This is a genomic window from Micromonospora sp. NPDC002575 (assembly GCF_042889525.1).
Taxonomy (GTDB): Bacteria; Actinomycetota; Actinomycetes; order Mycobacteriales; family Micromonosporaceae; genus Micromonospora; species Micromonospora carbonacea.
On sequence record NZ_JBIARA010000013.1, the window covers coordinates 115,344 to 230,686 of the forward strand.

Annotated in this window: 97 protein-coding genes, 1 pseudogene and 1 riboswitch (2 of these 99 cut by a window edge); of the genes and pseudogenes, 40 read left to right on the forward strand and 58 right to left on the reverse strand. The window is 74.5% G+C overall.

Translation table 11 applies throughout. The annotated features are described in order from the left end of the window. On the reverse strand, positions 1-2,633 hold the 5' portion of the coding sequence (gene cobN / locus ACFYWL_RS20195; RefSeq protein ID WP_386974823.1) for a cobaltochelatase subunit CobN. It extends 1,063 nt beyond the left edge of the window; the window shows 2,633 of its 3,696 coding nt (coding positions 1-2,633); its start codon is at positions 2,631-2,633; the stop codon falls past the left edge of the window. Between the two features lie 288 nt (positions 2,634-2,921). Beyond that, positions 2,922-3,051: riboswitch (cobalamin riboswitch) on the reverse strand. Between the two features lie 261 nt (positions 3,052-3,312). Here cobN and cpt point away from each other — a divergent pair. Then, a complete protein-coding gene (cpt, locus tag ACFYWL_RS20200; protein WP_386974825.1) occupies positions 3,313-3,846 on the forward strand; it encodes a chloramphenicol phosphotransferase CPT in 534 nt (177 codons plus the stop codon). Positions 3,847-3,884: 38 nt separating this feature from the next. Here the strand turns inward: cpt and ACFYWL_RS20205 are convergent, their stop codons facing one another. From ACFYWL_RS20205 to ACFYWL_RS20235, 7 genes are all read right to left on the reverse strand, one after another. Then, entirely contained in the window at positions 3,885-4,220 is a 336-nt protein-coding gene (locus ACFYWL_RS20205) for a hypothetical protein (protein ID WP_386974827.1), read from the reverse strand. Between the two features lie 202 nt (positions 4,221-4,422). Further along, positions 4,423-5,964: a ricin-type beta-trefoil lectin domain protein gene (locus ACFYWL_RS20210; protein ID WP_386974828.1), complete on the reverse strand. Its 1,542-nt coding sequence runs from the start codon at positions 5,962-5,964 to the stop codon at positions 4,423-4,425. A gap of 164 nt (positions 5,965-6,128) precedes the next feature. Further along, entirely contained in the window at positions 6,129-7,379 is a 1,251-nt protein-coding gene (locus tag ACFYWL_RS20215) for an MFS transporter (RefSeq protein ID WP_386974829.1), read from the reverse strand. A gap of 128 nt (positions 7,380-7,507) precedes the next feature. Next, positions 7,508-8,632 carry an aromatic acid exporter family protein gene (locus tag ACFYWL_RS20220; protein ID WP_386974830.1) on the reverse strand — a complete coding sequence of 375 codons (1,125 nt, stop codon included), beginning with the start codon at positions 8,630-8,632 and terminating at the stop codon, positions 7,508-7,510. 201 nt (positions 8,633-8,833) lie between these two features. Next, the gene (locus ACFYWL_RS20225) at positions 8,834-9,631 is read right to left on the reverse strand and encodes a sugar phosphate isomerase/epimerase family protein (RefSeq protein ID WP_386975022.1); all 798 of its coding nucleotides are present in this window, start codon (positions 9,629-9,631) and stop codon (positions 8,834-8,836) included. 158 nt (positions 9,632-9,789) lie between these two features. After that, a complete protein-coding gene (locus ACFYWL_RS20230) occupies positions 9,790-10,941 on the reverse strand; it encodes a DUF993 family protein (protein ID WP_386974832.1) in 1,152 nt (383 codons plus the stop codon). Further along, positions 10,938-12,089 carry a Gfo/Idh/MocA family protein gene (locus ACFYWL_RS20235; RefSeq protein ID WP_386974834.1) on the reverse strand — a complete coding sequence of 384 codons (1,152 nt, stop codon included), beginning with the start codon at positions 12,087-12,089 and terminating at the stop codon, positions 10,938-10,940. Before ACFYWL_RS20235 ends, ACFYWL_RS20230 begins: the two co-directional genes overlap by 4 nt. A 191-nt stretch (positions 12,090-12,280) precedes the next feature. Here ACFYWL_RS20235 and ACFYWL_RS20240 point away from each other — a divergent pair, with 191 nt between their 5' ends. Next, positions 12,281-13,297, forward strand: coding sequence for a LacI family DNA-binding transcriptional regulator (locus ACFYWL_RS20240; protein WP_386974836.1), 1,017 nt, complete (start codon positions 12,281-12,283; stop codon positions 13,295-13,297). A gap of 119 nt (positions 13,298-13,416) precedes the next feature. On the opposite strand, the gene ACFYWL_RS20245 is transcribed toward ACFYWL_RS20240, so the two are convergent. From ACFYWL_RS20245 to ACFYWL_RS20280, 8 genes are all read right to left on the reverse strand, one after another. Continuing rightward, a complete protein-coding gene (locus ACFYWL_RS20245) occupies positions 13,417-14,031 on the reverse strand; it encodes a bifunctional 4-hydroxy-2-oxoglutarate aldolase/2-dehydro-3-deoxy-phosphogluconate aldolase (protein ID WP_386974838.1) in 615 nt (204 codons plus the stop codon). Further along, the gene (locus ACFYWL_RS20250) at positions 14,028-15,203 is read right to left on the reverse strand and encodes a sugar kinase (protein ID WP_386974839.1); all 1,176 of its coding nucleotides are present in this window, start codon (positions 15,201-15,203) and stop codon (positions 14,028-14,030) included. Before ACFYWL_RS20250 ends, ACFYWL_RS20245 begins: the two co-directional genes overlap by 4 nt. Further along, positions 15,200-16,105: a PmoA family protein gene (locus ACFYWL_RS20255; protein WP_386974841.1), complete on the reverse strand. Its 906-nt coding sequence runs from the start codon at positions 16,103-16,105 to the stop codon at positions 15,200-15,202. The genes ACFYWL_RS20250 and ACFYWL_RS20255 overlap by 4 nt, the downstream gene beginning before the upstream one ends. Next, a complete protein-coding gene (locus ACFYWL_RS20260) occupies positions 16,102-16,719 on the reverse strand; it encodes a hypothetical protein (protein ID WP_386974843.1) in 618 nt (205 codons plus the stop codon). The genes ACFYWL_RS20255 and ACFYWL_RS20260 overlap by 4 nt, the downstream gene beginning before the upstream one ends. Continuing rightward, positions 16,716-17,477 carry a carbohydrate ABC transporter permease gene (locus tag ACFYWL_RS20265; RefSeq protein WP_386975024.1) on the reverse strand — a complete coding sequence of 254 codons (762 nt, stop codon included), beginning with the start codon at positions 17,475-17,477 and terminating at the stop codon, positions 16,716-16,718. Before ACFYWL_RS20265 ends, ACFYWL_RS20260 begins: the two co-directional genes overlap by 4 nt. Before the next feature lie 122 nt (positions 17,478-17,599). Beyond that, the gene (locus tag ACFYWL_RS20270; RefSeq protein ID WP_386974845.1) at positions 17,600-18,583 is read right to left on the reverse strand and encodes a carbohydrate ABC transporter permease; all 984 of its coding nucleotides are present in this window, start codon (positions 18,581-18,583) and stop codon (positions 17,600-17,602) included. 32 nt (positions 18,584-18,615) lie between these two features. Then, positions 18,616-19,953, reverse strand: a complete 1,338-nt coding sequence (locus ACFYWL_RS20275; RefSeq protein WP_386974847.1) for an ABC transporter substrate-binding protein — start codon at positions 19,951-19,953, stop codon at positions 18,616-18,618. A 19-nt stretch (positions 19,954-19,972) separates the two neighbouring features. Next, a complete protein-coding gene (locus ACFYWL_RS20280) occupies positions 19,973-21,097 on the reverse strand; it encodes a LacI family DNA-binding transcriptional regulator (protein ID WP_386974849.1) in 1,125 nt (374 codons plus the stop codon). 237 nt (positions 21,098-21,334) lie between these two features. Here ACFYWL_RS20280 and ACFYWL_RS20285 point away from each other — a divergent pair, with 237 nt between their 5' ends. From ACFYWL_RS20285 to ACFYWL_RS20315, 7 genes are all read left to right on the forward strand, one after another. Continuing rightward, positions 21,335-22,663 (forward strand): Gfo/Idh/MocA family protein, encoded by a 1,329-nt coding sequence (locus ACFYWL_RS20285; protein WP_386974851.1) that lies wholly within the window; start codon positions 21,335-21,337, stop codon positions 22,661-22,663. 88 nt (positions 22,664-22,751) lie between these two features. Further along, the gene (gene uxaC / locus ACFYWL_RS20290) at positions 22,752-24,182 is read left to right on the forward strand and encodes a glucuronate isomerase (protein WP_386974853.1); all 1,431 of its coding nucleotides are present in this window, start codon (positions 22,752-22,754) and stop codon (positions 24,180-24,182) included. Continuing rightward, entirely contained in the window at positions 24,179-25,483 is a 1,305-nt protein-coding gene (locus tag ACFYWL_RS20295) for an enolase C-terminal domain-like protein (RefSeq protein ID WP_386974855.1), read from the forward strand. Before uxaC ends, ACFYWL_RS20295 begins: the two co-directional genes overlap by 4 nt. After that, the gene (locus tag ACFYWL_RS20300; RefSeq protein ID WP_386974857.1) at positions 25,474-26,964 is read left to right on the forward strand and encodes a mannitol dehydrogenase family protein; all 1,491 of its coding nucleotides are present in this window, start codon (positions 25,474-25,476) and stop codon (positions 26,962-26,964) included. The genes ACFYWL_RS20295 and ACFYWL_RS20300 overlap by 10 nt, the downstream gene beginning before the upstream one ends. A gap of 30 nt (positions 26,965-26,994) precedes the next feature. Then, on the forward strand, positions 26,995-28,191 hold the full coding sequence (locus ACFYWL_RS20305) for a Gfo/Idh/MocA family protein (RefSeq protein WP_386974859.1): 1,197 nt from the start codon (positions 26,995-26,997) through the stop codon (positions 28,189-28,191). A 252-nt stretch (positions 28,192-28,443) separates the two neighbouring features. Then, positions 28,444-29,793, forward strand: a complete 1,350-nt coding sequence (locus tag ACFYWL_RS20310) for a polysaccharide lyase family 1 protein (RefSeq protein ID WP_386974861.1) — start codon at positions 28,444-28,446, stop codon at positions 29,791-29,793. A 472-nt stretch (positions 29,794-30,265) separates the two neighbouring features. Further along, positions 30,266-31,024 (forward strand): HD domain-containing protein, encoded by a 759-nt coding sequence (locus ACFYWL_RS20315; RefSeq protein WP_386975026.1) that lies wholly within the window; start codon positions 30,266-30,268, stop codon positions 31,022-31,024. A gap of 120 nt (positions 31,025-31,144) precedes the next feature. Here the strand turns inward: ACFYWL_RS20315 and ACFYWL_RS20320 are convergent, their stop codons facing one another. The 3 genes from ACFYWL_RS20320 to ACFYWL_RS20330 form a co-directional block, all read right to left on the reverse strand. After that, entirely contained in the window at positions 31,145-31,558 is a 414-nt protein-coding gene (locus ACFYWL_RS20320; RefSeq protein ID WP_386974863.1) for a barstar family protein, read from the reverse strand. A 56-nt stretch (positions 31,559-31,614) separates the two neighbouring features. After that, complete coding sequence (locus ACFYWL_RS20325; RefSeq protein WP_386975028.1) at positions 31,615-32,076, reverse strand: ribonuclease domain-containing protein; 462 nt, start codon at positions 32,074-32,076, stop codon at positions 31,615-31,617. Positions 32,077-32,286: 210 nt separating this feature from the next. Further along, the gene (locus ACFYWL_RS20330) at positions 32,287-33,510 is read right to left on the reverse strand and encodes a cellulose-binding domain-containing protein (RefSeq protein ID WP_386974865.1); all 1,224 of its coding nucleotides are present in this window, start codon (positions 33,508-33,510) and stop codon (positions 32,287-32,289) included. Between the two features lie 429 nt (positions 33,511-33,939). On the opposite strand from ACFYWL_RS20330, the gene ACFYWL_RS20335 reads away from it, so the two are divergent. Further along, positions 33,940-35,169, forward strand: a complete 1,230-nt coding sequence (locus tag ACFYWL_RS20335) for an MFS transporter (protein WP_386974867.1) — start codon at positions 33,940-33,942, stop codon at positions 35,167-35,169. A gap of 43 nt (positions 35,170-35,212) precedes the next feature. Continuing rightward, entirely contained in the window at positions 35,213-37,129 is a 1,917-nt protein-coding gene (locus tag ACFYWL_RS20340; protein ID WP_386974869.1) for a glycosyltransferase, read from the forward strand. A gap of 50 nt (positions 37,130-37,179) precedes the next feature. Here the strand turns inward: ACFYWL_RS20340 and ACFYWL_RS20345 are convergent, their stop codons facing one another. The 9 genes from ACFYWL_RS20345 to ACFYWL_RS20385 form a co-directional block, all read right to left on the reverse strand. Beyond that, entirely contained in the window at positions 37,180-38,154 is a 975-nt protein-coding gene (locus ACFYWL_RS20345) for an isopenicillin N synthase family dioxygenase (RefSeq protein WP_386974871.1), read from the reverse strand. Positions 38,155-38,168: 14 nt separating this feature from the next. Next, positions 38,169-39,437, reverse strand: coding sequence for a galactosyltransferase-related protein (locus tag ACFYWL_RS20350; protein ID WP_386974873.1), 1,269 nt, complete (start codon positions 39,435-39,437; stop codon positions 38,169-38,171). Between the two features lie 100 nt (positions 39,438-39,537). After that, on the reverse strand, positions 39,538-40,602 hold the full coding sequence (locus ACFYWL_RS20355; protein ID WP_386974875.1) for a VOC family protein: 1,065 nt from the start codon (positions 40,600-40,602) through the stop codon (positions 39,538-39,540). Further along, complete coding sequence (locus tag ACFYWL_RS20360) at positions 40,599-41,153, reverse strand: NUDIX domain-containing protein (protein WP_386974877.1); 555 nt, start codon at positions 41,151-41,153, stop codon at positions 40,599-40,601. Before ACFYWL_RS20360 ends, ACFYWL_RS20355 begins: the two co-directional genes overlap by 4 nt. After that, positions 41,150-42,046, reverse strand: coding sequence for an SDR family oxidoreductase (locus tag ACFYWL_RS20365; RefSeq protein ID WP_386974879.1), 897 nt, complete (start codon positions 42,044-42,046; stop codon positions 41,150-41,152). Before ACFYWL_RS20365 ends, ACFYWL_RS20360 begins: the two co-directional genes overlap by 4 nt. Then, complete coding sequence (locus ACFYWL_RS20370) at positions 42,024-43,091, reverse strand: ROK family protein (protein WP_386974880.1); 1,068 nt, start codon at positions 43,089-43,091, stop codon at positions 42,024-42,026. The genes ACFYWL_RS20365 and ACFYWL_RS20370 overlap by 23 nt, the downstream gene beginning before the upstream one ends. Next, positions 43,088-44,206: a sugar phosphate nucleotidyltransferase gene (locus ACFYWL_RS20375; RefSeq protein ID WP_386974882.1), complete on the reverse strand. Its 1,119-nt coding sequence runs from the start codon at positions 44,204-44,206 to the stop codon at positions 43,088-43,090. Before ACFYWL_RS20375 ends, ACFYWL_RS20370 begins: the two co-directional genes overlap by 4 nt. Then, positions 44,203-45,483, reverse strand: coding sequence for a sedoheptulose 7-phosphate cyclase (locus ACFYWL_RS20380; protein WP_386974884.1), 1,281 nt, complete (start codon positions 45,481-45,483; stop codon positions 44,203-44,205). Before ACFYWL_RS20380 ends, ACFYWL_RS20375 begins: the two co-directional genes overlap by 4 nt. A 62-nt stretch (positions 45,484-45,545) precedes the next feature. Next, on the reverse strand, positions 45,546-45,917 hold the full coding sequence (locus ACFYWL_RS20385; protein WP_386974886.1) for a hypothetical protein: 372 nt from the start codon (positions 45,915-45,917) through the stop codon (positions 45,546-45,548). A 389-nt stretch (positions 45,918-46,306) separates the two neighbouring features. Between ACFYWL_RS20385 and ACFYWL_RS20390 the strand changes: the two genes are divergently transcribed. Then, positions 46,307-47,740 carry a S8 family serine peptidase gene (locus ACFYWL_RS20390; RefSeq protein ID WP_386974888.1) on the forward strand — a complete coding sequence of 478 codons (1,434 nt, stop codon included), beginning with the start codon at positions 46,307-46,309 and terminating at the stop codon, positions 47,738-47,740. A 195-nt stretch (positions 47,741-47,935) separates the two neighbouring features. Further along, positions 47,936-50,662, forward strand: a complete 2,727-nt coding sequence (locus ACFYWL_RS20395; protein ID WP_386974890.1) for a hypothetical protein — start codon at positions 47,936-47,938, stop codon at positions 50,660-50,662. 128 nt (positions 50,663-50,790) lie between these two features. On the opposite strand, the gene ACFYWL_RS20400 is transcribed toward ACFYWL_RS20395, so the two are convergent. Next, positions 50,791-50,988, reverse strand: a complete 198-nt coding sequence (locus tag ACFYWL_RS20400) for a hypothetical protein (RefSeq protein WP_386974892.1) — start codon at positions 50,986-50,988, stop codon at positions 50,791-50,793. A gap of 532 nt (positions 50,989-51,520) precedes the next feature. Between ACFYWL_RS20400 and ACFYWL_RS20405 the strand changes: the two genes are divergently transcribed. Then, complete coding sequence (locus ACFYWL_RS20405) at positions 51,521-51,997, forward strand: hypothetical protein (RefSeq protein WP_386974894.1); 477 nt, start codon at positions 51,521-51,523, stop codon at positions 51,995-51,997. Here ACFYWL_RS20405 and ACFYWL_RS20410 read toward each other — a convergent pair. From ACFYWL_RS20410 to ACFYWL_RS20440, 7 genes are all read right to left on the reverse strand, one after another. Then, the gene (locus ACFYWL_RS20410; protein ID WP_386974896.1) at positions 51,945-52,904 is read right to left on the reverse strand and encodes a hypothetical protein; all 960 of its coding nucleotides are present in this window, start codon (positions 52,902-52,904) and stop codon (positions 51,945-51,947) included. The two genes, ACFYWL_RS20405 and ACFYWL_RS20410, sit on opposite strands and share 53 nt — an antisense overlap. Further along, entirely contained in the window at positions 52,901-53,521 is a 621-nt protein-coding gene (locus tag ACFYWL_RS20415; RefSeq protein ID WP_386974898.1) for a thymidylate synthase, read from the reverse strand. Before ACFYWL_RS20415 ends, ACFYWL_RS20410 begins: the two co-directional genes overlap by 4 nt. After that, the gene (locus tag ACFYWL_RS20420; protein ID WP_386974900.1) at positions 53,511-54,182 is read right to left on the reverse strand and encodes a hypothetical protein; all 672 of its coding nucleotides are present in this window, start codon (positions 54,180-54,182) and stop codon (positions 53,511-53,513) included. Before ACFYWL_RS20420 ends, ACFYWL_RS20415 begins: the two co-directional genes overlap by 11 nt. Further along, positions 54,179-54,589, reverse strand: a complete 411-nt coding sequence (locus ACFYWL_RS20425; protein ID WP_386974902.1) for a nucleoside 2-deoxyribosyltransferase — start codon at positions 54,587-54,589, stop codon at positions 54,179-54,181. Before ACFYWL_RS20425 ends, ACFYWL_RS20420 begins: the two co-directional genes overlap by 4 nt. Positions 54,590-54,624: 35 nt before the next feature. Continuing rightward, on the reverse strand, positions 54,625-55,518 hold the full coding sequence (locus tag ACFYWL_RS20430) for a hypothetical protein (protein WP_386974904.1): 894 nt from the start codon (positions 55,516-55,518) through the stop codon (positions 54,625-54,627). A gap of 340 nt (positions 55,519-55,858) precedes the next feature. Next, positions 55,859-56,092 (reverse strand): hypothetical protein, encoded by a 234-nt coding sequence (locus ACFYWL_RS20435; RefSeq protein ID WP_386975030.1) that lies wholly within the window; start codon positions 56,090-56,092, stop codon positions 55,859-55,861. Positions 56,093-56,239: 147 nt separating this feature from the next. Next, on the reverse strand, positions 56,240-56,479 hold the full coding sequence (locus tag ACFYWL_RS20440; RefSeq protein WP_386974906.1) for a winged helix-turn-helix domain-containing protein: 240 nt from the start codon (positions 56,477-56,479) through the stop codon (positions 56,240-56,242). 213 nt (positions 56,480-56,692) lie between these two features. On the opposite strand from ACFYWL_RS20440, the gene ACFYWL_RS20445 reads away from it, so the two are divergent. The 3 genes from ACFYWL_RS20445 to ACFYWL_RS20455 are packed head-to-tail and all read left to right on the forward strand — an operon-like array spanning position 56,693 to position 57,929. After that, positions 56,693-56,986, forward strand: a complete 294-nt coding sequence (locus tag ACFYWL_RS20445) for a cell division protein DivIVA (RefSeq protein ID WP_386974908.1) — start codon at positions 56,693-56,695, stop codon at positions 56,984-56,986. A gap of 2 nt (positions 56,987-56,988) precedes the next feature. Next, positions 56,989-57,306 carry a hypothetical protein gene (locus ACFYWL_RS20450; protein WP_386974910.1) on the forward strand — a complete coding sequence of 106 codons (318 nt, stop codon included), beginning with the start codon at positions 56,989-56,991 and terminating at the stop codon, positions 57,304-57,306. A gap of 59 nt (positions 57,307-57,365) precedes the next feature. Continuing rightward, entirely contained in the window at positions 57,366-57,929 is a 564-nt protein-coding gene (locus tag ACFYWL_RS20455) for a GNAT family N-acetyltransferase (protein ID WP_386974912.1), read from the forward strand. A gap of 6 nt (positions 57,930-57,935) precedes the next feature. Here the strand turns inward: ACFYWL_RS20455 and ACFYWL_RS20460 are convergent, their stop codons facing one another. Further along, complete coding sequence (locus tag ACFYWL_RS20460; RefSeq protein ID WP_386974914.1) at positions 57,936-60,641, reverse strand: hypothetical protein; 2,706 nt, start codon at positions 60,639-60,641, stop codon at positions 57,936-57,938. Positions 60,642-60,981: 340 nt separating this feature from the next. Then, on the reverse strand, positions 60,982-62,781 hold the full coding sequence (locus ACFYWL_RS20465) for an ABC transporter ATP-binding protein (RefSeq protein WP_386974916.1): 1,800 nt from the start codon (positions 62,779-62,781) through the stop codon (positions 60,982-60,984). 80 nt (positions 62,782-62,861) lie between these two features. Between ACFYWL_RS20465 and ACFYWL_RS20470 the strand changes: the two genes are divergently transcribed. After that, complete coding sequence (locus tag ACFYWL_RS20470; protein WP_386974918.1) at positions 62,862-63,329, forward strand: MarR family winged helix-turn-helix transcriptional regulator; 468 nt, start codon at positions 62,862-62,864, stop codon at positions 63,327-63,329. An 86-nt stretch (positions 63,330-63,415) separates the two neighbouring features. Here the strand turns inward: ACFYWL_RS20470 and ACFYWL_RS20475 are convergent, their stop codons facing one another. Together ACFYWL_RS20475 and ACFYWL_RS20480 are read right to left on the reverse strand one after the other, a co-directional pair. Further along, positions 63,416-64,210: a DUF559 domain-containing protein gene (locus tag ACFYWL_RS20475; protein WP_386974920.1), complete on the reverse strand. Its 795-nt coding sequence runs from the start codon at positions 64,208-64,210 to the stop codon at positions 63,416-63,418. A gap of 473 nt (positions 64,211-64,683) precedes the next feature. Beyond that, on the reverse strand, positions 64,684-65,082 hold the full coding sequence (locus tag ACFYWL_RS20480; RefSeq protein WP_386974922.1) for a YciI family protein: 399 nt from the start codon (positions 65,080-65,082) through the stop codon (positions 64,684-64,686). Positions 65,083-65,184: 102 nt separating this feature from the next. On the opposite strand from ACFYWL_RS20480, the gene ACFYWL_RS20485 reads away from it, so the two are divergent. From ACFYWL_RS20485 to ACFYWL_RS20515, 7 genes are all read left to right on the forward strand, one after another. After that, complete coding sequence (locus ACFYWL_RS20485) at positions 65,185-65,577, forward strand: ArsR/SmtB family transcription factor (RefSeq protein WP_386974924.1); 393 nt, start codon at positions 65,185-65,187, stop codon at positions 65,575-65,577. Continuing rightward, positions 65,574-66,221, forward strand: a complete 648-nt coding sequence (locus ACFYWL_RS20490) for an SRPBCC family protein (protein ID WP_386974926.1) — start codon at positions 65,574-65,576, stop codon at positions 66,219-66,221. Before ACFYWL_RS20485 ends, ACFYWL_RS20490 begins: the two co-directional genes overlap by 4 nt. 120 nt (positions 66,222-66,341) lie before the next feature. Continuing rightward, the gene (locus tag ACFYWL_RS20495) at positions 66,342-66,893 is read left to right on the forward strand and encodes an NADAR family protein (RefSeq protein WP_386974928.1); all 552 of its coding nucleotides are present in this window, start codon (positions 66,342-66,344) and stop codon (positions 66,891-66,893) included. 108 nt (positions 66,894-67,001) lie between these two features. Then, positions 67,002-67,517: an NUDIX domain-containing protein gene (locus ACFYWL_RS20500; protein ID WP_386974930.1), complete on the forward strand. Its 516-nt coding sequence runs from the start codon at positions 67,002-67,004 to the stop codon at positions 67,515-67,517. Positions 67,518-67,711: 194 nt separating this feature from the next. Further along, the gene (locus ACFYWL_RS20505; RefSeq protein WP_386974932.1) at positions 67,712-69,118 is read left to right on the forward strand and encodes a selenium-binding family protein; all 1,407 of its coding nucleotides are present in this window, start codon (positions 67,712-67,714) and stop codon (positions 69,116-69,118) included. Beyond that, positions 69,115-69,750: a hypothetical protein gene (locus ACFYWL_RS20510; RefSeq protein WP_386974933.1), complete on the forward strand. Its 636-nt coding sequence runs from the start codon at positions 69,115-69,117 to the stop codon at positions 69,748-69,750. Before ACFYWL_RS20505 ends, ACFYWL_RS20510 begins: the two co-directional genes overlap by 4 nt. A gap of 103 nt (positions 69,751-69,853) precedes the next feature. Beyond that, positions 69,854-71,191 (forward strand): sulfite oxidase, encoded by a 1,338-nt coding sequence (locus ACFYWL_RS20515; RefSeq protein WP_386974935.1) that lies wholly within the window; start codon positions 69,854-69,856, stop codon positions 71,189-71,191. A 180-nt stretch (positions 71,192-71,371) separates the two neighbouring features. Here the strand turns inward: ACFYWL_RS20515 and ACFYWL_RS20520 are convergent, their stop codons facing one another. Further along, on the reverse strand, positions 71,372-73,225 hold the full coding sequence (locus ACFYWL_RS20520) for an ABC transporter ATP-binding protein (protein WP_386975032.1): 1,854 nt from the start codon (positions 73,223-73,225) through the stop codon (positions 71,372-71,374). A gap of 482 nt (positions 73,226-73,707) precedes the next feature. Then, on the reverse strand, positions 73,708-75,450 hold the full coding sequence (locus ACFYWL_RS20525) for a M28 family metallopeptidase (protein WP_386974937.1): 1,743 nt from the start codon (positions 75,448-75,450) through the stop codon (positions 73,708-73,710). Positions 75,451-75,687: 237 nt separating this feature from the next. Between ACFYWL_RS20525 and ACFYWL_RS20530 the strand changes: the two genes are divergently transcribed. After that, on the forward strand, positions 75,688-76,248 hold the full coding sequence (locus ACFYWL_RS20530) for a hypothetical protein (protein WP_386974939.1): 561 nt from the start codon (positions 75,688-75,690) through the stop codon (positions 76,246-76,248). A 136-nt stretch (positions 76,249-76,384) separates the two neighbouring features. Here ACFYWL_RS20530 and ACFYWL_RS20535 read toward each other — a convergent pair whose 3' ends face one another. The 6 genes and pseudogenes from ACFYWL_RS20535 to ACFYWL_RS20560 all read right to left on the reverse strand — a co-directional run bounded on the left by ACFYWL_RS20535 (position 76,385) and on the right by ACFYWL_RS20560 (position 85,747). Continuing rightward, positions 76,385-78,043: an FAD-binding dehydrogenase gene (locus ACFYWL_RS20535; RefSeq protein WP_386974941.1), complete on the reverse strand. Its 1,659-nt coding sequence runs from the start codon at positions 78,041-78,043 to the stop codon at positions 76,385-76,387. Between the two features lie 459 nt (positions 78,044-78,502). Next, a pseudogene (locus tag ACFYWL_RS20540) lies at positions 78,503-81,301 on the reverse strand (hypothetical protein); the annotation flags it as partial. A gap of 38 nt (positions 81,302-81,339) precedes the next feature. After that, entirely contained in the window at positions 81,340-82,452 is a 1,113-nt protein-coding gene (locus ACFYWL_RS20545) for an AAA family ATPase (RefSeq protein ID WP_386974943.1), read from the reverse strand. 12 nt (positions 82,453-82,464) lie between these two features. Beyond that, the gene (locus ACFYWL_RS20550) at positions 82,465-83,835 is read right to left on the reverse strand and encodes a VWA domain-containing protein (RefSeq protein ID WP_386974945.1); all 1,371 of its coding nucleotides are present in this window, start codon (positions 83,833-83,835) and stop codon (positions 82,465-82,467) included. Then, on the reverse strand, positions 83,832-85,241 hold the full coding sequence (locus tag ACFYWL_RS20555) for a hypothetical protein (RefSeq protein ID WP_386974947.1): 1,410 nt from the start codon (positions 85,239-85,241) through the stop codon (positions 83,832-83,834). Before ACFYWL_RS20555 ends, ACFYWL_RS20550 begins: the two co-directional genes overlap by 4 nt. Beyond that, entirely contained in the window at positions 85,241-85,747 is a 507-nt protein-coding gene (locus ACFYWL_RS20560) for a hypothetical protein (protein WP_386974949.1), read from the reverse strand. The genes ACFYWL_RS20555 and ACFYWL_RS20560 overlap by 1 nt, the downstream gene beginning before the upstream one ends. Before the next feature lie 306 nt (positions 85,748-86,053). Between ACFYWL_RS20560 and pgi the strand changes: the two genes are divergently transcribed. The 6 genes from pgi (at position 86,054) to ACFYWL_RS20590 (ending at position 94,406) form a co-directional block, all read left to right on the forward strand. Then, positions 86,054-87,691 (forward strand): glucose-6-phosphate isomerase, encoded by a 1,638-nt coding sequence (gene pgi / locus ACFYWL_RS20565; RefSeq protein ID WP_386974951.1) that lies wholly within the window; start codon positions 86,054-86,056, stop codon positions 87,689-87,691. 219 nt (positions 87,692-87,910) lie between these two features. Continuing rightward, positions 87,911-90,553 (forward strand): class III lanthionine synthetase LanKC, encoded by a 2,643-nt coding sequence (lanKC, locus tag ACFYWL_RS20570; RefSeq protein ID WP_386974953.1) that lies wholly within the window; start codon positions 87,911-87,913, stop codon positions 90,551-90,553. 6 nt (positions 90,554-90,559) lie between these two features. Beyond that, complete coding sequence (locus ACFYWL_RS20575; RefSeq protein WP_074476205.1) at positions 90,560-90,679, forward strand: SapB/AmfS family lanthipeptide; 120 nt, start codon at positions 90,560-90,562, stop codon at positions 90,677-90,679. A gap of 39 nt (positions 90,680-90,718) precedes the next feature. Continuing rightward, positions 90,719-90,838: a SapB/AmfS family lanthipeptide gene (locus ACFYWL_RS20580; protein WP_386974955.1), complete on the forward strand. Its 120-nt coding sequence runs from the start codon at positions 90,719-90,721 to the stop codon at positions 90,836-90,838. 77 nt (positions 90,839-90,915) lie between these two features. Continuing rightward, positions 90,916-92,637: an ATP-binding cassette domain-containing protein gene (locus ACFYWL_RS20585; RefSeq protein WP_386974957.1), complete on the forward strand. Its 1,722-nt coding sequence runs from the start codon at positions 90,916-90,918 to the stop codon at positions 92,635-92,637. After that, positions 92,634-94,406: an ATP-binding cassette domain-containing protein gene (locus tag ACFYWL_RS20590; protein WP_386974959.1), complete on the forward strand. Its 1,773-nt coding sequence runs from the start codon at positions 92,634-92,636 to the stop codon at positions 94,404-94,406. The genes ACFYWL_RS20585 and ACFYWL_RS20590 overlap by 4 nt, the downstream gene beginning before the upstream one ends. A gap of 35 nt (positions 94,407-94,441) precedes the next feature. On the opposite strand, the gene ACFYWL_RS20595 is transcribed toward ACFYWL_RS20590, so the two are convergent. From ACFYWL_RS20595 to ACFYWL_RS20630, 8 genes are all read right to left on the reverse strand, one after another. Beyond that, a complete protein-coding gene (locus tag ACFYWL_RS20595; RefSeq protein WP_386974961.1) occupies positions 94,442-95,038 on the reverse strand; it encodes a response regulator transcription factor in 597 nt (198 codons plus the stop codon). Between the two features lie 124 nt (positions 95,039-95,162). After that, positions 95,163-95,768 (reverse strand): LuxR C-terminal-related transcriptional regulator, encoded by a 606-nt coding sequence (locus tag ACFYWL_RS20600; RefSeq protein ID WP_386974963.1) that lies wholly within the window; start codon positions 95,766-95,768, stop codon positions 95,163-95,165. A gap of 201 nt (positions 95,769-95,969) precedes the next feature. Further along, positions 95,970-97,010, reverse strand: a complete 1,041-nt coding sequence (locus ACFYWL_RS20605; RefSeq protein ID WP_386974965.1) for a hypothetical protein — start codon at positions 97,008-97,010, stop codon at positions 95,970-95,972. A 416-nt stretch (positions 97,011-97,426) separates the two neighbouring features. Beyond that, positions 97,427-97,867 carry a hypothetical protein gene (locus ACFYWL_RS20610; protein ID WP_386974967.1) on the reverse strand — a complete coding sequence of 147 codons (441 nt, stop codon included), beginning with the start codon at positions 97,865-97,867 and terminating at the stop codon, positions 97,427-97,429. A gap of 31 nt (positions 97,868-97,898) precedes the next feature. Next, a complete protein-coding gene (locus tag ACFYWL_RS20615) occupies positions 97,899-102,395 on the reverse strand; it encodes a HAMP domain-containing protein (RefSeq protein ID WP_386974969.1) in 4,497 nt (1,498 codons plus the stop codon). Positions 102,396-102,571: 176 nt separating this feature from the next. After that, a complete protein-coding gene (locus ACFYWL_RS20620) occupies positions 102,572-103,030 on the reverse strand; it encodes an ATP-binding protein (RefSeq protein ID WP_386974971.1) in 459 nt (152 codons plus the stop codon). A gap of 58 nt (positions 103,031-103,088) precedes the next feature. Then, positions 103,089-103,730: a DUF305 domain-containing protein gene (locus ACFYWL_RS20625; protein WP_386974976.1), complete on the reverse strand. Its 642-nt coding sequence runs from the start codon at positions 103,728-103,730 to the stop codon at positions 103,089-103,091. Further along, on the reverse strand, positions 103,715-104,461 hold the full coding sequence (locus tag ACFYWL_RS20630; protein WP_386974978.1) for a lytic polysaccharide monooxygenase: 747 nt from the start codon (positions 104,459-104,461) through the stop codon (positions 103,715-103,717). The genes ACFYWL_RS20625 and ACFYWL_RS20630 overlap by 16 nt, the downstream gene beginning before the upstream one ends. Positions 104,462-105,320: 859 nt before the next feature. On the opposite strand from ACFYWL_RS20630, the gene ACFYWL_RS20635 reads away from it, so the two are divergent. From ACFYWL_RS20635 to ACFYWL_RS20670, 8 genes are all read left to right on the forward strand, one after another. Next, positions 105,321-106,697 carry a DegT/DnrJ/EryC1/StrS family aminotransferase gene (locus tag ACFYWL_RS20635; protein ID WP_386974980.1) on the forward strand — a complete coding sequence of 459 codons (1,377 nt, stop codon included), beginning with the start codon at positions 105,321-105,323 and terminating at the stop codon, positions 106,695-106,697. After that, positions 106,694-107,911 carry an MFS transporter gene (locus tag ACFYWL_RS20640; protein WP_386974982.1) on the forward strand — a complete coding sequence of 406 codons (1,218 nt, stop codon included), beginning with the start codon at positions 106,694-106,696 and terminating at the stop codon, positions 107,909-107,911. Before ACFYWL_RS20635 ends, ACFYWL_RS20640 begins: the two co-directional genes overlap by 4 nt. Then, the gene (locus ACFYWL_RS20645) at positions 107,908-108,849 is read left to right on the forward strand and encodes a sulfotransferase (RefSeq protein ID WP_386974984.1); all 942 of its coding nucleotides are present in this window, start codon (positions 107,908-107,910) and stop codon (positions 108,847-108,849) included. The genes ACFYWL_RS20640 and ACFYWL_RS20645 overlap by 4 nt, the downstream gene beginning before the upstream one ends. Positions 108,850-108,854: 5 nt before the next feature. After that, positions 108,855-109,685 (forward strand): SDR family NAD(P)-dependent oxidoreductase, encoded by an 831-nt coding sequence (locus ACFYWL_RS20650; RefSeq protein ID WP_386974986.1) that lies wholly within the window; start codon positions 108,855-108,857, stop codon positions 109,683-109,685. Positions 109,686-109,742: 57 nt separating this feature from the next. Continuing rightward, the gene (locus ACFYWL_RS20655) at positions 109,743-110,588 is read left to right on the forward strand and encodes a class I SAM-dependent methyltransferase (RefSeq protein WP_386974988.1); all 846 of its coding nucleotides are present in this window, start codon (positions 109,743-109,745) and stop codon (positions 110,586-110,588) included. Between the two features lie 77 nt (positions 110,589-110,665). After that, positions 110,666-111,541, forward strand: coding sequence for a family 3 encapsulin nanocompartment shell protein (locus ACFYWL_RS20660; protein ID WP_386974990.1), 876 nt, complete (start codon positions 110,666-110,668; stop codon positions 111,539-111,541). Between the two features lie 10 nt (positions 111,542-111,551). After that, positions 111,552-112,862: an NAD(P)/FAD-dependent oxidoreductase gene (locus ACFYWL_RS20665; protein ID WP_386974992.1), complete on the forward strand. Its 1,311-nt coding sequence runs from the start codon at positions 111,552-111,554 to the stop codon at positions 112,860-112,862. A 35-nt stretch (positions 112,863-112,897) separates the two neighbouring features. Next, a complete protein-coding gene (locus ACFYWL_RS20670; protein WP_386974994.1) occupies positions 112,898-113,608 on the forward strand; it encodes an aspartate/glutamate racemase family protein in 711 nt (236 codons plus the stop codon). A 53-nt stretch (positions 113,609-113,661) separates the two neighbouring features. Here ACFYWL_RS20670 and ACFYWL_RS20675 read toward each other — a convergent pair whose 3' ends face one another. Both ACFYWL_RS20675 and ACFYWL_RS20680 read right to left on the reverse strand, forming a co-directional pair. Beyond that, positions 113,662-114,135, reverse strand: coding sequence for an LGFP repeat-containing protein (locus ACFYWL_RS20675; protein WP_386974996.1), 474 nt, complete (start codon positions 114,133-114,135; stop codon positions 113,662-113,664). A gap of 157 nt (positions 114,136-114,292) precedes the next feature. Then, positions 114,293-115,343 carry the 3' portion of a LuxR C-terminal-related transcriptional regulator gene (locus ACFYWL_RS20680; RefSeq protein ID WP_386974998.1) on the reverse strand. The gene runs 1,607 nt beyond the window's last position, so the window shows 1,051 of its 2,658 coding nt (coding positions 1,608-2,658); its start codon lies off the right edge, out of view; it ends in the stop codon at positions 114,293-114,295.

Here is a 115,343-nt window from a genome sequence, read left to right on the forward strand (position 1 = left end):
CGGGGATAGGCGCCGGTGTCGGCGAGGTGCCGGGCCAGCAGCGAGTCCGCGAGGGCCACCCCGACGTCCCAGGCGTTGCGGCTGGGGATGGCCTTCGGGTCGACGGAGTAGAAGTTGCGGCCGGTGGGCAGCACGTTGACCAGGCCCCGGGTGGGCGAGCCGGACGGGCCGGGCGGCACGAACCGCCCGTCGAGCGCGGCGAGCACCCGGTCGACCTCGTCGGTGGTGCGCGCCAGCCGGGGCGCCACCTCGCGGGCGGCGAAGCGCAGCACGTCGGCCGCGTCGGGCACGGGCCCGCCGGTGACCTCCGCGACGACGGCGTCGACGGTGGCGGCGACGGCGCTGTCGTCGCCCGCGTCGGCGGCCCAGCCGACGGTCTCCATGCCGACGACGAGGCGGCGGGCCAGCCCCTCGATCAGGTCGACGGCGTCGGCGGCGGTGCCGGCGGGGCCGTCCGCGACGGCGGTCAGCGCCGCCGGCACGGCGATGCGCCGTCCCGGCTCGGCGAGCAGGGCGGCCTCGTCGAGGCCGTACGCGGCGGCGAGCGCCTGCCGCAGGCCGGGCAGGGCACGCGCCCCGCCCCACACCTGGGGCGCGCGCAGCACGGCGAGGACCAGGTTGACCCGCGCCTCGCCGGTGGGCGCGCCGCCGAGGACGTGCAGGCCGTCGCGGATCTGCACGTCCTTGACCTCGCACAGGTACCCGTCGAGGTGCAGCACGAAGTCGTCGAAGTCGTCGGCGGCGGGCATGTCGGCGGTGTGCAGGTCGTGGTGCAGCTCGGCGGCGCGCACCAGGTCCCAGATCTGGGCCCGCACCGTCGGGACCTTCGCCGGGTCGAGGGCCTGCACGGTGGCGTACTCGTCGAGGAGCTGTTCGAGCTTCGCCAGGTCGCCGTACGTCTCGGCGCGGGCCATCGGCGGCACGAGGTGGTCGACGACGACGGCGTGGGCGCGACGCTTGGCCTGGGTGCCCTCGCCGGGATCGTTGACGATGAACGGGTACACCAGCGGCAGGTCGCCCAGGACGGCGTCGGGGGCGCAGTCGGCGGCCAGGCCGAGGCCCTTGCCGGGCAGCCATTCCAGGGTGCCGTGCTTGCCGAGGTGCACCACGGCGTCCGCGCCGAACCCGCCGTCGGCCTCGGGCGCGGCCAGCCAGCGGTACGCGGCGAGGTAGTGGTGGCTGGGCGGCAGGTCGGGGTCGTGGTAGATGGCGATCGGGTTCTCGCCGAACCCGCGCGGCGGCTGGATCGCCAGCAGCACGTTGCCCAGCCGCAGGCCGGCGAGCACGACGTGGCCGTCGTCGACGTACAGCTCGCCGGGCGGCTCGCCCCAGTGCTCGCGGATCCGTTCGCGCAGCGCGGCCGGGAGCGCGTCGAACCAGCGCCGGTAGCTCGCCTGCGGCACCCGGGCGTCGGCGGCGGCGAGCTGCGCGGGGGTGAGCCACTCCACGTCGTGGCCGCCGGCGGCGATCAGGGCGTGGATGAGCGCGTCCCCGTCGTCGGGCACGGGCCGGCCGCCGAGGTGGTAGCCGGCGTCGGCGAGCGCGGCGAGCAGCCGCACCGCCGAGGCCGGGGTGTCCAGGCCGACGGCGTTGCCGACCCGGGAGTGCTTCGTCGGATAGGAGCTGAGCACGATCGCCAGCCGCTTGTCGGCGTGGGGCACGTGCCGCAGCCGGGCCTGGCGCGCGGCGATCCCGGCGACCCGGGCGGCCCGCTCGGGGTCGGGCTCGTAGACCGACAGCCCGTCGGCGTCGATCCGCTTGAACGAGAACGGCACGGTGACGATCCGGCCGTCGAACTCGGGGATGGCCACCTGCATGGCGGCGTCCAGCGGGGACAGCCCGGCGTCGCTGCCGGCCCACTGCTCGCGGGTGCTGGTGAGGCAGAGCGCCTGCACGATCGGCACGTCGAGGGCGGCGAGCGCGCCGACGTCCCAGGCGTCGTCGTCGCCCCCGCCGGAGGCGTCGGCGGCCACCGTCCCGCCGGCGGCCAGCACGGTGACGACGAGGGCGTCGCAGCGGGCGAACAGCTCCAGCGGCCCGTCGCCGGGGGCGAGCCCGCGCAGCGAGCCGCAGAAGATCGGCAGGGGGTTCGCCCCGGCGGCGTCGACCGCGTCGGCGAGGGCGTCGACGAAGGCGGTGTTCCCGGCGAGGGCGTGCGCCCGGTAGAAGACGATCCCGACGGTCGGCCGCTCGGGCTTGTGCGGGCGCTCGCCGTGGACGCCGTGCCCGGGGGTGGGCGCGGGCGGGGCGAAGCCCTCGCCGGTGAGCAGCACCGTGTCGGAGAGGAACCGGGCCAGCTCGGCGAGGTTGCCCGGACCGCCCTCGACCAGGTACGCCAGCGCTTCGGTGGCCACCCCGGAGGCCACGGTGGACGCGGCCATCAGCTCGGCGTCGGGGACCGCCTCGCCGCCGAGGACGACCGTGGGCACCCCGGAGCCGAGCACGGCCGCGAGGCCGTCCGGCCACGCCTGCCGGCCGCCGAGCAGCCGTACGACGGCGAGGTCGACGCCGTCGAGCAGCGCCGGCACGGCGTCGGCGGCGACGCGGGCGGGGTTGGCCAGCCGGTAGCCGACGCCGCTGGCCCGGGCGGCGAGCAGGTCGGTGTCGGCGGTGGACAGCAGCAGGATGCGCACGGAAGGCTCCGGAGAGTGACGCACGGGGCGGCGGGTGGGCCGCCTGCGGGCAGGCATGGGCGCGGGTTCAGCGGGTGCGGCGGGCCTGCGGCCGGCTCACCGGCGGCGGCCGGAGCGCCGGGGACGCAGCATGACGCGGTACGCGGTGCGCGGGCTCAGGTGCGGCGACGGGGCGCGGGCAGGCTGTCGCGCGCCAGCAGGCGGCGACGATGGTCGTCGATGTGCGAGACGCCGTGCGTCATCGGGTCCTCCTCGGGTGTCCACGCCCTGGGGTCGCTCCGACGGCCGAAGTATCCTGGCTCCCGGATCGACGCTCACCCCCGGCCTTCCAACCGCAGACACACGGTCGTGACTCACGAGGGGGGATCGCTCCCCGGTGACAGTGGCGGGACCGCGCCGGAATCGCACCGGCTTCCTTCACTGCCGTCAGGCCGCGAATGCTGCCACACCCGACCGCCGCCGGTCAACGCCGGACCACCGGCCGCCCACAGCCCCGAACCACATCGATGAACGACAATTGCATCGGGAATCGGATGCGGTGAGGGCAAATGTCGTACGCCGATGGCTGGGGGTCGTTTCGCGCACCCTTTCCTGCCGGCCGGCCCTCGGGCTGGTTAGGCTGATTCCGATCATCTCCCGCTGGCGCGGGACGGGAATCGCGCGAAAGGCATCCGATCAGGTGGCGACGCAGGTCATCGTGCTCAACGGCGGCTCCAGTTCGGGCAAGTCCGCGATCGTCCGGTGCCTCCAGCGCATCCTGCCGCACCCGTGGATCAGTTTCGGCGTGGACGACCTGATCGACCGGCTGCCGCCGGCCATGCTGGGCTCCCCGTCCGGGCTGACGTTCGGCCAGCGGGGCGAGGTCGACGTCGGCGAGGACTTCCTCGCCGTGCAGCACGCCTGGCTGGTCGGCATCGCCGCGATGGCGGGCGCCGGGGCACGGATCATCCTGGACGAGGTCTTCCTCGGTGGCGGCGCCTCCCAGGAGCGCCTCGGCGGCTACCTGGCCGACGTCGAGGTGCTGTGGGCCGGGGTGCGGTGCCCCTCGGCGGTCGCGGCGGGCCGGGAGGTCGCCCGGGGCGACCGGGTGATCGGGATGGCGGCGGCACAGGCCGAGACCGTGCACGAGGGGGTCCGCTACGACGTCGAGGTCGACACCAGCCGCGCCGAGTCTCTCGACTGCGCGCGGGCCATCGCCTCGCGCGTGCGCTGAGCGACGCCGGGCGGCGGGCCGGTGCGCCGCCCGGCGGGTCAGCGCAACCGGCGCTCCGGGTGCGCCCGGTTCCAGGCCCGCATCCGCTCCGGGTATCCGGTGCGCGCGGCCTCGTACAACGGCACGGCGTGCCGCTGGGCGATCTTCGCGGCGACCCGCGGCGACCCGGTCCGCCGCCGGATCCACTCCCCGTCGTGGGCGATCGCCATCACCGTGGTGTCGGTCGCGGTGGTCTCCGGCTCCAGGTAGAACTCCACACCCCGGCGGCTGCGGACGAACGCCTCCAGGGCGGCCAGGTCGTCCGGCGTCGCCTCGCGGTCGAGCTTCGTCGGGGTCCCGTCGGCGGCAGGTCGGCGGCGGCTGAACCAGCCCATGCCCGGCTCCTCTCCTCGGCGTAGGTACCAGTGGAGCATCCCCGCCTGGCAGCCTGCTGGACGCGGCATGTGAGGAAGCTGACCATGGGCCGGCCGCAACGGCAGCTACGGCCACTCGCTGTTCGAGGTGGCCGTGCGCTGAGCCGCAGCGGCGGGCCCCGGGCCGGTCGGCGCGCCGGCCGACCGACCCGAAAAGCGTCGCTCAGCCGCGCCGCCACTTCTGGTTCGCACCGCCGGTGCACTCCCAGATGACCAGCCGCGCCCCGTCGGCGCTGTTCCAGCCCTGCACGTCGACACACTTGTTGGCCTGCGGATTGACCAGGTCACCGGCGCCGCTGAGGACGAACTGCTGGGCCGGGTTGCCGCTGCACCTGGCGAGCTGGACGACCGCCCCGTTCGCGGTGGAACCCCAGGCCACGTCCATGCACAACCCGAACGCCCGGATGGTGCCGTCACCGGCGAAGGTCCAGCGTTGCGCGTTGGTGCCGTTGCAGGTCCACAACTGCAGGTACTGCCCGTCGACGCCGTTGGAGCTGGGCACGTCGATGCACTTGCCGGCGTAGCCGATGAGCTGGCTGGCGCCGCCGCCGGTGGTGGTGGTGAGGGACAGCCCGTACGCGCCGAGGATCTCGTTGACCGGCTGGTAGACGGTGGTGCCGCCGGAGCTGCAGTCGCCACCGGCGCCGGAGGTGACGCCCTGCGCCTGGTTACCGGAGATGAACGAGCCGCCGGAGTCGCCGGGCTGCGCACACGCGCTGCTCGCGACCAGCCCGTACACCAGGGATCCGGAGTAGTTGACCGTGACGTCCCGGGCGGTGATCGTGCCGCACCGCCAGCCGGTCGTCCGGCCGGACCGGCAGACGGAGCTGCCCACCGCCGCCTCCGCCGAGCCGGCCACCGGGGTCGTCCCGCCGCCGTAGTTGTTCACCGTCGGCGTCGACACCCACGAGGAGTTGGTCTGCACCCAGGCGTAGTCGTTGCCCGGGAAGGAGGAGCCCCGGAAGGTGCCCTGGGCGACGCCGCTGCCACTGGTGCTGCTGCCCACCCCGCCGCAGTGTCCGGCGGTGACGAAGCCGCCGGCGACCGCGAACCCGACCGAGCACAGCACGCTGTTGTTGATGACGTACTGGTCGCCGCCGCGGATGTCGTAGACCGGGCGGTACGGCTGGGCGCCCGACACCAGGCGGACCGCGCCGTCGGCGAGGCCGGCGGCCCGGGCGAACTTCCGGGCCGATGCGGCGTCGGCGGCCCGGACCACCACGCTGTTGCTCGCCGGGTCCACGTACCAGGACTGCACGGTCGGGCCGGCGTGCGCGGCCCGGCGGTCGAGGGTCGCTTTGGTCCGACCCAGGTCGGCCAGGCTCCACCGGACCACCTGCGGGCGGGCCCCGGCGCTCCGGACCCGGTCGGCGCGGGCGGACGTGGTCACCCCCACCACGAGGCTGCTCCCGTCGGCGGCGATCCACGATCCGCCGTAGGCGGTGCCCAGCTCGGCGCGCAGCCGCCGCTCGATCGACGGCGCGCCCGCCTCGACGGCCGACCGGCGGCGGAGCTGATCCTCGGTCAGGCCGAGGTCGCGGCGCAGGGCGGCATGCTGGCCGGCGGAGATGGTGGATGACAAGGCGGTGTCGGTCGGCGGAGCGGCGGCGGTCGGCGGGGCGGCCGACGCGACGCCGCCGGGGGCGGTGGCGAGCGCGGCGACCATGGTTACGGCCCCGAGGACGGCGCCCAGCTGACGGAGCATTCTGCCCCCTTCATGACGGATCGGATCGCTGTGAGAGCGCTTTCAGGCAACAATCTTTACCAATAGACCGACGCCTGTCAATGCGACCACCGGGGCGAGCCGCCACGGTACGACCGCCACCGCGACCACGGGCCGTACGGCGGGCCGCGCGTGCAACAACGTGGCTAGGCCCGGCTCCGGGTGCCGGCCGGCGGCCGGAGCACCGGGACCAGGGCGAGGGCGGGCACCAACAGCAGCGGCACCAACAGCAGCGCCCGCAGCGTGCCCACCTGGTCGCCGAGCAGCCCGAGCAGCGGCGGGCCGCCGAGGAAGGCCGTGTATCCGATCACTCCGACGACGCTGACCCGGGCCGGCGCCCGGTCCTCCTCGTCGGCGGCGGCGCTGAGCCCCACCGGGAAGCCGAGCGACGCGCCCAGCCCCCACAGCGCGACGCCGACGATCGCCACCGGCCCGCCGCCGGCCAGCACCGCGAGACCGGCGCCCACGACGGCGAGCAGGATGGTGCCGAACAGCACCGGCACCCGGCCCCACCGGTCGATCGCCACCGTTCCGGCGGTGCGCCCGATGGTCATGCCGACCACGAACACCCCGAACACGGCGGCGCCGGCCGCCTCGCTGAGCCCGTACCCGTCGACGAAGGCCACGGCCAGCCAGTCGTTGGCGCTGCCCTCGCTGAACGCCATCACCAGCACCAGCAGGCCGATGAGCAACGTACGCGGCTCCCGCCAGGCGGCGAGCAGCGACGCGCGCCGGGCCGAGGCGGCGGTCCGCTCCCCGCCGGCCGGCGCGTCGCCGGCGGTGGGGAGGAACATGCGGGCCCCGAGCAGCGTGCCGACCATCACCACCACCGCGAGGACGCCCAGGTGCACGGCGATCGGCACCCCGACCCGCGCGGCCCCGGCCCCGATCCCCGCCCCGGCCACCGACCCGAGGCTCCAGGCCGCGTGGAACCGGGGCAGGATCGTACGCCCCAGCCGCCGCTCGACCGTCGTACCCTCGATGTTCATCGCCACGTCGCAGGTGCCGGTGCCGTAGCCGAAGGCGAACAGGCCGACGGCGGCCCCGGGCAGGAACCCGGCGGCCCCGGCGGACGTGCCGGCGACGGCCAACCCGCCCGAGACCAGCGCGGTGCCGAGGAGCACCGCGCGGGCCGTGCCGAGGCGCTGGGCCACCAGCCCGGCCATCGGCATGGCCAGCAGCGAGCCCACCGACATCGACAGCAGCAGCAGGCCGAGCCCCGAGGCGCTGAGGTCCAGCGCCTCCCGGGTGCCCGGCACCCGGACGAACCAGGTGGCGATCGCGAGCCCGTTCAGGGCGAACACGGCCGCCACGCCGTTGCGGGCGGACAGTGCCGCGCGTTGCGCGCCGGCCCGACCGGCATCCGGCTCGGCGGGCGGTGCGTCGGTGCTGCTCACGGCGAAGTCCTCTCGGCTCAGCGGGCGTCGACCGTTATTGGACACCCTGGCGCGACAGCACCGATCATGACCCCCGCCCCTTACCGTCATCCGGGCCGGCCCCGTCCCGGCAGGCACCGGGACCGGCCTCACACGGCCGGCAGGCCGAGGGCCTCGTCGACCCGGCCGAGCACGGCGGCGTCGTCGTCCACGCCGACCCCGCGCAGCAGGTCGATCGCGGTGGCCCGCACCTGCCCCACGATCATCGCCAGCGGCAGGGGCTGGCCGGAGGCGAAGAGCCGCCCGGCGACCCGGACGGCGTCCAGCGCGGCAACCTCGGCGCGGCCGGCGTGCTCGTCGGCAACCTCGGCACGGCCGTCGAGGTCGGCGGCGAACGCCTCCCCGGCCGCCTGCACGGCGTCGGCGAGGCAGCGGACCGCCCCGCCGAGGTCGGCCGGCACGGGGGTCGCCAGCCGGGTGAGGGTCACCCCGGCCCGGGCCAGCACCCGCACGTTGCGCACGGCGTAGTCGATCTGCCCGATGGACGCGTCGACGGTACGCAGCCGGCCCAGGTGCCGACGGCGGCGTACGTGCAGGGTCAGCGCCTCCCCGGCGGCGAGCACCGCGTCGCGCAGCCGCTCCACGGCCGCGTCCATGCCCCGCGCCCGGTCCAGGGCGGCCAGGGCGGCCTGCTCGTCGCGGCCGTCGAGGGCGTCCGCGACCTCGCGCAGCAGCCCGGCGAGGTCCTCGAAGGTCTGCCGGAACTCGGCGACCAGCGGGGCGAGCGGGCGGCGGGCGTCGACGAGCTGGCTGGCCACGAGGGCCACCGCCCCGCCGATCAGCGCGTCGACGAACCGGAACGGGATCAGCGACTCGGTCGGCGGGGCGACCACCACCAGGTAGAGGGCGGAGACGGCGGCCTGCACCACGGAGACGCCGCTCGCGCCGACCGCCACGGCCAGCACGATGGTGAGCAGGATGACCGTGAAGACCGTCCAGCTGTTGCGCGGGCCGAGTGCCTGCACCACGACGTCGGCGACGAGCACCCCGGCGGCGACGCCGAGCACCACCTCCACCGCCCGGCGCATCCGCTGGCCCCGGGCCTGCCCCAGGACGATGAGCGCGGCGGCCGGGGCGAAGAACGGCTGCGGGTGCCCGACGAGCCGGGTGGCCAGCACCCAGGCCACCGTGGCCGCGACCGTGCCCTCCGCCACCGGCAGCCAGCCCTGCCGGACCCGGCCGGCGGCCTCCCGGAACCAGCTCCACCGCACCATCGCCGCCTCCCTGCCCTCGCGCCACCGCCCATGGTGCTCCGGCCCCGCCGCACGCCGTGCCCCGCCCCCGCCACTTGCGCGATCTTGCACTTTGGGCCCGGGCAAAGGGGGTGAAGCGCCCTTCTGGGGGGCCGCAAGTGCAAGATCGGCGCGGGCTGGGGGCCGCGACGGCGGGCGCGGCCCCCAGGGCAGAGCCGGCGGTCAGGCCACGTGGGTGAGGTGGGCCGTGATCGCGGCGGCGAGGATCTCCGGGCCGGGGCGGGCCCAGAGGTCGGCGTGGAAGACCTCCACCTCGATCGCCCCCCGGTAGCCGGCCGCGTCGACCGCGTCGCGGAACCGGCGCATGTCGACGCAGCCCTCGCCGGGCAGCGCCCGGCCCAGCAGCACCCCCTCCGGCAGCGGGGTGACCCAGTCCGCCACCTGGAACGCGGCGATCCGGTCCCCCGCGCGGGCGATCTGCCGGAACACCGTGTCGTCCCACCACAGGTGGTACGTGTCGACCACCACCCCGACCGCGCCCGGGTCGTACCGCTCGGCGATGTCGAGCGCCTGGCCGAGGGTGGAGATCACGCAGCGGTCGGCGCAGAACATCGGGTGCAGCGGCTCGATGGCCAGCCGCACCCCGGCCGCCCCGGCATGCGGCACCAGCTCACCGATCGCGTCGGCGACGCGTTCGCGGGCGGCGTCGACGTCGCGGCTGCCGGCCGGCAGGCCACCGGAGACCAGCACCAGCTCGCGGGTGCCGAGGGCGGCGGCCTCCTCGATCGCCCGCAGGTTCTCGTCGCGCCAGCCGTCGGCGGTGAAGAACCCGCCCCGGCACAGCGAGGTGACGGTGAGGCCCGCCTCGCGGACCAGCCGGGCCGCCCGTTCGACGCCGTATTCGCGCACCGGCTCGCGCCAGAGCCCGACGCCGGGCACCCCGGCCGCCACGCAGCCGGCGACCAGCTCCTCCAGGTCCCAGCCGGTGGCGGTGGCCTGGTTGAACGAGAACCGGGCCAGCGGGCCGCCGAACCGGTCGCCCGCCGAGCCGCCGTCGGCGGTCGCGGCCGGCCCGCCGGCCGCGCGCGTCGCCGGCCCACCCGCACCGGCCGCCGCCCCGGCGGTCGTGCGCGCCGTCGGCTCGGCCACCGTGGCCGCTGCCGGCCCGTCCACGGCGGTCACTGGGGCACCCCGGCGACCGTGAAGTAGGCCCGGGCCCGCGCGGCGGCCAGCTCGGCGTCGGGCAGCAGCCCGGCCGCATCGGCCAGGACGAGCAGTCGGGCCAGGTGGGCCGGCGACCGGCCCGCCTGCTGGCCGCCGACCATGGTGAAGTGGTCCTGGTGGCCGGTCAGCCAGGCCAGGAACACGATGCCGGTCTTGTAGTGCCAGGTCGGTGCCGCGAACAGGTGCCGGGCCAGCGGCACGGTCGGGGCGAAGACCTCGTCGTACGCCGCGAGGTCGTGCGCGTCGAGGGCGGCCAGCGCGGCGGCGGCGGCCGGTGCGATGGCGGCGAACACCCCGAGCAGCGCGTCGGAGTGGCCGGCCTCGTCGCCCCGGATCAGCTCCGGGTAGTGGAAGTCGTCGCCGGTGTACAGGCGCACCCCGGCGGGCAGCCGGCGGCGCAGCGCGACCTCCCGGTCGGCGTCGAGCAGGGACACCTTGATCCCGTCGACCTTCCCGGCGTGCGCCTTGATCAGGTCGAGCACGGCGTCGGCGGCGAGGTCCAGGTCGGCCGAGCCCCAGTAGCCGGTCAACGCCGGGTCGAACATGTCGCCGAGCCAGTGCAGCACCACCGGCTGGTCGGCGGCGGCCAGCAGGTGGGCATACACCTCCTGGTAGTCCTCGGGGCCCCGGGCGGCGGCGGCGAGGTGCCGGCTGCACATGAGCACCGGCCGGGCCCCGGCGGACAGCACCTCGGCGAGCTGCTCGGCGTAGGCGTCGCGGATCTGCCCGATGCTGGCCGGGCCGGCCGGGAGCTGGTCGGTGGCGACGCCGGCCACGATCCGGCCGCCGGCCGCGCGGGCCTCGGCGGCGCTGCGCCGGATCAGCTCGCGGGTCGCCGGGTAGTCCAGGCCCATGCCGCGCTGCGCGGTGTCCATCGCCTCGGCGACCCCGAGTCCGTACGACCACAGGTGCCGCCGGAAGGCGAGGGTGCGGTCCCAGTCGACGGTGGCCGGGGCGCCGGGGACGTTCTCGGCGCGCGGGTCGGCCACCACGTGCGCGGCGGCGTACGCGACGCGGGAGGTCGCCGGGGCGGCGGGGCGGGGGAAGCCGCCGCTGCCGGTGAGCCGGTGGCGGGTGCCGTCGGGCAGGACGACGTCGCCGCTCATCGGCCCAGCTCCGGGATCTCGATGCGGCGGTGCTCGCGGGCGGAGCGCAGGCCCAGCTCGGCGAGCTGCACGCCGCGCGCGCCGGCCATGAAGTCCCACGGGAACGGCTCGCCGGCCACCACGTGCCGCAGGAACGCCTCCCACTGCACCTTGAAGCCGTTGTCGAACTCGCCGTTGTCCGGCACCTCGCTCCACTGGGACCGGAAGCTCTCGCCGGAGGGCAGGTCGGGGTTCCACACCGGCTTCGGGGTGACCGACCGGTGCTGGACGCGGCAGTGGCGCAGCCCGGCGACGGCGCTGCCCTCGGTGCCGTCGACCTGGAACTCGACCAGCTCGTCGCGGTGCACCCGGACGGCCCAGGAGGAGTTGAGCTGGGCGATGATCCCGCCGTCGAGCTCGAAGATGCCGTACGCGGCGTCGTCGGCGGTGGCCGGGTAGGCACGCCCGGCCTCGTCGACGCGGCGCGGGATGTGGGTGGCGTTGACGCAGGTGACGGCGCGGACCGGGGCGAACAGCTCCGCCAGCACGTAGTGCCAGTGCGGGAACATGTCCATCACGATGCCGCCGCCGTCCTCGGCACGGTAGTTCCAGGACGGGCGCTGGGCGGGCTGCCAGTCGCCCTCGAAGACCCAGTAGCCGAACTCGCCGCGCACGGAGAGGATGCGGCCGAAGAAGCCGCCGTCGATCAGGCGCTTGAGCTTGCGCAGGCCGGGCAGGAACAGCTTGTCCTGCACCACGCCGGTGCGGATGCCGGCGGCGTCGGCGGCCCGGGCCAGCTCGACGGCGGCGGCGCTGTCCTCGGCGAGGGGCTTCTCGGTGTAGATGTGCTTGCCGGCGTCGATGGCCTGGCGGACGGCCTTCTCCCGTTGCTGGGTGAGCTGGGCGTCGAAGTAGACGTCGACGTCGTCGCGGGCGAGCGCGGCGGTGAGGTCGGTCGTCCAGTCGGTGAGCCCGTGCCGCTCGGCGATGTCGCGCAGCCGGGTCTCGTTGCGCCCCACCAGGATCAGCTCGGGCCAGATGCGGGTGCCGTCGGCCAGCGGCACCCCGCCCTGCTCCCGGATGGCGAGCAGCGAACGGACGAGGTGCTGGCGGTAGCCCATCCGACCGGTGACGCCATTGACGATGACGCCTATCGACCTACGGCTCATGATTCTCTTCCCTCTCTTCGGGCGGCCGGCACCCGCCCGGCGGGCACACGTGACCGATACGCCAGGCAAGCGCTTTCCCGGGAGCGTAGGGGCCGCCGCCCCGCAGGGCAAGGGCTTTCCGGCGCGACTGCGGTAACCTGTCCGCGACCGCGCGGGGTCCGGCCGCGCGGGCGGACCACGAGGGGCGGCGGATGGCGACGCTGGCCGATGTCGCGCGGCGGGCGGGCGTCTCCCCCGCCACGGCGTCACGGGTGATCAACGGCAGCAGCAAGCCGGTCGCCGACGAGCTGCGCGAACGCGTGCTGCGCGCCGTCGCCGACCTGCGGTACGTGCCGAACGCGCACGCCCAGTTGCTGGCCCGGCCGCAGCGCAGCGTGGTCGGCGTCGTCGTGCACGACGTCTCCGACCCGTACTTCGCCGAGGTGACCCGGGGGCTGCAACGGGTCGCCACCGAACGGGGCCGCCTGCTGATCATCTGCAACAGCTACCGCGACCCCGTGCGCGAGCTGGAGTACGTGGAGCTGCTGCGCGGCCAGCAGGTCGCCGCGATCGTGCTGGCCGGGTCCGGCTACCATGACGCCGATTTCACCACGCGGCTCAACGAGAAGTTGTCCGCGTACGAGGCGACGGGCGGGCGGGTCGCGGTGATCGGCCGGCACGACCACTTCGGCGACGCGGTGATGCCGGCCAACACGACCGGCGGCGAGCTGATCGGCCGGGAGCTGCTGCGCCTCGGGCACCGGCGCGTCGGCGTGGTCGCCGGCCCCCGGGTGCTCACCACCATCACCGACCGGCTGACCGGGCTGCGGCAGGCGCTCGCCGAGCAGGGCGTCGAGCTGCCCGAGGAGCGCATCCGGTACGCCGACTTCGACCGCGACGGCGGGGCCCGGGCCACGGCCGAGCTGCTGGACGCCAGCCCCGCGCCCACCGCGATCGTGGCGCTGAACGACTCGATGGCCGTCGGCGCGCTCGCCCTGCTGCGGGCGCGCGGCGTGCGGGTGCCCGAGGACGTGTCCGTCCTCGGCTTCGACGACATGCCGATCGCCGCCGACGTCACCCCCGCCCTGACCACGGTGCGGCTCCCCCTGGTCGAGATGGGAGTGCGGGCGATGACCCTCGCCCTCGACCCGGCCAGCGGCAGTCCCCGCGTCGAGACGCTGCCGGCGGAGCTGGTGCGCCGGGGCAGCACCGGCCCGGCCCCCGCCTGACCCGCCCCGGGGGGCGGGTCAGGCGGGGGCGGGGCCCAGCCGCCATGTCGGCGACATCGCGCGATCAACTCGCCGGGATACCGCCATGTCGCCGACATGAAGTCGATCAACCGACGCCGTCACCCCGCCCGGTCGGCCCGGGCCAGCTCCGCGAGGCGGTCGATCTGGGCGGGGTCGGACAGGGCCGACCCGACCGCCACCACCTTGACGCCGGCCGCCAGGAAGTCGGCCGCGTTGCCGGCGTCGATGCCGCCGGTGGCCACGAAGCGCAGCTCGGGCAGCGGCCCGGCGACGGCCTTGAACCACTGCGGCCCGAGGCTGACCGCCGGGAACGCCTTCAGCCACGTCAACCCGTGGTCGCGGGCGCGTTGCGCCTCGGTCGGGGTGGCCACGCCGGGCAGGTGCGGAATCCCGTAGGTCAGGGCCACGTCGGCGACGGCGAGGTCGAGCCCGGGCGCGACGGTGAACGCCGCGCCGGCCGACGCGGACTGCCGGACCTGCGCCGGGGTGAACACGGTGCCCGCCCCGACGATCCGGTCCCGCTCGCGTCCCGCCTGGACGGCCGCGCGCAGCGCGGTCACCGCCTCGGGGGTGCGTACCGGCACCTCCACCACGTCGATGCCGAGGTCCCAGGCCCGGTTGGCGAGCCGGACCGTCTCCTGCGGCGGCAGGTCGCGGAGGATCACCATGACCCGCGCGCCAGCGAAGATCGGTGTGAAGTCGTGCGCCGTCACCGGCTGCCCCTTCCGTCTCCGGGGCCGGCCGCGCCGGTCCCCACGTGTGCGCTCCCGTCACCGGTGGCGGCCGTCCCGCCGCCGGCGACCGATCCGGCGGCCGATCCGGCGGCCAAGTCGCCGGCCAGGTCGTCGCCGCCGATCAGGCCGTCACCGCCGGCCAGGCCGTCGCCGCCGGCAAGGCCGTCGAGCAGGCCGGCCGCCACCGGGTCCAGCGCCGCCCACCGGTCGGCGGACAGGGCCACGACCCCGTCGAGGTCCCGCCGCCGGGGCGGGGGCGCGCAGTCGCCGGGCACCGCGAGGGCCCGGACCGCGACGACGTGGCCGCAGCGCAGGGCGGCGCCCTGGTCCAGCCCGCGCAGCACGGCGGAGAGGTATCCGGCGGCGAAGGCGTCCCCCGCGCCGACCGGCTCGACCACCGGCGCGCGCAGCGCCGGCACGAACACCGCCGGCCCGGTGCGCGGCAGCGCCGTCGCGCCGAGCGCACCGTCCTTGACGACCACCGTCGCGGGGCGGGGCAGCAGCCGGCGTACGGCCTGCGGGTCGGCGGTCCCCCACAGCCGCTCGGCCTCGTCCAGCCCGACGAGGACGATGTCGGCCCGGTCGGCGAGGTCGCGCAGCACGTCGGCGGCCCGGTCGGCGGGCCAGAGCCGGGGCCGGTGGTTGACGTCGAAGCTGACCAGCGCGTCGCCCAGCGGCCGGTCGTTGACCGCGTGCGCCACGAGCGCGCGGCAGGACTCCGACAGCACCGGCGTGATGCCGGACAGGTGCAGCAGCCGCGCGCCGGCCAGGCGCGGGTCGTCCAGCGCCTCTGGCCCGAGGCGAGAGGCGGCCGAGCCGGCCCGGTAGTAGTGGACGCCGGTGGCCTCCGGCCGGGGGTCCTTGAAGTAGACGCCGGTCGGCGCGTGCGGGTCGAGCGCCACCGAGGCGACGTCGACGCCCCCTCCGGCGACCTCGCGCAGCACCATCCGCCCGAACGGGTCGTCGCCGACCCGGCTGACCCAGGCCACCCGGTGGCCGAGCCCGGCCAGGCCGATGGCCAGGTTGGACTCCGCGCCGCCGACGCCGAGCCGGAGCCGGTCGGCGCGCTCCAGCGGCGCGGCGTCGGCCGGCGACATGACCACCATGGTCTCGCCGACGGCGACCACCTCGGGGCCGGGACCGCCGGTCATGCGCGTGCCGTCGCGGCGGCGGCCAGGGCGGCGGCCGTGTCGCGGTCGAGGACCCCGTCGGCCACGACGACGCCGTGCCGGCCGTGCCGGCTGCCGCCGGCGGGCACCACGGCCGGCGTCTCGAAGGCGAACGCCACGCAGACCCCCGGGTACATCGCCGTCCGCACGAACCACCGGTCGCCGGGCCCCAGGCCCGTGAAGACCAGGGTGTACGCGCCGCCGCCCGGCCCGGCGCCGGTCAGGGCGACCCACGGCTCGGCGCTGCCGTTGACGCGCTCCTCGCCGTCGGCGGAGGCGGTGAAGGCGTGCGGCGGCCCGGCGGCGACCGCCCGCCAGAAGAACCCGCCGTAGCCGGCGCCGCCGGGGCGGCCGTTGGTGGCGGGGCTGCCGAGGGGGACGTCCCGGTCGGCGGGGGCGGTCAGGGCGTAGCGCAGGTCCAGCCGCCAGGCGTCGGGGTGGCCGGGCACCGGCGCGGCGGCGATTCGACGGCGTTCGGTGAGCAGCACCGCGCCGGCCGGGTCGCGCCACTGGAGCCGGTGGGCCAGCACGTCGTCGGCGCGTTCGTCCCATCCGGTGTGGACGATCCGGCCGTGGTCGTCGCGCCAGGTGTAGCCGGCGTCGCGCACGTAGGTGCGCCCGCCCCAGAGGTTGGTGCCGGCGACGTCCTGCACGGCCAGGGACGCGCCGAGGTGCCAGACGTGGTCGGCGGGCAACTCGTCGGTCACCACCGTCCCGCCCAGCGTCCGCACCGGGTGCAGGTAGGGGCGGGGGCCGTGCCTGGCGTCGAGGTCGGGGGCGAGCACGTAGCGGGCCACCTCGACGCCGCCGACGCGCAGCCGGGGCTCGGCGGGGCCGCCGGGGCCCGCGTCGTCGGTGCGGGGGCGGGGGTGTCGGTCGGTCACGAGGGCTCCACGGCGACGGCGGGGCGGCGGGCGACCGCATGCAGGGCGGCCAGAGCGTATCCGGCGAGGATCGGCAGCGCGACCGGGATGACCAGCGCGGTCAGGACGCCGGCCAGACAGCACACGCCGCTGGCCGCCGCCCAGCCGCCCGGCCGGGCCAGGCACGACCGGGCGGCGGACCGGGCGGCGGCCCGCCAGCCCCGCCCGCCGGCCCGGCCGACCTCGACGACGACGAGGCCGGCGTAGCCGGCCAGGGCCGCGGTGACGACGCCGGTGACCAGCAGGGCGGGCGCCCCGCCGGGGACCCGGCCGGTGGCCAGCGCGGCCAGGTCCGCCCCGAGCAGGGCCGCGCCGGCCAGCGCGGCGAGGGTGACCGGCACGCCGGCCGGCAGCCCCCGCACGTACCGGCGCAGCGTGGTCCGCGCGTCCGGCCAGCCGCCGTCGGTGATCCGGTCGTGCACGGCGGCGCTGGCGGTGGCGAGCGCGGCGCCGGCGGTGACCACCGGCAGCGCGCCCACCACCAGCGCGAACCCGACCAGGGCCAGGTCGGCGGCGTCGCGGAGCACGTCCCGCCAGTCCCGGCGGGACGGCGTGTCCTGCGGCCCGGCGGTCATCCCTTGAGGCCGCTGGTGTTGATGCCCTCGACGAGCATCCGCTGGAAGGCCAGGAAGAACAGGAACACCGGCAGCAGGGACAGCACCGACATGGCGAACATCGGGCCGACCGCGCTCTGGCTGGTCGAGTCGATGAACAGGGTCAGCGCCACCGGCACCGTGTAGTCCTCCAGGCTGGACAGGAAGACCAGCTGCCGGAAGAAGTCGTTCCACGTCCAGATGAACGAGAAGATCGCGGTGGTGACCAGCGCGGGGCGGCTCAGCGGCAGGATGACGTGCCGGAAGATGCCGAACGCGCTGGCCCCGTCGATCTTCGCGGCCTCGTCCAGCTCGCGCGGGATGCCCCGCATGAACTGCACCATCAGGAAGACGAAGAACGCCTCGGTCGCCAGGAACTGCGGGATCAGCAGCGGCAGGTACGGCCACTCGCCGCCGACCAGCCCGAGGCTGCGGAACAGGATGTACTGCGGCACGATCAGCACGTGCCCCGGCAGGAGCAGGGTGCCGATCATGATCGCGAACCACATCCCGCGCAGCCGGAACCGCAGGCGGGCGAAGGCGTACGCGGCGAGCAGGCAGGAGACGGCGTTGCCGGCCACGGTCAGCAGGCTGACCATCGCGCTGTTGAGGAAGAACCGGCCGAAGCTGAGGTCGAAGTTGGTCCACCCGTCGACGTAGTTGCCGGGGGTGAACTCCCTCGGCAGCAGGCCGATGTTGCTGACGATCTCCTCCTGGCTCTTGACCGAGGTGCCGATCATCCAGAACAGCGGGTAGAGCACGACCGCCACGATCGCGATCAGGACGAGCAGGCGGGCGGCCTGCCCCCGGCCGGCGCGCGGGCGGCGCGGCCCGGTCACCGGCGGTTCTGCGGTAGCCGTCGTCACCGGTCCTCCCCGTCGGAGTAGTGCACCCAGAATCGTCCGGTGCCGAAGAAGACCGCCGTGATGACGCCGATGGCGATCAGGAAGACCCAGGCCATCGCCGAGGCGTAGCCCATCTCCAGGTCGGTGAAGCCCTTGATGTAGAGGTTCAGCGTGTACATGAGCGTGGAGTCGACCGGGCCGCCGGTGCCGTTGCTGAGCACGAAGGCCGCGGTGAAGCCCTGGAAACCGTTGATGGTCTCCAGCACCAGGTTGAAGAAGATGACCGGGGAGAGCATCGGCAGGGTGACCGCGCGGAACTGCCGCCACCTGCCGGCCCCGTCCACGGACGCGGCCTCGTACAGCTCGGTCGGCACCTGCTTGAGCCCGGCCAGGAAGATCACCATGGGCGCGCCGAACTGCCAGATGGCGAGCACCATCAGCGTCTCCAGCGCCCAGTCCGGGTCGTTGACCCAGGGCTTGCCCTCGATGCCGAACAGGGCCAGCATCGAGTTGAACGCGCCGTCGCGGTTGAACATGTTGACCCAGACGATGGCCAGCGCGACGCTGCCGCCGAGCAGCGACGGAAGATAGAACAGGCTGCGGAACAGCCCGACCCCGCGCCAGGCCCGGTTGAGCAGCAGCGCCACGCCGAGCGCGGCGGCCAGCTTCAGCGGCACCGCCACCAGGGCGAAGGTCAGGGTCACCCGCACCGCGTGCCAGTACGAGGGATCGCTGGTGAACATCCGCTCGTAGTTGGCGAAGCCCACCCACTCGACCTCCGACCAGGGGGTGAGGATGTCGTAGTTGGTGAAGCTGAGATAGAGGGACAAGAGCATGGGAATCGCCGTGATGGCCATCAGTCCGACGAGCCAGGGCGAGAGGAAGACGTACCCCGCGAGACCTTCGCTTTGCCGGATCCGCCCGGCCGCGCCGTGGGGGGCGCGGGCGCGGGCGGATCCGGGGCCGCGTCGGGTCGGTTCGGGCACTGTGGTCAGGGCCACGAGCCGGCTCCTTTCCGAGCGTGTGCGGCGGTTCAGGCGATGGCGGACTTGCAGGCGTCCATGAACAGGGCCGCCGCGGCGGCCGGGGCGAGCCGGCCGTACTGCGCCTCCTCCGCCGCCTTGATCAGCTCGGCGCGGACCTTGCTGTGGCCCTTGATCGGCACCTGCGGCGACTGGCCGAACTTCTGGGCCAGCTCGGTCTCCACCGCGATGGACTGCTTCATCGCGGGGTCGGTGGTGTCGTCGCTGACGACGCGGCGCAGGTCCAGGTTGGACGGCAGCCCCCGGTCGGTGCCGAGGATCTTGACGGCCTCCGGGTCGTTGGCCAGGAAGTCGAGCACGTCGACGGCGATGTCCTTGTGCTTGCTGCCCCGGAACACCGACCAGTACATGGAGGCGCGGGCCCACTGGGCGCTCGGGTCACCCGGGTAGGCGACGACGCCCAGCTCGTCCTTGGTGTTCTTCTTCAGCTCCGGCATCTGGTTGACCCACACCCAGGAGGTGCCGGCCTTGCCGGTGACCACGAGCTGCTTGGTGATGTCGGTGGCGTTGCCCTCGTGGATCACGTCCGGGGTCGGGGTCGCGCCCCGGTCGCGGGCGCCCTTCCACAGCTCGAACCACTGGGTGACGTCCTCGACGGTGAAGCCGAGCTGCGTGCCCTTGTACATGTCCTTGCCCTGCTGGCGCAGCCACACCCAGAACGCCTTGTAGTCGGCGCTGGGGTCCATGGTGCCGGGGATCTTGGTCTTCTTCGCCACCTGCTCGGCCCAGGCGATGTGCTGCTCCCAGGTCATGCCGGTGGTCGGCTCCGGGAGGCCGTTCTTGGCGAGCAGGGTCTTGTTGTAGACCAGGCCCTGGGTGTTCTCGCCCGCGGCCAGGCCGGCGAGCTTGCCGTCGACCACGCCGTACTGCCACAGGCTCTTGGGGAACTTCGACACGTCGAGCTTGCCCGAGTCGGCGTAGCTGGTCAGGTCGAGGGTGGTGTTGCGGGCCGCGTACTCGGCGAGGTAGTTGTCGTCGATCTGGAAGATGTCCGGCGGGTTGCCGCCGGCGGTGAGGGTGGCCAGCTTGTCGAAGTAGCCCTGGTTGGCCTGCCAGGTCTTCTCGAACGTGACGTTCGGGTTCTTCTTGGTGTAGAGGGCGAGGGCGTCGTCGGTCAGCTTGGCCCGGGCCTCGCCGCCCCACCAGAAGATGGAGAGCTTGACCTTGCCGTCGTCGCCGGCGGAGTCGTCGTCGCCGCAGGCGGCGGCGCCGAGGACCAGCGGCGTGGCCACGGCGAGGGCGACGAGCCCGCGCAGCAGCCTACGGCGGGGGGTACGGTGGGAACGCCCGGTGGGTGTGCCGGCGGTGGGGGGCGTGGCGGGGTGCATGTGCGCTCACTCCTTGGCGTTAGGAGGCGACAGCGCCACCGGTGGCCGCGCTCGGGCGGCCCGGGTCCGCAGGGCGATGCGGACCCGGGCCGACACGGACGGCATCGGGGCTACCGGTCCCTGGAGCGGGTCCGGTGGAGTCGCGGATGACCAACTCGGTCTGGAGCATTACCTGTGCGGTGGTGCGACGGGCGCCGACTGCCGTGCCCCTGCCGACGCCCCGCAGTCCCCGCGGCGCGTCGGTGTCCTGTTGCAGCAGCATGTCGACGGCCGTCCGGCCGGCGGCCCCGGCAGGCGTGGCCACCGTCGTCAACTTGGGCCGGGTGAGCCGGCTCAGGGCGATGTCGTCGATGCCGACGACGCTGACGTCCTGCGGCACCCGGACCCCGAGGGCGTCGAGGCCCTCGATCAGCCCGATCGCCATCAGGTCGTTGTAGGCGAGCACGGCGGTGACGCCGCTGCGCTGGACGTGTTCGGCCAGCGCGAGGCCGCCGTGCTCGGTGGGCGGGTTGGGGCCGAGGACGGTCAGCTCCGCGCCGCCGGCCCGGGCCGCGGCGGCGGCCGAGCGGCGGATCTCCCGGCTGGTCCAGGAGCCACGGGGCCCGCTGAGCAGGCCGATCGCGGTGTGGCCGAGGCCGACGAGGTGCTCGATCGCCGAGCGGGCGCCCTGCCCGACGTCCATCATCACGCAGGGCAGGCCGGCCACCTGGCGGTTTATCACCACCAGCGGGACCTCGCGGCTGAGCTGCTCGATGAGGCTGTTGCTCATCCGAGGGCTGCACAGCAGCACCCCGTCGACCTGCTTGGCCAGGGCGTGGACCAGTTCCTCCTCGGCCATCGGGTCCTCGTTGGTGTCCGCGACGAAGATGTGGTAGTCGCGGTGCCGGGCCTGCCCCTCCGCCGCCTTGATCAGTGGCGGGAAGAACGGGTTGGCGATGTCGGCGATGATCAGGCCGATGTTGTGGGTGCGGCCGGTGATCAGGGCCCGCGCGGCGCGGTTGGGCCGGTAGCCGAGGTCCTCGGCGCAGGCCAGCACCCGGACCCGGGTCTCCGGGTTCACCAGGTGCGGCGCGGAGAACGTGCGGGATACCGTCGAGATGTGCACGCCGGAGGCCCGTGCGACGTCCCTGATGGTGACTGGCACGGCGGCCCTTTCGTCCGGTGTGGCTGCGGTCACGTGGGTGCCGCCAATTAATGCAAACGGTTGCTCCACTGTCAACGCTCGAAGGTTACGACCAGGTTTCGAACGGCCACGCATCATGCGTTCGTATGCCTCCAAAGTGGGACAAGGGACGCGGATTTTGTTTCCGTCGTTGACTCGTCGCGATCGATCGTGGTTTCTTCACTGCAAACCTTTGCAGGCAGCCAGGAGGCCCACACGATGTCTTCGAGAACCGGTGGACGGACCCGGCACGCGGTGGTGGGCACGGGCGCCCGGGCCGAGATGTTCGTCCGGGCGCTGGTGCGCGAGCACGCCGACACCGCCGAGCTGGTCGCGTTCGCCGACGTCAACCAGGCCCGCATGGACGCGCACAACCGGTGGCTCGGCGAGCTGGGCCACGCGCCGGTGCCGACGTACCGCGCCGACGAGTTCGCCGCGATGCTGGCCAAGGAGCGGGTCGACACGGTGCTCGTCACCACCGTCGACGCCACCCACGACGAGTACATCGTGGCGGCCCTGCGCGCCGGCTGTGACGTGGTCTCGGAGAAGCCGATGACCGTCGACGCGCCGCGCTGCCGGCGCATCCTGGACGCGGTCGCCGAGACCGGCCGGCACGTCACCGTCGCCTTCAACTACCGCTACAACCCTTTGCACGAACAGCTGCGCCGGCTGCTCGCCGAGGGCGCGGTGGGCGAGATCGGGTCGGTGCACTTCGAGTGGCTGCTCGACGTGCGGCACGGCGCGGACTACTTCCGGCGCTGGCACCGCGACAAGGCCAACTCCGGCGGGCTGATGGTGCACAAGGCCAGCCACCACTTCGACCTGGTCAACTGGTGGCTCGACGCCACGCCGGTCGAGGTCTACGCCGCCGGCCGGCTGTTCTTCTACGGCGACGCCGGCCGCCGGCACGGCTACGCCCGCGACTACGCACGCGCACACGACGCCCCGGCCGCCGCCGACGACCCGTTCGCGCTGCGGATGGCCGAGCACCCCCGGCTGCGCGAGCTGTACCTCGACGCCGAGGCCGAGGACGGTTACCACCGGGACCAGAACGTCTTCGCCCCCGGCGTCACCATCGAGGACGACATGGCCGTGCTGGCCCGCTACTCCACGGGCGCGACGATGACCTACCACCTCACCGCGTACGCCCCCTGGGAGGGCTACCGGGTGATGGTCAACGGCAGCCGGGGCCGCCTCGAACTGGAGGTCGTGGAGAGCGAGTTCGTCAGCCCGCAGGCCGCCGGCGCGCTCAAGGGCGCGGCGCTGCACGGCACCGAGGCCGCCGCCGAGGGCGGGTCGGCCACGCTCACGCTGCGCCCCTACTGGCAGCCGCCGCGGCGCATCGAGGTCGAGGGGTACACCCGGCAGGGCCACGGCGGCGCGGACGCCCGGATGACGCGGGTGCTCTTCGGCGGCGCGACGGACCCGCTGCGCCGGGCGGCCACCGCCCGCGACGGCGCCCTCGCGCTGCTCACCGGCCTGGCCGCCAACCGGTCCTTCGAGACCGGCCAGGCCGTCCGGGTGGCCGACCTGCTCGCCCTGCCCTGACCGACCGCGCCCGGGGGCGCGCCGCCGACGCGGCCCGCCCCGCCGGTCCGCCTCCGCACCATCGACCGCATCCGAGGAGCCCCCCGACGTGCCGACCACCTCCCGACCCGACCTGCTCCTACCCGCCGACCCGGGCGTGCGCGCGCTGGCCCGGCAGCTGTACGCGCTGGCGGCGGAGCAACCGATCATCTCCCCGCACGGGCACGTCGACCCGGCCCTGCTGGCCGAGGACCAGCCCTTCCCGGACCCGTCCCGGCTGATCATCGTGCCCGACCACTACCTGACCCGGATGCTGCTCAGCCAGGGCGTGCCCCCGGCCGAGCTGGGCGTCCCGACGGTGGACGGCAGCCCGGTGGAGACCGACGGCAGGAAGATCTGGCGGCGCTTCGTCGACGGCTGGCACCTGTTCCGGGGCACCCCGTCGCGGCTGTGGCTGGAGCAGACCCTCACCGAGGTCTTCGGGGTGGACACGCCGCTGTCGCCCGCCACCGCCGACGCCGTGTACGACGAGGTCGCGGCCCGCCTCGCCGAGCCCGCGTTCCGGCCCCGGGCCCTGTTCGACCGGTTCGGCATCGAGGTGCTGGCCACCACCGAGTCGCCCCTGGACGACCTGGCCCAGCACGCGAAGCTCGCCGCCGACGGCTGGGGCGGCCCCGGCGGCAAGGTGGTCACCACCTTCCGCCCGGACAACGTCGTCGACATGGAGTTCGACAACTGGGCCGGCAACGTCGAACGGCTCGGCGAGGTCGCCGGGGAGGACACCGGCACGTACGCCGGCTTCCTGGCCGCCCTGCGGCGACGCCGGGAGGCGTTCATCGCCGCCGGCGCGACCTGCTCCGACCACGGCCACCCGACCGCGCAGACCCTGGCCCTGGACGCGCGGGAGGCCGCGGCGCTGTACGAGCGGGGCCGGCGCGGCGAGGCCGACGCCGCCGACGCGGAGGCGTTCCGGGCGCACATGCTGCTGGAGTTCGCCCGGATGTCGCTCGACGACGGCCTGGTGATGCAGCTGCACCCCGGCTCGGTGCGCAACCACAACCGCTGGCTGTACGCCCGGCACGGGCGCGACGTCGGCGGCGACATCCCGCAGGCCACCGAGTACCTGCACGCGCTCACCCCGCTGCTGGACGCCCACGGCAACGACCCCCGGCTGCGGGTGGTGGTCTACACCCTCGACGAGTACACCTTCACCCGGGAGCTGGCCCCCCTCGCCGGCGGCTACGCGGCCCTCTACCTCGGCGCGCCCTGGTGGTTCCTGGACTCCCCCGAGGTGCTGCGCCGGTTCCGGGAGGCCGTCACCGAGACGGCCGGCTTCTACAACACGGCCGGGTTCGTCGACGACACCCGGGCGTTCTGCTCCATCCCGGTACGCCACGACGTGGCCCGCCGCGTCGACGCCGGCTTCCTCGCCCGGCTGGTCGCCGAGCACCGGCTGACCGAGGACGAGGCCGCCGAGACGGTCGTCGACCTCGCCTACCGCCTGCCCAAGAGGGTCTACAAGATCGGGGAAAAGCTGTGAGTGTCAGGATCACCTCCATCGACGTGCACGACGTGCGCTTCCCGACCGCGGCGGCCGGTGACGGCTCGGACGCGATCAACAAGGGCGACTACTCGGCGACGTACGTCGAGCTGGGCACCGACGCCGGGGTGGTCGGCGCGGGCTTCACCTTCACCAACGGGCGGGGCAACGAGATCACCTGCGCCGCCGTGCGGGCCCTGGCCCACCACGTGCGGGGCCGCACGGTCGAGGAGATCGCCGCCGAGCCGGTGCGGTTCTGGCGCTCGCTCAGCGCCGACGTGCAGCTGCGCTGGCTCGGCCCGGAGAAGGGCGTCATCCACATGGCCACCGGCGCGCTGGTCAACGCCGTGTGGGACCTGCGGGCCAAGCTCGCCGGCAGGCCGATGTGGCGGTTCCTCGCCGAGCTGCCCACCGAGGACCTGGTGGCCAGCATCGACTTCCACCACATCACCGACGCCCTCACCCCCGACGAGGCGACCGCCATCCTCGACAAGGGATTGACCGGATGGGACGAACGGCTCGCGGTGCTCGAGCAGGGCGGCTTTCCCTCGTACACCACGTCGGTGGGGTGGCTGGGCTACCCCGACGAGAAGGTCCGGGCGCTGACCCGCGAGGCGTACGCGGCCGGCTGGCGGGCGATGAAGATGAAGGTGGGCGGGCCGCCGGCCGACGACCTGCGCCGGGCGCGGATCATCCGCGCCGAGATCGGGCCGGACGCGCTGCTGATGATGGACGCCAACCAGGTGTGGGACGTCGACGAGGCGATCAGCAACATGACGGCGCTGGCGGAGGTCGACCCGTACTGGATCGAGGAGCCGACGCACGCCGACGACATCCTCGGCCACGCCCGGATCGCCCGCGCGGTGACCGAGCTGACCGGCGGCCGGTGCCGGGTGGCCACCGGCGAGGTGGCCGCCAACCGGGTGATCTTCAAGCAGTTGCTCCAGGCCGAGGCGATCGGCGTCATGCAGATCGACGCCTGCCGCGTCGGCGGGGTCAACGAGGTGCTCGCGGAGATCGTCATGGCGGCGAAGTTCGGCGTGCCGATCTGCCCGCACGCCGGCGGCGTCGGCCTCTGCGAGTACGTCCAGCACCTGGCCATCTTCGACTTCCTGCGCGTCGGCGTCAGCCTCGACGGCCGGATGGTCGAGTACGTCGACCACCTGCACGAGCACTTCGTCGACCCGGTACGCACCCGGGGCGGGCGTTACCTGCTGCCCAGCGCGCCCGGCTACAGCGCCACCATGCGCCCCGAGTCGATCGCCGAGTTCCGCTTCCCGGACGGTCCGGCATGGCGGTGACCGTGGGCGCGTCCCGCCTCGGGCTGGCCGCGCTGCGCCGGCTGCCCGAGGCCAGCCGACCGGTGCTGCGCCCCGGCACCGTGCCGGCCGGCATCGTGCACCTGGGCCTCGGCGCGTTCCACCGCGCCCACCAGGCCGTCTACACCGAGGCGGCGGTCGGCGCGGCCGGCGGCGACTGGGGTATCGTCGGCGTCGCCCCGCGCAGCACCGGCCTCGTCGAGGCGCTCGCCGCGCAGGACAACCTGTTCAGCGTGACCACCCTGTCCGCCGAGGGCGGCAGCACCCGGGTGATCGGGGCCCTGGCCGGGGTCCGGCACGCGGCGAGCGACCCGAACGCGGTGGTCGCGCTGCTGGCCGACCCGGCGATCCGGGTGGTCACCCTGACCGTGACGGAGAAGGCGTACCAGCTCGACCCGGCGACCGGGCGGCTGCGCCCCGACCCGGCGCTCGCCGCCGACCTGGCCGGCGACGCGCCGCCGACGACGGTGCCCGGCCTGCTGGTGCGCGGGCTGGCCGCCCGGGCGGCGGCCGACGCCGGGCCGGTCGCGCTGGTCAGCTGCGACAACCTGCCCGCCAACGGGGCCCGGCTGCGCGGCCTGGTCGAGCAGGCGCTGGCGCGTTCCGGCGCGTCCGACCGGGTGCTGTCCTGGGTGGCCGAGCGGGTCACGTTCCCCGGGACGATGGTGGACCGGATCGTGCCGGCCAGCACGGCCGACACCCTCGCCGCGGCCCGCGACGCGCTGGGCTTCGCCGACCTGGCGGCCGTGGCCGCCGAGCCGTACCGCCAGTGGGTGATCGAGGACGACTTCCCGGGCGGCCGGCCGGCGTGGGAGGTGGCCGGCGCGGTGCTCACCGACGACGCGGGGCAGTGGGAGCGGGTGAAGCTGCGCGGCCTCAACGGCCTGCACTCGGCCACCGCCTACCTGGGCGCGCTCGCCGGGCGGGAGACGGTCGCCGACGCGCTGGGCGTGCCGGGGCTGACCGGGATGCTGCGCCGGCTGGTCGCCGAGGAGGTGGCGGTCAGCTTCACCCCGCCGGACGGGGTGTCGATGGTCGCGTACGGCGACGAGGTGCTGGCGCGGTTCGCCAACCCGGCGATCCGCCACCGCACGCTCCAGATCGCCATGGACGGCTCGCAGAAGCTCCCGCAGCGGGTGCTGCACACCATCGTGGACCTGCGGGCGGCGGGCCGGTCGGCCCGCTGGTCGGCGCTGGTGGTGGCCGCGTGGATGCGGTTCGTGTGCGGGCGTGCCGACGACGGCACGGCGCTGCCGCTGGCCGACCCGCTCGCCGAGCGGATCACCGGGGCGCTGGCCGCCTCCGGCGGCACCCCGGCCGGGGTGGTCGAGACGCTGTTCGGGCTGCGGGAGGTCTTCCCCGCCGAGGTGGCCGGCGACGACGAGGTCCGCGCCGACGTCACCGACTGGCTGACCGCCCTGCACCGGCACGGGGTCGCGGCGACCCTGGCGGGGGCGGCATGAGCGCGGGGGCGGCATGAGCGCGGGGGCGGCATGAGCGCGGGGGCGGCCGGCGCGCCGCCCCGGGTGGCGGTCATCGGCGCGAACGGGCACGGCCGCTGGCACCGCCGGGCGATCGCGCCGCTGCACGACGCCGGCCGGCTGCGCCTGGTCGCGCTGGTCGACGTACGCCCGATCGAGCCGGAGCCGGCGGCGGCGCTGCCGGCGGACGCGGCGGTCTTCACCGACCACGCGGAGATGCTGGCGGCGGCGAAGCCGGACGTGGTGGTGGTCTGCACGCCGCCGCACACCCATCTGCCGATCGCCCGGGACGTGCTGGCCGCCGGGGCGGACGTGCTGCTGGAGAAGCCGCCGGTGCTGTCGATGGCCGAGCACCGGCTGCTGGCCGCCGCCCTGGCCGAGACGGGCCGGGCCTGCCAGGTCGGCTTCCAGGCCCTCGGCTCGGCGGCGCTGGCCGAGCTGACGGCGGCGGTGGCGGCGGGGCGGCTCGGCACGGTCACCGGCATCGCCACGGTGGCCGCCTGGCAGCGTTCGGACGGCTACTACGCGCGGTCGCCGTGGGCGGGCCGGCGCACGCTGCACGGCCGGCCGGTGCTCGACGGGGCGCTGGCCAACCCGCTCGCCCACGCCGTGATGCAGTGCCTCGCGGTGGCCGAGGCCGTCACCGGCGCGCCGGTGCGGCCGGCGACGATCGAGCTGGAGCGCTACCGGGTGCGGCCCATCGAGGTGGACGACACGGCGGCCCTGCGGGTCGTGCCGCGCACCGGGCCGCCGATCGTGGCGGCGGTGACCCTGGCCGGCGAGGACTTCGTCGCCGGGGAGGTGATCGTGACGGGCTCGGCCGGGCGGGCGGTGCTGGAGTATCCGACGGACCGGCTGCTGCTGCCCGGCGACGACGCGCCGCGGGAGGTGCCGGGGCGGCGTGGCCTGCTGGAGAACCTGCTGGCGCACCGGGCCGACCCGGCCGGGACTCCGCTGATCGCCCCGCTGGCCCGCACGGCGCCGTTCACGGCCGTGCTGGAGGCGGTCCAGGCCGCGCCCGAGCCGACGCTGCTCGGCGGCGACCTGGTGACCGCGACCGGCCGGGGGCCGCAGCGGGTGCTGACCGTGCGCGGCGTCAACGCGGCGCTGCGGGCGGCGGCCGGGTCCGGGGCGCTGCTGTCGGAGCTGGGCGTGCCGTGGGCGGTGCCGCCGGTGCGCACCGAGCTGACGCGGGAGGGGGACGGCTGAGGCGGGCCCGCTGCCGGGCCTCTGAGAACGCGCTGCAAACGACGGGCGACGGCCGGACCCGCAAACCGGGCGCAACCACCGCGTTCGCGACCAGGACCGGTCGGGCAGATGCCGCTTGTCGTAATTTGATGCAACATAGCTGCATATAGAAGTTATTGACTCGCTTGAGTGATTTTCCTTACGGTCAGTCGCACCGGCATTTCCTACCCGTCACGGGATTCGCCGCACCGCAGACCCCTTCGGAGAGTCCTCATGCGTCACCGCTTCTCCGGGGCGGCCCTGGTCGCCCTGTCCCTGCTGGTCACCCCGGGCCCGGCGGCGGCCACCGCCCACGCCGCCGGCCCGGTGCCCCGGCCCGTCGAGCGCTTCGCCCGCCAGACGCTGCCCGCCGGCGACGGCTGGGCGGCCGACGGCGTCGGCACCACCGGCGGCTCGGCCGCCGCCGCCGACCAGGTCCACCTCGTGCGCACCCGCGCCGAGCTGGTCGACGCCCTCGGCGGCGACAACGCCACCAACCGCGCCAACGCCACCCCCAAGGTGATCGTCGTCGACGGCGTGATCGACGGCTTCGAGGCCGCCGACGGCAGCCTGCTCGGCTGCGCCGACCTGGCCGACCCGGAGTACTCGCAGGCGGCCTACCTGGCCACCTACGATCCGGCGGTCTGGGGCATGACGCCCCCGGCCGGCCCCCTGGAGGCCGCGCGGGTGCGCTCGGTGGCCAACCAGACGAAGCAGACCCAGATCAACGTCGGCCCGAACACCACCATCGTCGGGCTGCGCGGGGCGACGCTGACCGGGCTGACCCTGATGATCGACACCGCCGACAATGTGATCGTGCGGAACCTGACCTTCGACGACGCCCGGGACTGCTTCCCGGCCTGGTCGCCGACCGACGGCGCGACCGGCAACTGGAACTCCCAGTACGACCAGGTCTCGGTGCGCCGCAGCGAGCACGTCTGGGTCGACCACAACACGTTCACCGACGGCGACAACCCCGACAGCGCCCAGCCGGTGTACTTCGGCCGCCCCTACCAGGTGCACGACGGGTCGCTGGACGTCACCCACACCGCCAGCCTGGTCACCGCCTCCTACAACCGGTTCGTCGGCCGGGACAAGCTGATGCTGATCGGCTCGTCGAACACCGTCGGCCCCGACGTCGGCCGGCTCAAGGTGACCCTGCACCACAACATGTTCGACCGCGTGCTCCAGCGGCTGCCGCGCGTCCGGTTCGGCCAGGTCGACGTCTACAACAACTGGTACCGGCTCTCCGGCGACGGCTTCGAGTACGCCGTCGGCGTCGGGGTGCAGTCCGCCGCGTACGTGGAGAACAACCACTTCACCCTCGGCGCGGGCATCGCCGCCGAGGACCTGCTGTACGACTGGGGCGGCACCGCCGTCACCACCCGCGGCAACTGGGTGCGCGCCGACGGCGACCGGGCCCGCCCGGTCGACCTGGTGGCCGCGTACAACGCGACCCACGACCCCGATTTGGGCGCCGACGCCGGCTGGACGCCGACCCTGCGGCACGGTCAGGTGCTGCCCGCGCCGCTGGTCCCGCTCGTGGTCGGTGCGCTCGCCGGCGCAAACCGCCTGCCGCTGTGAAAGGAGGGGCCCCTTGTTAACGCATATGGTAGAGAAGGGTCCCCTTCTTACGTTGTGGGGGGGGGGGGGGGGGGGGGGCCCCCCCCCCCCCCGGCCCGCCCCCCCCGACCCTGCGGGCCACGCCGCGCGGGGTCAGAACCGGGGCGCCGGGCCGGTCCGCCGGGTCGCCCGGTGGCGCCGCCACAACCGCGCCGCCACAACCGCGCCGCCACCAACAGCACGACCACGCCCAGCACCGCCTCCCCGCCGAGGCCGCGGCGGCGCTCCAGCACCGCCAGCACCCGGTTTACCCGATCGTTCTGCCCGGCCGGACGCCGCCGCGGCCCCGCGCGACGATCCAACCGGATGCCGCGAACCCGGTGCACTCCTGACGGTGACGGCTGCCTGACCGGCGGCGCCGAGCCGGGCCACGGTCCCGTCACAAGGCCGACGGGAAGGCCCACCGACGGTGAAGATCAGCTATAAGTGGTGGATGGACTTCCCGCCGTACCTGGCCTCGATGCCCATGCACGCGATCACCGAGATCCACGGCGAGCCGGGCCTGCGGGAACGGTTCCGGCTGGAGATCCGCGCGTTCGGCGAGGAGGCCCGTTCCCGGCTCGGCGCAGCCCTCGACCTCGCCGCCGAGCTGCACCGCGACGACCGGCGGGTGCGCGAGCCGTACCTGAACCACCTGTTGCGGGTCGCGATCCGGATGATGCACCACTACCAGGTGCGCGACGTGGACGTGATCGTCGCCGGCCTGCTGCACGACGCCGTGGAGGACCACCCGGCGGAGCTGGCGGGCGCGCACCCGGCGGGGCCGGCGGCCGGCGACGACCGCGCGGCGGCGGCGCTGGCGACGATCGCCGCGCGGTTCGGCCCGCGGGTCGCGCGGCTGGTCGCCGCGGTCACCAATCCGGTGTACGACCCGGGCCGGGACCGGCACGTGCAGTACCGGGAGCACGTGGCGGCCAGCCTGGACCGCGAGCCGTGGGCCCGGGTCATCAAGGTCTCCGACTTCACCGACAACGGGGTCGGGGTGATCCACACCGTCGGGCCGAAGGTGTTCTCGTCCGCGACGAAGTACCGCCCGCTGGTGCCGGTCTACCGGGAGCTGATCGCCCGGCCGGACACCCCGCTCACGCCGGCGGTCAAGCAGCACATCTTCGGCCAGCTCGACCTCGCCGAGGAACGCTTCGCCGCGATCCTCGACCAGCCGGTGGACGCCGGGGCGTCGACCGGCCGGTGAGCGCGCGGGCCCGGCGGGCGCGGGCGAACGCGGCCCGGGCGAACGCGGCTTGGGCGGGCGCCGGTCAGCGGCGCGGCAGGGCACGGGCCGCCTCAGCAGCCCAGCCGGGCACGGGCCGCCTCAGCGACGCGGCAGGGCACGGGCGGCGCGGCGGCGCACGTCCGGCACCCGGTCCGGCGCGTCCCGCAGCACCACCCGCAGCGGGTGCGGGGCGTCGCCGGCGGCGTCGCCGAGGACTGCCAGGAGCAGGCCGAGGTGGCCGACGGGCTCGTCGGCGAGCAGCTGCGCGGCGTCGTCGACCACCAGGGTCAGCGGGCCGGCGTCGAGCCGGTCGCGCAGGCTGTCGGCGAACGCGTCCCAGTTGCGGCCGACGTAGCCGGGCAGGTCGAGCGCGCCGACCAGCGCCGTGAACAGGCCGGCCCGGCTGCGGGCGCTCGCCGCCGACAACACGGCCCGCTCCCCCGGCGCATCCGCGGGGCCGGCATCCGCGATGCTCAGCCACGGCGGCAGCCCGGGAGCGTGCCCCTCGGTCATGGTGCCCTCCCCGGCGCGGGGCCGGACCGCGTGGACCGGCCCCGCGAGGTGCCGCGTCACAGCCGGTAGAAGTCGGTGTAGTGGTTGGGCGAGAACCAGGTGACGCCCGTGCTCCTGTCGACCACGATCCGGTACGCGTCGCGGGACGCGCCGTAGGCGCGCGGGTAGACGTCGTACTCGTGGTAGGTGACGCCGCCGGGGAGCTGGCCCTCGTAGTTGTGGAACTGGCCGCCGGCGAAGTTGTAGAGCCCGCCGCTCCAGGGGTACCAACCCCGGCTGGTCGGGAAGCCCTTGGCGGCCCAGCCCGACCGGGCGGTGCGGGCGTCCGCGCAGCGGGTCATGGTGCAGGAGCTGTGGACGGCGGCGTGGGCGGGCTCGGCGAGCCGCGGCGTCACCACGGACGGCCCGACCAGGGCCGCGGCGGCCACGGCGGTGAGCAGGGCGAACGCGCCGACCGCGCGGCGCACCCGGCCGGGGGCCGGCGTGGTCGGCGCAGCCGGCGCGGTCGTGGTCGACATCGCAGTGGGCGGCGTCGGCGTGTCGGTCACGGTTCCTCCCGATCGCGGTGGCACCGAGGAGATCGATGCGGGCGACATTGTGGTGAGGAACAGTCTGGGCCCGGCGGCCGGCGTGGGCCAGGGGCGGCGGTGGAACTGATCCGCACGCGGCGGTGAAATCCTCGCCAACGCGGGTCGGGCGGCCCGGACCGGACCGCCCGACCCGGCCGGTCAGCAGCCGATCCGGCTCGCTCCGACCGCGACGTCGTCGAACCAGAGGGTGTCGGCCCCCTCGCCGTAGCTCTCCCAGCCCAGCCGCAGGTCGGTGAGCTGCGGACGCCACGTGCGGTTGAGCCACTGCCCGTCGATGTCGTGGGTCGGGGTGCCGTCCACGGTCAGGCCGGTGACGGCGGCGCCGTCGACCCAGGTGTTCAGCCGGCCCTGCGCGCCGTCGACCATGAACTCGACGCAGGACCAGCGGTTGGTGGCCAGGGGCAGGCTCAGGGCCACCCCGGACGGGCTCTGCTCCGGCAGCGTCGCGTCGTCGGAGGCCCGGTTCCACTGCAGGGCGCCGTTCTGCCCGCCCATCCGCAGGTCCTTGCCGCCGTCGGCGGAGTCGGCCATGGCCAGGAACGTGACGTGCGAGGTGGGCAGGGCGGTGGTGTGCCGCACCCAGAGCCGGGCGTACCGGACCGCGCCGAGGGTGCTCAGGCCCCGGGTGGTCCGGGCGAACACGTGGTTGCAGTAGCCGACCGTGCCGTTGATGCGCAGCGAACGGCTGCCGCTGTGCGTCGTGGCGGTGTCGATCGCCGCCGTTCCGGTGCCGGAGCAGTCGGGGTGGACCACCGTCCAGTCACCGGACGGCACCGACCCGGTCTGGTTCTCGAACCCGTCGCAGAGCACGGCCGTGCCGCAGCCGGCGGGCGGCGGGGTGGTCGGCGGCGGCGTCGTGGGCGGCGGGGTGGTCGGGGGCGGCGTGGTCGGCGGCGGGGTGGTCGGCGGGGCCGTCGTCGGGGGCGGAGTCGTCGGGGGCGGGGTCGCGCCGTTGCACGGTACGCCGTTGAGCGCGAACCCGGTCGGCCCGGCGGTGTTCGCGCCGACGGTGCCCTGGACGCCGAACTCGGTCGAGCCGCCTGCCGGCACCGAGGCGTTCCAGGCGACGTTGCGGGCGGTCACCACCGCACCGGACTGGCTGACCTCGGCACTCCAGCCGTTGGTGATCCGCTGGTCGCCGCCCCAGGTCCAGGTGACGGTCCAGCCGTTGACGGCGGTGTCGCCGGGGCTGATCCGGATGTTGGCGGTGAAGCCGCCGGTCCACTGGTTGGACACGTAGTCGATCCGGCAGCCGGCGGCGGCGGTCGCCGGTGCGGTGGGCAGGCCGGCGCCGGCCAGGGCGGCGGCCAGGACCGCCCCGGCGGCGACGATCGGGGTGAGACGGGCGCGGGAGATCCTCATCGGGTTCCTTCCGGGGGTGTGCCGCCGCACGGGCGCGGAGCGGGGCCGAGGGCGGCACGGGGAACTGCGGGAACGCTCGCGTGGCGGCGCGACCGGTGACGCGACGCGGATGCCCGGCTCCGGGCGGACCTTCAGCCGTCGGGCCGGTCGGCGATCGACGGCACGGCGGCGCCCCACGACCAATCTAGTGACGAGCGCCGATGGATAGCAAGGCGGGCGGGCCGCGCCGCCCCAGGCGGACACGGGCGCGTCCGGCGGGGCCGCCGGGGCGGGCCCACGACTGCGGGGCCCGTTCCCGCGCCCGGATTGACCTGCCACCCGATCCATTCCCGTCAACCCGGATACGCCACGGACATCCGGTCGGCCGCCTCATGGCGCATCCCCGCGGATCGGGGTAATGTCGAGGCCCTGCCTTGGGTAGGGGGCCCTGTGGAAAATGCGCCAGTCGACCGCCGTCGGATTCGTCGCGGGAGAATCGCCACGTCCCTGGCGTTCCTGCTGTTCGGAACAGCGCTGGGAGTGTGGACGGCGCGGATTCCGGCGGTAAAGGAGAAGCTCGAGCTCAGTGACGGCCGGTTGAGCTTCGCGTTGCTGGCCTTTGCGGCCGGCTGCATCGTCGGCATGGCGTTGCTCGGTCGGCTCACCGACCGTTTCGGCAGCACCCGCGTGCTCATCCCCTCGGCGATCCTCGAAGGGGTGCTGCTCGTCCTTCCCGGATACAGCGACACCCTGGTGGTGTTGTCGGTCGCCCTGTTCTTCTTCGGGGCGACGCACGGGACGCTGAACATCGCGATGAACGCCAATGCGCTTGAGGTGCAGCGGGCCTGGGGAAAACCGATCATGTCGTCGTTCCACGCCATCTACAGCATCGGCGGTTTCCTCGGGGCCATCGTGGGCAGCTTCTTCGCGCGCAGCGGGGCCAGCGTCGGCACCACCTTCCTCACCGTCGGCGCGGGGGTGCTGGTGCTGGCCGTCTGGGCGGCGTTGTGGGTGCTGCCCGCGGCGGGCGCCCCGGAGGCCGCCGCCGGCTCGCCGGCCGCCGAGCAGGGGCCTTCCCGCCGTTCCCTGTTGCTGATCTTCTTCGGCGTGCTGGTGCTGTGCACGCTCGTCGGCGAGGGCGCCGCAGCGGACTGGAGCGCCGTCTACCTGCGGGACAACCTGGAGACCAGCCCCGGCTTCGCCGCGTACGGATTCGCCGCGTTCTCGATCATGATGACGGTGGGCCGGCTCTTCGGCGACCGGCTGGTGCGCGCCCTGGGGCCCGTCACGCTGGTGCGGCTCAGTGGCGCGCTTGCGGCGTGCGGCCTCGGCGCGGCCCTGCTGGTGCACCATCCGGTCGCCGGTGTCGTCGGGTTCGGGCTGCTGGGCGCCGGCCTGTCGTGCATCGCCCCGCAGGTCTACTCCGCCGCCGGAAACCAGGACCCGAGCCGCGCCGGACGGGCCCTGTCGACCGTGGTCAGCATCGGCTACCTGGGATTCCTGTTCGGCCCTATTCTCATCGGCGCCGCAGCGACCGTGGTGGGATTGCCGTCGGCGTTGTGGATTCCCGTGGTGCTGGCAGTTTTCGTCGCGGCGGGCGCCACCGCGATGCGGACGCCGAGCCGCGCCGGCGAGAAGCAGGACAATGCCCCGGTCCCGTCAGCGGGGGTCGAGCGCTGACGGTTGTCCGCCGGGGACGGATGTCACCTGGAAGGAACCGCGCTTGCACATCATCGAATGCCATTTCGAGTGCACCGGATTCGACGACGGTCTGGTGCAGGCGGGCACCTCCGTCTACCTGTGGAATCTGGTCCGGCAGTTCCGCGACCGAGGGCACCGGGTCACCGCGTTGACGGCGGCGCACGGGCTGATCCCACTGTTGCGCCGCGACCACGACGTCGTCGAGCTGGATTGGCGGTCCACCGGCGAGATAACCATTCCGGTCGACCCCGACAGATGGCCGGGTCACCCTGGTGGCGTCACGGTGGACGGATCCGCACGGGCCTATCGGATGACCGTCGAGGGAATCGATGTCGTCCTGCTCAGCAACGAGATTCTCGACACCCACACCGACACGCTGCACCCACCGGCGGCCGCCGAGGGGACGGACCCGACGTTCCTGAAGCCGCTGGTGTTCCAGATCCTCGCCGCCCGCTTCCTGTCCGGCCAGGAAACCGCGCAGACTGTCGTGCACCTGCACGAGCCCGTCCTGCACCACCTGCTGCCCGCGGCGCTGTCGGCGTACGGCTTCCCCGTCGTCTCGACCGTGCAGACGAACCTGCCGGTCAACACCAAGGTCTACGCGCCCCAGGCCCGGGCCCTGCTGCGCGACCTCGGGGCCGACCCGACGGTCGTCGACGGGCTCGCGGACCCACCCCTGGACTCACCGCTGCACCGGGCCATGCGGGCGTTCCTGCCGCAGACCCTCCTCTACCGCGACTACCCGCAGCGGCCGGGGCACGACTATGTCAGCGCGCTGGCCCTGGTGGCCCGCTCGGCGGACGCCGTGGACTTCCTCTCCGAGGGGCAGCTCGACCACGCCCTCACCCAGGCCGAGACGCCGTTCGCCCAGCTCTTCGCCGAGTTGGCCGTCTGCCGGGAGCTGTGGTCGCGGGCGGACCGGCTGACCGTCGGCGGGTGCGCCATCGGCGACGAGTGGCTGGACGTGGAGCGCAGCGACGAGCGGCGGCGGCGGACCCTGACGGGGCTCGGGCTCGACCCGGCGCTGCCGACCGTCTACCACAACGGGCGGTACTCGGTGGAGCACAAGGGGCTGCGGGAGCTGTTCCGGGGGGCGCGGCGGCTGCTCGACGAGGGCGAGCGGTTCAACCTGCTGCTGCACTGCCTGGCGCCGCACCCGCCGCAGGACCCCGACCTCGCCGCGCTGGCGGCCGACCATCCCGGGCAGGTCCGGATCCGCACCGGGCCGATGCCGCCCGCGGAGCTGATGGACTGGGCCGCCTCCAGCGACCTGTGCGTCTTCCCGGCGAAGTTCGAGATGGACACCTTCCTGATGGCGATGGGCGAGGCCATGGCCAGCGGCGCCGTGCCCGTCGCCACGGCGCAGCGGGGCATGCGGCACTTCCGGCACTCCTTCGACCTGGCCGCGCCGACGGCGACGGGGCTCGCTTTGCCCCGTTCCTTCCGGGTCGCCGACCCGGACCTGACCGACGCGGTGCACGACGGCCTCGCCCGCATGCTGGCGCTGGTCCGCGCCGGGTCGCCGCTGGTCGACACGCTCCGCTCGCGGGCCGTGACGACCGCCCGGGAGTTCACCTGGTCCCGGGCGGCGGACCGGTTCCTCGCCGTGTTCGCCGCCTGCGTGGCCGGCACCTGGCCCGGCGGGCGGTCGGGCCCCGCAGTGCTGCCGCCGACACCCGCGCCCGGCCACGACGGCGGCACCGGCACCGCGAGCGCCGGGCCCGACGGGGTGTCGGTGCGCTGGGCCCACCCCGAGGCGATCCGGGTGGAGCTGGTCTACCCGGGTGACCCCGTCGAGGTGATCGCGCTCAGCCGGCAGGACGACGGGTCCTTCGCCGGCACCGGCCCGGCGACCGCGGGCCCGGTGGCCGTGCTGGTCACCTGCCGGGACGGCCGCTGCGTGTGGGCCGGGGTCCCGGTCGCGGCCACCGCCGGCTGACCGACGGCCGGGGGCGGGGCCAGCGCCCCGCCCCCGGCCGTTCGCGGCTGTCAGTCGGCGAGGGTGAGGGTGACCCCCACCTTCTCCAGGATCGACTCGCCGGCGACGACCGGCGCCATGCCCGCGCCGCCACCCACCGGTGCGGGCAGCGGGCGCACCTCGGCGTCCGGGTCCGCCTCGAAGAAGAAGACCAGCGACACCAGTTCCTCGTGCGGGTCGCTGGCCGGGGGCGCCAGGACGCGGTGGCGCAGCGCCTGCCACCGGCCGTCGGTCCAGAGGTTCATCATGTCGCCCAGGTTCACCACCAGCGTGTCGGGCACGAACGGGGGCTTGAACCAGCCGTCCTCGGCGTTCCACGCCTCCAGCCCGCCGACGCCCTGCTGCCGGTCGAGGAAGGTGATCGTGCCGAAGTCGGAGTGCGGCCCGACCCGCATCTGTCCCTCTTCCAGCCGCCCGACCGCCGTCAGGGGTGGGTACCAGTTGACGTTCTGCGTCCAGGTCGCCCGCTGGGAGCGGGAGGTGAAGTGGTCGGCCGGGATGCCGAGGGTGATGGCGAGGACCTCCAGCACCTCCAGCGCGAGCCGGTTGAGGTGGCCGGTGTACTCGGTGGCGACCTCGCGCAGCTCCGGCAGCTCCGTCGGCCACTTGTTGTCCGGGTAGTAGAGCCAGTCGAACTTCGCGTCCCCGGTGCGGTGGTTGGGGCCCATGTGGTACGCCTCGTGCAGGTCGGGGGCGCTGGCCATGCCGTCCACCGCGCTGGCCTGCAACGCGCCGAGGCCCCGCCACCCGTTGTCGTAGGGGCGGCTGACCGCGTACCGGCGCTTCTGTTCGGGGGTGAGCCGCATGAACGCGTGCCCGACGGCGCGCATCCGTGCGGTCAGGTCGGCCGGCACGCCGTGGCCGGCGAGGAGGAACATGCCGGTCTGCCGGAGCGCGGCGTCCAGCTCGGCCGAGGTCCGGGCGCGCTCGTCCGGGCCCGCCGAATGCCAGCGCAACAGGTCGAGGGTGGGGATTGCGGTTGTCATGCGCTGCTCGCCTCTCACTCGGTGATGCCGTTCATGACCTGGGTCGCGAGCCGCACCTCGCCGTCGTAGGAGGCGGGCGCGGCGCCGTCGACGAAGCGCTTCGGGTCGCCGATCGGCGTCTCGGCCCTCCAGGTCAGCGCGGGGATGTGGGCGTTGATGAGTTCGCCGTCGGCGCGCAACAGCGCCGACGACGGGTGGTACATGTGCAGCAGCGGATCGTCGTAGGAGTCGAACGCCGAGTTGGTGTCCATGCGGTAGCTGAAGTCGTTGTCCTCGCCGCCCCAGCCCTCGAACCGTTCGTCCATGCCGTCGATGCGCAGGAACGCCGACTTGCGCACCCAGACGCAGCAGCCCGGCGGGCGGCGCAGCACGAAGGCCCGCAGCCGGTCCGGGTCGACCTGGGCGCTGCCCTGGGCCAGCCGCTGCTCGATGGCGTAGGCGGTGGACTCGGCGTCCAGGCACCACATGTCGCGGTAGCTGAGGTGGCCCATGGTGCCGGCGCGGTTGAACCGCCGTGCGTTGCGGGCGACGAAGTCGCGGTCGGCCAGCACGTCCGCGTCGAGGATGCACACCACCTCGGGGTCGCAGGGTGCGTTGACGACGCCGACGTTGACCGCCCACGACTTGTTGAACAGGCCGTCCTTGTGCACCCACAGGTAGTCGTCGGCGTACGGCTCGATCACCTGCTGCGAGCGCGGCTCGGTGTCGGCCTCGACGACGAGGACCCGGTACTCGTCGCGCGGCGCGGACTGGTCGCGCAGCGAGATGAGGCAGGCGAGCAGGTTACGCAGCCGGGTCCGGTCGGCCGTCCGGTCCCGGAACGGGACGACGACGAGGATCTGGGCCCGTGCCGGTTCGCCCGGCGGGGGCCCCGGCGGGAGCGTACGCAGCTCCTCGACGGACGCCCAGCGCCGCACCGGCCGGGTGCCGTACAACGCGCCGAGGTGGCTGCCGAGGCGGCAGTTGGACTCGGCCCGCCAGCCGTGGGCGAACAGGGCGGCCACCTTGTCCGACGGTGGCGCGGCGGCCAACGCGGTCAAACGCTGGTGCAGGGCGGCGTACGCCTGGGGGTTGCGGGTGTCGGCCAGCAGGGCCTCGGCCAGCCGGCGGACCTCGGCGTCGTCGACGTCACGCACCGCGTCCACCACGGCCCGGGTGTAGGGGCGTCCGCGTTCCCAGTAGAAGATGCTGGATTCGGGCGCCTGTGGGTCGGCGGCGACGACCAGGCTGTCGGCGACGGCCGACGCGAGGGTCTGCGGATGCGACGGTTGGACGAGGGACATCGTCAACTCCCCGGGTAGTGGCCGAAGGTCGGGCCGGTCGGTGGGCACCCGACGCCGGTGCCGTGGCGGGGACGCGCGGCGTCGACTCCGGCGGCGCTGGTCACCGGTCCGTCCAGCTCAGGGTGCCCGCCGGTGCCCGCCGGGCCGCCGTGGTCCGCTCGTACGGCAGCGCGCCGTCGGGCATCCGGACGACCTCGACGTGCAGGCCGATCGGGCTGCGCACGTAGACCCACCGGTCGCCGGCGATCGGCCCGTCGTCGATGGTCTCGGGCGCGCCCAGGACGGTGAACCCGGGACTGGCCGCGAGGTAGCGGGCGGCGGCGTCGACGTCGCGGACGTGGACGGCGAGGTGCCGGCCGCCGACGTCGCAGTTGCGCGGGGGCGGGGCGGCCCGGTCGGTGTCGGCGAAGGTCCGCAGCTCCACGTTGTCGGTGGGGCCCATCCGCAGCGTGGCGACCTCCACCGGGCCGTCGGGGTCCGCCTCGACGGCCCGGTGCAGCAGCTCGCCGCCGAGCACGTCGGCGAACACGGCGAGCGCCTCGTCCAGGTCCGCGACGGTGTAGCCGATGTGGTCCACCCCCCGCAGCCCGGTGATCGGCGGCGGGCCGGACGGGCGGGCGTCCCGGTTGGCCCAGGGCCCGGCCGGGCGGTACCGGGCCGCCAGGGCGGGCGGCCCGTGCGGCGCGGGCTCCGGCAGCGACCGCAGCTCGAACGCCAGCCCCCACGGCGTACGGAAGCGGGCCCGGCACGCCCCGGCGAGCGGTGACCGCCCCCCGGGTGCGTCGGCGGGGCCCTGCGGGGTGAGCCCGCTGAGCCGGCGGACGGCGGCGGTGGCCTCGGCGACGTCGGCCACGAGGAAGCCGAGGTGCTGGTGGCCGGGGTCGTGGCGCTGCGGCGGCGTGGTGGCCTGCCCGGCGACGGTGTACTGGAAGAGTTCGAGGTTGGTGGTGGGGCCGAGGCGGATCAACGCGATCTCCGCCGTGGCCCGGGGCGGCACGTCGAGGTGTTCGCTCATCCAGTCGTCGGTGCGGGCCAGCGGCGGCAGGCGGTACACGACCTCGCCGCCGAGGACGTCGACGACGAACGCGGTGGCCGCGTCGAGGTCGGCGACCGTGAGCGCCACGTGGTCGACGCGCTGGGCGCCGGGGATGCCGGGGCGGGTCATCGGTATCTCCCGTCGAGCAGGGTGAGCGCCGCCAGCGAGACGGCGTCGGTGAAGCTGCCGTCGACGACGAGCTGCCGCAGCTCGGCGTGGGTCACGAACCGGTGCACCAGGTCGCTCTCGCTGGCCTCCCGCGCGGGCGGCCCGGCGGCCAGGTCGGTGGCGAGGAAGACGTGGCAGCCCTGGCTGGCGTAGCCGTACGCCACGTGGACGCGGCCGAGGTGGCGCATGCTGGCGGCGGTCAGGCCGGTCTCCTCGCGCAGTTCGGCGGCGGCGAGTTCCTCGGCGCTGCGCCCGCCGGCCGGCGCGGACCACGAGCCCTGCGGGAACTCCCAGTACCGGCCGCCCACCGGGTAGCGGTACTGCTCGACGAGGTGGAATCCGCCCGGCTCGGCCGGGACGACGAGGGCGAAGTCCGGCTTGTCGACCACGCCGTAGATGCCACGGGAGCCGTCGGGGCGTTCCACGGCGTCCTCACGCACCGTCATCCAGGCGTTGTGGTAGACGGTGCGGCCGGTGATCCGGCGGGTCACCCGGCCGTCCGTGGCGCTCACCGCGCCGCCCGCACGCCGTCGGCGACCAACAGCCGGGCGGCCTCGCGGACGCCCCGGACGGGCAGGCCGGCGGTGGCGGGTGTCCGGGACAGCAGGGTGCTGGTCAGGCAGGTGTTCTCCGGCCGCCCCGCGTAGCGTCCGGCGGCGCGCGGCTCGGCGACGACGAGCCCCGGGTCGACGCCGAGCTCCGCGGCGATGAGCAGCGCCCAGTCGGCACGCGATATCCGGTCCGGCCCGCCGAGGTGCAGCAGCGGAAGGTCACGGGCGGCAAGCACCGCGGCCGTCACCGCGGCGACGTCGTCGACCAGCACCGGGGTGGTCCACTGGTCGTGGGGGACGGCCACCGGTTCCCCGGCGAGCAGGCGGTGCGCGCAGGCCGCGAAGAAGTTGAGCCACTTGGCGCTGTCCGCCGGCTCCCAGCCGTAGACGAGGCTGACCCGCAGCACGGTGGCGGCGGCGTGCCCGGCGAACACCTGTTCCGCGGCGAGCTTGGCCCGGCCGTAGGCGTTCGGCGGGGCCGTCGGCGTCGCCTCGGAGCACTCGGGGTGGCTGCCGTCGAAGACATTGTCGGTCGAGATGAGCACCAGGCGGCGGTCTCCGGCGGCGGCGAGCATGTTGCGGGCCGCCGTCCGGTGGCCCGCCATCGCCTCGTCCGGATGCCGGTCGCACCAGGTCACGTCGGACGGCCCGTGGACCAGCACGACCTGCTCGGCCGCGGTGTCGGCGAGCACGCGGGCGCAGGAGGCCGGGTCCGTCACGTCCAGCGGGGTCCACGGCGTCGCCGCGTGCTGCGGCGGGCGTCTCGACGCGAGGACGGGTTGCCCGCCGGTGCGGGCGAGCCGGTCGGCCACCGCCCTGCCGACGAAGCCGCTACCGACGATCAACGTGCGCATACGCGGCCTCCGCTGCGAGTCGGGAATCCGCGTCGGCCGCGGCGAGCATGCGGCCGACACCGATCAGGCTGTGGTCGTCGTCGGCCGCGCCCAGGGTGAGCATCGCCCGCACCTGGGGCGGGGTCAGGCCGAAACAGCCCAGTTCGGTGAGTTCGTCGCCGAGGATCTCGACGAACCGCTGCCCCACGGCCACCGCGAAGCCGCCGATGAAGATGTACCGGCGGATGCCGATGGAGGAGAAGACGCTCGCCACCGCCAGGGCGAGCGGCCGGAGCGCGGCGCGCAGGACGTCGACGGCGAACGCGTCCCCACCCCGCACCGCCAGGGCGACCGCCTCGTTCGTGATGCCCTCCGGGCGGCCCGCCGACGACGCCGCGAGCGCCGAGGCACGGAACTCGCCGGGCCGCTGCCGGGCGGCGACCCGCACGGCCCGCAGGATGCCGCGTCCGGACGCGATGCCGCCGAGGTGTCCGCGCCCGCCGCAGTCACACGGCGGGGCGGTGCCGCTCCAGTCGACCCGCCAGTGCCCGAGTTCGCCGCCGAAGCCGGCGTCGTCGATCAGCACCTCGCCGCGGCGGAAGACCTTGCTGCCGACGCCCGAGCTGACGGTGAACAGGCAGAAGGCGTCGTTGTCGGCGCGGGCGTAGCGCCACGCCGCCGCGGTGATGTCGTTGACGGTCAGCACCGGGACCCCGAGCCGCGCGCCGAGGTGGGCGTTCAGCGCCACGGGCCTCCCGCCCTCGCCCCAGATGGTGGGGGCGGCGAGGGCGACGCCGTCAGCGGTGGTCGGCCCGGCGAACGACAGGCCCACCGCCCGGCTTCCGGCGGCCTCCGAGGTGAGGAGGTACGCGGCGAGTTCCTCGGCGAGCTGGACCAGCACCCGCTGTTGGAGCTCGGCAACGGGTGCACCGGGGTAGCGGGCCAGCCCTTCGGTCGCGGTGCGGCGCACCCCCCGTACGACGGGGTCGCCCGCCGTCACGTGCCCGATCCGCAGGGTCGTCCCGCCGATGTCGGCGACGACGAACGTGTCGTCCCGGTCGGTCATCGGTGGGCCTCGGCGGCGACGCCGGGGGCGGCGCACTGCGCGACGGCGCCGTCCTCCAGGACGATGGCCCCGTCGATGCGGGCGCCGGCCGCCACCGCCGCGCCCGGCAGCAGCACGCTGTCGTGCACCACCGCGCCCGGGCCCACGTGCACCCCGGGATAGACGACGCTGTGCGTGATCTCGCCGTGGTTGACCAGGTCGGCCGGGACGAGCGAGCGGCGGATCCCCGGCGCCTCGTCGACCATCCGCCGCGCGACCTGCGGCTGCACCGTCACGGGCAGGTCGGCGAGGGGGATCGACGGCGGCTGCCCCAGCAGCGAGCGGTGCGCCAGGTGGTAGCGGTCGACGGTGCCGATGTCCTCCCAGTAGCCGGGCACCTGGTGGCCGCGGATGAGTTCGCCGCCGGCCAGCATGGCGGGGATCACGTCGCGGCTGATGTCGTGCTGCCAGGTGGTGCCGGCGAGCTGGTCCAGGTATCGGCGCAGGATCCGGGCGTCGAACAGGCAGAACGCCGCGAACACCAGGTCGCTCGTGGGCTCGGCGGGCTTCTCGACGAACGCGGTGAGGCGGCCCGCGTCGTCGAACTCGACCATGCCGAACAGGTGCACGAAGCGGCGCTCGATCCGCTGGTACGCGACCGTCAGCGCGGCCTTCGACGCCCGGTGCTCCCGCAGCATGTCCCGGTAGTCGAAGCGGTAGACGTGGTCGGCGTGCAGCACCAGGATGTCGCGGGGCGCGCCGCCGAAGACCCAGCGTTCCTTGCTGATCAGGGCGTCCGCGGTGCCCCGCTCGGCGGGCCAGGTCCGTTCCGGCAGCGCCACGGGGACGCTCCCGGGCGCGGCGCGGCGGTACGCCTCGTCGTACGGCCCGAAGTGGGCACGGAACCCCGGCGTCCGGTTCCAGACCCGGTGCAGGTCGTCCATCAGCATGCGTTCCTCGTACTGCGACAGCAGCAGCACCTCGTCGAGGCCCGAGTCGCAGGCGTTGCGCAGGCTGAAGTCGATGAGCCGGCTCGTCCCGCCGAACGGGATCAGCGGCTTGAGCCGGCCGGCGCCCAACGGGCCCATCCGCTCCCCCCGGCCACCGGCCAGCAGCACCGCGCGTACGCCGTTCATCCGTTGCTCCCCTGCGTGGGCGTGGACGGGGCCGCCGCCATCGACGTCCAGTTCGGTTCCAGGCCGGCCAGCGCCGCGGCCAGCTCCGCGGGTGTCACGTCGTCGACGAAGCGGGCCTGGCCGATGCCGGCCGTGAGGGGGATGAGTTGCCGGCCGTCGCGGTGGCGCACGGTGTCGTCCAGCGCCTCGGTGAGCAGCTCGATGGAACAGACCGGGTGCCAGGTCGGCAGGCCGAGCTCGCCCATGACCAGGCGCGCGCGGGTCAGGTCCTCGGCGGGGAGCAGGCCCCGGTGGTGGGCGAGCACGAGCGACAGCGCCATGTCCACGGCGACGGCCTCGCCGTGCAGCAGGTCCGGAAGCGCCCGCATCTCGATCGACGGCGAGAACGAGTGCCCGTAGTCGACGACCCGTTCGAGCTGGTGTTCCCAGAGGTTCGGCTGCAACTCCTGGAGCATGCCGCCGATCGCCAGGCGGATCACGGCCAGCGCCGCCTCGCCGCCGTCGGCGCTACCGGCGGACTGCATCCGCTCGGAGACGATGCGGGCGCCGTGGACGGCGAGGAGTTCGAACAGGCCGCGGTCCTTGATCAGCGCCATCTTGAGCACCTCGGCGAGCCCGTTGCGCAGGTGCCGCACGGGCAGTGTGGCCAGGAAGGCCGGGTCGATCAGCGTGGTCGCGGAGGGATGGTACGTGCCGAGCCGGTTCTTGTGGTCGCTGAAGTTCACGCCGGTCTTCGAGCCGATCCCGGCGTCCACCATGCCGATCAGCGTCGTCGGCACCCGCACGTACGGCGTCGAGCGGCGGTAGAGGCTGGCGGCGAGCCCGACGATGTCGGTGAGCACTCCCCCGCCCACCGCGATGACGGGTTCGCGGCGTCGGGCCACGCCGAACGCGTCCATGGCCGACACCACGCGGAACACCGAGGTCATCGTCTTGCGGCGCTCGTCGGCCTCGATGACGCACAGCTCGTAGGTCACCTGGTGCGCGTCCAGGTACGCCCTGATCCGTTCGCCGAACAGGACGTCCACCTGGGAGTCCAGCACGACCAGGCGGCGTCGGCTGGGGCTGTCCCCCGCGGTCGCGGCGGTCACCAACAGGTCGGAGGCCGGGTCGAGCAGCCCCCGGCAGAGGCGCACCTCGTAGCTCACCGCCTGCGAGGCGTCGACCCGCCAGCTCGGGTTTTCGTCGTGGCCCAGGGTCGACAGTCCGTTGCCGGCGGCGGACTGCCCTTGCGTTACCGGCGTTGTGGTTTCGATGAGTCCGTCCTCCGTCGTCACTGCACGCAGTGCCTGGTGGCAAGCTGGCACGCGGGTGGGACAAGCTGTTGCCGGTGGTGTGGTCACCCGGGCGAGCCGTCGGTGTCGCGGCGCGGCGCGGGTGGCCCGGGTGTCACCATCGGAGTCACTGCGGTAAGCAGCTCGATGGTGACGCTGGACGGGTCGAGGGCGGGCGTGGTCGACATCGTTGGCCGCGCCTTCTCGAACCGCTCCATGGTGGCTGTGATGTCGTCGGATTCGACCTCGTAGATCGCGGCGTAACGTCGGCGTCCGCCCGCGGTCTCCGAGGCGACGAAACGCTGCGCCCCGACGAAACCGGGGACGGCGAGAACCTCGGCGAGATGAACGTGGTCGTACCAGTGGTTGAACTCGTTGTCACAACCAACGAACGGACTGGTGTGGATCAGCAACAGGTGGCGGTTGTGCACGGCCATCGCGCATTTCTCCAGCTACGACGAGGATGGCGGTTACCTGACCCAGATCACCGTGATCGGCGGCAATATTTATCAATGCAGACATGGACCATAACTGATTGAGACCCACCCGGCAATACCCGACGAAAAGGATCTAGCCGGGGCCGTCGTCCACCGTCCCGATACAGCCGGCCAGCAAAGGAATTCTAAAATATTGACACGCTGCTATTGTTCCTGAAACATGCACGACCATGGATCATTACCGAGTGCACCGACCGAATGCGGCCGGCCTCGCCGCGTTCACGGCAGCCGCGACCATCCTGGCAATGGGAATCGCATCTCCGGCAACTGCCGCGGGACAGGTTCGGGGAACCGAAGATCCAGGCGCCATCGCCGGCAGTTACCTGGTCGTGTTCGACGACCGGGCCGCCGACGACGATCGCGCGGACACCGCCGCCCTGACCGGACGGCTGGCCGCGAAGTACGACGTCGGGGTGGAACACACCTACGAGCACGCGCTGCACGGTTTCGCCGGCACGATGAGCCCGGCCGCAGCCCGCCGCCTGGCGGCCGAGGCCGGCGTGTCGTACGTCGAGCAGAACCGCGCCGTCCGGGCCCTCGACACCCAGCCCAGCCCGCCGTCCTGGGGCCTGGACCGGATCGACCAGCGCGACCTGCCGCTGGACGGCAGCTACTCGTACCCGACGACGGCGTCCACCGTGCGCGCGTACGTGATCGACACCGGCATCCGGACCACCCACACCACCTTCGGCGGCAGGGCCGCCTGGGGCACCAACACCACCGGCGACGGCCTCGACTCGGACTGCTCCACCAACGGCCACGGCACCCACGTCGCGGGCACCATCGGCGGCTCCCAGTACGGCGTGGCCAAGGGGGTCTCCCTGGTCGCGGTCAAGGTGCTCAACTGCGGCGGCAGCGGCACCCTGGCCGGCGTCACCGCCGGCGTCGACTGGGTGACCGGCCACCACGCCGCCGGCGTGCCGGCCGTGGCCAACATGAGCCTCGGCGCCACCGGAGCGCAGGGCGCCCTGGAGGACGCCGTGCGCAACTCCATCGCCGACGGCATCGTCTACGCCATCGCCGCCGGCAACAGCAACAGCGACGCGTGCGGCTTCAGCCCGGCCCGGGTCGCCGAGGCGATCACCGTCAACGCCAGCACCACGACCGACGCCCGCGCGTCGTTCTCCAACTGGGGCGCCTGCACCGACATCTTCGCCCCCGGCGACGGCATCGTCTCGGCGTCCAACGGCAGCGACACCGCCACCGCCACGCTCAGCGGCACCTCGATGGCCACCCCGCACGTCGCGGGCGCCGCCGCGCTAGTCCTCGCCGGCAGCCCCGGCCTGACCCCGGCCCAGGTGGCCAGCACCCTCTTCGACGCCTCGACCCCAGGCAAGATCACCAACCCGGGCACGGGCTCGCCGAACCGCCTGCTGCACACCGGCGTCGCGCCGCCCTCCCCCGGCACCGCCACGCTGACCCGGTACTGGTCCGGCAAGGACCACGTCAGCTCCACCACCCACCCCGGCGGCGGCTACCAGGCCGAGGGCAGCCTCGGCAAGGTGCACACCGGCCAGGTCTCCGGCACGCACCCCCTCTACCAGTGCCAGGTGAGCAGCGACAGGTTCACCTCCCTCTCCGCCGGCTGTGAGGGCAAGACCTTCCTCGGGTTGATCGGCTACGCCTACGACGCGCCCCCGGCCGCGCCCCACCAGATCGTCTACCGGTGCCGGGTGCGCAGCAACGGGGAGCACTTCGACTCGCCGGACGCGAACTGCGAAGGGCAGATCGCCGAGGGGTCGCACGGATACCTGCTCCTCTAGCCCCGCTGCCTGCTGCTCCGCCCCGCCCGCCCTGCGGGCATCTCCGCACAGCCCGCCCCGCGGGCATCTCCGCACAGCCCGCCCCGCGGGCATCTCCGCACAGCCCGCCCCACCGGCCGACGGGCGGGGTGCGACCCGGTCCCGTGGCCGCGCCCCGCCCGTCCCCACCTGCCCCGCACCGCGTCGGGAGGACGCATGAGACGACTGCTCGCCGTACTGGCCGCGCTCATCGTGCTGCCGTTCACCCCGGTCCTGCCCACCGCGTACGCCCACGCCGACGGCTGGTCCGGGCCGCAGTCGACGATCGTCAACCGCAACGGCCGTAAGGTGATCCAGCTCTGCGACCAGGGCGGCGGCTGCCGGACGACCACGCCGTTCTTCATGGCGCTCAACACACAGAGCGCGCCGATCGGGCAGGACAACTGGTCGTACTTCAACTACCAGGCCCAGCTGGCGGCGGCGAACACGGCCGCGCCGGAGATGAACGTCGCGCCCATGCTCCAGGTGCACCTCAACAACACCAGCGACGCCTTCATCGACCAGTTGGCCGGCCGGCTCAACCAGCTCAACCCCCGCCCGTACCTGATGGTGCGCATGTACCTGCAGGACGCGCCGCCCGACGCCGAGCCCATGCGGATGAAGGACCTCCAGGGCAACGTCCGCGACGACACGAACGGCGCGGGCCACCCGTGGACGTTCAGCGAGGCGTGGCTGGCCTACCAGGAACAGCAGATCAGCCGGGTGCTGACGCGGATGGACGCCCAGTATCCCGGCCGGGTCATGGCGGTGCTGATCGCCTACGAGAACGGCGGCGAGTGGTTCTACCGGCCGTACGGCTACGACGACACCACCAACAAGATGCTGGACTGGGGCAGCCCGAGCCTGTGCGCCACCGGCGCCGACGGCGTGCGGGTCTGCCAGCTCTACCCCTGGACCAACGACGCCGGCACCCGGCCCGGCCCGCGCGGGCGGCACTCGTTCTACCTGGACGACTACTCCGCCAGCGCCGAAGCCGGCTTCTGCGCGTGGAGCACGCTGCCGGCGAGCCTGGTCCCGGGCTGCCGGTCGGCCACCCCCACCGAACGCAACAACGCCGTCCCCGGCCAGTCGCCACCGGCCTCGGGGGCGTCGCGCGGCACCGTGCTGGACCCGGCCGACCTCAACTCGCTGCGGGCCGCCAAGTACAACCAGTACCTGTCGTCGCGCAACGTCGCCGCCATCACCCGGCTGCTGGCCAGGGCCAAGCAGGTCACCGGCAACCGCATCCTCACCGCCGCCTTCTACGGCTACCTCTACGGCCTGCGCACCGAGCTGGCGATCAGCGGGAGCAACGACCTGGCGACGCTTGTCGACAGCCCGTCCGTGGACATCATCGGCGTGCCCTACTCGTACGGCGACAGCCGCAGCCTCGGCAACGGCTTCGTCCAGCAGGGGCCGCCGGACACCATGCGGCTGGCAAACAAGCTGTGGTTGGACGAGGACGACACGCGTACCCTGCTGGCCTGCGCGCCGACGAACTGCCAGCCGATCCCGTTCCAGACCGCCACGAACCTGTGGGACAGCATCCGCCTGCTGCGCCGCAACCTGACCACCGCCGCGATCGGCGGCCGGGCGCTGCACTTCCTCGACCTGCAGGGCGTCGGCTGGTTCGGCGACCCGGCGCGCGCCGGCGACTCGGAGGCCCTGTGGGCGAACCTCCAGTCGGTGTTCCGGGCCGCCGACAGGATCCAGCACGGCGGGGCGAACGCCTACCAGCCGCAGGTCGCAGTCTTCGTCGACGACGTGTCGGCCAACTACCAGCCCGGCCTGACCCCCGCCGGGGAGAACTCGTACGCCTTCGCCAGCGACCAGCTCTCCAACCTGGTGGACGACCTGACCCGGCTGGGCACGCCCGTGCGGCACTACCTGCTCAGCGACCTGGCCAAGGGCAACCTCGACCTGAGCGCGATCAAGCTCGCCGTCCTGCCCAACGCCTACGCGGTCTCCCCGACGGTGCGCTCGGCGATCGACACCAGGCTGAAGACCCCCGGCCGCACCGTGCTGTCGCTGTACGCCGCCGGGTACGTGCAGGGCGACCAGGCCGCCTCCACCGCCTCGATGGCCGCGCTCACCGGCATCACGGTCACCAAGGGCACCGGCACGCCCAACCTGGGGCAGACCTACTCGTTCGTCGGGCAGAGCGGCGGGCCGGCGTACCCGCTGACGCCGTGGTTCACCGTGACCGACGCGGGCGCGACGACGCTGGGCACGTACCAGGCGGGCGGGGTCTCCCTGGCCCGCAAGTCCATCCCCGTCGCGGGCGGAAGCTGGACGTCGGTGTACGCCGCCGCGCCCAAGCTGCCGCTGGCCGCGCTGCGCAGGATCAGCGAGGACGCGGGCGTGCACCACTTCGCGCCGGCCGGCGACGTCGTGGAGGCCGCCGGCAACACGCTGATGGTGCACGCCGGCACCACCGGCACGAAGACCGTCCGGCTGCCGCAGACCATGCCCCGGGTGTACGAGACCGCCCTGTACCCCAGCGACGTCGAGCTGTGCCGCAACTGCGCGCAACTGGCGAACCTGCCGTTCAACGCGGGCGACACCCGCGTGTTCCGCTGGACCTCGCCCCCGCGCGGCAACTTCGAGCTGCTCACCGGCTCCACAGTGGAGGGCTGGGCGGTCGACACCGACCAGCCGGGGACCTCCTCGACGGTGGCCGTCTACCGGGGCGGGCCGGCGGGCGTGGGAACGTACCTGGGCGACTTCCCGACCGCGACCAACCGGCCGGACGTGAACGCCTACTTCGGCATCACCGGCGTGCACGGCTTCCGGTTCACGCTGTCCGGGTGTACGCCGGGCACGCAGATCCACGTCTACGCCCTCGACCCGGAGGGCGGCAGCGGCGACGGCAGCACCTACCTGGGGGCGCGCCCCTGCACGTGAGGCATCGGCGACGCCGGGTGGCCGTCACAGCGTGACAGGCGGGCCGCCGGGCCGGCGACGACGCCGGTCCGGCAGCCCTGTCCCACCCTGTCGATGTGTGAACGGTGACGGACGACCGCCGCCTCGGCTCACCGGCTCCAGCCGCCAACCCCACCGCTGCCGTCGCTTCGGTTGCGATGCTCGTCGAGCCTTCTCCGGGCTTCGGTCGACGCCTGCTGATCAAGAACCCGGCCGGAGGCGTCGATCGATGCCCGCCGGGAAGGGCGCCACAGCCAGACGGCTGCCACAGCTACCAACAGGATGACGAGGAGCACGAGCCAACGCACGTCAGCCTCCGTCCATCGGGCGACCACGGGCCCGAACAACGGCCCGTAGGCGAATCGCTACCTCCAGTATGCGCAGCCCCAGTCAAGCGAGCGGCTTGCCGAGGCGTAGCGGTCTCACCGCCAGGATCGAGGCCGCCGAACACCCGAGCACGCGTCCTCACACCTCAGCATCCAGTTTGTTCGCTGACGTGCGGCGGGGCGCGACGGGTCCCGTGTTCGCGCCCCGCCGCCCCGCCCATCGTCCGAAACAGCGTCGGGAGGACGCAGTCGCGCTTGTCCTGGTGTCGTTCACCCCGAACGGGCGGAACGACTGGTCGTACTCAACTATGAAGGCTCGCCCCTGCACGTAAGGCACCGACGGACCTGGCGAGCCGACGAGGACGCCCGTCGGCAGCGGTACGCCAGTCAGCCAGCTGAGCTGGTCGGGTCGTGCCGTGGGCCGCACGACCAACCGGGGCAGCACCGCCCAGCCGACATGGTCCACCCCTGTCGGTGTTTGAAGGGCGACGGAGCGCATGGCAGGCTTTGGGCCATGCGACGCGCCATAGGCAGGCTTCGGCTGCCGGGCAGCCCGCGCCTTCTCGACCGCGACGAGTGCCTCGTGGTGGTGTCGGCGACGGCGGCGCTGAGCGCGGCGTACGACGTCAGCTGGCGGGTGGCGCCCGACGCGCCGGAGCAGGACGTGCCGCACCTGTCCGAGAGCCTGGCGCGGGCCCGCCGCGACGGCCGGGTCTTCCTGCTCCCGCCCGGTTCCCGCTCCTGGCTCGACCTGCGGTACGCCTACCCCGACACCGGCTACGCGCTGGCCCTGCTGCTCGTGTGGTCCTACGGCGCGAGCCGGCACGACGGCGACGAGGCGGGTTCCGGCGGGCATGTGGCGGTCGCGTTGTGGCACCTGCGGATGCTGTCGCCGCCGCACGCGGACCGGATGCTGGCTGACGTGGAGGCCGCGCTGGTCAGGCACCACCGGGCCGGGCAGGTGACCGAAGCGCCCGTTCGAGGTGCATGAGCAGCAGAAAGGGCCGGGCCCGCTGGGCCGCCTTGCGCCAGGTTAGGGCACGCAGCCCGTACTTGAGGACCACCGTCGAGGGAACGGTCGCCCCGAGGACGTCCCAGGCGATCTCCTCCGCCACCTGCCGGGCGACCCGGGGCCGGGCGAACTCCGCCACCGTCTCGCGGTAGCGGCGGGTCAGCTCGCGCGCGGTGGCCTCCGGGGTCAGCACCGGGTCGTAGCCGCGCGCCACCGCGAGCAGCGAGTCGTCCAGCAGGGTGCGGAAGGCGTCGTTGAACCGCCGTGCCTCGACGATCTGCGCCAGGCTGAGCTGGCCGAGCGAGCCGATCCGCAACTGCCCGAGGACGTCCCGCACGACCGCCGCCTCGAACCGTTGGGCCGGTTGCTGCCCGAGGCCGCCGACCAGGTGGGTCCGCACGGCCGGGTTGGTCAGCATCCCGTCCTGCCGCAGCTCGGAGGAGATGACCAGGGAGGCCAGGTGGCTACGCAGGCTGACGATCTCCGCCGCCCCCTGCCGCAGCGGCCGTGCCCCGTCCACCGCCGGCCGGTACGCCTCCTCCCGGACCGCGCGCATCACCTCGTCCATCCGGGTCAGGCTCTCGCGCAACTGCCCCTGCGGGATGACCAGGTCGGCCCGCCGGCCGCTCCCGGCGGCGCGGCCTACCCGGACCCGGCCCGCGTCGTCCACCTCGTATTCGTGGCCCCAGAGTCCGACCAGGCCCGCGTCGTGCAGGTCGTCGATCCGCCGGTTGATCTCCGCAGCCCGATCGCGGTACGCCGAGGCGACCTCGAAGGAGGCGCGCAGCACGACCCGGTCGGAGAAGAACACGACCGACTGGAGGAGCTTGTCGATCGTGTGCGGGTCGATCACGCCGCTGTCGAGCAGCGTCAGCGAGCGGGTCATCGCGTCCCCGACAGGTAGGTCAGGTAGTCGACCTCGTAGAGGTGCGCGCTCCACGCCTGGTAGCACACCTGGCTGCGGGTCAGCCCCAGGTCCAAGGCAGCGTCCGAGGCGAGCTGCGCGAAGGCGAGCAGCTCGGGCACCAGGCCCACCCAGACGTCGACGCTGCGCGCGGTCAGGAAGAGGACCAACTCGTCGGCGACGATCCGCAACGCCCCACCCACCGGCGAGACGGGGAACCGGCCGCCGAGGTCCTCCTCCGGCTGCCAGGTCGAGAAGACCGCCGACCGGCTGTGCTCGTCCTGGCGCAGCAGCGCGACGGCCTGGGCGAACTGGTCGACCGGTGTGCCGTCGGCCGGGGCCCACCGGCGCAGCCGTTGATGCAGCAGCGACGACTCCCGCTGGTCACCGAAGAGGCGGTCCCGGTAGTCCTTGATCAACTCGGGGTAGGGGTACCCGGGTGGTGGCGTGAGGTCGGCCGGGTTCCGCAGCCACACCGTCAGGCCGGGGAGGTCGAACGACACGCCGTGCCGGGTGGCGATCCGGACGGGCAGGTCCCCGGCGAACAACGCGACGACGTCGGACCAGCCGGACGCGACCGTGGCGATCTCAAGCTCCACCGTCCACCTCCCGAAGCCCTTCCCACTGCCTCGGCACGGCATCCCGGCCGAAGGACGGCAGCTCCAGCACGGGCAGCGACTCGACGTCGATCAGCCCCGGGGCGGGGGGCGCACCGGCCCGGGTCGCCAGGCACACGTCCGTCGCCAGCAGCGGGACGTCGTGGTCGAGCCCGTTCGCCGCCATGGTCTCGCCCGAGGTCACCAGCAGCACGCCTGCCCCGTGCGGGTCCGCCCTGATCACCCCTTCGGTGGAGCCGCGCAGCGGCACGACGCGCGGCTGCCCCGCGTCGGCCCGCGCCGCGAGCCACGCCCGGGTGAGCGCCGGGTATTCGGTGTAGATGGTCCGCACGTCCCGGCCGGTGACCGTGCAGTAGGTGACGAACGACGTCCGCGCGGCGGGCAACGCGCGCAGCACGAGCCCGGCGCCGCTGGCGAGCGACCATTCGACGCACGTGTCGTAGCCGGTGATCCCGATGTCGACCACGCCGGTCGACACCAGCCGCGGAATGTCGAACCCCCGGCACAGGACCAGGGTGTCGCCTGCGGCGCGGTGCCACAGGGAGCGCGGGTGGCCGACTGCCAGCCCGGGAAAGAGGCCGCCGGTCAGCTCGGCGGCCGGGCCGTGCAGGCGGCTCGACGAGCCGGGCGCGGCCACGATCACGCGGGGCCGCCAGAGTGGTGCGCGTCCCGGTCGATCCGCCGCACCGCGTCACCGATCTCGTCGACCGGCACCACCGCGTCGGCCAACGCGCGCAGGGCGAACTCGGCCGGCTCTTCGGAGAACACGACGGCCTTACCCTGGCCCACGGCGTAGCCCACTTCGATGCAGACGCTCGCCCCCGCATATCCGCCGTTGGCGATGACGAATACCGCGTCGGATCTGGCGATCTTGTCGAGGAACTCCCGGGTGAGGCGGATCTTGTCCGACTCGCCGACGCGCACCTGTTCCTCGCTGTAGTCGTAGCGGGGGGTGTAGACGGTCAGGCCGGCCTTTCGAAGAATCTCCTCGGCCCGCCGCGCGGTGTCGTAGAACTTCGAACTGCTGCAGATCGTGACTGAGCTGATCAAGGGAACTCTCTCCGTCGTTTCCGATAATGCGAACATCAGGTCAACGACACGAGGTGCCGGGGTCTTTCGAGATATCTCGCACCCGACCGGCGGAGAAGGATCCTCTCCCACAGCACGGACGGCGCCTCGACCTCCCTGGGGCGGGGCAGCAACCGCCGGTCGGCCAGCACGGGATAGTCGAGGTGGAACGGCCGCACCGCCAGCCGGGCGGGCAGACCGGGGCTGATCGCGCCCAGCTCGTCGTGGAGCCGTTCCAGGTCGGCCACGCTCCAGTCGTTGGCGCCGACGGCCGGATACACGTCGAAGCCGAGGCCGACGGCGAACTCGACGCCGCGGCGGATCGCCGGCCAGAGCCGCGCGCCCGGCGGGAAGTGGAGGGTGGTGTGCAGCTTCACCCGGGGCAGCTCGGCGGCGTCGCCCGCGGTCAGCCGCAGCGCGCTCTCCCGCCACGCGTACGGCAGTGCCGAGACGTTGGACTCCACCTTGAGCACGGTCGAGCCGAGCAGCTCACGGCGGCGCAGCTCGCGCAGGACGCCGAGCACGAGGGCCGGTGCCAGCAGCGGTTCGCCGCCGCTGAGCCGCAGCAGGCTCAGCCCGCGACCGGACGCCCGCAGCGATCGTCGGAGCAGGACGAACTCGTCCACGACCGCCGCCGCCGTGGCCACGAAGCTGTCCGCGCCGGACAGGTGAGCGAAGTCCACATAGCAGTAGGGGCACCGGAAGTTGCAGGCGGCGACGTGGGTGATGGCGGCGAGGTTGTGTTCGCTCCAGTGCCCGCCGAGCTCGGCGGCCACGGCGAGCGGGCTGTCCGACAGGTTGGCCTCGTGCCGCAGGGCCGCGAACTCGGGCAGGGAGGTGGGCAGCCGCAGCCGCTCGCGCCTGACCGGCGTGAAGAGGCGGAACTGCCGGCCCTGCACACCCCCGAGCACCGTCGTCCTGAGATCGGTGAATGCGAATTCGCCAGCCCCGGCGTTGACGATGCGATAGGACCGGGCTAGCAGCCGGCCACCGTCGGGCCCGGGGGACGGTGTCGATTCAGCCACGCGATCCTCCGTCGGGGTACGCCCGCGGCCACGTCGCGCGATCAGCGGAGCGCTCAGGACAGGGTATCGACTGCGCAGTGGACACCGATCCGGCAGTGACGTCAGATATCCGTCATTTCCTCATCGCTGGTTCGCCACCGGCCGGGCCACAATCGCCCGCAGATCCGTCGCTTCCGCTTTGTAGGGTGAGCAGGTGGACACCCAGGTTTCCCTGTCGCGGTGACGCTCAAAGCGCTCGGCGCGCTTCGCTGGTGTCAACTCGGCGCTGCTCAGGCAGTGAATGGTAAGGTCCGAGGTTGCGGGTGCGCTTGTCCTGAGCCAGCATCGTCCAGCCCCGCTTTAGGCCATACTCGATCCACTCGTCGTCACCGGTGAGCTGGCCATCAGCAGGAAAGACATCGCTCACCATGTGCAGGGTCCAGCCCGCCTCGATCAACGTCCGAGGCGTGCCCTTGCCCAGGCAACGAGGGCGGTGTCAGCCGGCGTGAGAAGCGCGTCCTGAAGCTTGCCGATCAACTCGCGCCTCCCTCCGCCGCGCAGGTCCCAGCATCGCATCACACTAGGCGGTTCACACGATCCGCTGATGAACCGCTACCCCGTGTCGCGATCAGGGCTCCCGCATCCAGGTCTTCGGGTCGGTGACAAAGACACCCTTGCCCTGCTGGCGGCGGATCACCCGCAGCGCCTCAAGCCGGACGTAGGCCAGCTGCACAGTCCCGTAGCTGACTCCGTAGTTCACACGGGTCTCGGCGACCGACGGCAGGCGGTCGCCAGGCTTGAGCTTCCCCGACCTGACATCAGCGATGACGTCGTCGGCGATGCGGAGGTATTCGGCTGATTCGGGCATGTCGCTCCTCGCGTGGCACCCCGAATTCGATCACATTTCGAATGCCTGAACAACGTGCTTTGACTTCCCTGTGTTCCCTAGTTATGTTTGTTGCAGCTCCTCCTCGCGTGGCAACGGGGTCGGCTCATCCCCCGGTCGGGGCGGGTCTGCCCTGCCCGCCCCGACCCACCGCACGCACGCTCCACGCTCCCGTCTGCCCCGGAAAGGATCGTCGTGGCCCACGTGTATCGAGGCGGCCGGCTCTACGGAACGGGCCGGCCCGACCGGCTGACCCCGCACGAGGTGCGCACCTGGGCGTTCGACCCGCGTCGGCGGGGCGTCGACGCCGACCAGGTGCGCGAGTTCCAAACCCGGCTGGCCGACGAGCTGGCCGGGCTGCACGAGGACGTGCGGCTGCTGGCCCAGGAGAACGACCGGCTGAAACGGGCGCTGCGCGACTGGCAGGTCATGCACGCCCGGGAGTGCGTCCCGCCGGACGACGCCCGGCCCAACCGGGGTCACTGGTAGCGGTGCGCCCGGCCCCCGGTGACCTGCTGACCGTCGACGGCCGGGCCTCGGTGCAGTTCGCCGGGGACCGGGCCGTCACCTTCCGCGTCGTGTCGGTGCCCGACCTGCCGACCTACCACGGCTGGATCTGGCTCGCCGGCTACGTCCTCGACCAGCGCGGCCTGGCCACCGCCAAGCGCGAGATCTACGTCCAGCTCGCCGGGCTCCGGCCCGCGGCCCCGGCGACGGCGGCCGTCCCGCGTCGCTCGTCGTCACGCCCCGCGCAGCGGTCCGCGTCGACCCCCTCGGGGGTCGGTCGGGCTTCCGGGCGGCGGAGGTGAGGGGGCGGCCTCGGGAAAACCCGTTGGGCTGCCCGCCGCGCCTCGGGCACGATCACCGCGTGGACACCTATCTGGACACCGAGCGGCTGGCGCTGCGCCGGTTCACCGCCGACGACGCGGACCTGCTGATCGAGCTCGACAGCGACCCGCAGGTGATGCGCTACCTGAGCGGCGGCGAGCCGACCCCGCCGGAGGTCGTCCGCGAGCGCTACCTGCCGAACATCCTCGCCGGCTACGAGAAGTGGAACGGCAACCTCGGCCTGTTCGCCGCGCACGAGAAGGCCGGCGGCGCGTTCGTCGGCTGGTTCATCCTGCGCCCCGGGCCGCAGGGCCCGCTGGACGAGGTCGAGCTCGGCTACCGGCTGCGACGGGCGGCCTGGGGCAACGGCTACGCGACCGAGGGCTCGCGGGCCCTGCTGGGCAAGGCGTTCACGGAGCTCGGGGTGCGCAGGGTCTGGGCGGAGACGATGACCGTCAACCGCGCCTCGCGCAACGTCATGGAGAAGCTCGGCATGACGCTCACCGAGACCAGCCCCGTCCCCGCCGACATGGCGATGATCGAGGGCGCCGAGCACGGCGGCGTGCTCTACGAGATCACCAAGGAGCAGTGGGAGCGGCGGTAGCCGCGTTCACCCCTGCGTGGTGCACGCCCGGCGCGTCGGGGGCGGGGTGCCGTACAGCTTGTTCTCCGCCGGGTCGATCGGGTGCCGGTCGATCTCCCTCGGCACGTCCGACGGCGAGTCGAACGCCTTGCGGATGTTGGGCACGCAGAGCAGCGTGAGCCGCTTGCCGGCCGCGATGCCGTTGGCGTCGAACCGGATCAGCCCGGTCACCCCCTGGTAGGCGGGGTCGGCGACGTCGCGGATGGTGACGTACACCGTCGTGGGGGTGACCTCCCGGGGGTTCCATTCGCGGCCGGCGGGCGCGGAGAGGTTGCCGGCGATGGTGCGCACCGCCCGCAGGTGCAGCCGGGTCGCGTCGTAGGCCAGCCCGACCCGCTCCCCGATGTGCGAGTTGGACTGGCACAGCGACAGCACCGTCCGCACGTCGGTGAGGAAGAGCTTGCGCTCGATGTCGGTCGCGCCGATGATCCGGTTGCAGTAGGCCAGCTCGCCCTTGACCACGTACGCCAGGGGCAGGTTGTCCGGCGCGGGCCGACGCGCGGCGCTGTTCGCCAGGTAGCGGTTGACCGAGTCGTCGCCGATGAGCAGCGGCACCCGGCCGCTGCAGTTCTCCGCCAGCCGGGCGGCGAACGCGCCGAACTCGGTGTAACGCCCGCCGAAGAAGACCACGCCGTCGCCGAAGCGGTCGGCGCAGACCGGCGTGAGGTCGACCCCCTGCCGCCAGTACGTCTCCTGGTAGGCGTCGCCGCCGAAGCGGGACCGCAGCCCGTCGCGCAGCGTGTTGACGTACAGGTCCTCGCGCGCGCCCTCGTCCGGGTCGACGTTGCCGTACGTGTAGAAGTTGAAGATCCGCTTTTTCTTCAGCACCTCGGTGACGTGGTCGTGCACGAGGGTGGCCTCGTCGATGTTCGGCGCGGAGATCTGCAGGTAGCGGCTGGAGGCGTCGGCGATCCGGTCGGCCGACAGCGTCGGCGCGAGCACGGGCAGGTTGATCTCGCCCAGTGCCCTGATCGCGTCCTGCACCGCCTTGCGGCTCTCCACCAGTCCCACCACGCCGAGCACCGTCGGCTCGTCGTGGGCCAGGTCCGCCAGCATCCGCACCACGTCGGCGGCGTACCGCATCTCCTGGCCCGCGTTGGCGACCACGATCCGCAGGTACGGGTTGGCCCGGTCGTCGTTGGCCTCCAGGTACGCCCGACGCTGCGCCGCCGCCATGCCCTGCAGCTCCTCCCGCTCCCCGGCGAAGGTCTCCTCCCCGGGCAGCGCGTCGGGCTTGGTCAGCGAGCCGAAGTAGACCAGGGTGACCCGGGGGCGGTCCCGGCGGACGGCCCACGCCGCCTCCACCTCCCGGTTCTGCTCGAAGATCTGCCGCTGCACGGCGAGCAGGGACTCGTCGCGGCTGAACAGTTGCCGCCCGTGGTCGCTGTAGCCGATGCACTGGCCGTCGCGGACCGCCGTGTGCACCAGCCCGCCCGTGGCCGACGGCGGCCACTCGCAGTCCGCCCGCCACCGCTGCGCCTGCCCGGGAATCTGCCACACGCCGAAGGTGGTCAGCACGACGGCGACCAGCGCGACGAGGGCGACCGGCCGGGCCAGCCACGGCGGGCGGGGCGGCACGATCCGGGACAGCCGGTTGCGGAACGGGGTGAGGTCGGCCGGGGGAACCTCCACCTGGAGGTACCAGGCGTTGTCCTCCCGCGCCCGCCGGGCCCGCGCCAGGCCGCTGCGCCACGCCCGGTACGCCCCTTCCACCCCGTCGAGCGGCACGAGCTGGCCGGCGACGGCCGGGTCGGTGGGCGACAGCCCGTCCGGCGGCACGTCGTGGCCGTTCGTGACGACCAGCAGGGGGTCCGAGCGGCCGGTCTCGTCGCGGACCGCGTTGATCAGCTTGACCAGGGCGTACCCGCCGTTGTCCGGGGCGAGGCCGTCGAGCAGGAGCACCGGGCAGGCGGTGCGCCGCCACGGCTTGAGCCGCCACGGCCGGCGGCGGTGTTCCACGCGCAGGTCCTCAAGGAACGCGTGCACCAGCAGCAGGTCGATCTGCTCCTGGTCCTCCGTGGCCCGGGACGGGACGGTGAGCCGGCTGGCGAACGCGACGAAGTCGCCGGCCGCGAGCTCGGGGGCGAGATACTGCTGACGCAGGAACCAGCGGAACCGACGGCCCGCCCCGAGCAGCCAGCCGTTGGTCAGCAGCCAGAACATCGCCCCGGGCAGGACCCGCAGGACGAACCACAGCAGCACGCCGAGCCAGCCGCCCGGGTCCGGCGGTGTCTGCTGCCCGTCCGAGGCCGCCCGCTGGGAGATCCGCTCGCGCAGTTGCCGGGTCAGCTCCCGGCGTCGCCGGTTGGTCGGCACGTCGGTCAGGTCGACCTGCATGAGCCCGTCGGCGAGGGCGTAGCGGCGGAACGCCAGCCGGTCCGCGCCGCCGAAGTTCCCGGCCGTCAGCCCGGTGTACGCCTCGTGCAGCAGCGCGCGCACGTCCCGGCCGGTGGCGTCGAGGCGGACGTGCGGCACCCGCCGCTCGTCTCCGGCGAACACGTGCGCCAACATGGCCAGCGGGGACGTCGCCCGGGGCCGGGAGACCAGGCACAGCAGCGGCAGCCGCCAACCGTGGCGGGCGGGCCGCAGCACCATCGACTCGATCAGCTCCACCAGCCGGTGGAACTGGGCGTACGCCTGCCGACCCTGCTCGGGCACCCCCTCGCCGGCCATGTTCCCCCGCTTCGAAACCCGCCGAAGAATCCGCGACATCGTCGGTCCCGCCGCCTCGCCGAAAGGAACACCCCGTCGGGCCACACGCCGAACAGTGAAACCGGTCGCTCGATGGTAGGCGGGGTTCGAGGTCTCCGCCACGACGCCAGGGCCCTCCACCGCAACTGTCAACTTTCCGATCCGACCCGCGACCGCCCACCCCCTTGGCCCACCTCGACCCCGTTGATCAAGAGGTTTGCGTCAATGTCGAGATCGACTCTGACGCTTTTCTCTTGATCACCGAGGAAGGTGTCGGGAAGGTGGGGGTGGGAGGGAGGGAGGGGGTTCGGGGACCAGCGGGTCAGGCGGCGAGGGTGGCGTAGCGGCCTGCATGGTCGAGCAGGGCGGCGTGGGTGCCGGACTCGACGATCCGGCCGTGGTCGAGCACGGCGATCTGGTCGGCGTCGCGCACGGTGGACAGGCGGTGGGCGATGGTGATCGTGGTGCGTCCCCGGGCCAGCTCGTCGAACGCCCGCTGCACCGCGCGCTCGGTCTCGGTGTCCAGCGCGCTGGTGGCCTCGTCGAGGACGAGCACCCGGGGGTCGCGCAGCAGGGTGCGGGCGATGGCGAGGCGCTGCTTCTCCCCGCCGGAGAAGCGGTGCCCGCGCGAGCCGACCATGGTGTCGTACCCCTCGGGGAGGGCGGCGATGACGTCGTGGATCTGCGCGGCGCGGGCCGCGTCCTCGATCTCGGCGTCGGTGGCGTCCGGTCGGGCGTACCGCAGGTTCTCGCGCACGGTGGTGTGCAGCAGGTAGGTCTCCTGGCTGACCACGCCCACGACGGCGGCCAGGTCGGTCAGCCGCAGGTCGCGCAGGTCGACGCCGTCGATGGTGACCCGGCCGGCGGTCGGGTCGTGCAGGCGGCTGACCAGGGCGGCCAGGGTGCTCTTGCCGGAGCCGGTGTGCCCGACGACGGCGAGGCCGGTGCCGGCCGGGACGTCGAGGGTGATCCCGGCCAGGGCGGCGGTGTCGCTGCCGGGGTAGGTGAAGGTGACGCCCTCGATCCGCACGTGGCCGCGCATCCGGCGCGGGTCGATGTCGACCGGGTGCGCGGGGTCGTCGACCTCGACGGGCAGGTCGAGATATTCGAAGATCCGGGCGAACAACGCCATCGAGGCGGTGACCGAGACACCCACGTCGAGCAGGCCCATCAGCGGCCGGAACAGCCCGCCCTGCAACGCGGTGAACGCGACCAGCGTGCCGATGCTGAGCGTGCCGGCGGCCCCGGGCAGGCCCGCGCCGAGATAGATGAACGCGGGGATGGCGGCGAAGATGACGCTCATCGAGGCCATCCGCCAGCGGCCGGCGAGGTCGGAGCGCAGCTCCAGGTCGACGAGGCGGGCCGAGGAGGCGGTGAACCGGTCGACGAGCGCGCCGCCCGCGCCGAGGGTCTTGCTGAGCTGCACGCCGCTGATCGACAGCCCCTCCTCGATGGTGACGTTGAGGTCGGCCAGCTCGCGCTGCCGCTGGGCGGTGATCTCCCGCCGCATCCGGGCGACCCGGCGGGTGAGCCAGATCGACGGCGGCAGCACGACCAGCGAGATCAGCGACAGCCGCCAGGACAGCGCCACCATGGCCACGGCGGTGGCGACGACGGTGGTGAGGTTCGCCGCGATCGAGGTGGCGGTGGAGGTGACCACCGTCTGCATGCCGCCGATGTCGTTGGTGATCCGGGACTGCACCTCGCCGGTGCGGGTGCGGGTGAAGAAGGCGATCGACTGCCGGTGCAGGTGGGCGAAGACGTCGGTGCGCAGCCGGTGCATGACCTGCTGGCCGACGCGGGTGGAGAGCCAGGTCTGGACCACGCCGAGGGCGGCGGTCACGACGGCGACGGCGACCATGCCGAGGACCAGGCGGGCCAGCAGCGTCAAATCGCGCTCGGGCAGGGCCCGGTCGATCACGGCGCGCAGCAGGAACGGCGAGGCCATGGCGACGATCGAGGAGGCCACGATGATCGCGGTGACGGTGGCGAGCTGCCAGCGGTACGGGGCGAAGAGCCGGCCGACGCGGCGCAGCGGCACCTGCCGGGCCTGGTCCTTCTCTGCGGTGCTGACGGTGCGGGGGCCGCCCCGGCCCTCGCGGTGGGTGGTGGGTGTGTCCAAGGGACGCCCTTCCGGTCGAGAAGAATGCTGAGGTTACCTCATCATGAGGGAGCAACAGCATTCTCTGCTACCGTATTCCGGTGAGCGCCGACATCCCGGTGGGCCCCGGCAGCGCGAAGGCGTCCGCCACTGCGGCGAACGCCGACGAGGAGGGCCTGGCCGAGAGCTTCTGGGCCGTCGCCCGCCGGCTGCGCCACCTGTCCCGGCAGTCCCTCGCCCCGTGGGAGATCAACCCCGGGCAGGCCCGGGCGCTGGGCGTCCTCACCCGGCACGGCGCGCTGCGGCTCAGCGCGCTCGCCGAGCGCCTGCGCATCGCGCCGCGCTCCGCCACCGAGGTCGTCGACGGCCTCCAGGAGCGCGGCCTGGTCGCCCGCCGCCCCGACCCGGCCGACCGGCGGGCCACCCTGGTCACCCTCACCGACGAGGGGGTACGCGTCGGCGCGGCGATCCACGCCGCCCGGCACGCCGAGGCCGAGCGCCTCTTCGGCGGGCTCAGCCCCGCCGACCGGGCCCACCTGGCCCGCATCCTGCGGACCCTGCGCGACTGACCGCCGGCCTCCCCGCCTCCTTCTGCGCCCGGTCGGTCCGACGCGCCGACACCCCACCAGCCCACAGCCCACCAGCCCACAGCTCGTCAGCTCGCCCGCCGGCTGGCGAGGATGGCCAGCACCTCGGCGCGTACCCGGTCCGGCTCGCGCACCAGCCTGCGGTGGGCGAAGCGCACCACGAGGATGCCCCGGGTCGCCAGCAACGCGTCGCGGCGCAGGTCGATCTCCCGCTGCCGGGGGTCACCGTGCGCGGTCGCCCCGTCCAGCTCGAAGTCGACCCGTTCCCGCTCGGCGTAGGCGTCGAGATACATGGTGCGCCCCTCGATCCGTACCCGGAACTGGCGGCGCAGCCGGGGCATCTGTGCCCCGGTGAAGACGTGGTCGTGTCCCCACACCTCCAGCGGGCTGCGGCAGCCGGCGGACAGCCGGTCCAGCAGCACGCGCAGCTCGGCGCGGCGGGCCAGCCGGGGCGCCTGCGCGAGCGCCTGCCCGAGGCGCGCCGGGGTGGTCAGGCCGTCGTTGACGGCGCGGATCAGCGGGGCGGGGCGGTCCACGGCCGGCAGCAGCGGCCAGGCGTCGACCAGCGCCCGTTCCAGCCGGACGACGGGCAGGCCCCGGCGGGTCACCGCCTGCGGCGGCTCGGGGCGGAAGCCGTGCCGGTGGTGCAGCACCACGTGCGGTGGCCGGGAGCGGAGCCCCGAGCGGGCCGGCACGTCGAGGTGCACGGCCTCGTCGTCGGGTTGCCGGCGCACACCCCAGGCGTGCAGGGCGGTAGGCCCGCCGAGCGCGCCCCCGCCCTGGCCGTACGCCACGGCGGCGCGGTGCCGCAGCTCGGGCGGGAGCGCGGCGAGCCCGGCAGAGCCCCCGGCCGTGTCCGGCACGACTCGGCGTAGACGCCGGGCAGGACGCGGAGCAGGGCGCCGGTGTCCACCGCGTGTCGCAGCACCCAGGCGGGCACCACCTGGGTCGCCAGTGATCGGGTGAGCAGGCCGCCATGGCGGTCCAGCAGTGCTCGCAGCGGTTCGTCCATGGCATGGACGGTGTCGGCGCCCGGCCCCGTGCCGCAACCCCGTCGGCCGTCGGCTGTGGACGGGCTCTCCGCTGTGGACGAGGCCCGTTCGGGGCGGGGATGTGGTAAACGTCCTTGATCGTCTGCGGATTCCGGAGACGATGGTCGGCGTGTCGGCTCACTTCTCGACAGCCGATCACGGGGGCGCAACCCCGGCCTGCGGCGGGCGATATCGGCGGCGGATCAACACCGCGACGGCGCGACCGTGGCCGGACCGGAAGGCGCGTTCGACGTCGGTGGCCTCGACGTCGGTGGCCTCGACGCCGGCGGGCCCGGGCACGCCGGTCAGGACCCGCCCGCGAAGGGACGGACCTCGACCGGCAGGGTGGTGGCCCGCGCGTAGCGGCGGCCCCAGTCGAGGGCGGCGTCGAGGTCCGGCGCCGAGACGATGGTGATCCCGCCGAGGTGCTCCTTGCCCTCGGCGAACGGACCGTCGGTCACCAGCATCTCGTCGCCGTCGGCCCGCAGCACGGTGGCCGTCTCCGGCGCGTGCAGGCCCTGCCCGAAGACCCAGGAACCGGCTTCCACCAACTCGTGGTGGATCGCCTCGACCTCACGCATCACCCCGGCGAGGAACTCCGGCTCCGGCCGCCCCGTGTCGGCCGGGTGGTAGATGCTGATCAGGTACTGCCCCATGTCGTCCTCCTCGGCCGCGGCCGGCGCGGTGCCCGCCGCCAACTCCACCCTGCACCCTCCAGACGAACGGGACCGGCGGCGATCGACACGCCGCCCGACGATTCTTATCCATCTTCGGCTTATATAAGGCGGCTCTGATATAAAAGAGGGATGCATGCCTTCGACGTGCTGGGCGAGCCCGTGCGCCGGCGGATCCTCGAGCTGCTCGCCGAGGGCGAGCGGAGCGCCGGGTCCGTCTGCGCGGTGATCCGGGCCGAGTTCGGCATCTCCCAGCCGGCCGTGTCCCAGCACCTGCGGGTGCTGCGCGACAGCGGCTTCGCCACCGTGCGCCCGCAGGGGACCCGCCGGCTGTACGCGGTCAACCCGGAGCCGCTGCGCGAGGTCGACGACTGGCTCGGCCACTTCCGCCGGTTCTGGACCCCACCCCTGCACGCCCTGGCCACCGAGCTGGCCCGGGGCCGCCGGGAACGCCGCCTGGCGGCAGAAGCCGAAAAGCCCGAAGGGCCCGAGAACGAGGGACCCGAGAAGAGGAGACGAGAATGATCGACGCGACGCATCAGATCAGCGGCGTGCGACGGTGGGTGGGCGACCGCGTGCTGCCCGCCGGGCAGGCCCGGGTGCTGACCATCAGCCAGACGTACGACGCGCCGGTCGAGGACGTCTGGGACGCCTGCACCAACGCCGAGCGCATCCCACGCTGGTTCCTGCCGATCAGCGGCGAGCTGCGGCTGCACGGCCGGTACCAGTTCGAGGGCAACGCGGGCGGCGAGGTGCAGCGCTGCGACCCGCCGGAGAGCTTCGCCGCCACCTGGGAGATGGGTGACCAGGTGAGCTGGATCGAGGTGCGGCTGTCCCCGGAGCCCGACGGCCGGACCCGGTTCACGCTGGAGCACGTCGCGCACGTCGACGACGCGATCTGGGACCGGTTCGGGCCGGGCGCGGTCGGGGTCGGCTGGGACATGGGGCTGGTCGGGCTGGCCACCTACCTGCACGCCGGGGACGGCGGCGACGACAACCCGGCCGCGCGGGGGGCCGAGTGGGCGGCCTCGGCCGAGGGCCGGGAGTTCCTGGTGACGGTCAGCCGGCTCTGGGGCGAGGCGAGCGTGGCGGCCGGCACCGATCCGGCCCAGGCCGCCGCCGCGGCGCAGCGGACCACGGAGGCGTACACGGGGACCCCGGCCGGCTGACCGGCGCGGCCGACGGGTCGGCCTGGTCGCGGCCGGACCGGCCGGCAGGTCGACCCGCTCGGGCCGGCCGCAGGGTAAACCAGCGGCGCGGTGTCGGGGGCACCCGGCAGACTGTCGGCCATGTCGCCCCGCTCCGTCGCCGATCTGGTCGCCCTGCACGCCGCTGGTGCCCGCGTGCGCTACCTGCACTTCTGGGGGCACCGGCCCCGGCCGGACGGCGCGGTCGGGGCCGGCTGCCTGAGCCAGTGGTGGCCCGCGCCGTTCACGGTGGACGGCCGGGTCTTCGCCACCGCCGAGCACTGGATGATGTGGCACAAGGCCACCCTGTTCGGCGACCACGGCACGGCGGCGCGCGTCCTCACCGCCGGGCACCCGCAGCGGGCCAAGGCCCTCGGGCGCGCGGTCCGCGGCTTCGACGAGGGCGTCTGGGCGGCCCACCGGTACGACATCGTCGTGGCCGGCAGCGTCGCGAAGTTCGCCGCGCACGACGACCTGCGCGCGTTCCTGCTCGGCACGGGCGAACGGGTGCTGGTCGAGGCGAGCCCGGTGGACCGGGTGTGGGGCATCGGCCTGGCCGCCGGTGACCCCGACGCGCAGGATCCGGCCCGCTGGCGCGGCGACAACCTGCTCGGCTTCGCCCTGATGGCCGCCCGCGCCGCCCTGCGCCCCTGACCCGCCCATCGGGCGTCCCGCGGCGCCCCGCCAACCGGTCGGCACCCGGGCGTCGACCGGCCGGCACCCGGGCCGGAGGCGCGCGGCCGACGCGGTAACGTGCCGGGCGTGACCGGCGCAGCGTACTCCCACTGTTCCTACTGCGGCGCGGGCTACCCGGCGGCGGCCGACTGGCCCCGGGTGTGCGCGGCCTGCGGTCAGACCGTGTGGCGCAACCCGACGCCCGTGGCGGTCGCGGTGCTGCCGGTGCGCACCGACGCCGGCCTCGGCGTGGTCGTGGTCCGCCGGGACATCGAGCCCGCGCGCGGGCTGCTCGCCCTGCCCGGCGGCTTCATCGAGTACGGCGAGGCGTGGCAGGAGGCCCTGGTGCGGGAGCTGCGGGAGGAGACGGGTCTGGTGGCGTCCGCCGACGACGCGCGGCTGTTCGCGGTGCACGGGGCGCCGGCCGGCGGCACCATGATGGTCTTCGGGACGCTGCCGGAGCAGGCCGCCGGGCAGTTGCCGCCGTCGGCGCCGACCGAGGAGGCGACCGAGTGGCTGGTGGTCACCGAGCCGGTGGAGCTGGCGTTCTCGACCCACACCCGGGTGCTCGCCGACTTCCTCGCCGCCCACCGGGCGGCCTGAGCGGGCGGCCTGAGCGGGCGGCCTGAGCGGGCGGTGGCCCACCGGGCGTCGGTCGCCGGTCGGCTCCTGAGGGATGGGACGGCCACGTCGACGGGCTACCCATATAACCTATCGGGTTAGTAGGCTGCTCTCGCCCGTCGACCGCCTCGGCGCGTCCGCCCCTGGAGCCGCCCACCACCCGATCCGGAGACCCGATGACCCGCTGGACCCCCGACCCCTCGTTCTACCCGTCGCCCCGGCAGGCGGCCCTGGCCCCGGCCGAGAAGCTGGCGTACGTCGCCGCGTTCGACCGGGCCGCCGAGCGGCCCGACGCCCTCGCCGTGCTCGACACCGACCCCGAATCCCCCGAGTACGGGCGGGTGGTCGGCTGGACCGACCTGCCGCACACCGGCGACGAGTTGCACCACTTCGGCTGGAACGCGTGCAGCAGCGCGCTCTGCCCCACCGCGCCGCACCCGCACGTCGAGCGCCGCTTCCTGATCGTCCCCGGGCTGCGCTCGTCGCGGGTGCACGTGTACGACACCAAGCCCGACCCGCGCGCGCCGAAGCTGGTCAAGGTGATCGAGCCCGGGGAGCTGGCCGAGCGGGCCGGCTACTCCCGCCCGCACACCGTGCACTGCGGACCGGACGGCATCTACCTGTCCGCCCTCGGCGGGACGGGCGACGCCGACGGCCCCGGCGGCATCGCGATCCTCGACCACACCAGCTTCGACGTACGCGGGGCGTGGGAGGCCGACCGGGGCCCGCAGCACCTCGCGTACGACTTCTGGTGGCACCTCAACCACGACGTGCTGGTGACCAGCGAGTGGGGCACCCCGTCGATGATCGAGGACGGGATCGTCGGCGAGCTGCTGCTGGGCCGCCGGTACGGGCACGCGATCCACTTCTGGGACCTGGCGAAGCGGCGGCACGTGCAGCGGGTCGACCTCGGCGACGCGTACCAGATGCCCCTGGAGCTGCGGCCCGCGCACGACCCGACGCAGACGTACGGCTTCGTCGGCGTGGTGATCAGCGTCGAGGACCTGTCCGCCTCGATCTGGCTGTGGCACCGCGACGGCGCGGAGTGGGCCGTGACCAAGGTGATCGACATCCCCGCCGAGCCGGCCGACGCGGCGGACCTGCCCGACCTGCTCAAGCCGTTCGGGGCCGTGCCCCCGCTGGTCACCGACATCGACCTGTCCGTGGACGACCGGTTCCTCTACGTCTCCTGCTGGGGCACCGGCGAGCTGCGCCAGTACGACGTCAGCGACCCGTTCCACCCGGTGCAGACCGGCTCGGTGCGTCTCGGCGGCATCGTGCGGCGCACCCCCCACCCTGGCTTCCCCGACGAGCCCCTGGCCGGCGGCCCGCAGATGGTGGAGATCAGCCGCGACGGCCGCCGGGTGTACGTATCGAACTCGCTCTACGGCTCCTGGGACGACCAGTTCTACCCCGACGGGGTGGGCGCGTGGCTGGCCAAGCTGGACGTCGACACCGAGGCGGGCGGCCTCACCCCCGACGCCCGGTTCTTCCCGCGCGGCGAGGAGTTCCGGGGGCTGCGGGTGCACCAGACCCGGTTGCAGGGCGGCGACGCCTCCTCCGACTCGTACTGCTTCCCGTGACCGCGGCGACCTGGCTGACGCTGGCCGGGCTCGGCGCGTTCCACGGGCTGAACCCGGCCATGGGCTGGCTGTTCGCGGTGGCCCGCGGGTTGCAGGAGCGCAGCCGGCGGGTGCTGCTGGCGTCGCTGCCGCCGATCGCGCTCGGCCACCTCGCCTCCGTCGGCGTGGTGGCCGCTCTGGTCACCGCCACCCGCTCGGTCGCGGCGAGCACCGCCGTGGCGGTCACCGGGGGCGTCCTGCTGGTCGGGTTCGGGCTGTGGCGGCTGCTGTCGCGCCGGCACTTCCGCTGGGCCGGGATGCGGCTGTCGAACGCGCAGCTCGCCGGCTGGTCGTTCCTGATGTCCTCGGCGCACGGGGCGGGGCTGATGCTGCTGCCGGTGCTGCTCGCCGAGCCGGTCGCCGGTGCCGGCCACACCGGGCACCTGGCGGCGGCACCGGCCGGTGCGCTGCCCGGGCTGGCCGCCGCCGGGGTGCACACCGTCGCGATGTTCGGCGTCGCGCTCGCCGCCGCCGTGACCGTGTACGAGGTGCTCGGCGTCGGCGTGCTGCGGCGGGCATGGTTCAACGTGGACCGGCTGTGGGCGGGGGTGCTGGTGGCCGCCGGGGTGGTGACGTTGGTCGCGGCGGCCTGAGGGCGACGGGGTGGCGTCCACCGACAGCGGGGTGGCGTCCACCGACAGCCAACTCCTACTGCTTCAATAGGAGTTAGCTGTCGCCGAGCCGGAGGGAACCCCGATGCCGCACCACCTGTCGCACGACGAGGCCGACCACGACGCCCGGCGGGCCCGCCAGTGGCTCGCCGGCCGGGCCCGGGGCGCGGGATTCCCCGGCCCGCGCCTGCTCGAACTCGGCGCGGCGATGACCGCCCTCGCCGCCGCGGCGGCCGAGCGCGAGCCGGTCGCCGTCGCCCCCCAGCCGGTCGGCGCCGACCCCGGGACGCCCGGCGGGCCCGGCCCCCGGCCCGCTACGGACGCGGGCGGCGGGCCGCCCGGCATCGTCAAGCCGCTGCCGCCACGGCTGTTCGACCGGCATGACACCAACGCCGAGATGCGCTGGGAGGCGATGGCCGGGCAGGGGTACGTCGTGCCGACCGACCGGTTCTTCGTCCGCAACCACACCCACACGCCCCGCATCGACGCCGACACGTGGCGGTTGAGCCTGTTCGGCGACGGCCTGCGCGGCGCGCCCACCCGGGACCGGCCCGTCGAGTTCGGCTACGACGACCTGCGCCGGCTGCCCGCCGAGCGGGTCACCGCGCTCGTCGAGTGCGCCGGCAACGGCCGCCGGTTCTTCGCCGGGCAGCAGGGCCGGCCGACGCCCGGGGTGGCGTGGGGGCTCGGCGGCGTCGGGGTGGCGCACTGGCGGGGCGTACGGCTGGCGGAGGTGCTGCGCCGGGCCGGGCTGACCGGCGCGGCCGTCGACGTGATGCCGGAGGGGCTGGACCCGGAGTACGTCACGGGCGGCGTGAACCTGGGCCGGGTCCGCCGCCCGCTGCCGGTCGGCAAGGCCCTCGACGACGTGCTGCTGGCGTACGAGATGAACGGCGAGCCGTTGCCGGCCGACCACGGCCACCCGGTGCGGGTGGTGGTGCCCGGCTGGATCGGCGTCTCCTCGATCAAGTGGGTCGGCCCGGTCGAGGTCTCCGCCACCGCCCTCTTCTCGCCGTGGAACACGCAGCTCTACCGCATGTTCGGCCCCGGCTACCCGGCCGACGGCGCGGCGCTGGGCGCGCAGTCGGTGAAGAGCGCCTTCGAGCTGCCCTGGGACGCCCGCGTCCCGGCCGGCGCGGAGGTGCTGCTGCGCGGCCGGTCCTGGTCGGGGGCCGGCCCGATCCGGTCGGTGCAGGTGCACACCGGCGACGGCGACTGGCGGCCGGCCGAGCTGGTCGCCGCCGACGCGGGCGGCCCGTGGCAGCGCTGGACGGCGCGCTGGCGGCCGGCGGGACCCGGCCCGGTGACGCTGCGTGCGCGGGCCACCGACGCCACCGGCGCCGGCCAGCCGGCCCGGGCCCGGCACAACGACCTCGGATACCTCTTCGACGGCGTCGTCCGGCACCCGGTGACGGTCTGCTGACGCCGCCCCGCCGGCGGTCCCGGCGCGGCGGAACGCGCCTACGGTCCCGGCGCGGCGGAACGCGCCTACGGTGCCGGGGCGGCGGAACGCGCCTACGGTGCCGGGGCGGCGGCCCCAGCATCGGCGGGGCCACGCCCCCGGCGTCGGCGGTCTACGCGCTCCGGCCCCCGGGTCCGGCGGTCAGGGCGGCGGCGCGACGCCCTCGGCGGCGGCGAGGTAGCCGCTGGCCTGGAGGCGGAACAGCTCCCGGTAGAGCCCCTCGGCGGCGATCAGCTCGTCGTGGGTGCCCTGCTGCACGAGCCGGCCGCGTTCCATCACGAAGATCTGATCGGCGTGCCGGACGTTGGCCAGCCGATGGGTGATCAGCACGACGGCCCGGTCCGGCCGCCGCCGCAGGTGCTGGAAGAGGGAGTGCTCCGCGCGGGCGTCGAGCGCCGCCGACGGCTCGTCGCAGATCAGCAGCGGGGCGTCCCGGTAGAGGCCACGGGCGGCGACGAGGCGCTGCCACTGGCCGCCGGAGAGGTCGTGGCCGTCCTTGAACTCGCGGTCGAGCAACGTGTCGTACCCGAACGGCAGGCCGACGATCATGTCGTGCGCGGCGGCGGCCCGGGCGGCGTCCTCCACGCTGGGCCCCCGGTGCCCGGCGGGCCGGTCGTGCCGGCCCACGCGGATGTTCTGCCCGGCGGTGAACGGGAACTTCCACCAGTCCTGGGTGAGCACGGCGACCTGCGCGCCGGCCTGGCGCGGGTCCAGCTCGGCCGCGTCGACCCCGTCCCAGCGGATCGTCCCGCCGGTGGGCCGGTACAGGCCGGCGATCAGCTTCGCCAGGGTCGTCTTGCCGGAGCCGTTCTCGCCGACGAGGGCCACCACCTGCCCCCGGCGGACGGCCAGGCTGACCTCGTCGACGGCCGGCCGGTCGGTGTCCGGATACCGCAGGCTCACCGCGTCCAGCTCGATGACGTCGAACCCGGCGGTGGGCCGGTCGCCCCCGGCGGCGGTCCGGCTGACCGCCCGATCGAGAAAGCCCCGGTAGTCCTGGTAGTAGAGGGCGTCCTCGTAGAGCGAGTTGGTGGCGAACACCGCGACGCCGAGGCTGGACCGGGCGGACTGCAGGGCGATCAGCGCCGTCGCGGCGGCGGCGAGCGCCACCATGCCGGCCAGCAGCAGGCCGGCGAGGACCGCGTACACGCCGAAGGTGGCCAGGCCCGCCGTGGCGGCGCCGAGCACCCTGGTCCGGGTCTGGGCGCGCACCAGGCGCAGGTGGGCCCGCGTCTCGGTGGCCATCATCCGGCGGTACTCGCCGAGCAGGAAGTCGCGCATCTGGTACGCGCGGATCTCGGCGGCGGTGTGCCGGTTGGCCATCAGGTTGGCCAGCATCGACATCCGGCGACGCCGGTTGATCCGGGCCAGCATCTCCAGGTACTGCCGGCGGGCCGTCTTCACCGCGGTCGCAGCCTCGGGCACCGCTGCCAGCAGCAGGCAGGGCAGCAGCAGCGGCTGGATCACGGTGACCGCCGCGGCCGTGGCGAGCACCCCGACCACACCGGTGATCAGGTTGACGGTGTGGTCCACGATCCAGGCCGCCTCGGTCACCCCGCGGTCGCGGGCCCGGTCCATCTCCTCGGCGAACCCGGCGTCGTCGAACGCGGCGAGGTCGACGGCCGTGGTCGCCTCGAACAGCCGCAGCTCGACCTGGTAGTTGATCTGCGGCGTGAGGCGGGCCTGCGCCCAGCCGGCCGCGATGGTCAGCGCGCCCTTGGCCGTCACGGCCGCCGCCGCCAGGGCCAGGGCCGGCAGCGCCGCTCGGATCCGGTCCGGCGTCGGGCCGGCCGCGAACAGCTCGCGCAGCACGCCGGTGGTGGCCAGCAGGCCGAGGGTGGTCATCACCCCGGCGGCCACGTTGAGCCCGATGGACGCGGCCGTGTCCCGGCGGCTGGTCGCCCAGGCCAGGGCGACCGCCTCGCGGACCAGCCGGGGCAGCCGGCGGGCCACCGCCCAGAAGGTGGTGTGGGCGAACTCGGTCGCGTGGTGCATCCACGCCCGGTCCTCCAGCTCGGGCAGCACCGACGCCTCGCCGCCGTCGGACCCGTCGCCCTCCGTCGGGACGCCTCCGGCCGCGACGCCCCCCGGCGTGGCGACGCCCGCTGACGCGGGGTCTCCTGGCGCGGGGTCTCCTGACGCGGGGGGCGCTGGCGTGGCCTCGGCGGGGCCGGCGGGGACGGGCGATCGGCGCGGGCGGACGGCTCTCCTCACGGGCCCCTCCAAGGCAGGCGCGGGCCGCGACCGGCGGCACACCGACAACCACCGGGAGCCTACTGTGCGCGACCGACCAATGTCAGCGCGTCATCGGCGTGTCGAACACGTGTCGCAACCCGCTCCCCGGCCGACGCGGGGCGGCTCTCGCCGCCCCGCGTCGGTGAGCTCGCCGCCCCGCGCGGGTGAGCTCGCCGCCCCGCGCCGGTGAGAAGGGAACCCTGCTATACCGCAGGCGTTAACAAGGGGCCCTTCCTTGCACCTCAGCTGGCGGTGAGGGTGACGTCGTCGACGACGAAGCTGGTCTGCAACGACGCGTCCTCCACGCCGGTGAACGTCAGGGTTACCGTCCGGCCGGCGTACGCGGCGGCGTCGAAGGTGCGCTGGGTGTAGCCGGTGGCCTTGTCCAGGTTCGAGTACGTCGCCAGGGTGGTGCCGCCGACGGAGACGGTGAGCTTGTCGTACTGCCTGGTCGAGGTGGTCTCGGCGGTGTCGATGTGCAGCCAGAACGACAGCGTGTACGTGGCGCAGCCGGCCGGGACGGCCAGCGACTGCGACAGCGTCTCGGTGCGGCTGCTGCCGTAGCCGCCGAGCCACGCCTTGTACGAGCCGGTGTGCGCGGCCTGGCTGGCCGAGTTGGTGATCACACCCGAGGACGCGGTCCAGACGGTGGCGCCGCTCTCGAAGCCGGAGTTGCCGACCACCTGGCCGCCGGCGCAGCCGCCGGTGCCGGTCACGGTGACGCTGTAGGTGGCGGTGCGGGTCGCCGACCCGGTGCCGGTGACCGTGATGGCGTACGTGCCGGTGGCGGCCGACGCGGAGGCGGTGATCGTCATCGTGGACGAGCCGCCGGAGGTCACCGACGACGGGCTGAACGAGACGGTCACCCCGCTGGGCGCGCCGGCGGCGGACAGGGCGACGCTCTGTGCGCTGCCGGAGGTCGTGGCGGTGGAGACCGTGGCGGTGGTGGACGCGCCCCGGGCGACGCTGCCGGAGGTCGGGCTCACCGCGAGGGAGAAGTCGTTGGTCGGGGTGCCGCCGCCGACGGCCTGGTCCCAGATGGCGTACGCGACGCCGTCGGCGCTGCGGTTGAGCCCGGTGGCGTTGATGTTGCTGGTGGTGTCGCAGGCCCGGTGGTAGCACGGGTCGTAGGAGGAGCCGGCGGTGCCGCCCCACTTGGCGGCCTGCGCGGAGCTCTTGGTGGCGCTGGCGCCCATCGCGTACCCCGAGGTGGGGATGCCGGCCTGCTGGAAGGAGTAGTCGTCGGAGCGGCCCTGGCCCTCGACGTTCTCCTCGGGCGACAGGCCGAGGGAGTCCCAGTACGCCTTCAGGGGCGCGGCCGTGGTGGAGGTGACCCGGTTGATGAAGTAGCCGCCGTTGGTCGAGGCCACCATGTCGAAGTTGTAGTACCCCTTGATGTAGCCCTTCTGGGTGGCGCTGAGCGAGTTCACGTAGAACTTGGAGCCCTGGAGGCCCTGCTCCTCGCCGTTCCACCAGGCGAACCGGACCCGCTTGGTCAGGCTCGGGTTCTGCTGGGCCAGCACGAGGGCGTTCTCCAACAGCACCGACGAGCCGGAGGCGTTGTCGTTGATGCCCGGGCCGGCGGAGACGCCGTCGAGGTGCGCGCCGAACATGATGACCTGGTCGGCGGGGGCGCCACCCGGCCACTCGGCGATCACGTTGTTGCCCGAGTAGGTGCAGCTGGTGCAGGTCTGCTCGGTGACCGTGTAGCCGGCGGCCTGGAGCTTGCTCTTGACGTAGTTGACCGACGCCGTGTAGCCGGCAGAGCCGGAGCGACGGTTGCCGCCGTTGCTGGTGGCGATGCTCTGGAACTGGCTCAGGTGGGCCTGGACGTTCGTCACGGAGATGTCCGGCGCGGCCAGCGCCGCGACGGCCGGGGCGGCGGCGGGGGCCTCGGCGGCGGTGGCCGGCAGGGTCGCCGTCGACGTGGTCAGCGCGAGGGCGGCGGTGAGCGCCAGGCCCGCGGTCACTGTGGTGCGTCTCATGGGTGCTCCTCGGTGCAGGTCGGGGGTGTCGTGCACCTGGGCGTGACCGGACCCCGCCCGCGAGGGTGGGGCGGGCGGGGTCCGGCGGCGTGGCGAGGGGGCGCCGCGACGTTCGTTCCAGGGAAGGAAACACTTACACGCGTCGATTCAGCGGTCAATATCCATCATGGTCATACCGATCCGCTGATCACCCCACCCGGCACGGGCGACACCGACGGTGGATCTAGGCTGCCGGTCATGCTGTCACTCGATGATCCGCGCTGGTCGGAGCTCGACCACCGGAGTCAGTCGGCGGGCCGGCGGTCGCCCGATGCCCCGTCCGTCCCCGCCGAGCTGCGGGCGCTGCGCGCCGACCCCACCGACCAGGAACGGTTCAGCGACCTGTGGCCGTACCTGTGCTCCGAGGGCACCGCCTGGCCCGCCGCCTACGCCGCCGTCCCCCACCTGGTCGACATCGCCCGCGCGCTTGCCCCGGGCGAACGCGACGAATACCTCATCGTGGTCGGCCTCGTCGTCGCGTGCTCCGGAGAGTACGGGGAGGTCTCCAACGACCTGCCCGACGACCTCGCCGAGGACTACCGGCGGGCCCTGCCCGAGGCCCTGCCCCTGCTGGCCGAGACGATGGCCGGCGGGCCGCACGACGACGTCGAGACCCGTTACCTGCTCGCCACCGCCGCCGCGCTGAAGGGCCACCCCGAGCTGGCCGAGCTGCTCAACGAGCTCGACACCATCGAGTGCCCGGCCTGCGGCGAGCCCGTATTCGACGACTCGGACCCGGAGGACGACGAGGAGGAGTGAGCGCGGCCGGGTGGGCGGGCCGCCCAGCGGGCGCACGCCGCCGCGTCAGCGACGTGCGGCCCGTCAGCGGGTCGCGGCCCGTCAACGACGTGCGTCCCGTCAACGGCACTCGGGCCCGTCAACGGCACGCGTCCCGTCAGCGGGTCGCGGCGGCGGCCGCCCGCCCGGCCTGCCGGCCCGAGAAGAGGCAGCCGCCGAGGAAGGTGCCCTCCAGCGAGTTGTAGCCGTGCATGCCCCCGCCGCCGAAGCCGGCCACCTCGCCGGCCGCGTACACCCCGGGCAGCGGCTGCCCGTCGGGGCGCAGCACCCGGCCGTCCAGGTCGGTGTGCAGGCCGCCGAGGGTCTTGCGGGTCAGGATGTTGAGCCGCACCGCGATGAGCGGCCCCGCCGCCGGGTCCAGCAGCCGGTGCGGCGGGGCCACCCGGATCAGCCGGTCGCCCCGGTACGCCCGCGCGCCCCGGATCGCCGTGACCTGGGCGTCCTTGCCGAACGGGTTGACGATCGCCCGGTCGCGGGCCTCGACGGTCCGCCGCACCTGCGCCGCGTCCAGGGTCGGGCCGCCGTCGGGGGCGACGAGGTCGTTCATCCCCGCCACCAGGGCCTCCAGGGTGTCGGCGACGACGAAGTCCGTGCCGTGCTCAAGGAACGCCGCGACCGGGGCCGGGGTGCCGGCGCGGGCCCGCTCGATCACCTGCCGGACGCTGCGGTTGGTCAGGTCCGGGTTCTGCTCCGAGCCGGAGAGCGCGAACTCCTTCGCGACGATCCTCCTGGTGAGCACGAACCAGCTGTGGTCGTGGCCGGTGGCGCGCAGGTGGCGCAGCGTGGCCAGGGTGTCGAAGCCGGGGAACAGCGGCGCGGGCAGCCGCCGGCCGGTGGCGTCCAGCCACAGCGACGACGGCCCCGGCAGGATCCGGATGCCGTGCTGCGGCCAGATCGGGTCCCAGTTGCGCAGCCCCTCGACGTAGTGCCACATCCGGTCCGGGTTGATCACCTGCCCGCCGGCGGCCTCGGTGATGCCGAGCATCCGCCCGTCGACGTGGGCGGGCACGCCGGAGACCATCCGCTTCGGCGGGTCGCCGAGCCGCGCCGGCCAGGCCGCCCGCACCAGGTCGTGGTCGCCGCCGATGCCGCCCGAGGTGACGACCACGGCCTGCGCCCCGTACACGAACTCGCCCACCTCGACCCGCGAGCTGGGCGCGCCGCGCGGCACGTCGCTGGGCTCCAGCACCGACCCGCGTACGCCGGTGACCGCCCCGCCGGTGGTGACCAGGCCGTCGACCCGGTGCCGGAAGCACAGCCGCACCCGGCCGGCGTCCACCGCGGCGGCCAGCCGGCGGGCGAACGGCTCGACCACACCGGGGCCGGTGCCCCAGGTGACGTGGAACCGGGGCACCGAGTTGCCGTGGCCGTCCGCCGCGCCGCCGCCCCGCTCGGCCCAGCCGACGACGGGGAACAGCCGGTGCCCCATCGACCGCAGCCAGGACCGCTTCTCCCCGGCGGCGAAGTGCACGTACGCCTCGGCCCACCGGCGCGGCCAGTGGTCCTCCGGGCGGTCGAACGCGGCGCTGCCCAGCCAGTCCTGCCAGGCCAGCTCCACCGAGTCGCGCACACCCATCCGCCGCTGCTCGGGCGAGTCGACCAGGAACAACCCGCCGAACGACCACCACGCCTGGCCGCCGAGGTTCTGCTCCGGCTCCTGGTCGAGCAGCAGCACCGTCCGGCCCGCGTCGGCGGCCTCGGTGGCGGCGACCAGGCCGGCCAGGCCGGCCCCGACGACGATCACATCCGCATCCATGCCGGAACCCTACGGACCCGGGTGCTGCGCCTGCACGGGGCGGGCGGCCCCGCCATGTCGGCGACATGGGGGTGTCCTGGGGGCGGGGATGCCCCCATGTCGCCGACATGGAGTCGATCATGCGGCGCGCGGGCCGGACGGCGTGGGCCGCGCGGCGGACGGGTCAGCGGGTCGGAGTGGTCAGGCCGGCGGAGCGAGCAGGGCCGCGAGCGCGTCGGCGGTGGCCGGGTACGCCGTGAGCAGCCCACCGGCCCCGACGGCGACCGCCGAACCGGGGCCACCCGCCCCGGTCCCGCCCGAACCGGGGCCGCCCGGACCGGTTCCGCCCGAACCGGGGCCACCCGCCCCGGGGCCACCCGGCCCGGTCCCGCCCAGCCCTGGGCCGTCTGGTCCACGGCCGCCCCGCCCGAGGCCGCCCGGACCAGGGCCACCTGAGCCGGTGACGGCCGGGCCGAGGGCCCAGTCGCCGGCGCAGCCGAGCAGGCCCGCCACGGCGTCGCAGGTCGCCGGGTGGCCCGCCAGCAGGTCGACCACCGGGCCGGACACGACCGCCACCGACCCCGGGGGCACCGCCCCCGAAGGCACCGCCCCGGGACCCGGCGGATGGTCCGCAGGCGACCCGCCCGCCGGCCGGGGCGTCCACGGGGGCACCCAGGCGTCCAGGGCGGGCAGCGCCGCCGGGAACGTGCGGCCGGCCTCGCGGACCAGGGTCGGCACCAGCTCGCCGGCCTGGGCGCGCAGCGTGGTGATCAACGTCGGCAGCCAGGGCAGCAGCACCGGGTCGGGCAGCCGGGCGAACGCCGTGGACAGCACCTCCACGACGAACGGCGTCAGCCCGGGGACCGGCTCCAGGGCCTGCACGAACCCGCTGAGGTACTGCGGGAAGGCCGGCACCACCAGCGGGTTGTCCAACAGCTCGGCGCTGCGGGCGCGCAGCTGCGCCAGGGGCAGCAGGCCGAGGTGGTGCTGGGCGGCCCAGTGCAGCGCCACCCGGGCCGGCGCCTCCGGCCGGGACTGCCGCACCGCCAGTTCGAGCTGAGTACGGTCGCAGCCCAACGACAGCGCGAGGCTCTCCATGCCGAACAGGAAGCCGAGCATCGCGCCGACCTGCCGCACCCCGGTCTCCACGTCGACGAACGCGGTGGGCAGCAGCGTGCAGTAGTGGGCGTACCCGGTGGTGACGAACGCGGCGCACCAGGGTGGCAGGGTCGGCTCGGTGGCCCGGTAGTGGGCCAGCAGCCGGCGGATGCGGCGCAGCACCTCCGGGGCCTCGTCGACGGTGCGCTCGGCCGCGAGCAGCTCCACCGCCCGGGCACCCAGCTCGTCGACGAGCCGGCGGCTGTCGAGCAGCAGGAGCGCGTCCTCGACTGCCGCGAGGGCGACGGCCGCGGTGGCCCGGGGCCCCCACGCCCGACGCCGCAGCCGCTGCTCGAGGACCTGCTCGACGGTGACGCCCTCGTAGCCCAGCTCGATCAGCGCGCGCTGGTGCCGGCCGAGGGCGAGGTCCCAGCTCTCCTGCGTCGACCGTTCCCCGAGCCGGCGCTCCCCCATGATCGGGCGGACGGCGTCGCGGGGCAGCAGGTGCCGCAGCCGCCACAGCAGGTCCGAGCAGCCGGCCACGGCCGGGTCGGCGGTCAGGTCCAGCAGGGCCCGCTGGATGGTGCGCTTGTCCAGGTCGAGCCCGAGCGGGGCGAGCCGGTCGAGCACGTCGCGGGCCAGCGGCGGGAGCGAGTCGTACCCGACCTGGCCGATCCGGTCGCCGCCGAGCAGGATCTCGCAGAGCCGACGCACGTCGCGCCGGCCCGGGACCACGTCCTTCTCGATGCAGGTCACGGCCGCGTCGGCGAAGTCGTACGGGGTGGGCCGGGCCCGGTTGCGCAGCCCGGCGAGCAGGATCGACGTCTCGAACACGGCGATCGCGTCGGCGGTGCTGGCCAGGTAGCCGTTGCGGCGGGCCAGCCGGACGATGTCCACGCACCAGCCGCGCAGCTCCGCCTCGTCGAGCGCGTCGAGCACCGGCGGGCGGGCGAGGAACCCCGACAGCCGATCAGTCACGGGCTCGTCGGCGGCCTCGGCCGGGGTGGCCCTGCGGGCCCGGCCCTTCGCCGGCCTGCCGCCGGCCTGCCCGGCCAGCCGGAACGGGGTCACCCCGGAGCGGGTGACCGCCTTGGCCCAGGTGGCCGCCGCGATGGAGACCGAGCCGGACGCCAGCCCGAACTGCGCCTCGATGGCGGAGTGGCTGGACGGGATCAGCCCGTACAGCCAGCGGGTGGCGGTGCGCGGGCTGATCTCGTACGGCGCGGCGTCGGGCCCGGTGCCGAACTGCGCGACGGGGCTCGCGGCGTGGAACGCGCCGCAGACGTAGAGGCAGTCGGCGGGGTCGACGCCGGAGGCGGCGAGGTGCTGCCGCATCCGGGTCCACATGTAGCGCTCGCGGTCGGCGTCGCGGTCGAGGCGGTCGGCGTCGGCCGGGCGCAGCCGCCGGAACAGGCTGCCGATGAGGACCATCACCTGTCGGTACGTCTCGTGGTCGGCGGCGACGAGGGGCTGCTCGACGTACTGGTCCCACCACTCCGACCAGTGCCGGACCTTGCCGTGGTGCAGCAGGTAGGACTCCAGCTCGGCGAAGCGGGGCCGCAGGTCGCCGATCTCCACGCCGACGGCGTCGCCGTGCAGCGCGGCCTCCTCCTCGGCCGCCGCCGGGGCGTCGGAGGCGTCCGCCGGCCCCTCGGCCGGGTCACGGGGCGCCCACTGGAAGACGTGGTCGACCGAGCGGTCCACCAGCACCAGCTCCACGCCGGGGGTCTCCAGCGCGTACGCGATGGCCTGGTATTCCGCCGACGCCTCGGTGATCGGAGCGACGACGCTGAGCGGCGCCCAGTCGGCGGGGAACCCGTCGACCTTCGACGCGAACGCCTGCACGGCCACCGGCAGGCGGCAGTTGCGCAGCTCGCCCAGCAGGGGTTGGAGGTCCTCGCACAGCTCCAGGTAGATAACCTTCGGCCGCTTGGCGCGCAGCCGGCGGGCCATCGCCAGCGCGGAGGCCGGCGAGTGGTGGCAGACCGGGAATATCTCCAGCCGCTCGCCGAGCGCCCGGTCGACGTCGTCGATCATCCCGGTGAGGATCTCGGCGAGCGCGTCGGGGCTGCCGGCGAAGGCCGCGGCGGCGTCGGTGAGCTGGTCGCGCAGCGCGTCGAACGCGCCGGGACGGTCGGGTGCCCGGGCGGGGGCCGGCGCGACGACGCCGGGCGGGTCCACCCCGGGGGCCGCGCCGGGCGGAGTGGTCGTCGGGCCGGTCACGACAGGGTGGCGATCGCGTGGCGGCCGCCGTCGAGGAAGCCCTCCCACGGGCCGCCGTCGGCCTTGGCCCGGGGCTCCACCACGCCGTGCAGGTATTTGTTGAGGATCGCCAGGTCCTCCGGGCTGCGCCGGGCCAGCGAGCCGACCAGCGAGCCGGCGAGGGTCTCGGCGCGCAGGGTGCGGTCGCCGAAGAACTGGCTGTGCAGGATCGCGTCCTCCAGCACGCCGATCTGCTCGGCGGTGGACAGCGCCGACTCCAGCTTCTCGTCGTCGCTGGTCGCGGACGCGGCGGCGGCCCGCAGGTCGGCGAAGCTCTGCAACAGGATGTCCAGCAGGGTGGGCGGGACGTCCAGCTCGATGCGGTGCCGGCGCAGCAGTTCCTCGGTGCGGAAGCGGACGATCTCCGCCTCGCTGCGCTTGTTGGTCACCACGGGGATGCGGACGAAGTTGAACCGCCGCTTCAGCGCCGAGGAGAGGTCGTTGACGCCCCGGTCGCGGCTGTTGGCGGTGGCGATGATCGAGAAGCCGGGCTTGGCGAAGACGATGTTGTCGGCGTCCAGCTCGGGGATGGCGACGTACTTCTCGGACAGGATGGAGATCAGGGCGTCCTGCACGTCGCTGGTGGACCGGGTCAGCTCCTCGAAGCGGCCGATGACGCCCTGTTCCATCGCGGTCATGATCGGCGACGGGATCATCGACTCGCGGGACTGCCCCCTGGCGATGACCATGGAGACGTTCCACGAGTATTTGATGTGGTCCTCGGTGGTGCCGGCGGTGCCCTGCACGACGAGGGTGGAGTTGCCGCAGATCGCGGCGGCGAGCAGCTCGGCGAGCCAGCTCTTGCCGGTGCCCGGGTCGCCGATGAGCAGCAGGCCCCGGTCGGAGGCGAGGGTGACGATGGCGCGTTCGACGAAGCTGCGGTCGCCGAACCACTTCTGGGCGACCTCCCGGTCGAGCCCGTCGGCCCGCTCGGAGCCCAGGACGAACAGCCGCACCATCCGGGGGCTCAGCCGCCACGAGAACGGCTTCGGGTCGGTGTCGACCGACTCCAGCCAGGCCAGCTCCTCGGCGAACGTGACCTCGGCGGGGGCGCGCAACATCTCGGACATGTCAGGGGTCTCCTAGGTGAGGAAGTTCTTCAGCTCGAAGACGAGCTTGCGGATGTGGCCGGAGATGACCGGGGTGCCCAGGTCCTTGAAGCGCTGCCGGAACCAGGGGTTGACGATCTGGGTGCCGGAGCTGTTGACCGAGCCGACCGGGATGAACTTCACCCCGGAGCGGTGCACCGCCTCGATGCCGTCGAACAGCGGCTGGGAGCGGTCGAACTCGTAGAAGTCGGAGATCCAGACCAGCACGGTGTTGCGCGGCTCGGTGATCTTCGGCCGGGCCATGGCCATCGCCACCGGGCCGTCGTTGCCGCCGCCGAGCTTGGTGCGCAGCAGCACCTCGAACGGGTCGTGCACCCACGGGGTCAGGTCCAGCGCCCGGGTGTCGTACGCGATGAGGTGCACGTCCACCTTGGGCAGGCCGGCGAAGATGGACGCCAGGATCGTGCAGTTGACCATCGAGTCGACCATCGAGCCGGACTGGTCGACGACCACGATCAGCCGGGCCGGGGTGGTGCGCCGGGCGGTCTGCCGGTAGAAGAGCCGGTCGACGTAGAGGCGCTGGTCCTCCGGGCTCCAGTTGGTGAGGTTCTTCCAGATCGTGCGGTCCAGGTCGAGGTTGCGGAACACCCGCTTCGGCGGCACCGACCGGTCGATCGCGCCGACGCTGGTCTGCTCGACCTGGGTGCGCAGCACCTCGGCGACCTCGTCGACGTACCGGCGGATCAGCGCCTTGGCGTTGGCCAGCGCCACCCCGGACAGGTTCGACTTGTCGCGCAGCAGCTGCTCGATCAGCGACATGCTCGGGGTGAGCCGCGCGGCCAGCTTCGGGTCGGCGAGGACCTCGCGCAGGTGCATCCGGCGCACCAGGTCGCCCTCCAGCCCGGCCAGCACCCCGCCGAGGCCGCCGCCGTCGCGCCCGTTGCCGGCCTGGCGGCGCAGTTCGCCGGGCTCGCAGCCCAGCGCCCGCTCGAACCAGCCGGCGTCGGACTGCCACCGGGCGAGCTGGGTGGCGCTGACGCTGCCGCCGCCGGTGGCGAACACGTTGAGCAGCAGCTTCGACACCAGCGCGGCCCGGCGCACCTCCGCTGCCCCGGCCGGCGGATCGTCGCCCGCCGGCCGTTCCGCCTCGGGCGGGGTGAGCAGGCCGGTCAGCTCGCCGGCCAGGTCGGGGAAGCGCTGCACGACGGTGTCGACGGAGACCGACGGGTCCAGCAGCGCGGCTGGCAGGCCGAGGTCGTCGACGACGGCGACGCTCGCCGCCTCCAGCGCCGGCTGCTCCTCGGGGTCGAAGAGCCGGGCCAGCAGCCGCCAGTAGAGCACCTGCCGGCGGTTCGCGTCGCGGTTCACGGGCGCGCCGAGCGGGGCGTCGGGGTTCGCGGTCATCGGCGCAGCAGCCGTCCCGCGCGTTCCCGCAGCACGGCGACGGAGTCGCCGGCCCTCGCCTCGGCCTTGGCGGCCTTCGCGTCGGTGGGGCCCTGCGCCCAGTCGCCGGTGTGCGCGGCGACGCTCGCCCGCTTGACGGTGCTCTGCACGGCCAGCGGCTGCACCGTCCACCGGCCGGCGTCCCAGCGCAGCAGGCCCAGGCAGGCCGTCGAGGCGGCGACCAGGGCGGGGGTGAGCGGGCCGCAGGTCGGCAGCCGGCCGACGTCGACCGCGATGCTCGCCCCGTCGACGGTGAACCGGACGTCGTCGCCGCTGCGGTCGACCGCGTACCCCTCCAGCAGCACCGGCTCGGCGACGGCCACGGGGTGCCGGTCCAGCGGCGGCGTCGGCGCGGCCAGCGCGGCGGGCAGCAGCACGCGGGCGGTGGCGAACGGGTCGGCCGGCTCGCCGGCGCGGGCCTGCCCGTCGCGCCACCACAGGTCGCCGCCGGCCAACGGCAGGTCGGTCACCTCCAGGGTGCGGCGCTCGGCCAGCGCGGCCAGCAGGACCGGGTGGTCGGCGAGCAGCCGCCACAGCGCCGGGCCGACGATCGTGTCGACCTTCGTCGCGGCGACGGCGGTGCGGACCAGCCGCGCCGGTGCGCCGCCGGACGGTTCGAGGACGCCGTGCACCTGCACCTGGACGGCGGTGGCGTGCTCGTGCACGTCGACGCCGAGCACCAGCAACCGCCCGGAGACCCGCTCGACGCCGGCCGGGTCGGCCACGCCCGCGTCGTCCTGGGCGAGCAGCACGGCGCGGGCCCACAGGTCGGCCCACCGCCGGGCCGGCACCGCCGGCATGGTGGCCACCGGACAGGACGCGGCCAGCTCGCCGGCCAGGCCGTCGAGGAGCACGGCGAGCCGGCGCAGCGGCGCGACGGCCAGGGTCGCCTCGACCGGCCGGCCTCCGGCCGCCACCAGGTCGTGGCCGACCCCGCGCCAGCCGGTGATGGCCAACTCGGCCAGCCAGGACCGGGCCGCGGACAGCGGGCCGGCGGCCCCGGCCGGCGGCGGCCCGGCCGCCGGGGCGGGCAGCGTTGCGCGCTCCCGGCCGAGCGCGGCGTCGGCGGCGGCGAGCAGGGCGTCGTGGGCCGCGCCGAGCAGGGCGGTGCGGGCCCCGGCCAGGGCGGCGAGGTGCTCGGCGGCGGGCGCCCCGGTGGTGACCTTCGCGACCGCCTCGGCGACCCGGCCGCCCAGCGGGGTGACCGCCAGGGCGTCGGCGAGGTCGCCGAGCGCGGCGAGCTGCGCCTCGCCGGGGCGGGCCAGGCCGGCGACCAGGGCGTCGTCGAGGCCGGCGACCACGTCGAGAGCCGCGTCGACGCCGGCCGGCGCGGCGTCGACCAGCGCGGTGAGCTGGGCCCCGCGCATCAGCGGCCCGCCCCGGTCGCCGGGAACCAGTGCAGCTCGGGCAGCGGCCCGTCGGCCGCCGGCAGCTCCAGGTAGGCCAGGTGGCGCAGGAACCGGCTGAACACGACCGCCGCCGGGGTGGGCTCGTGGTGGCCGTGCAGCGCCCGGAGCAGGTCGCCGCCGGTCTGCGCCCCGTCGGGCACGTCGACGCGCAGGTAGCGGCCGACGCGCCCGACGCCGTACTGCAGGACGGCCTCGTCGAGCAGGGCGTGCAGGTGCTTGCAGGGCGCGCCGCGCAGGCCGCCGCAGGGCCGGTTGTTGTTGGTGGAGCAGTGGAAGGCGTGGCTGCCGGCGGCGATCGAGGAGACGTAGACCCGCTCGATGTCGGAGCCGCTGGACACCACCCCCTGCAACCGGCCGTCCGCCAGCTCGACGAAGGGGACCTTCGCCAGCTTGCGGGGACGCACCGCGGGCAGCACCGGCGCGAGGCTGCGCCGCTCCCACGGTGCGTGCTGCGTCTGGGGCACTGCGACCTCCGTACCCGGTGCGCCCGCGGGCGCGCCGACTGGAGCGCCGGCGGTGGGCCGGCGCACGACGACTGGGGAATGGCGGAGCACGGTGGCCCGCCCGAACCGGGCCCCGCGGCGCCCGTCCTGGGAAAGATCATGCCCCGGGGGTACGACAGGTTCGCCGCCGGGCCGGACGCACGGCGGCGGTGCGCGCCGGGGGTGCGACACGTCCCGGCTGGTGGCAGGCTGGCCCGGGCGGCCGGGCGCACGCAGTACGGTTACGGCCGCGCGACGGTTTTGAGCAGGTGCGGGAGGAGAGCCGGAATGGCCGAGGAGATCACCACCACCGACGAGTGGCGGGCGTTGGCGGCGCACGCGGAGAAGCTGCGGGACGCGCACCTGCGCGACCTGTTCGCCGCCGACCCGGACCGCGGTGAGCGGCTGGCCGGCGAGCTGGCGGACCTGCACGTCGACTACAGCAAGAACCTGGTCACCGACGAGACGTTGGCCCTGCTCGCCGCCCTGGCGGGGCGGGCCCGGCTGACCGACCGGATCGCGGCCATGTTCGCCGGGGCGCACATCAACACCACGGAGGACCGGGCGGTGCTGCACACGGCGCTGCGCGCCCCGGCGGGCGCGGCGCTGACGGTGGACGGCCGGGACGTGGTGGCCGACGTGCACGCGGTGCTGGACCGGATGGCGGCGTTCGCCGACCGGGTCCGCTCCGGCGAGTGGGTCGGGCACACCGGCGAGCGGATCCGCACGGTGGTCAACATCGGCATCGGCGGCTCCGACCTGGGGCCGGTGATGGCGTACGAGGCGCTGAAGGCGTACCGGGACGCGGGCATCGCCTGCCGGTTCGTCTCCAACATCGACCCGACCGACATCGCCGAGGCGACGGCCGACCTGGACCCGGCGAGCACCCTGTTCGTGGTGGTGTCGAAGACGTTCTCCACGCAGGAGACCCTGGCCAACGCGCGGCAGGCCCGCGACTGGCTGCTCGTCGGCCTGGGCGGCGACGCCTCGGCGGTGGCCCGGCACTTCGTCGCGGTGAGCACCAACGAGCAGCGGGTACGCGACTTCGGCATCGACCCGGCGAACATGTTCGGCTTCTGGGACTGGGTGGGCGGGCGCTACTCGCTGCCCTCGGCCGTCGGGCTGTCGGTGATGCTGGCGGTCGGGCCGGCGCGGTTCCGGGAGCTGCTGGCCGGCTACCACGCCGTCGACGAGCACTTCCGCACCACGCCGGTGGAGCGCAACGTGCCGGCGCTGCTCGGGCTGCTCAACGTGTGGTACACCAACTTCCTGGGCGCGCAGACCCACGCGGTGCTGCCGTACTCGCAGTACCTGCACCGGTTCCCGGCGTACCTGCAGCAGCTCACGATGGAGAGCAACGGCAAGTCGGTGACGCTGGACGGCACGCGCGTGTCGTACGACACCGGGGAGATCTTCTGGGGCGAGCCCGGCACGAACGGTCAGCACGCCTTCTACCAGCTCATCCACCAGGGCACCCGGCTGGTGCCGGCGGACTTCATCGGGTTCAGCCGGCCCCGGCACGACCTGGGCGACATGCACGACCTGTTCATGTCGAACTTCTTCGCGCAGACCGCCGCGCTGGCGTTCGGGCGCACCCGGGAGCAGGTGGAGGCCGAGGGCACCCCGGCGGAGCTGGCGGAGCACAAGGTGATGCCGGGCAACCACCCGACCACCTCGATCGTCGCCGCCGAGCTGACCCCGGCCGTGCTCGGCCAGCTCATCGCGCTCTACGAGCACATCGTGTTCACCGAGGGCGCGATCTGGGACATCAACCCGTTCGACCAGTGGGGCGTGGAGCTGGGCAAGGTGATGGCCAACCAGCTCGCGCCGCTGCTCACCGGCGACGAGGCCGACCTGTCCGGGCTGGACTCGTCGACCCGCGCCCTGATCGCCCGCTACCGGGCGCAGCGGCACGCCACCGACTGACCGGCCTGCGGTCTCCCGGAACCGGCCGACGCCCCCCGCGGCGTCGGCCGGTTCTTTCTTTCGAGGCGGCACGGGTCGCTGGTGACTTTTGTCATCGCGGGCCGTGCGCCCCGCATCCATGGTCATGACTAACTGCACTGGGAGCGGGCGGGTCCGGTCCACGAGACTCGAATCCGTCGCCGGGCAACGGAACCGGCCGAGATCGCGGAGGGGGTCACGGTGGACGAGCGCTACGACAACTACTGCGCCGCGGACCGGCTCTTCTACGACTCGCCGGGCAGCGCCGTCGCGCAGCCGGCGTTCGCCGCCGCCGAGCGGGACGTGCCGGCCGGCTGGCGTCGCGAGCCGCTCGACGACTGGCTGATCCACGCCCCCGACGGCGGCTCGCTGCCCCAGCAGGGCTGGAAGATCCACGTGTCGGCCACCCTCGACAACGCCGAGCGGGTGCTCGACGCGGTGTGGGACTACTGCGTGCCGCGCGGGCTGTCGTTCAAGTTCCTGCGCGGGCCGCGCACCCTGCTGCTGCGCAACTCGAAGTACGCGTCACGGTCGGCCAGCGGCAAGTTCGTCACCATCTACCCGCACGACACCGCCGAGCTGGAGCTGGCCTGCAAGGAGCTCGACGCGCTGCTCGCCGGCGAGGCCGGGCCGTACATCCTCAGCGACCTGCGCTACGGCGCCGGGCCGGTGCACGTGCGCTACGGCGGCTTCGCCCGCCGCTACTGCCTCTCCCCGGACGGGCAGGTCGTCCCCGCCATCGCCGACGCCTCCGGCGCGCTGGTGCCCGACCGCCGCGACCCGGTGTTCCACCTGCCGGAGTGGGTGACCCTGCCGGACTTCCTGGCCCCGCACCTGGCCGCCCGCAACGCCACCAGCACCACCGAGGTCCCCTACAAGATCGAGAAGGTCATCCACTTCTCCAACGGCGGCGGCCTGTACGTGGGCCGGGACCTGCGCACCGACGCCCAGGTGGTGCTCAAGGAGGCCCGCCCGCACGCCGGCCTCGACGCCGACGGCGTCGACGCGGTGGCCCGGCTGGCCCGGGAGGCCGCCGCGCTGCGCCGGCTCGCCGACCTGCCCCAGGTGCCCGCCGTGCACGACGAGTTCGCCATCGGCGACCACCGGTTCCTGGCCCTGGAGTTCGTCGAGGGCCGGTCGCTGAACAAGGTGGTCGTCGAGAAGTACCCGCTGATCGACGCCGACGCCACCGCCGCCGACCGGGCCGAGTACGCCCGCTGGGCGCGCGACGTCCTGACCCAGGTCGAGGCGGTCGTCGCGGCGATCCACGAGCGCGGCCTCGTCTACGGCGACCTGCACCTGTTCAACATCATGGTCCGCCCCGACGGCCGGGTGGCCCTGGTCGACTTCGAGGTCGCCGCCCCGATCGAGGGGCACCGCCGCCCCGGCCTGCGCAACCAGGGGTTCGCCGCGCCGAACGACCGGACCGGCCCCGCCGTCGACCGGTACGCGCTGGCCTGCCTGCGCCTGGCGCTGTTCCTGCCACTGACCCAGCTCGTCCGGCTCGCCCCGGACAAGGCCGCCCACCTCGCCGACGTCGTCGCCGAGAGCTTCCCGGTGCCGCGCGACTGGCTCGCCGAGGCGGTCGCCGAGATCACCGGCGCCCGCCGAGGTGGGGACGCCGGCAGCGACGAGGACACCGTGACCAGCCGCGACCAGGCGGGCGGCGGCGACGCCTTCGACGCGACCGGCGACTGGCCCGGCACGCGCCGGCGGATCACCACCGCCATCCTCGCCAGCGCCACGCCGCAGCGCGACGACCGGCTCTTCCCCGGCGACATCGAGCAGTTCCGCAGCGGCGGGCTCAACCTCGCCCACGGCGCGGCCGGGGTGCTGCACGCCCTCGCCGTCAGCGGCGCGGGCCGGTTCCCCGAGCACGAACAGTGGCTCGTGCGGCGGGCCACCGCCCCCGCGTCGGGCACCCGGATCGGCTTCTACGACGGCCTGCACGGGGTGGCGTACGCGCTGGAGCACCTGGGCCGCCGCGCCGACGCCCTCGACGTGCTCGACGTCTGCCTGCGCCAACCCTGGACCGAGCTGGACCTGAGCCTGGCCAACGGGCTGTCCGGCATCGCCCTGAACCTCGCCGAGCTGGCCGGGCGCACCGGCGAGACCGCGCTGCGCGACGCCGCCGACGAGATCACCGCCGCCGTGCTCGACCGGCTCGGCGACGACCCCGGCCCGGACATCAGCGGCGGCCGGCACCCGTACGCGGGACTGCTGCGCGGGCGCACCGGGGCGGCGCTGCTGCTGGTGCGGATGCACGAGCTGACCGGCGACCCGGCGCTGCTGGAACACGCCGCGACCGCGCTGCGGCAGGACCTGCGCCGGTGCGTGGTGCGCCCGAACGGGGCGCTGGAGGTCAACGAGGGCTGGCGCACCATGCCGTACCTCGGGCAGGGCGGCGTCGGCATCGGCCTGGTCCTCGACCAGTACCTGCGCCACCGCGCCGACGAGCGCTTCGCCGAGGCCAGCGCCGGGGCACGCCGGGCCGCCCGGTCCCCGTTCTACGCCCAGTCCGGCCTCTTCGCCGGCCGGGCCGGGATCATCGCGTACCTGGCGACGCTGCCCGACGCGGACAGCCGCCGCGAGCTGGACGCGCAGCTGCGCCGGCTCGGCTGGCACGCCCTGCCGTACGGCGGCGGGACCGCCTTCCCCGGCGAGCAGTTGCTGCGGCTCTCCATGGACCTGGGCACCGGCGCCGCCGGGGTGCTGCTCGCGCTGGCCTGCGCGCGGCACGACGAGCCGGCGACCCTGCCCTTCCTCGCGCCGCTGGCCGGCGCGCCCGAACTCCCCCGCAGCGGCGGGGGCGACCACGACCCGCTACCCCACGGGGGGAGGTGATTCGACATGGCACTTCTGGACCTCCAGGGCCTCGAGCTGGCCCCGGCCGACCGCACCAGCGGCGACTCCAGGGCGAGCCTGCTGCTCTGCGGCGACAGCGGCCTCTCCGTCACCACCTGCAACTGACCCCATCCACCGCACCGTCTCCGAAAGGACTGATCCGACATGGCGCTCCTCGACCTGCAGGGCCTCGAGATGTCCCCGGCCGACCGCACCGGCGGCGGCTCCAGCGCGAGCCTGCTGCTCTGCGGCGACAGCGGCCTCTCCGTCACCACCTGCAACTGACCCAGACCGTTCCGCGGCGCCCCGGGTGGACAGACGTGTCCACCCGGGGCCGCCCGCCGTTTCCCGGGGAGGCGCCGATGCGCAGGGGCGACGGGCCGTTCCGGCAGGCCGCCCGCGACGCCGGGGGCTGGGCCTGGGCGCTTGGCGGGGTCACCCTGGTCGGCGCCGTCGCCGAGCTGCTGCTGCCGGCGGCGCTCGGGCTCGCCGTCGACGCGGCCCTGACCGGCGGAAGCCGCTGGTGGCCGGTGGCCGTCTGCGCCCTGGTCGCCGTGCTCGTCGCCACCGACACCCTCGGTGACCTGGCCGCCGGCTACGGCGCCGCCCGCGCCACCGCCCGGCTGCGCGGCCGGCTGCTGCGGCACCTGTTCGCCCTCGACGTGCGCACCGCCCGCCGGTATCCGGTCGGCGACCTGGTGGGCCGCCTGGTCGGGCAGGCCGCCGACGCCGGCCAGGCCGGCAACACCGTCGTGCTGGGCGCGATCGCGCTGCTGCCGCCGCTGGGAAGCGTCGTCGCGCTCACCCTGATCGAGCCGGCGCTGGGGATCACCCTGCTCGCCGGCCTCCTGCTGCTCGGCGGCCTGATGCGCGCGTTCGTCACCGACGCGTCGGCGGCCACCGCCGGCTACCAGAAGGCCCTGAACCGGATCGCCGGCCGGCTGCTGGAGTCCCTAGCGGGCGCGCGGACCATCGCCGCCGCCGGGACCCGGCGGCGGGAGCAGGCCCGGGTGCTCGCGGCCCTGCCGGAGCTGGGCGGGCACGGCCGGCGCGGCTGGGAGCTGCTGGCCCGGGCCAGCGCCCGCACGGCCGCCGTCGCGCCGCTGCTGCAACTCGCCGTGGTCGCCGTCGGCGGGTACGCCCTGACGGCCGGCTGGCTCACCCCCGGTCAGCTCGTCTCGGCGGTCCGCTACGCCGCGACCGGCGCGGGGCTGGGCGCGGTGCTGGCCACCCTCAACCGGCTCGTGCGCAGCCGCTCCGGCGCCGCCCGGGTCGCCGAACTGCTGGCCCTGCCCGCGCCGGCCGACGGCGACCTCCCGCTGCCACCGGGCGGCGGTGCGCTGCGGCTGCACGGCGTGAGTGTGCACGGCGACGACGGCAGGCCCGTCCTCGACGGCCTCGACCTGGACGTCCCCGCCGGCGTCACGGTGGCGGTGGTCGGCCCCTCCGGCGCCGGCAAGTCCACCCTCGCCGCCGTCGCCGGCCGGCTGCACGACCCGGACGCCGGGCAGGTGCGGCTCGACGGGGTGCCGCTGTCCCGGCTAGACCCGGCCGAGCTGCGCCGCGCCGTCGGGTACGCCTTCGACCGCCCCGCCCTGGTCGGCGCGACCGTGCACGACGCGATCGGCCTGGCGCTGCCCCCGCAGCAGGCCGCGCCCCCCGCCGACGGCTCCCCCGCGACGATCGCCGTGCGGCGGGCCGCCGAGGCGGCGGCCGTGGACGACGTCGTCGCCCGGCTGCCGCAGGGCTTCCGCACCCCGCTGGCCGACGCGCCGTTCTCCGGCGGCGAGGCGCAGCGCCTCGGGCTGGCCCGGGCGTTCGCCGGGGCGCGGCGGCTGCTGATCCTCGACGACGCCACGTCCAGCCTGGACACCGTCACCGAGCACCGGATCTCGCGGGCGGTGACGGGGCGGGCGGGCGGGCGTACCCGCCTCGTGGTCACCCACCGGGCCGCCACCGCGGCGGCGGCCGACCTGGTGGTGTGGCTCGACGGCGGCCGGCTGCTCGCCGTGGCCCCGCACTCCCGGCTCTGGGCGGACCCGGCCTACCGGGCGGTCTTCCACGCCGGCGGGGAGGCCGGGTGAGCGCCCGGGGCGGCCCCGACGCGGGCACGCCCGGGGTGGGGCGGGCGACGTGGGCGGCGCTGCGCGCCCGGCGCGCCGCCGTGGCGCGGCTGGCCGGCTGGTCGGCCGTGGAGGCCCTGCCGGCGTTGCTGTCGGGCGCGCTGGTGGCGCGGGCCGTCGACGGGGGCTTCCTGGCCGGGCGGCTCGGCGCGGGGCTCGGCTGGCTGGCGGCGCTGGGCGCGGCGGTGCTCGTGGGGGCGGTGGCGACCGGCCGGACGTACCGCAGCCTCGGCGCGGTGGTCGAACCGTTCCGCGACGACCTGGCCGCCCGGGTGGTCCGGGCCGCCCTGCACGACGCGACCCGGCCCGGCGGACGCCCGGACAGCGCCGCCGCGGCCCGGCTGACCCACCAGGTGGAGCTGGTCCGCGACACCTTCGCCGGCCTGCTCATGGTGACCCGGGGGTTCCTGTTCGCCGCGGGCGCGGCCCTGATCGGGCTGCTCGCCCTCGACCCGGTGGTCGCGGCGCTGGTGGGCGCGCCCCTCGTCGCGGGGCTGGCCGTGTTCCTCGCCGCGCTCCCGGCCATGGCGGGGCAGCAGCGCCGCTACGTGCGCGCCGGGGAGGAGCTGGGCCGGGCCGCCTCCGCCGCGCTGGCCGGGCACCGGGACGTGCGGGCCTGCGGCGCGGCCGGGCGGGTCGTCGCCGACGTGGGCGCGCGGGTGGCCGACCAGGCCGCCGCCGAGCGGACGCTGGCCCGGATGTCCGCCGTGCGCAGCCTCAGCCTCGGCCTCGGCGGCTGGCTGCCACTGGCGGTGCTGCTGCTCGCCGCGCCCTGGCTGGTCGACCGGGGCCTCACCGCGGGGGCGGTGCTCGGCGCGCTGGTGTACGTCTCCACCGGCCTCCAACCCGCCCTGCACGCCCTGGTGCAGGGCGTCGGGGGCGGCGGCCTGCGCTACGTGGTCACCCTCGACCGCATCCTGCGGACCTGCCCCGACGAGCCGGGCGAGACGCCCGTGGGGCGGCCCGACGCCGAAGCCGCCCCGCCCGGCGACGGGCCGCCCGCAGTCTGCGCCCAGGGCCTGACCTTCCGGTACGGCGTCGCGGCGCGGCCGGTCCTCCGGGACGCCACCGTGGCGCTGGCCGCCGGGGAGCACCTCGCCGTGGTCGGGCCGAGCGGGGCGGGCAAGTCGACCCTGGCCGCCCTGCTGTCCGGGCTGCTCGCGCCGCAGGCCGGCACCGTACGCCTCGGCGGGGTCCCGGTCGCCGACGCCCCGCCGCAGACGCTGGCGCGGCTGCGGGTGCTGGTGCCCCAGGAGGCGTACGTCTTCACGGGCCCGCTCGCCGACAACCTGCGCTACCTGCGGCCGGACGCCGACGACGCCACGGTCACGGCGGCCCTCGACGCCCTCGGCGCGGGCCCGCTCGCCGCCCGGCTCGGCGGGCTGGCCGGGGAGGTGGAGCCGGCGGCGCTCTCGGCCGGCGAACGGCAGCTGATCGCCGCGGTGCGGGCGTACCTCTCCCCCGCCCCGCTGGTGCTGCTCGACGAGGCGACCTGCCACCTGGACCCGGCGGCCGAGGCGCGGGTCGAAGAGGCATTCGCCCGACGCCCCGGCACGCTGGTGGTGATCGCCCACCGGATCAGCTCGGCCGTGCGGGCCCGGCGGGCGCTGGTGCTCGACGGCGCGCGGCCGGTGATCGGCACCCACGAGGAGCTGCTGAACCGGTCGGCGACGTACCGGGAACTCGTCGGCCACTGGGACGACCGGCCGGCCGCCGCCGCCCGGGGCTGACCGCCCCGGGCTGCCGCCGACCGGCCGGGCGGGCCTCAGATCCAGCCGGACTCGCGGGCGAACCGGACGGCCTCGATCCGCGTGCGGGCCCCGGTCTTGCGGGCGATCCGCCCGAGGTGGTTCCGGACGGTGCCGCAGGACAGCCGCAGCGACCCGGCCACCTCGGCGACCGGGGCGCCCGCGGCGGTCAGCCGCAGCACCTCGGTCTCCCGGGCGGTCAGCGGGCAGTCGGCGGCGAGCGCCGCCATCACGAGCTCGGCGTCGACCACCGACTCCCGGCGGGCGAGGCGGCGCACCCCGTCGACCACCCGCTGCGGCGACACGTCGCTGGCGAGGATGCCGACGGTGCGCCCCGGGGCGAAGACCTCGTGCAGGCCCCGGGCGCGGCGCGGGTCGGCGAGCACCAGCAGCGGGCACGGCTGTGCCGCGGCCGGGTCCACCGCCACCGGGCCCTCGTTGATCAGATCGAAATCCACCACGGCGACGTCCGGCCGGCCGGCGCGGACGGCCTGGTCGACCGCGTCGCCGCGGCCCACCTCCGCCACCACGTGGATGTCCTCCTCGGCTGCGAGGACGAGCGACAACGCGCCCCGGACGAGGGCACCGTCCAGGGCGAGCAGGGTACGGATCACGTTGGACCTCTCCCAGGCGTCTCGGCGCATCACAGATCGTGAACATTCAAACACGAATAACGATGCATCGCTCGACGAGCGAACGGGGTGCCGGATCGCACCGTCGGTACCCCGTCCGGGGCGGTCACAACCATCCCTCCCGTTGCGCCCGGCGGACCGCCTCCATCCGGTTGCGGGCCCCCGTCTTGTGCAGGATCGCCGACAGGTGGTTGCGCACCGTCCCGTGGGCCAGGAAGAGCCGGCGGGCGATCTCCTTCAGCGGTACGCCCTCGGCGGCCTCCCGCAGCACCTCCCGCTCCCGCCGGGTCAGCGGGTTCACCGGCGGGCTGAGCACGGCGACGGCGGCGGACGGGTCGATCACCCGCTCCCCGGCGGCGGTGGTGCGGACGGCGCGGACCAGCTCCGGCAGCGCGACGTCCTTGCTGACCAGCCCGCGCGCCCCGGCCGCCAGGGCCGCCTCGACCAGCGGCGGGCTCCACCGGTGGCTCATCGCCAGCACGGCCGTCCCCGGCGCCTCGGCGACCACCTTGGCCACCACCTCCGCCGACTCGGGCAGCTCCGGTTTCAGGTCCAGCACCAGCACGCCGGGGCGTTCCCGGCGCAGCACCGGCCACAGGTCGCCGACGGTGGCGGCGTCGGCGATCACCTCGATGTCCTCCTCGCTCGACAGCGCGGCGCACAGCGCGCTGCGCAGCAGTCCCATGTCCTCGGCCACGACGACGTGGATCACCACGGATCTCCGATCTCGGGTACGCGGCACGCCGCTCCCCGGCCACGCCGGCTCTTTGCGGGCGGGGCGGGGTCGGTGCGCGCGGAACGGGCGGCGTCGGCCCGCGGCGGTCCCTGGTGGACGCCCGCAGGCCCCGTACGGCCACGTCGACGGCGCGGCACGGCACGAGGCCGGCGACCGTGGGACGGGCCCTGCCGAGACTCAGCCGGGGCGGGCGGCGACTCCCGGGGCCCGGCTGTGGGCCGAGGCCGGCGGGAGAGCGGTGCCGTGCCGGCCGCCGGCGCTCACGGGCAAGCGCGGGGCGTTCGCCGCGGCCGGCGTGGGCCCGGAGCCGGTGCGCGCGTCGTCGGCGCGGTCGTCGGCGGGCGACACGGGTCGGCTCGGACCCCCGGCCGGGGCCGGCTCCGGCACCGCCCGGACGGAGCCGGACGGCGAAGCGGCCGAGCCGGCGGGCCGCGCCGCCAGGAGCATCCCGGCAGGGGCCTCGGCCGCGACGCCGGACAGCCCGGGCGCACCCGCGGGCGGTGCCACGTCGCCGGGACGCGCCGCCGGGGCGCCCACCGCGTCGAGCGGCCCGCTCCAGGGCGCCGGCACCGCGCGCAGCGGCGCCGACGGCGACGGCTCGGCGGGATCGGCGGGGACCAGGGGCACCATCGGCAGCACCGGTGGAAGCAGGTTGCCCACCAGGCCCAGGATCGGGGCCAGGAGATGCTGGTCGATCGCGGCGAGGGCCGAGGCGAGCAGGGCGCTCAGGGATCTCGTCAGGCCGCCGACGACGTCCGGCAGGCAGTGCGTGAGCCGTCCGCCCCCGCCCCGCCCCAGGTCCACGGACGGTGCCGCGGGCGGGTCGGTGGGCGGGACCGCGGGGTGCTGCGGCGCGCCGTCCGGCGCGGCCGGGTCGGCCGGCGCGGGCGACGTGGCCGGATCCGCCGGCCCGCCGCCGGGAACAGGGTCGCCGGCGTCGGGCCGGCCCGACGCCGTCCCCGGCTCGGCCGGACCGGGTGGCCCGGGATCGGCCGGCTTGGTCGGCCCGGCCGGCCGGGTCGGCCCGGGATCGGCCGAGCCGGGATCGGCCGGGCCGGGCTCCGGCGGGCCAGGCTCCGGCGGGCCAGGCTCCGGCGGGCCAGGCTCAGACGGGCCGGGGGCGGAGTCGTCCGGGGGCGGCGGGGCCGGCCGGATCACCCCCCGCACCGGGCCGGTCGGGTCGGGACGCCCCCGGCCGGGCCGCGCGGGATCCCGCACGGGCGAATCGAGGCGCGACCCGTCGGGCGATGCGAGACGCGATCGGTCGGGTGAGGCGAGACGCGGTGGCTCGGCCTCACCGGGTGCGCGGCCGCCGGCGAGCCGGTCGGCGGAACGGGGCGGCCCCGAATCCGCGCGCGCCGCCTCCGGGCCGGAGAACAGGACCGCCGCGACGACGCCCGCGCCCACCGCCGACAGCAGCAGCCCGGCCCGCCACCACAGCCGGGTCAGCCCGGGAGCCGGCGGGGCCCCGACACGCCGCGACGCCACGGGCACCACGGCCGGGACGGAGCGGACAGCGGGACAGCGCACGCGGGACGACCTCTCTGCTCGGAAGGCGTCGACACATGGTAGCCACGCCGTAACCCCCCTGCGACTTCGTCACGCGTCCGATACCCGACTGACAGCGCGTGAGTTCAGCCGGGCGGAAGGTGGTCGCGGAGCGCGGCGAACTGGGCGACCGTGAGGTACGACGGGTTGGCCGCCTGTGGCTGGCGGAGCACCTCCAGCCCGCCCAGCCGAGCATCGGCGCGCAGCCGCTGCCGGGGCACCCGGTCCGGTTCGTCGAGGACGGTCAGGTCCAGCGGCACGGACCATCCCCCGTCGCGGTCGACGGCCGGCGCGGCGGCGATCCGGCCGACGCCCCAGACCCCGTACGGCAGTCGGCCCCGGCTGCCGCTGGCCCACAGCACCACCGGCTGACCGGGGCGCATCAGCCGGGCCCGGTAGCCGGGGCGTACGCACCAGCTCTCGACCCGGGGGTCGCGCCGGAACCGGGCCGCGAGGTCGACCCGGTCGGCGTTGCCCTTGACCAGCCACGCGCCCAGGTCGTCGAGGCTCACCCGTCGCTCGCTCACCCCGGCATTGTGCCCGCGCCGCCGGCCCCGGTCAGCCGTCGAGCCAGCGGTGGATGCAGTGCAGCAGGTCCTCGGCGTCCACCGGCTTGGTGACGTAGTCGCTGGCGCCGGAGGTGATGCTCTTCTCCCGGTCGCCACGCATCGCCTTGGCGGTGACCGCGATGATCGGCAGGTCCGCGTAGCGCGGCATGGCGCGGATCGCGGCGGTGGCGGCGTACCCGTCCATCTCGGGCATCATCACGTCCATCAGCACGAGGTCGATGTCGTCGTGGCGCATCAGCGTCTCGATGCCCTTGCGGCCGTTCTCGGCGTAGACCACGTCGAGCCCGTGCAGCTCCAGGATGTTGGTCAGGGCGAAGACGTTGCGGGCGTCGTCGTCGACCACCAGCACCTTGCGGCCGGCGAGACCGACGCCGAAGCCCTGACCGGGCGCGCCGGCCGGGGGCAGGGGCCGGGCGAGTGGCACCACGTGCCCGGTGGCGTCCGCCGACAGGTGCAGGGCGATCCGCTCCCGCAGGTCGTCCAGGCTGCCGAGGATCTCCAGGGGACGGTCGCCGGCCACCGCCCGCAGCAGCGCCTCCTGGCCGGCCCCGAGCGGGCGCGCGTGATAGGCCAGCACGGGCACGCCCCGGTGCGCGGGCGCGTCATGCAGCGCCCGCAGGAACACCGCCCCACTGTCGTCGGGCAGGTCGAGGTGGACGACCAGGCAGTCGTGCCGGTGCCCGGCCACGGCCTCCAGCGCGGCCGGGGCGTCCACCGCGGTGGCGACCTCGACCGGCGGGCCGGCCAGCCCGGCCGTCACGCCGTGGACCAGCATGGTCAGCAGCCCCTTGTCGTGGTGTTCGAGGACGAGGACCCGCCTTGGACCGGCCGGGGGCTCCCCGGCCGGCGCCGGGACCGGGTGCGGCCCGGTCGCCAGGTCGAGCCCCGGGCGGCCGGCGAGGACGGCGGGGGACGCGGCGGCCGGCGCGGCCGGGGACGCGGGGGCGACCGGGCCGGTGAGCGTGGCCGGCAGGTAGAGGGTGAAGGTGCTGCCCCGGCCGAGGACGCTGCGCGCGGTGATCCGGCCGCCGAGCAGGTGGGCGATCTCCCGGCTGATCGACAGGCCCAGCCCGGTGCCGCCGTAGCGGCGGCTGGTGGTGCCGTCGGCCTGCTGGAACGCGTCGAAGATGGCGGTGAGGTGCTGCTCGGCGATGCCGATGCCGGTGTCGACGACCCGGAACGCCAGCACGGTCTCCCCCGGCGTGAGCCCCTCCGGCAGCTCGTCGGGGCGGGCCCGCTCGATACGCAGCTGCACCCGGCCCTGCTCGGTGAACTTGACCGCGTTGGAGACGAGGTTGCGCAGCACCTGCCGCAGCCGCTGCTCGTCGGTGTGCAGCCACTGCGGCACGTCCGGGCCGGTGCTGATGTCCAGCTCCAGGCCACGCGGGGTGGTCAGCGGCCGGAACGTCGCGTCGACGTAGTCGCGCAGCTCGCTCAGCGCGAACGTCTCCGGGTTGACGTCCATCTTCCCGGCCTCGACCTTGGACAGGTCGAGGATGTCGTTGATGAGCTGGAGCAGGTCGGTGCCGGCGGAGTGGATGACGGTGGCGTACTCGACCTGCTTGGCGGTGAGGTTGCGGTTCGGGTTCTGCGCCAGCAACTGCGCCAGGATGAGCAGCGAGTTCAGCGGCGTACGCAGCTCGTGGCTCATGTTGGCGAGGAACTCCGACTTGTACTTCGAGGCAAGCGCGAGCTGCTGGGCGCGGGCCTCCAGCTCCTGGCGGGCCTGCTCGATCTCCGAGTTCTTGGTCTCGATGTCGTGGTTTTGCCGGGCCAGCAGCGCCGCCTTGTCCTCCAGCTCGGCGTTGGAGCGCTGGAGCTCCTCGGAGCGGGCCTGCAACTCCTCGGAACGGGCCCGCAGCTCGGCGGCGAGCCGCTGGGACTCGGTGAGCAGCACGTCGGTGCGGGCGTTGGCGACGATGGTGTTGACGTTGACGCCGATGGTCTCCATCAGCTGGTCGAGGAAGTTGCGGTGCGTCTCGGTGAACCGGCTCATGCTGGCCAGCTCGATCACGCCGAGGACCTGGTCCTCGAACGGGATCGGCAGCACCACCAGGTGCCGGGGCACCGCCGCGCCGAGGCTGGAGGAGACGGTGACGTAGTCCGCCGGGACGGCGTCGACCACGATGGCCCGCCGGCTCGCGGCGGCCTGCCCGACGAGGGAGTCGCCGAGGGTGAACCGGCGGCCGGAGGCGCGGTGGCCGTACCCACCGACCACCCGCAGAATGGGTTCCCCGGCGCCGTCCTCGACCAGCAGGAACGTGCCGAGCTGGGCGGAGACCAGCGGGGCCAGCTCGTCCATCACCAGCCCGGCGACGACCTCCAGGTCCCGGTGGCCCTGCATGAGGCCGGAGATCCGGGCCAGGTTGGTCTTGAGCCAGTCCTGCTCCTGGTTCATCCGGGTGGTCTCGCGCAGCGACTCCACCATGGAGTTGATGTTGTCCTTCAGCTCGGCCACCTCGCCGGAGGCGTCGACGGTGATCGAGCGGGTCAGGTCGCCGGTGGCCACCGCGCTGGTCACCTCGGCGATGGCGCGGACCTGCCGGGTGAGGTTGCCGGCCAGCTCGTTGACGTTCTCGGTGAGCCGCTTCCAGGTGCCAGAGACGCCCTCGACCTCGGCCTGGCCGCCGAGCCGGCCCTCGCTGCCGACCTCCCGGGCCACCCGGGTCACCTCGGCCGCGAACGACGAGAGCTGGTCGACCATCGTGTTGATGGTCGTCTTCAGCTCCAGGATCTCGCCCCGGGCGTCCACGTCGATCTTGCGGGTCAGGTCGCCCTGGGCCACGGCCGTGGTCACCTGGGCGATGTTGCGGACCTGGCCGGTGAGGTTGTTGGCCATCGAGTTGACGTTGTCGGTGAGGTCCTTCCAGGTGCCGGCCACGTTGGGCACCCGGGCCTGCCCGCCGAGCCGGCCCTCCGTGCCCACCTCCCGGGCCACCCGGGTCACCTCGTCGGCGAACGCGCCGAGGGTGTCGACCATCGTGTTGATGGTCTGGGCGAGCACGGCGACCTCGCCCTTCGCCTCCACCGTGATCTTGCGGCTGAGGTCGCCCTGCGCGACGGCCGTGGCCACCAGCGCGATCGAGCGCACCTGGTTGGTGAGGTTGTTGGCCATCTCGTTGACGTTGTCGGTGAGGTCCTTCCAGGTGCCGCCGACGTTGGACACCCGGGCCTGCCCGCCGAGCCGACCCTCCGTGCCCACCTCCCGGGCCACCCGGGTCACCTCGTCGGCGAACGCGGAGAGCTGGTCGACCATCGTGTTGATGGTCTCCTTCAGGGCCAGGATCTCGCCCCGGGCGTCGACCCGGATCTTCTGCGTCAGGTCGCCCTTGGCCACGGCCGTGGTGACCTCGGCGATGCTGCGCACCTGGGCGGTGAGGTTGTCGGCCATGACGTTCACCGACTCGGTGAGGTCCTTCCAGGTGCCGGAGACCCCCTTGACGTCGGCCTGCCCGCCGAGGCGGCCCTCGGTGCCGACCTCCCGGGCCACCCGGGTCACCTCGTCGGCGAACGACGACAACTGGTCCACCATCGTGTTGATGGTGCTCTTCAGCTCCAGGATCTCGCCGTGCGCCGTGACGGTGATCTTCTGCGACAGGTCGCCGCGCGCCACCGCCGTCGCCACCTGGGCGATGCTGCGGACCTGGTCGGTGAGGTTGCCGGCCATCGAGTTGACGGAGTCCGTCAGATCCCGCCAGGTGCCGGCGACGCCGCTGACCTGCGCCTGGCCGCCGAGGCGGCCGTCGGTGCCGACCTCCCGGGCCACCCGGGTCACCTCGTCGGCGAACGACGACAACTGGTCCACCATCGTGTTGATGGTGCTCTTGAGCTCCAGGATCTCGCCCCGGGCGTCCACGGTGATCTTCTGCGACAGGTCGCCCCGCGCCACCGCCGTGGTCACCTGCGCGATGTTGCGGACCTGGCTGGTCAGGTTGCCGGCCATGAAGTTCACCGAGTCGGTCAGGTCCCGCCAGGTGCCGGCCACCCCGGGCACCTCGGCCTGCCCGCCGAGGCGGCCCTCACTGCCGACCTCCCGGGCCACCCGCGTCACCTCGTCGGCGAACGACGACAACTGGTCCACCATCGTGTTGATGGTGACCTTCAGCTCCAGGATCTCGCCGCGCACGTCCACGGTGATCTTCTGCGACAGGTCGCCCCGCGCCACCGCCGTCGCCACCTCGGCGATGTCGCGGACCTGGTCGGTGAGGTTGCCGGCCATGGCGTTGACGGAGTCCGTGAGGTCCTTCCAGGTGCCCGAGACGCCCGGCACCTCGGCCTGCCCGCCGAGCTGCCCCTCGGTGCCCACCTCGCGGGCGACCCGGGTCACCTCGGAGGTGAACAGCGACAACTGGTCGACCATGCCGTTGAAGACGGTGGCGATCTCGCCGAGCAGGCCGTCGCCGTCCTCCGGCAGCCGGGTGCCGAAGTCCCCGTCGCGGACCGCGGTCAGGCCGGCCAGCAGTTGCCGCAGCCCGGGATCGGCCACCGGGCCGGGAGGCGTAGGGGGTGTCGCGCCGCCGTGCCGTGCCCCCGACCGCTCGACCATCGCAACCCCCCGAAGCGCGACCAACCGGACGGCCCGCCCGCCCGGCAGCGACACCAAACCCGCGCAAGTATGCCCGGAAGGCCACCCAAGCCGCATCGGGGGCGGCCGGCGGGTCGTCAGCCGCGGTCGGCCGCCGGTGCTGGCAGGCGGGCGCTGACCCAGGCGGTGGTGCCGCGTCCGTCGGCCCGGATCTCCAGGCCGTCGGTGAGCTGCTGGGCCAGCCACAGGCCACGGTGGCCGACCTCGTGGGGCGCGGGCAGGGCGACGCGTACGTCGCCGAGGCCGGGGCCGTCGTCGCTGATCTCGCAGGTCAGCAGGTCGCCGTCGCGCCGCAGCCGCAGCCGGCCGCTGCCCCCGCCGTGCCGCACGACGTTGGTCACCAGCTCGTGCACCGCCAACACGAAGTCCTCCAGGGCGACGTCGGCCAGCCCCGCCGCGCCGGCCGCGGCGGTGACGGCGTGGCGCAGGGCCGTCACCCCGTCGGCCCTGATCGCCTCCGCCAACAGCGTCACCCCGGCACCCCCACGGGACGCGCCGGCACCCGTGCCACCGCCGTCACCCCCACCGCTGCTCATGGCCGGACCGTACACGTCCCGCACCTGACGTGGGCGGGCCCGGGCCGATTGCCACCGGTCAGGCCGCCGGGAGCCCCGCCATCAGCCGGATCTGGGCGGCACGCGAGCGGGCGATCCGGTCGGCGAGGTCGCGTACCTCGGGACCGACCGCCGCCGGCAGGTGGGCGCGGGCCAGCGTGACGGCCGCGCGCTGGTGGGCCGTGAGCACTTCGACGAGTACGGCGTCGAACCGGCCCGCGGGCGCGGCACGGAGCCGGGCCAGGTCGGGGTCGGCGGTCGCCGGCGCGTCGTGGGCGCCCTGGGCGTCGTGGTGCGAATGGTGGCCCGCCGGTCCGGTGGCGTCGCCGTCCGGGGCCGCGGCGAGCCAGCGTCGCATGGTGGCCAGCTCGTCGGCCTCGGTCACGTCGACGGCGGCGACGAGCGTACGCAGCTCGCCGTCGGCGATCCGGCCGGTGGCCGCGGCGGCGATCACCCGGGTCCGGTCGTGGTGGGCCACCATCGCCCGGAGGAACGGCACGTCAGCCGGGGCGGGTGCCGACACGGCGGGCGGGGACGGCACCGTGCTGGCCGGCGGGGCGGACGGGCCGACGCCCGTCGCGCAGCCGGCGGCGGCCAGGAGCGCGGCGAGCGCCAGCGCGGCACGCGGGGTGCGGCCCGGACGCCCGGGCCGCACCCACTGGCGGGTCAGAGCCGGGTCCACAGGGCCGGCACGTTCGGTGGCTCCCAGCCGGGCAGGGCGGTGTGGGCCTGCACGCACCGGTACGTCGCCCCGCCGTAGGTGACCTGGTCACCAACCCGGTACGCCTGACCGGCCGTCCAGGTGCCGCCCGGCGCGGGCGTGGTCGGGGCGGGCGTGGCCGTCCTCGTCGGCGTCGGGGTGGGCGTGGCCGTCCTCGTCGGGGTGGGGGTCGGGGTACCGCCGGTGCCGACCTGGAGGTCCACGCAGGAGTAGAAGGCGTTGGCGGTGTCGGCGATGTTCCAGATGGCGAGCAGCTTCTGCCGACCCGACCAGCCGCCCAGGTTGACGGTGTGCGAGACGGTGGCGTCGGGCTGTCGCCCGCCCCCGTCGACGACGGCGATCCGGGTGCCGCCGATCCAGTACTCCCAGTTGCTGGTGGCGTGCCGGGCGGTGTTGGTCCAGGTGAAGGTGACCGAACTGCCGACCGAGGTGGCCGGCCAGCCCCGCGCGTCGTCGTCGAGAACGGCGAACTGGCCGATCCCGGCGCTGCAACTGCGCAGCCCCTTCGGGCCCTCGACGCTCTGCGGCTCGTACCTGATCTGGCCGCAGTCGGGGACCCGGCCCTGGGCGCAGAGCGCCTGCCGGCTCGGCGGCCCGGACACGTAGCCGTGCGCCTGGGCGGGCACCGCGACCGCCAGGGAGGCGACGACGGCACCGGCCGACGCCAGCGGAAGGGCGATTCTTCGACGCATGTGACGCTCCTTCGTTTCGGGGCAGGCATCGGCGCAGCGCACCGAGCTGGGCCGACACGCCCGCCGGAGGCATATGATGAACATAAATTAAACTTTCTTAACAGTAAAGCCCACCCACCCCCTCACCCCACCCCCACCTCTCCTCCCACCCCGCCCCCGACCCTCCCCCACCCCTCTCGCCCCGGTGATCAAGAGGTTTGCGTCAAGGCAAAGATCAACTTTGACGCTTTCCTCTTGATCACCGGGGCGAGGGAGGCGGGGGCGGGCGAGTGGGCGGGGGCGGGTGGAGGGAGGTGGGGGCGGGATGGGGGTGGGTATTTTGGGGGGTCGTGCCGTTTGGGTAATTCATTCGGCTATCGCCGTAGGGATAGATGGTCGGTTCCGCTCGGACAACACGCCATTGATGGCTGTTGACCAACTTTGCGCCCAACCGAAGGCCAGAAAGGCTGCCTATCCGATAGGGAATTGGAATTGCGGGGCAGGCATTCCGGCCATCGCACGAAATCGCCAGCGCGCCCTGACCGAGGGTGATCGCCGCCAGGCCGAGCCGGAAGGCGTCCGCCCAGCTCAGCGACGTACCAGCAGGCCAGCCGCGTCACGGGCGACAACCGGCGGTCACCGGGTCCCCTGCCGGCGGCCGAACGGCACCCGCCGGGCACCACAAAGACGGGTTGACGGGCCGCACCCCCGAGGCAATCATGACTGTCACTGGGCGGCGATTGACGCGATTCCGGATCGACGAATTCTCCCACGCCAGTGGGGCTATTCGTGCTGTCCGCACGGCGCGCGCCGGCCACCGTTCCGCGGGCCGGAGAAAAGCCGGCGGGACACCCGTCAGGAACGAGCGAGGAGTCCGCCGGTGAACGGGAACGACGAAGCTCCCGCGCCGCCCCGGCCACTGCCGGCGGCGCGCCCTGATCGACCGGAGGACCGCCTCGCCCTGCACGGCGGCGCGCCCGTCCGGCACGCCCCCTGGCCCACGTACGACAAGGGCGCCGTCTTCGTCCACCCCGAGGACGAGGAGGCCGCCTGCCGGGCCGTGCGCAGCCACCTCTACTTCCGCTACGACCACCGCCCGCAGCACGAGACCGAGTGCGGCCGGTTCGAGGACGAGTTGTGCCGCTTCTTCGGCACCCGGCACGCCCTCGCCGTGTCCAGCGGCACGGCCGCCCTCGCCCTGGCCATCATGGCGGCGCGGGTCCCCCCGGGCTCCCTGATCGCCTGCCCCGGGTTCACGTTCGTCGCCACGCCGAGCGCGATCGTCATGGCCGGCTGCCGGCCGCTCCTCGTCGAGGTGGACGAGGACCTGCGGATGGACCTCGACGACCTGCGCCGCCGCTGGCATCCGGGGATCGGTGCGATCCTCGTGGTGCACATGCGCGGATTCGCCGCCGACGCCGAGGCCCTCGCCGCGTTCGCCGCCGAGATGGGCGTGCCGCTGATCGAGGACGCGGTGCCCGCGCTCGGCGCGGAGCTGCGTGGCCGCAAGCTCGGCACGTTCGGGGCGGCCGGGGCGTTCAGCACCCAGTCGGACAAGGCGCTCAACTGCGGCGAGGGCGGCTTCCTGGTCACCGACGACACCGAGCTGTTCGCCCGCGCGGTGGCGCTGTCCGGGGCGTACGAGGGGCGGCTGCGGCGGCACTTCCCCGACGCCGAGCCGCCGCTGACCGGCCTCGACCTGCCCCTGCTCAGCCTCCGCATGGACGAGATCCGGGCGGCGCTGCTGCGCGCCGAGATGGCCCGCCTGCCGCAGCGGCTGCGGCTGTTCCACCGCAACTACGACCGGGTCGCCGCCGCGCTGGCCGACGTGCCGGGCATCGCGATCCGCCGGCCGGTCGCCCCCGGGGCGTACCTCGGGGAGGCGTTCGTGTTCCGGGTGCCCGGCGGCGACGCGGGCTGGTTCGCCCGCGCGCTGTGCCGGGAGGGCATCGACGCGCGCAACATCGGCGCCGACGACGACCTCAACGTCCGCGCGTTCTGGAACTGGCGGTTCGCGTACGACACCGACGACGTCGACGTGATCCGGGCGATGCTGCCGCGCACCGCCGGCTACCTGCGCGAGGCCGTCGACGTGCCGCTGTCGTCCAACCTGAGCCTCGACGACTGCGCCGACCTCGTGCGGGCGGTGCGCAAGGTGGCCGCCGCGCTCGATGCGGCACCCGCCGGGCCGCCGTCGAACGGACCGGCGGACCCCGTGGTCGCGCCGGTCGGCGCGGCGGAGCCGGTGGGCCGATGACGGGCAGCGCCGCCCGCGCCGTGCCGCGCCCCGCCCTGGTCGGCATCTTCGGCGGGCTGTTCGCCGGCTACCTGGGCCTCACCGCCGTGATCCCGGTGCTGCCGGCGTTCCTGCGCGACCGGCACGCCGCCGGGGACCTGGTCGTCGGCCTGGTCGTCACGGTCACCGCCGGGACGGCGCTGCTCGTGCGGCCCGTCGCCGGCGCGCTGGCCGACCGGTACGGTCACCGCGCCGTGATGCTCGCCGGCGCGCTCGTCGCGGCCCTCGGCGGGCTGCTGTACCTCCTGCCGCTCGCGGTGCCGGCGCTGGTGGCGGTGCGGCTGCTGCTCGGCGCGGGCGAGGCCGCCCTGTTCACCGCCGGGGCGGTGTGGACGGTGGCCCTCGCCCCGCACCACCGCCGGGGCCAGCTCATCGGCCTCTACGGGATGAGCATGTGGGGCGGCATCTCCGCCGGCACCTTCCTCGGCGCGACGCTGCAACAGGTCTCCTTCACCGCCGTCTGGGCGCTCGCCGCCGCCGCTCCCCTGCTGGCCGCCGCCCTGATCGCCGTGGTCCCGGTGCCACACCGGGAGCCCGGGACCGCAGCGCAAGGGACATCTAGGGGCGGCGGCGGGCTGCTGCTGCGCCCGGCGCTGCTGCCCGGCACCGCGCTCGCCCTCGGCGCCGCCGGGTACGCCGGCCTGGCCGCGTTCGTCGTGCTGCACCTGGACGCCCGCGGCATCGGCTCCGGCGTGCTGGTGCTGAGCTGCTTCAGCGCCGTCTACGCCGGCACCCGCCTGGTCATCGGCCACCTGCCCGACAGGCTGGGCCCCCGCCGGGTGGCGGCCTGGTCGGCGGCCGGCGAGGCGGCCGGCCTGACGATCGTCGCGCTCGCGCCGAACCTGCCCGTCGCCGTGGCCGGTGGCGTGGTCACCGGCGTCGGCTTCTCGCTGCTGCACCCGTCGCTGGCGCTGATGGTGATGAACCGGGCCGAGCCGACGCGGCAGGGGGCGGCGATCGGGGCGTACACCTCGTTCTGGGACCTGGGGCTCGCCGTGTGGGGGCCGGTGACGGGCCTGGTCGCGGCGCGGCTCGACTACCCGGCCGTGTTCGGCGTCGGCGCGGCCTGCGCCGTCGCGGCGGCGGCCATGGCGGCGTGGATCGGCCGCCCCGCGGGCGGCCCCGGCGGCACCGGGATGCCCGGTAGCGAACGGACGGAGGCCCGCGCGGCATGAGCGACCTGACGGTCCTGTGCGTCACCGGCTGGTGCCGCAACGGCAGCACCATCATCGGCAACGTCCTCAACGAGGTGCCCGGCTTCTTCCACGTCGGCGAGCTGCACTTCCTGTGGAAGAACTCCACCGGCCGGGGCGTCAACGGGCTGTGCGGCTGCGGCCGGGAGCTGACCGCCTGCGACCTCTGGTCGCGGGTGCTGCCCGTCGGGCGGCCCGCCGGCCTGTCGGCCGACGCGCACGCCGCGCAGGTCATCGCCCGCCAGCGTTCCCGGGTGCGCACCCGGCACACCTGGCGGGTGCTGCGCCGCGGCCTGTACGACGACGAGATCCGCGCCCACGCCGAGCTGATGGGCCGGGTCTACCGGGCGGTCGCCGAGCGCACCGGCGCGCACACCATCGTGGACACCACGAAGATCCCCGGGGAGGCCGCTTTGCTGGCGCACCTGCCCGGGATCACCCCCTACTACGTGCACCTGGTGCGCGACCCGCGCGCCGTGGCGCACTCCTGGCGGGAACCGAAGCAGTACGTGTACGCGATGTCGGCGGCGCGCAGCACCGCGTACTGGCACGGGTTCAACCTGGCCTCGGCGGCGATCACCCGGCGGCATCCGCGGCGGTCGATGCTGCTGCGCTACGAGTCGTTCACCGCCGACCCGGCCGGCACGATCGACGCGCTGCTGCGGCTGTGCGGGGCCGACCCGGCCGGCAACCCGGTGCGCGGGCGCGCCGTCGAGCTGGGCACCAACCACACGGTGACCGGCAACCCGGACCGGTTCCGCACCGGGCCGACCGTGATCCGCGACAGCGACGAGGCGTGGCGGCGCACCCTGTCGCCCGCCGACCGGCTGGCCGCCACCGCCCTGGCCCAGCCCCTGTTCGCCCGCTACGGCTACCGGTCGGCCGGGGCGGGCCGGCCGTCACCGACCGGCGGAAGGTAGGAGACGTGGATCTCGGGCTCACAGGACGGGTGGCGCTCGTCGCCGGCGGGTCCAGCGGCATCGGGCTGGCCTGCGCGAAGGAGTTCGCCGCCGAGGGCGCGCACGTGGCGATCTGCGGCCGGGACCCGGACCGGCTCGCCGCCGCCGAGCGGGAGCTGGCCGGGGTGGCGACGGGCCGGGTCAGCGCCACCGCCGTCGACGTCACCGACGCCGACGCGGCCCGCCGCTGGGTCGACGGGGTGGCCGCCGACCTCGGCGCGGCGCACGTGCTGCTGGTCAGCGGCGGCAGCCCGCCGATCGGCCCGGCCACCCTGTTCGAGGCGGACGACTACCGGGCCGCCGTCGACCGGGTGCTGCTGCCGGCCGTCGGGCTGGCCCTCGCGGCGCTGCCGCACCTGCGCGCCGCCGGCTGGGGGCGGCTGCTCTTCGTCGCCTCGGAGACCGCCGCCGTGCCGATCGCCCCGCTGCTGCTGTCCGGGGTGACCCGGGCCGCGCTGGTCCGCTTCGCCCAGGGCCTCGCCGTGGACGTGGCCCGCGACCGGATCACCGTCAACGTGCTCGCCCCCGGCTCGGTGCGCACCCCGCCCATGGAGCGGGCCGCCGCCCGGCTCGCCGGCGACGACGGCGACGTCGAGGAGCAGCTCGCCGCCATGGGCCACCACAGCGCGCTGGGCCGGCTGGCCCGCCCCGAGGAGGTCGCGGCGGTGGCCGCCTTCCTGGCCAGCGAGCGGGCCTCGTTCGTCACCGCCGGGGTGCACCTGGTCGACGGCGGCGCGAGCGCCACCGGACCGGACCTGCCGCACCTCACCGGCGTCCGCAAGGACACCTACGCCTGAGATCCCCATCCCGGCGGCGGCCTCGCCGGCCGGCGGCACAGCACGAAGGAGTGCGCGATGTCCACGACCAGCCCCACGTTCACCGAGCGGGACGTCTCCGAGTTCTTCGACCAGACCACCCAGACGTACCTCAGCTTCTGGGACAGCGAGGGCGTGCTGCACACCGGCTACTTCGCCGACGACGCCGACACCGACTACCACGCCGCCGCCGACCGCACCTCCGACCTGCTGGCCGCCGAGGCCGGCATCGACGCCGGGTCGACCGTGCTCGACGTCGGCTGCGGCTGCGGCAACTTCCTGCTGCGGCTCGCCGGGCAGACCGGCTGCCGGGGCGAGGGCCTGGACCTGAGCATCGAGCGGGTCCGGTTCGCCCAGGCCAAGCTCGCCGAGCGGGGCACCGCGGGCGTCACCTTCCGGCACGGCTCGGCCACCGCCATGCCGTACGCCGCGGGCAGCTTCAGCCACGTGGTCAGCCAGGACGCGCTGTTCCTGGTGCCCGACAAGCCGCGCAGCCACGCCGAGATGCACCGGGTCCTCGCCCCCGGCGGGATCCTCGCCGTCACCGACTTCCTCCAGCCCACCAGCGACATCGGCGAGGCCGCCCGCCGGCACGTCTACGACCGGGTGCGGTGGAGCGGCGGCTACTCCCTCGACGGGTACGCCGAGGCGCTGACCGCCGCCGGCTTCGAGGTGCTGACCGCCCGCAGCCTCGACACCCACATCCGGCAGACGTACCGGGTGCTCGGCGAGACCGCCCGGCAGCGGGCCGCCACCACCGACGACCCGGCCGCCCGGGAGTGGATCCACGGCTTCGCCGCGTCCTGCGGCGAGATCCAGGCCGCCATCGACCGGGGCGAGTTCGGCTGGGGCATGTTCGTCGCCCGCAAGCCCGCCGCGCAGTGACGACCCGAAGCGCCACGCAGTGACGACCCGACCCGCCGCGCAGTGACGACCCGACCCGACCGAGAGGTGTGCGCCCGATGCAACGAACCGACGTCATCAAACGGACCATCGCCGAGGTCGTCGAGGACCGCCGCAAGCAGCTCTCGCCGGGGCAGGTCTTCGTCGACGCCTTCGCCGAGGGCGGCTTCGACACCCGCGTCGACTACGACGTCACCATCACCGACTCGCTGACCAGCTCCCGGCGCAAGCCGCGCTACCCGTCGCGCAACATGCTCAAGGTGGTGGACCTGTCCCGCGACCCGCAGGAGTTCTACTGGCACGAGAGCCCGGCCCGCCCCGGCGACCCGGCCGTCGACGGCGCGGACCTGCGGCGGGAGGCCGCCAACCACTTCCACCGCTCCCCGATCCCGCCGCTTCACACCACCAAGGCGTGGGTGCAGGTGCCCGACGGGCTGTGGGACGACCCGACGAGCTTCGCCGAGTTCATCAACTACCGGCTGGTGGTGCGGCTCGCCACCGCCGAGAACGTCACCATCCTGCGCGGCGAGGGCGGCCTGCTGACCATGCCGGACATCGCCCGGCTCACCGACCCGGGCCCGTTCGGCTCGACCATCCTGTCGGCCTGCAACGAGGTGGAGCAGAACGGCAGCACCGCCGACGGGCTGATCATCAACCCGGCCGACTACTACCGGCTGCTCGGCTCCGGCACGCTGATGCGCGACGTCGAGGACAACGGCGTGTTCATCGTCCGGACCCGGCTGGTCGACCCGGGCACGGCGATCGTCGGCGACTTCGGCCACGGCGCGCTGCTGTTCGACGCCGGCCGGTCGATGATCTCCTTCGCCGAGCCGCCGCCGGGCACGTTCGCCGAGCCCGGGGTGGCGCTGACCGCCGAGATCTACGAGCGGGTGGTGCTCAACCTGCCCACCTGCTTCTACGTGGTCAGCCTCTAGGGCCGCCGCGATGTCGACGCCGCCCGCGCCGCGCCCACCCGGCGACCGCCCCGACGTGCTGGTCGTCGGCGCGGGCGTCGTCGGCCTGTTCTGCGCCTGGTTTCTGGCCCGCGCCGGGCACCGGGTCACCGTCGTCGACCGGGGCGAGATCGGAGACCCGGCGGCCTGCTCGTCGGGGAACACCGGCTTCGTCGGCACCCAGGGCGCCGCGCCCCTGGCCGAGCCCGGCGTGCTTGCGAAGGGGCTGCGTCACCTGCTCGACCCGGAGAGCCCGTTCCACGTGCGCCCCCGCCCCGACCCGGCCCTGCTGGCGTGGCTGTGGCACTTCCGCCGCCGCTGCACCGAGCAGCACGCACGGGCCGCGTTCGACGTGCTGCTCACCCTCAAGCAGCGCAGCCTCGCCATCCTGCGCGAGGTGTGCGCGACCGGCCCGCTCGCCGACACCCTCACCGCCCAGGGAATGCTGCTGGCCTGCAAGACCCCCGAGGGCTTCGCGGCGGCCCGCGCCTCCGTGCCGGCGGCCGTCGCCCGGGGCGTGCCGCTGCGGGTGCTCGACCCCGGCGAGCTGGCCGCCCTCGAACCGGGCGTCGCGTTCGACGTGGCCGGGGCCCTGCTCAACGCCGAGGGGGCCGCGCTGCGCATCCCCGCGTTCCTGGTCGCGTTCGCCGACGCGCTGCGGGCCGCGGGGGTCGACATCCGCACCCACACCGAGGTACGTGACTTCGAGGTGGCCGGCGGCCGGGTGCGGGCCGTGCGCACCAGCGGCGGCGACCTGCGCCCCGCCGAGGTGGTGCTCGCCGCCGGGGTCTGGTCGGTGGCCTGCGCCCGCCGGCTCGGCGTCGACCTGATGCTCCAGCCCGCCAAGGGGTACGCGGTCGACGTCGCCGCCGGCGAGCGTCCGCCCCGGCTGCCGATCCTGCTCAGCGAGGGCAAGGTGGCGGTCATGCCGCTGGGCGACCGGCTGCGGCTGGCCGGCACCCTGGAGCTGGTGGGCATGGACACCAGCGTCTCGCCGCGCCGCCTCGACGGCATCGTGCGCACCGTCGCGTCGTACCTGCCCGGGCTGGACACCGACCGGCGGGTGCGGGTGTGGAGCGGGCTGCGCCCCTGCACGCCGGACAGCCTGCCGCTGATCGGCCGGCCCGGGGCGTGCCGCAACGTGGTCGTCGCCGCCGGGCACGGCCACATCGGGATGGGCCTGGCCCCGGCCGGCGGCCGGCTCGTCGCCCAGCTCGTCGGCGGCGAACGCCCCGAGTTGGATTTCGCGCCCTTCGCCGTGGACCGCTGGCGGCGTCGCCCGTTCGCCCGGAGGAACCGATGATGCCGTCGCGGCGCAACCGACTCGCGGAGGAACCGATGACCGACGCCCCGATCGGCGTGCTCTGCCTGGACACCTCGTTCGAGAAGATCCCCGGGCACATCCGCAACCCGGCCACCTTCGACTTCCCCGTCGTCTACCGGGTCGTCGAGGGGGCCACGCCGCAGCGGCTCGTCCGGGAGGCCGACCCGACGCTGCTGGAGCCGTTCGTGGCGGCGGCCCGGGACCTGGAGGCCGCCGGGGTCGCCGGGATCACCGGGGCGTGCGGGTTCCTGGTGCTGTTCCAGGCCGAGCTGGCCGCCGCGGTGTCGGTGCCGCTGTGGTCGTCCAGCCTGCTCCAGCTTCCGCTGGTGCACCGGATGGTCGGCCGGCCCGTCGGCCTGCTCGTCGCCGACTCCGCCGCGCTCACCCCGCGCCACCTCGCCGCGATCGGCGCGGAACACGTGCCGGTGCGGGTGACGGGCATGGCCGGGCAGCCGGAGTTCACCGAGGTGATGCTGGAGGGCCGCCGCGACGCCCTCGACGCCGACCGGCTCGAACGGGAGGTGCTCGGCCGCGTCGACCGGCTCGCCCGGGCGCACCCCGAGCTGGGGGCGCTGGTGGTCGAGTGCACCGACCTGGTGCCGTTCGCGCACGCCATCCAGGCCCGCCTGGGCCTGCCGGTGTTCGACATCGTCACGCTCACCACCATGCTGCACGCCACGCTGACCCGCCGCCCGTACCCCCGGCGGCTGCCCCGGCGGGTGTGAGACCTACCGCGGCAGCCATCCCTGGCGATCTGGTCCGGGTTTCGCTGCGCTGGTCAGCACGGATAGTTCCCCCACCGGTCAGCGGCCGTGAGGGTGTGGTATTCCTTGTCCCAGGCGATCCAGCCATTCTGGAAGTTCGACTTCCGCACATACCGCCCGTTCCAGTACGCGTCGTGTTCGTCGCTCGTGGGCGGACCCAGTCGACCGTTCAGCCCGCCGCAGCGGGTCCGCCACAGGCGACCGATCTCTCCCCACGTCGCGAATGCGCGGTTGATGCTGCCCTCCCAGTGCATGAACCCACCCTGGAAGTCCTGTTCACGGTTGCCGCCCCAGCCGTCGTACTCCCAGTTGGTCGGGCAGCCGAGCCCTTCGCCGATGCCCGGGTCGTAGTAGTGGGCGCCGATGGTGCCATAAACGCCAGGCCATGCGGTTCCGCATGGATAGGTGGTGGCGGCATGAGCGGCACCGGGGTTCACGACAAGTGCCGACGACAGCGTGAGCAACGCTGCCAGCGCAGCGATCAGCATCTGCCTTCTTCGCATGCCGAGACTCCTCTCCCTTGGGTTGCAACGATGGCTGAATCATGGGTCGAATGCTTTTCCGGGCCCGTTGCGAACGCATGGAGAAGCTATCCCCGAGCTCCGAGGGACGTCATGAGTGGTGCGGTACTCAGCCTCGTGAGGGCTATCCCAGCGAGGCGGCTGGTCCCTGCGGGTCGGCAAGGTCGCCGGCCCCGTGGTGTCCGCCCAGCACGTCGGCGAGTTCTGCGCGGCCGCCGATGCCCAGCTTGGTGTTGATCCTGTAGAGGTGGTTCTCGACCGTGCGCACCGATACGACCAGCCGGTGCGCGATCTCCCGGTTGGACAGGCCCTGCGCGGCCAGGATGCCGATCTCCCGTTCCCGTTCGGTCAGTGGCAGGGGGTGGACCACGGCCCTTGCCGCGGGCGTCCCCACCCCCTCGCAGTCCTGGATCAACCGTCGCACCCGCGCCTCGGCTCGGAACGCCGCCCCGCGCCGCTGCGCCCTGCGGTACGCGACCGTCGCCTGGGCGGCAGCGTCGGCGGCGGCCAACAGGTCCCCCATTCGTTCCAGTGTGTCCGATGCCGCCTGGAGGGCGTCGCCGTCGCCTGCGGCCAACGCGATCGCGTGCGTGGCTGCGGCCCGGACCCGCGGGCCGTCCACCTGATGGGCCAGCGCGGTCAGCCGCTCGACAGCCGACCGGTCGCCGAGGCACGTCGCCGCGTGTAGGGCCAGGACCTCGTGGGCGGACTGCCCGGTTGCCGCCGCCACCGACGCGGCCTCCCGGGCGAGCGCGATCGCCTTGCTGGACACGCCCTGCGCCGCAGCCAGCCAGGCGTGCGACAGCAGCATGTCCGGTCGGAGGCACTGCATCATCGGGTGCTCCCGGGCGCGTAGCTTCTCCGCTGCCTCCACCGCGGCCGTCAGGTCACCAGTGAGGGCCAGCGCGCGGATGAGCGGGATCAGACATACATGCTCGAAGCCACCAACCCGATCGAACGGCTCGAACCCGGCGTAGGCCTCCCGCAGCCAGCGCAGGGCGCTGGCCGGCCGGCCCTGGGCCAGGAGCACGTCTCCCATCAGCACACTGGCGATCGCCGTCGGCAGCTCCAGGCCCTGGACCGATTCCCAACAACCGTGCGCCACCTCGGCGGCCTGTCCGAGGTACCCGGCCAGGCGCAGGCCGATCAACTGCGCGGTGATCAACGGGAACCGC

Coding starts and splice junctions, on each gene's coding strand:
- ACFYWL_RS20285 (WP_386974851.1), top strand. CDS start 21,335: ATGTCTTCGAGAACCGGTGGACGGACCCGGCACGCGGTGGTGGGCACG.
- ACFYWL_RS20495 (WP_386974928.1), top strand. CDS start 66,342: ATGTCGCCCCGCTCCGTCGCCGATCTGGTCGCCCTGCACGCCGCTGGT.
- ACFYWL_RS20645 (WP_386974984.1), top strand. CDS start 107,908: ATGAGCGACCTGACGGTCCTGTGCGTCACCGGCTGGTGCCGCAACGGC.
- ACFYWL_RS20240 (WP_386974836.1), top strand. CDS start 12,281: ATGGCGACGCTGGCCGATGTCGCGCGGCGGGCGGGCGTCTCCCCCGCC.
- ACFYWL_RS20260 (WP_386974843.1), bottom strand. CDS start 16,719: ATGACCGCCGGGCCGCAGGACACGCCGTCCCGCCGGGACTGGCGGGAC.
- ACFYWL_RS20320 (WP_386974863.1), bottom strand. CDS start 31,558: ATGACCGAGGGGCACGCTCCCGGGCTGCCGCCGTGGCTGAGCATCGCG.
- ACFYWL_RS20315 (WP_386975026.1), top strand. CDS start 30,266: ATGGACTTCCCGCCGTACCTGGCCTCGATGCCCATGCACGCGATCACC.
- ACFYWL_RS20580 (WP_386974955.1), top strand. CDS start 90,719: ATGGCGCTCCTCGACCTGCAGGGCCTCGAGATGTCCCCGGCCGACCGC.
- ACFYWL_RS20585 (WP_386974957.1), top strand. CDS start 90,916: ATGCGCAGGGGCGACGGGCCGTTCCGGCAGGCCGCCCGCGACGCCGGG.
- pgi (WP_386974951.1), top strand. CDS start 86,054: ATGGCCGAGGAGATCACCACCACCGACGAGTGGCGGGCGTTGGCGGCG.
- ACFYWL_RS20620 (WP_386974971.1), bottom strand. CDS start 103,030: ATGAGCAGCGGTGGGGGTGACGGCGGTGGCACGGGTGCCGGCGCGTCC.
- ACFYWL_RS20555 (WP_386974947.1), bottom strand. CDS start 85,241: ATGCGCGGGGCCCAGCTCACCGCGCTGGTCGACGCCGCGCCGGCCGGC.
- ACFYWL_RS20210 (WP_386974828.1), bottom strand. CDS start 5,964: ATGCTCCGTCAGCTGGGCGCCGTCCTCGGGGCCGTAACCATGGTCGCC.
- ACFYWL_RS20265 (WP_386975024.1), bottom strand. CDS start 17,477: ATGATCGGCACCTCGGTCAAGAGCCAGGAGGAGATCGTCAGCAACATC.
- ACFYWL_RS20355 (WP_386974875.1), bottom strand. CDS start 40,602: ATGACCCGCCCCGGCATCCCCGGCGCCCAGCGCGTCGACCACGTGGCG.
- ACFYWL_RS20460 (WP_386974914.1), bottom strand. CDS start 60,641: ATGGCCGGCGAGGGGGTGCCCGAGCAGGGTCGGCAGGCGTACGCCCAG.
- ACFYWL_RS20305 (WP_386974859.1), top strand. CDS start 26,995: ATGAGCGCGGGGGCGGCCGGCGCGCCGCCCCGGGTGGCGGTCATCGGC.
- ACFYWL_RS20330 (WP_386974865.1), bottom strand. CDS start 33,510: ATGAGGATCTCCCGCGCCCGTCTCACCCCGATCGTCGCCGCCGGGGCG.
- ACFYWL_RS20410 (WP_386974896.1), bottom strand. CDS start 52,904: ATGACCCGCTCGCTGACGCTGCTCGACAGCGGCGTGATCGACCCGCAC.
- ACFYWL_RS20440 (WP_386974906.1), bottom strand. CDS start 56,479: ATGCCCGAATCAGCCGAATACCTCCGCATCGCCGACGACGTCATCGCT.
- ACFYWL_RS20485 (WP_386974924.1), top strand. CDS start 65,185: ATGCATGCCTTCGACGTGCTGGGCGAGCCCGTGCGCCGGCGGATCCTC.
- ACFYWL_RS20545 (WP_386974943.1), bottom strand. CDS start 82,452: ATGTCCGAGATGTTGCGCGCCCCCGCCGAGGTCACGTTCGCCGAGGAG.
- ACFYWL_RS20530 (WP_386974939.1), top strand. CDS start 75,688: ATGCTGTCACTCGATGATCCGCGCTGGTCGGAGCTCGACCACCGGAGT.
- ACFYWL_RS20665 (WP_386974992.1), top strand. CDS start 111,552: ATGTCGACGCCGCCCGCGCCGCGCCCACCCGGCGACCGCCCCGACGTG.
- ACFYWL_RS20325 (WP_386975028.1), bottom strand. CDS start 32,076: ATGTCGACCACGACCGCGCCGGCTGCGCCGACCACGCCGGCCCCCGGC.
- ACFYWL_RS20370 (WP_386974880.1), bottom strand. CDS start 43,091: ATGACCGACCGGGACGACACGTTCGTCGTCGCCGACATCGGCGGGACG.
- ACFYWL_RS20525 (WP_386974937.1), bottom strand. CDS start 75,450: ATGAGACGCACCACAGTGACCGCGGGCCTGGCGCTCACCGCCGCCCTC.
- ACFYWL_RS20365 (WP_386974879.1), bottom strand. CDS start 42,046: ATGCGCACGTTGATCGTCGGTAGCGGCTTCGTCGGCAGGGCGGTGGCC.
- ACFYWL_RS20535 (WP_386974941.1), bottom strand. CDS start 78,043: ATGGATGCGGATGTGATCGTCGTCGGGGCCGGCCTGGCCGGCCTGGTC.
- ACFYWL_RS20520 (WP_386975032.1), bottom strand. CDS start 73,225: ATGCACCACGCGACCGAGTTCGCCCACACCACCTTCTGGGCGGTGGCC.
- ACFYWL_RS20205 (WP_386974827.1), bottom strand. CDS start 4,220: ATGGGCTGGTTCAGCCGCCGCCGACCTGCCGCCGACGGGACCCCGACG.
- ACFYWL_RS20670 (WP_386974994.1), top strand. CDS start 112,898: ATGACCGACGCCCCGATCGGCGTGCTCTGCCTGGACACCTCGTTCGAG.
- ACFYWL_RS20350 (WP_386974873.1), bottom strand. CDS start 39,437: ATGTCCCTCGTCCAACCGTCGCATCCGCAGACCCTCGCGTCGGCCGTC.
- ACFYWL_RS20655 (WP_386974988.1), top strand. CDS start 109,743: ATGTCCACGACCAGCCCCACGTTCACCGAGCGGGACGTCTCCGAGTTC.
- ACFYWL_RS20405 (WP_386974894.1), top strand. CDS start 51,521: ATGCGACGCGCCATAGGCAGGCTTCGGCTGCCGGGCAGCCCGCGCCTT.
- ACFYWL_RS20505 (WP_386974932.1), top strand. CDS start 67,712: ATGACCCGCTGGACCCCCGACCCCTCGTTCTACCCGTCGCCCCGGCAG.
- ACFYWL_RS20375 (WP_386974882.1), bottom strand. CDS start 44,206: ATGAACGGCGTACGCGCGGTGCTGCTGGCCGGTGGCCGGGGGGAGCGG.
- ACFYWL_RS20220 (WP_386974830.1), bottom strand. CDS start 8,632: ATGGTGCGGTGGAGCTGGTTCCGGGAGGCCGCCGGCCGGGTCCGGCAG.
- ACFYWL_RS20660 (WP_386974990.1), top strand. CDS start 110,666: ATGCAACGAACCGACGTCATCAAACGGACCATCGCCGAGGTCGTCGAG.
- ACFYWL_RS20300 (WP_386974857.1), top strand. CDS start 25,474: ATGGCGGTGACCGTGGGCGCGTCCCGCCTCGGGCTGGCCGCGCTGCGC.
- ACFYWL_RS20385 (WP_386974886.1), bottom strand. CDS start 45,917: ATGGCCGTGCACAACCGCCACCTGTTGCTGATCCACACCAGTCCGTTC.
- ACFYWL_RS20575 (WP_074476205.1), top strand. CDS start 90,560: ATGGCACTTCTGGACCTCCAGGGCCTCGAGCTGGCCCCGGCCGACCGC.
- ACFYWL_RS20235 (WP_386974834.1), bottom strand. CDS start 12,089: ATGAGCCGTAGGTCGATAGGCGTCATCGTCAATGGCGTCACCGGTCGG.
- ACFYWL_RS20515 (WP_386974935.1), top strand. CDS start 69,854: ATGCCGCACCACCTGTCGCACGACGAGGCCGACCACGACGCCCGGCGG.
- ACFYWL_RS20230 (WP_386974832.1), bottom strand. CDS start 10,941: ATGAGCGGCGACGTCGTCCTGCCCGACGGCACCCGCCACCGGCTCACC.
- ACFYWL_RS20630 (WP_386974978.1), bottom strand. CDS start 104,461: ATGCGTCGAAGAATCGCCCTTCCGCTGGCGTCGGCCGGTGCCGTCGTC.
- ACFYWL_RS20675 (WP_386974996.1), bottom strand. CDS start 114,135: ATGCTGATCGCTGCGCTGGCAGCGTTGCTCACGCTGTCGTCGGCACTT.
- ACFYWL_RS20250 (WP_386974839.1), bottom strand. CDS start 15,203: ATGACCGGCGGTCCCGGCCCCGAGGTGGTCGCCGTCGGCGAGACCATG.
- ACFYWL_RS20395 (WP_386974890.1), top strand. CDS start 47,936: ATGAGACGACTGCTCGCCGTACTGGCCGCGCTCATCGTGCTGCCGTTC.
- ACFYWL_RS20640 (WP_386974982.1), top strand. CDS start 106,694: ATGACGGGCAGCGCCGCCCGCGCCGTGCCGCGCCCCGCCCTGGTCGGC.
- ACFYWL_RS20490 (WP_386974926.1), top strand. CDS start 65,574: ATGATCGACGCGACGCATCAGATCAGCGGCGTGCGACGGTGGGTGGGC.
- ACFYWL_RS20345 (WP_386974871.1), bottom strand. CDS start 38,154: ATGACAACCGCAATCCCCACCCTCGACCTGTTGCGCTGGCATTCGGCG.
- ACFYWL_RS20550 (WP_386974945.1), bottom strand. CDS start 83,835: ATGACCGCGAACCCCGACGCCCCGCTCGGCGCGCCCGTGAACCGCGAC.
- ACFYWL_RS20275 (WP_386974847.1), bottom strand. CDS start 19,953: ATGCACCCCGCCACGCCCCCCACCGCCGGCACACCCACCGGGCGTTCC.
- ACFYWL_RS20310 (WP_386974861.1), top strand. CDS start 28,444: ATGCGTCACCGCTTCTCCGGGGCGGCCCTGGTCGCCCTGTCCCTGCTG.